107 protein-coding genes, 4 tRNA genes, 2 riboswitches and 1 other annotated feature (1 of these 114 only partly in view) are annotated in these 115,343 nt (G+C 39.8%); of the genes, 95 read left to right on the top strand and 16 right to left on the bottom strand.

Translation table 11 applies throughout. The features are described 5' to 3' along the window. Positions 1-195: the 3' portion of a tRNA nucleotidyltransferase/poly(A) polymerase family protein gene (locus tag ACZ42E_RS05930; RefSeq protein ID WP_464891440.1), read on the top strand. Its footprint begins 1,113 nt before the window's first position; the window shows 195 of its 1,308 coding nt (coding positions 1,114-1,308); its start codon lies beyond the left edge, outside the window; it ends in the stop codon at positions 193-195. 144 nt (positions 196-339) lie between these two features. On the opposite strand, the gene ACZ42E_RS05925 is transcribed toward ACZ42E_RS05930, so the two are convergent. Together ACZ42E_RS05925 and ACZ42E_RS05920 are read right to left on the bottom strand one after the other, a co-directional pair. Beyond that, positions 340-645, bottom strand: a complete 306-nt coding sequence (locus ACZ42E_RS05925) for a hypothetical protein (protein WP_464891439.1) — start codon at positions 643-645, stop codon at positions 340-342. Further along, complete coding sequence (locus ACZ42E_RS05920; RefSeq protein ID WP_464893491.1) at positions 635-1,456, bottom strand: phage minor capsid protein; 822 nt, start codon at positions 1,454-1,456, stop codon at positions 635-637. Before ACZ42E_RS05920 ends, ACZ42E_RS05925 begins: the two co-directional genes overlap by 11 nt. A gap of 321 nt (positions 1,457-1,777) precedes the next feature. Here ACZ42E_RS05920 and ACZ42E_RS05915 point away from each other — a divergent pair, with 321 nt between their 5' ends. From ACZ42E_RS05915 to ACZ42E_RS05860, 12 genes are all read left to right on the top strand, one after another. Next, complete coding sequence (locus ACZ42E_RS05915) at positions 1,778-3,337, top strand: amidohydrolase (RefSeq protein WP_464891438.1); 1,560 nt, start codon at positions 1,778-1,780, stop codon at positions 3,335-3,337. 176 nt (positions 3,338-3,513) lie between these two features. Further along, a complete protein-coding gene (locus ACZ42E_RS05910) occupies positions 3,514-4,152 on the top strand; it encodes a phosphatidylserine decarboxylase family protein (protein WP_464891437.1) in 639 nt (212 codons plus the stop codon). Next, the gene (gene pssA, locus ACZ42E_RS05905; protein ID WP_464891436.1) at positions 4,145-4,651 is read left to right on the top strand and encodes a CDP-diacylglycerol--serine O-phosphatidyltransferase; all 507 of its coding nucleotides are present in this window, start codon (positions 4,145-4,147) and stop codon (positions 4,649-4,651) included. The genes ACZ42E_RS05910 and pssA overlap by 8 nt, the downstream gene beginning before the upstream one ends. A gap of 28 nt (positions 4,652-4,679) precedes the next feature. Next, on the top strand, positions 4,680-5,258 hold the full coding sequence (locus tag ACZ42E_RS05900) for a TVP38/TMEM64 family protein (RefSeq protein WP_464893490.1): 579 nt from the start codon (positions 4,680-4,682) through the stop codon (positions 5,256-5,258). Positions 5,259-5,404: 146 nt separating this feature from the next. Further along, positions 5,405-6,139: a ClpP family protease gene (locus ACZ42E_RS05895; RefSeq protein WP_464891435.1), complete on the top strand. Its 735-nt coding sequence runs from the start codon at positions 5,405-5,407 to the stop codon at positions 6,137-6,139. Beyond that, on the top strand, positions 6,136-6,348 hold the full coding sequence (locus ACZ42E_RS05890; protein ID WP_464891434.1) for a YlzJ-like family protein: 213 nt from the start codon (positions 6,136-6,138) through the stop codon (positions 6,346-6,348). Before ACZ42E_RS05895 ends, ACZ42E_RS05890 begins: the two co-directional genes overlap by 4 nt. Before the next feature lie 142 nt (positions 6,349-6,490). Continuing rightward, entirely contained in the window at positions 6,491-7,273 is a 783-nt protein-coding gene (uppP, locus tag ACZ42E_RS05885; protein WP_464891433.1) for an undecaprenyl-diphosphatase UppP, read from the top strand. 113 nt (positions 7,274-7,386) lie between these two features. Beyond that, positions 7,387-9,699: an FtsK/SpoIIIE family DNA translocase gene (locus ACZ42E_RS05880; RefSeq protein WP_464891432.1), complete on the top strand. Its 2,313-nt coding sequence runs from the start codon at positions 7,387-7,389 to the stop codon at positions 9,697-9,699. Between the two features lie 28 nt (positions 9,700-9,727). After that, on the top strand, positions 9,728-10,501 hold the full coding sequence (locus ACZ42E_RS05875) for a helix-turn-helix domain-containing protein (RefSeq protein ID WP_464891431.1): 774 nt from the start codon (positions 9,728-9,730) through the stop codon (positions 10,499-10,501). Positions 10,502-10,508: 7 nt separating this feature from the next. After that, a complete protein-coding gene (gene rimO / locus ACZ42E_RS05870; RefSeq protein ID WP_464891430.1) occupies positions 10,509-11,843 on the top strand; it encodes a 30S ribosomal protein S12 methylthiotransferase RimO in 1,335 nt (444 codons plus the stop codon). Between the two features lie 48 nt (positions 11,844-11,891). After that, positions 11,892-12,422: a CDP-diacylglycerol--glycerol-3-phosphate 3-phosphatidyltransferase gene (pgsA, locus tag ACZ42E_RS05865; protein WP_464891429.1), complete on the top strand. Its 531-nt coding sequence runs from the start codon at positions 11,892-11,894 to the stop codon at positions 12,420-12,422. 132 nt (positions 12,423-12,554) lie between these two features. Further along, positions 12,555-13,901, top strand: coding sequence for an acetyl-CoA hydrolase/transferase family protein (locus tag ACZ42E_RS05860; protein WP_464893489.1), 1,347 nt, complete (start codon positions 12,555-12,557; stop codon positions 13,899-13,901). Between the two features lie 57 nt (positions 13,902-13,958). Here ACZ42E_RS05860 and ACZ42E_RS05855 read toward each other — a convergent pair whose 3' ends face one another. Then, on the bottom strand, positions 13,959-15,335 hold the full coding sequence (locus ACZ42E_RS05855) for an alanine/glycine:cation symporter family protein (RefSeq protein ID WP_464891428.1): 1,377 nt from the start codon (positions 15,333-15,335) through the stop codon (positions 13,959-13,961). Positions 15,336-15,672: 337 nt separating this feature from the next. On the opposite strand from ACZ42E_RS05855, the gene ACZ42E_RS05850 reads away from it, so the two are divergent. The 36 genes from ACZ42E_RS05850 to ACZ42E_RS05675 all read left to right on the top strand — a co-directional run bounded on the left by ACZ42E_RS05850 (position 15,673) and on the right by ACZ42E_RS05675 (position 52,275). Further along, positions 15,673-16,194, top strand: coding sequence for a hypothetical protein (locus tag ACZ42E_RS05850; RefSeq protein WP_464891427.1), 522 nt, complete (start codon positions 15,673-15,675; stop codon positions 16,192-16,194). Between the two features lie 20 nt (positions 16,195-16,214). Beyond that, positions 16,215-17,702, top strand: a complete 1,488-nt coding sequence (locus ACZ42E_RS05845; protein WP_464891426.1) for an AAA family ATPase — start codon at positions 16,215-16,217, stop codon at positions 17,700-17,702. A gap of 134 nt (positions 17,703-17,836) precedes the next feature. Beyond that, entirely contained in the window at positions 17,837-19,090 is a 1,254-nt protein-coding gene (locus ACZ42E_RS05840; protein WP_464891425.1) for a competence/damage-inducible protein A, read from the top strand. A gap of 1 nt (position 19,091) precedes the next feature. After that, positions 19,092-19,652 (top strand): RNA 2',3'-cyclic phosphodiesterase, encoded by a 561-nt coding sequence (gene thpR / locus ACZ42E_RS05835; protein ID WP_464891424.1) that lies wholly within the window; start codon positions 19,092-19,094, stop codon positions 19,650-19,652. A 79-nt stretch (positions 19,653-19,731) separates the two neighbouring features. Continuing rightward, on the top strand, positions 19,732-20,757 hold the full coding sequence (gene recA / locus ACZ42E_RS05830; protein ID WP_464893488.1) for a recombinase RecA: 1,026 nt from the start codon (positions 19,732-19,734) through the stop codon (positions 20,755-20,757). Positions 20,758-21,148: 391 nt separating this feature from the next. Next, positions 21,149-22,690 (top strand): ribonuclease Y, encoded by a 1,542-nt coding sequence (rny, locus tag ACZ42E_RS05825; RefSeq protein ID WP_464893487.1) that lies wholly within the window; start codon positions 21,149-21,151, stop codon positions 22,688-22,690. 196 nt (positions 22,691-22,886) lie between these two features. Next, complete coding sequence (locus ACZ42E_RS05820) at positions 22,887-23,672, top strand: TIGR00282 family metallophosphoesterase (protein WP_464891423.1); 786 nt, start codon at positions 22,887-22,889, stop codon at positions 23,670-23,672. 117 nt (positions 23,673-23,789) lie between these two features. Continuing rightward, positions 23,790-24,050, top strand: coding sequence for a stage V sporulation protein S (locus ACZ42E_RS05815; RefSeq protein ID WP_073092925.1), 261 nt, complete (start codon positions 23,790-23,792; stop codon positions 24,048-24,050). Positions 24,051-24,182: 132 nt separating this feature from the next. After that, the gene (locus tag ACZ42E_RS05810; protein ID WP_464891422.1) at positions 24,183-25,115 is read left to right on the top strand and encodes a dipeptidase; all 933 of its coding nucleotides are present in this window, start codon (positions 24,183-24,185) and stop codon (positions 25,113-25,115) included. A gap of 24 nt (positions 25,116-25,139) precedes the next feature. Next, positions 25,140-25,979, top strand: a complete 840-nt coding sequence (locus tag ACZ42E_RS05805) for a PHP domain-containing protein (RefSeq protein ID WP_464891421.1) — start codon at positions 25,140-25,142, stop codon at positions 25,977-25,979. Between the two features lie 61 nt (positions 25,980-26,040). After that, positions 26,041-26,919 carry a C40 family peptidase gene (locus tag ACZ42E_RS05800; RefSeq protein ID WP_464891420.1) on the top strand — a complete coding sequence of 293 codons (879 nt, stop codon included), beginning with the start codon at positions 26,041-26,043 and terminating at the stop codon, positions 26,917-26,919. 16 nt (positions 26,920-26,935) lie between these two features. After that, a complete protein-coding gene (locus ACZ42E_RS05795; protein WP_464891419.1) occupies positions 26,936-27,352 on the top strand; it encodes a hypothetical protein in 417 nt (138 codons plus the stop codon). Between the two features lie 45 nt (positions 27,353-27,397). Then, on the top strand, positions 27,398-28,015 hold the full coding sequence (locus tag ACZ42E_RS05790) for a uracil-DNA glycosylase family protein (protein ID WP_464891418.1): 618 nt from the start codon (positions 27,398-27,400) through the stop codon (positions 28,013-28,015). Between the two features lie 114 nt (positions 28,016-28,129). Then, positions 28,130-30,775: a calcium-transporting P-type ATPase, PMR1-type gene (locus ACZ42E_RS05785; protein WP_464891417.1), complete on the top strand. Its 2,646-nt coding sequence runs from the start codon at positions 28,130-28,132 to the stop codon at positions 30,773-30,775. Between the two features lie 102 nt (positions 30,776-30,877). After that, positions 30,878-31,756, top strand: a complete 879-nt coding sequence (locus tag ACZ42E_RS05780) for a YicC/YloC family endoribonuclease (RefSeq protein WP_464891416.1) — start codon at positions 30,878-30,880, stop codon at positions 31,754-31,756. Between the two features lie 33 nt (positions 31,757-31,789). Then, positions 31,790-32,050 (top strand): extracellular matrix/biofilm regulator RemA, encoded by a 261-nt coding sequence (remA, locus tag ACZ42E_RS05775; protein WP_464891415.1) that lies wholly within the window; start codon positions 31,790-31,792, stop codon positions 32,048-32,050. Beyond that, positions 32,051-32,665, top strand: coding sequence for a guanylate kinase (gene gmk / locus ACZ42E_RS05770; RefSeq protein ID WP_464891414.1), 615 nt, complete (start codon positions 32,051-32,053; stop codon positions 32,663-32,665). Positions 32,666-32,693: 28 nt separating this feature from the next. Then, positions 32,694-32,882, top strand: a complete 189-nt coding sequence (locus ACZ42E_RS05765; RefSeq protein ID WP_464891413.1) for a DNA-directed RNA polymerase subunit omega — start codon at positions 32,694-32,696, stop codon at positions 32,880-32,882. Position 32,883: 1 nt separating this feature from the next. Then, entirely contained in the window at positions 32,884-34,092 is a 1,209-nt protein-coding gene (coaBC, locus tag ACZ42E_RS05760) for a bifunctional phosphopantothenoylcysteine decarboxylase/phosphopantothenate--cysteine ligase CoaBC (protein WP_464891412.1), read from the top strand. A 13-nt stretch (positions 34,093-34,105) separates the two neighbouring features. Continuing rightward, a complete protein-coding gene (gene metK, locus ACZ42E_RS05755; protein WP_464891411.1) occupies positions 34,106-35,296 on the top strand; it encodes a methionine adenosyltransferase in 1,191 nt (396 codons plus the stop codon). A gap of 57 nt (positions 35,297-35,353) precedes the next feature. Further along, positions 35,354-37,759, top strand: coding sequence for a replication restart helicase PriA (gene priA / locus ACZ42E_RS05750; protein WP_464891410.1), 2,406 nt, complete (start codon positions 35,354-35,356; stop codon positions 37,757-37,759). 13 nt (positions 37,760-37,772) lie between these two features. Next, entirely contained in the window at positions 37,773-38,228 is a 456-nt protein-coding gene (gene def / locus ACZ42E_RS05745) for a peptide deformylase (protein ID WP_464891409.1), read from the top strand. A gap of 21 nt (positions 38,229-38,249) precedes the next feature. Further along, positions 38,250-39,188, top strand: a complete 939-nt coding sequence (gene fmt, locus ACZ42E_RS05740; RefSeq protein ID WP_464891408.1) for a methionyl-tRNA formyltransferase — start codon at positions 38,250-38,252, stop codon at positions 39,186-39,188. Further along, the gene (locus ACZ42E_RS05735) at positions 39,188-39,943 is read left to right on the top strand and encodes a DUF116 domain-containing protein (RefSeq protein WP_464891407.1); all 756 of its coding nucleotides are present in this window, start codon (positions 39,188-39,190) and stop codon (positions 39,941-39,943) included. The genes fmt and ACZ42E_RS05735 overlap by 1 nt, the downstream gene beginning before the upstream one ends. Before the next feature lie 2 nt (positions 39,944-39,945). Beyond that, positions 39,946-40,620 carry a zinc metallopeptidase gene (locus ACZ42E_RS05730; RefSeq protein WP_464891406.1) on the top strand — a complete coding sequence of 225 codons (675 nt, stop codon included), beginning with the start codon at positions 39,946-39,948 and terminating at the stop codon, positions 40,618-40,620. A gap of 18 nt (positions 40,621-40,638) precedes the next feature. Further along, positions 40,639-42,015 (top strand): 16S rRNA (cytosine(967)-C(5))-methyltransferase RsmB, encoded by a 1,377-nt coding sequence (gene rsmB, locus ACZ42E_RS05725; RefSeq protein ID WP_464891405.1) that lies wholly within the window; start codon positions 40,639-40,641, stop codon positions 42,013-42,015. Position 42,016: 1 nt separating this feature from the next. Further along, positions 42,017-43,087: a dual-specificity RNA methyltransferase RlmN gene (gene rlmN, locus ACZ42E_RS05720; RefSeq protein ID WP_464891404.1), complete on the top strand. Its 1,071-nt coding sequence runs from the start codon at positions 42,017-42,019 to the stop codon at positions 43,085-43,087. Positions 43,088-43,117: 30 nt separating this feature from the next. Then, positions 43,118-43,828: a Stp1/IreP family PP2C-type Ser/Thr phosphatase gene (locus ACZ42E_RS05715; protein WP_464891403.1), complete on the top strand. Its 711-nt coding sequence runs from the start codon at positions 43,118-43,120 to the stop codon at positions 43,826-43,828. Positions 43,829-43,845: 17 nt separating this feature from the next. After that, positions 43,846-45,690, top strand: coding sequence for a Stk1 family PASTA domain-containing Ser/Thr kinase (gene pknB / locus ACZ42E_RS05710; protein ID WP_464891402.1), 1,845 nt, complete (start codon positions 43,846-43,848; stop codon positions 45,688-45,690). Positions 45,691-45,710: 20 nt separating this feature from the next. After that, positions 45,711-46,592 (top strand): ribosome small subunit-dependent GTPase A, encoded by an 882-nt coding sequence (gene rsgA / locus ACZ42E_RS05705; protein WP_464891401.1) that lies wholly within the window; start codon positions 45,711-45,713, stop codon positions 46,590-46,592. Between the two features lie 2 nt (positions 46,593-46,594). Beyond that, the gene (gene rpe, locus ACZ42E_RS05700) at positions 46,595-47,239 is read left to right on the top strand and encodes a ribulose-phosphate 3-epimerase (protein WP_464891400.1); all 645 of its coding nucleotides are present in this window, start codon (positions 46,595-46,597) and stop codon (positions 47,237-47,239) included. 91 nt (positions 47,240-47,330) lie between these two features. Next, positions 47,331-47,449, top strand: a riboswitch (FMN riboswitch). Positions 47,450-47,548: 99 nt separating this feature from the next. Continuing rightward, entirely contained in the window at positions 47,549-48,652 is a 1,104-nt protein-coding gene (ribD, locus tag ACZ42E_RS05695; RefSeq protein ID WP_464891399.1) for a bifunctional diaminohydroxyphosphoribosylaminopyrimidine deaminase/5-amino-6-(5-phosphoribosylamino)uracil reductase RibD, read from the top strand. Next, complete coding sequence (locus ACZ42E_RS05690) at positions 48,646-49,311, top strand: riboflavin synthase (RefSeq protein ID WP_464891398.1); 666 nt, start codon at positions 48,646-48,648, stop codon at positions 49,309-49,311. The genes ribD and ACZ42E_RS05690 overlap by 7 nt, the downstream gene beginning before the upstream one ends. 16 nt (positions 49,312-49,327) lie before the next feature. Beyond that, the gene (locus tag ACZ42E_RS05685; protein WP_464891397.1) at positions 49,328-50,530 is read left to right on the top strand and encodes a bifunctional 3,4-dihydroxy-2-butanone-4-phosphate synthase/GTP cyclohydrolase II; all 1,203 of its coding nucleotides are present in this window, start codon (positions 49,328-49,330) and stop codon (positions 50,528-50,530) included. Positions 50,531-50,551: 21 nt separating this feature from the next. Beyond that, positions 50,552-51,013 carry a 6,7-dimethyl-8-ribityllumazine synthase gene (gene ribH, locus ACZ42E_RS05680; RefSeq protein ID WP_464891396.1) on the top strand — a complete coding sequence of 154 codons (462 nt, stop codon included), beginning with the start codon at positions 50,552-50,554 and terminating at the stop codon, positions 51,011-51,013. 206 nt (positions 51,014-51,219) lie between these two features. Next, positions 51,220-52,275 carry a DUF1646 family protein gene (locus tag ACZ42E_RS05675; protein ID WP_464891395.1) on the top strand — a complete coding sequence of 352 codons (1,056 nt, stop codon included), beginning with the start codon at positions 51,220-51,222 and terminating at the stop codon, positions 52,273-52,275. A 52-nt stretch (positions 52,276-52,327) separates the two neighbouring features. On the opposite strand, the gene ACZ42E_RS05670 is transcribed toward ACZ42E_RS05675, so the two are convergent. Genes ACZ42E_RS05670 through ACZ42E_RS05660 form a run of 3 tightly spaced genes read right to left on the bottom strand, consistent with a single transcriptional unit; the run spans position 52,328 to position 54,891 of the window. Beyond that, positions 52,328-53,152, bottom strand: coding sequence for a MetQ/NlpA family ABC transporter substrate-binding protein (locus tag ACZ42E_RS05670; RefSeq protein ID WP_464891394.1), 825 nt, complete (start codon positions 53,150-53,152; stop codon positions 52,328-52,330). 4 nt (positions 53,153-53,156) lie between these two features. Next, positions 53,157-53,834: a methionine ABC transporter permease gene (locus ACZ42E_RS05665; protein ID WP_464893486.1), complete on the bottom strand. Its 678-nt coding sequence runs from the start codon at positions 53,832-53,834 to the stop codon at positions 53,157-53,159. Positions 53,835-53,865: 31 nt separating this feature from the next. After that, complete coding sequence (locus ACZ42E_RS05660; RefSeq protein ID WP_464891393.1) at positions 53,866-54,891, bottom strand: methionine ABC transporter ATP-binding protein; 1,026 nt, start codon at positions 54,889-54,891, stop codon at positions 53,866-53,868. A 73-nt stretch (positions 54,892-54,964) separates the two neighbouring features. After that, positions 54,965-55,067, bottom strand: a riboswitch (SAM riboswitch). 115 nt (positions 55,068-55,182) lie between these two features. Between ACZ42E_RS05660 and mnmL the strand changes: the two genes are divergently transcribed. The 9 genes from mnmL (at position 55,183) to ACZ42E_RS05615 (ending at position 62,089) form a co-directional block, all read left to right on the top strand. Then, the gene (gene mnmL / locus ACZ42E_RS05655) at positions 55,183-56,124 is read left to right on the top strand and encodes a tRNA modification radical SAM protein MnmL/YtqA (protein ID WP_464891392.1); all 942 of its coding nucleotides are present in this window, start codon (positions 55,183-55,185) and stop codon (positions 56,122-56,124) included. A gap of 20 nt (positions 56,125-56,144) precedes the next feature. Then, positions 56,145-57,428: an L-lactate MFS transporter gene (locus ACZ42E_RS05650; protein ID WP_464891391.1), complete on the top strand. Its 1,284-nt coding sequence runs from the start codon at positions 56,145-56,147 to the stop codon at positions 57,426-57,428. Between the two features lie 92 nt (positions 57,429-57,520). Continuing rightward, positions 57,521-57,607, top strand: a tRNA-Leu gene (locus ACZ42E_RS05645). Between the two features lie 130 nt (positions 57,608-57,737). Then, positions 57,738-59,018 (top strand): helix-turn-helix transcriptional regulator, encoded by a 1,281-nt coding sequence (locus ACZ42E_RS05640; protein ID WP_464891390.1) that lies wholly within the window; start codon positions 57,738-57,740, stop codon positions 59,016-59,018. A gap of 82 nt (positions 59,019-59,100) precedes the next feature. Further along, positions 59,101-59,367: a hypothetical protein gene (locus ACZ42E_RS05635; protein WP_464891389.1), complete on the top strand. Its 267-nt coding sequence runs from the start codon at positions 59,101-59,103 to the stop codon at positions 59,365-59,367. Positions 59,368-59,442: 75 nt separating this feature from the next. After that, positions 59,443-59,604, top strand: coding sequence for a hypothetical protein (locus ACZ42E_RS05630; protein WP_464891388.1), 162 nt, complete (start codon positions 59,443-59,445; stop codon positions 59,602-59,604). Between the two features lie 141 nt (positions 59,605-59,745). Continuing rightward, entirely contained in the window at positions 59,746-60,567 is an 822-nt protein-coding gene (locus tag ACZ42E_RS05625; RefSeq protein ID WP_464891387.1) for an amino acid ABC transporter substrate-binding protein, read from the top strand. A 102-nt stretch (positions 60,568-60,669) separates the two neighbouring features. After that, positions 60,670-61,311 (top strand): amino acid ABC transporter permease, encoded by a 642-nt coding sequence (locus ACZ42E_RS05620; RefSeq protein ID WP_464891386.1) that lies wholly within the window; start codon positions 60,670-60,672, stop codon positions 61,309-61,311. 13 nt (positions 61,312-61,324) lie between these two features. Further along, positions 61,325-62,089 (top strand): amino acid ABC transporter ATP-binding protein, encoded by a 765-nt coding sequence (locus ACZ42E_RS05615; protein ID WP_464891385.1) that lies wholly within the window; start codon positions 61,325-61,327, stop codon positions 62,087-62,089. 42 nt (positions 62,090-62,131) lie between these two features. On the opposite strand, the gene ACZ42E_RS05610 is transcribed toward ACZ42E_RS05615, so the two are convergent. Then, on the bottom strand, positions 62,132-63,334 hold the full coding sequence (locus ACZ42E_RS05610; RefSeq protein WP_464891384.1) for an S-layer homology domain-containing protein: 1,203 nt from the start codon (positions 63,332-63,334) through the stop codon (positions 62,132-62,134). 204 nt (positions 63,335-63,538) lie between these two features. On the opposite strand from ACZ42E_RS05610, the gene dut reads away from it, so the two are divergent. The 4 genes from dut to fusA all read left to right on the top strand — a co-directional run bounded on the left by dut (position 63,539) and on the right by fusA (position 67,887). After that, a complete protein-coding gene (dut, locus tag ACZ42E_RS05605) occupies positions 63,539-63,925 on the top strand; it encodes a dUTP diphosphatase (RefSeq protein ID WP_464891383.1) in 387 nt (128 codons plus the stop codon). 154 nt (positions 63,926-64,079) lie between these two features. Then, positions 64,080-64,634: an isochorismatase family protein gene (locus ACZ42E_RS05600; protein ID WP_464891382.1), complete on the top strand. Its 555-nt coding sequence runs from the start codon at positions 64,080-64,082 to the stop codon at positions 64,632-64,634. A gap of 73 nt (positions 64,635-64,707) precedes the next feature. Continuing rightward, complete coding sequence (locus ACZ42E_RS05595) at positions 64,708-65,511, top strand: enoyl-CoA hydratase/isomerase family protein (RefSeq protein ID WP_464891381.1); 804 nt, start codon at positions 64,708-64,710, stop codon at positions 65,509-65,511. A 354-nt stretch (positions 65,512-65,865) separates the two neighbouring features. Beyond that, positions 65,866-67,887, top strand: a complete 2,022-nt coding sequence (fusA, locus tag ACZ42E_RS05590; protein ID WP_464893485.1) for an elongation factor G — start codon at positions 65,866-65,868, stop codon at positions 67,885-67,887. 30 nt (positions 67,888-67,917) lie between these two features. On the opposite strand, the gene ACZ42E_RS05585 is transcribed toward fusA, so the two are convergent. The 3 genes from ACZ42E_RS05585 to ACZ42E_RS05575 form a co-directional block, all read right to left on the bottom strand. Further along, the gene (locus ACZ42E_RS05585) at positions 67,918-70,548 is read right to left on the bottom strand and encodes a PAS domain S-box protein (RefSeq protein WP_464891380.1); all 2,631 of its coding nucleotides are present in this window, start codon (positions 70,546-70,548) and stop codon (positions 67,918-67,920) included. Between the two features lie 117 nt (positions 70,549-70,665). Continuing rightward, positions 70,666-71,613, bottom strand: a complete 948-nt coding sequence (locus ACZ42E_RS05580; RefSeq protein ID WP_464891379.1) for an anti-sigma factor family protein — start codon at positions 71,611-71,613, stop codon at positions 70,666-70,668. Next, the gene (locus ACZ42E_RS05575) at positions 71,610-72,191 is read right to left on the bottom strand and encodes an RNA polymerase sigma factor (RefSeq protein ID WP_464891378.1); all 582 of its coding nucleotides are present in this window, start codon (positions 72,189-72,191) and stop codon (positions 71,610-71,612) included. Before ACZ42E_RS05575 ends, ACZ42E_RS05580 begins: the two co-directional genes overlap by 4 nt. 185 nt (positions 72,192-72,376) lie before the next feature. Between ACZ42E_RS05575 and ACZ42E_RS05570 the strand changes: the two genes are divergently transcribed. The 7 genes from ACZ42E_RS05570 (at position 72,377) to ACZ42E_RS05540 (ending at position 77,256) form a co-directional block, all read left to right on the top strand. After that, entirely contained in the window at positions 72,377-72,820 is a 444-nt protein-coding gene (locus ACZ42E_RS05570; protein ID WP_464891377.1) for a PPC domain-containing DNA-binding protein, read from the top strand. A 93-nt stretch (positions 72,821-72,913) separates the two neighbouring features. Next, complete coding sequence (locus ACZ42E_RS05565; RefSeq protein ID WP_464891376.1) at positions 72,914-73,756, top strand: Mrp/NBP35 family ATP-binding protein; 843 nt, start codon at positions 72,914-72,916, stop codon at positions 73,754-73,756. 148 nt (positions 73,757-73,904) lie between these two features. Then, entirely contained in the window at positions 73,905-74,051 is a 147-nt protein-coding gene (locus ACZ42E_RS05560; RefSeq protein WP_159432297.1) for a hypothetical protein, read from the top strand. A gap of 167 nt (positions 74,052-74,218) precedes the next feature. Next, a complete protein-coding gene (locus ACZ42E_RS05555; protein ID WP_464891375.1) occupies positions 74,219-74,842 on the top strand; it encodes a peptidoglycan recognition protein family protein in 624 nt (207 codons plus the stop codon). A gap of 53 nt (positions 74,843-74,895) precedes the next feature. Then, positions 74,896-74,971: transfer RNA gene (locus ACZ42E_RS05550), tRNA-Lys, on the top strand. Between the two features lie 252 nt (positions 74,972-75,223). Further along, a complete protein-coding gene (locus tag ACZ42E_RS05545; protein ID WP_464891374.1) occupies positions 75,224-75,517 on the top strand; it encodes a phasin family protein in 294 nt (97 codons plus the stop codon). Between the two features lie 68 nt (positions 75,518-75,585). Further along, complete coding sequence (locus ACZ42E_RS05540) at positions 75,586-77,256, top strand: ABC1 kinase family protein (RefSeq protein WP_464891373.1); 1,671 nt, start codon at positions 75,586-75,588, stop codon at positions 77,254-77,256. A 1-nt stretch (position 77,257) separates the two neighbouring features. Here ACZ42E_RS05540 and ACZ42E_RS05535 read toward each other — a convergent pair whose 3' ends face one another. Beyond that, positions 77,258-77,497: a hypothetical protein gene (locus tag ACZ42E_RS05535; RefSeq protein ID WP_464891372.1), complete on the bottom strand. Its 240-nt coding sequence runs from the start codon at positions 77,495-77,497 to the stop codon at positions 77,258-77,260. 214 nt (positions 77,498-77,711) lie between these two features. Then, positions 77,712-77,911 (top strand) — a binding site (T-box leader). Positions 77,912-77,970: 59 nt separating this feature from the next. Here ACZ42E_RS05535 and ACZ42E_RS05530 point away from each other — a divergent pair. The 15 genes from ACZ42E_RS05530 (at position 77,971) to rlmD (ending at position 94,212) form a co-directional block, all read left to right on the top strand. Further along, positions 77,971-78,459 (top strand): Lrp/AsnC family transcriptional regulator, encoded by a 489-nt coding sequence (locus ACZ42E_RS05530; RefSeq protein ID WP_464891371.1) that lies wholly within the window; start codon positions 77,971-77,973, stop codon positions 78,457-78,459. Further along, positions 78,456-79,631 (top strand): aminotransferase class I/II-fold pyridoxal phosphate-dependent enzyme, encoded by a 1,176-nt coding sequence (locus ACZ42E_RS05525; RefSeq protein WP_464893449.1) that lies wholly within the window; start codon positions 78,456-78,458, stop codon positions 79,629-79,631. Before ACZ42E_RS05530 ends, ACZ42E_RS05525 begins: the two co-directional genes overlap by 4 nt. Positions 79,632-79,778: 147 nt before the next feature. Beyond that, the gene (locus ACZ42E_RS05520) at positions 79,779-80,255 is read left to right on the top strand and encodes a hypothetical protein (RefSeq protein WP_464893448.1); all 477 of its coding nucleotides are present in this window, start codon (positions 79,779-79,781) and stop codon (positions 80,253-80,255) included. Between the two features lie 37 nt (positions 80,256-80,292). After that, the gene (locus ACZ42E_RS05515; protein WP_464893447.1) at positions 80,293-81,876 is read left to right on the top strand and encodes an MBL fold metallo-hydrolase RNA specificity domain-containing protein; all 1,584 of its coding nucleotides are present in this window, start codon (positions 80,293-80,295) and stop codon (positions 81,874-81,876) included. A 207-nt stretch (positions 81,877-82,083) separates the two neighbouring features. Beyond that, positions 82,084-83,247 (top strand): DnaD domain protein, encoded by a 1,164-nt coding sequence (locus tag ACZ42E_RS05510; protein ID WP_464893446.1) that lies wholly within the window; start codon positions 82,084-82,086, stop codon positions 83,245-83,247. 45 nt (positions 83,248-83,292) lie between these two features. Then, the gene (locus ACZ42E_RS05505) at positions 83,293-84,669 is read left to right on the top strand and encodes a replicative DNA helicase (protein ID WP_464893445.1); all 1,377 of its coding nucleotides are present in this window, start codon (positions 83,293-83,295) and stop codon (positions 84,667-84,669) included. Beyond that, positions 84,666-84,998, top strand: a complete 333-nt coding sequence (locus ACZ42E_RS05500) for a hypothetical protein (RefSeq protein ID WP_464893444.1) — start codon at positions 84,666-84,668, stop codon at positions 84,996-84,998. Before ACZ42E_RS05505 ends, ACZ42E_RS05500 begins: the two co-directional genes overlap by 4 nt. Positions 84,999-85,003: 5 nt before the next feature. Continuing rightward, a complete protein-coding gene (speE, locus tag ACZ42E_RS05495) occupies positions 85,004-85,831 on the top strand; it encodes a polyamine aminopropyltransferase (protein ID WP_464893443.1) in 828 nt (275 codons plus the stop codon). A gap of 67 nt (positions 85,832-85,898) precedes the next feature. Continuing rightward, positions 85,899-87,425, top strand: coding sequence for a sodium:solute symporter family protein (locus ACZ42E_RS05490; protein ID WP_464893442.1), 1,527 nt, complete (start codon positions 85,899-85,901; stop codon positions 87,423-87,425). Positions 87,426-87,478: 53 nt separating this feature from the next. Further along, positions 87,479-88,804, top strand: coding sequence for a phenylacetate--CoA ligase family protein (locus tag ACZ42E_RS05485; RefSeq protein WP_464893441.1), 1,326 nt, complete (start codon positions 87,479-87,481; stop codon positions 88,802-88,804). Next, the gene (gene hisC / locus ACZ42E_RS05480; RefSeq protein WP_464893440.1) at positions 88,797-89,900 is read left to right on the top strand and encodes a histidinol-phosphate transaminase; all 1,104 of its coding nucleotides are present in this window, start codon (positions 88,797-88,799) and stop codon (positions 89,898-89,900) included. The genes ACZ42E_RS05485 and hisC overlap by 8 nt, the downstream gene beginning before the upstream one ends. 9 nt (positions 89,901-89,909) lie before the next feature. Continuing rightward, on the top strand, positions 89,910-90,446 hold the full coding sequence (gene yyaC, locus ACZ42E_RS05475) for a spore protease YyaC (protein WP_464893439.1): 537 nt from the start codon (positions 89,910-89,912) through the stop codon (positions 90,444-90,446). A 120-nt stretch (positions 90,447-90,566) separates the two neighbouring features. After that, positions 90,567-92,312 carry an indolepyruvate ferredoxin oxidoreductase subunit alpha gene (gene iorA / locus ACZ42E_RS05470; RefSeq protein ID WP_464893438.1) on the top strand — a complete coding sequence of 582 codons (1,746 nt, stop codon included), beginning with the start codon at positions 90,567-90,569 and terminating at the stop codon, positions 92,310-92,312. A 2-nt stretch (positions 92,313-92,314) separates the two neighbouring features. Next, positions 92,315-92,896 carry an indolepyruvate oxidoreductase subunit beta gene (locus ACZ42E_RS05465; protein WP_464893437.1) on the top strand — a complete coding sequence of 194 codons (582 nt, stop codon included), beginning with the start codon at positions 92,315-92,317 and terminating at the stop codon, positions 92,894-92,896. A gap of 77 nt (positions 92,897-92,973) precedes the next feature. After that, entirely contained in the window at positions 92,974-94,212 is a 1,239-nt protein-coding gene (gene rlmD / locus ACZ42E_RS05460) for a 23S rRNA (uracil(1939)-C(5))-methyltransferase RlmD (protein WP_464893436.1), read from the top strand. A gap of 108 nt (positions 94,213-94,320) precedes the next feature. On the opposite strand, the gene ACZ42E_RS05455 is transcribed toward rlmD, so the two are convergent. After that, on the bottom strand, positions 94,321-95,685 hold the full coding sequence (locus ACZ42E_RS05455) for an acetyl-CoA hydrolase/transferase family protein (RefSeq protein WP_464893435.1): 1,365 nt from the start codon (positions 95,683-95,685) through the stop codon (positions 94,321-94,323). 504 nt (positions 95,686-96,189) lie between these two features. Here ACZ42E_RS05455 and ACZ42E_RS05450 point away from each other — a divergent pair. Next, positions 96,190-97,341: a methyl-accepting chemotaxis protein gene (locus ACZ42E_RS05450; RefSeq protein ID WP_464893434.1), complete on the top strand. Its 1,152-nt coding sequence runs from the start codon at positions 96,190-96,192 to the stop codon at positions 97,339-97,341. 145 nt (positions 97,342-97,486) lie between these two features. Here ACZ42E_RS05450 and ACZ42E_RS05445 read toward each other — a convergent pair. The 3 genes from ACZ42E_RS05445 to ACZ42E_RS05435 form a co-directional block, all read right to left on the bottom strand. Next, positions 97,487-97,562 (bottom strand) — tRNA-Ala (locus tag ACZ42E_RS05445). A 79-nt stretch (positions 97,563-97,641) separates the two neighbouring features. Further along, positions 97,642-99,579 (bottom strand): AMP-dependent synthetase/ligase, encoded by a 1,938-nt coding sequence (locus ACZ42E_RS05440; RefSeq protein ID WP_464893433.1) that lies wholly within the window; start codon positions 99,577-99,579, stop codon positions 97,642-97,644. A 293-nt stretch (positions 99,580-99,872) separates the two neighbouring features. Beyond that, positions 99,873-101,378, bottom strand: a complete 1,506-nt coding sequence (locus ACZ42E_RS05435) for a methyl-accepting chemotaxis protein (protein WP_464893432.1) — start codon at positions 101,376-101,378, stop codon at positions 99,873-99,875. Positions 101,379-101,605: 227 nt separating this feature from the next. Between ACZ42E_RS05435 and ACZ42E_RS05430 the strand changes: the two genes are divergently transcribed. After that, positions 101,606-102,727: a TSUP family transporter gene (locus tag ACZ42E_RS05430; protein WP_464893431.1), complete on the top strand. Its 1,122-nt coding sequence runs from the start codon at positions 101,606-101,608 to the stop codon at positions 102,725-102,727. Positions 102,728-102,757: 30 nt separating this feature from the next. Here the strand turns inward: ACZ42E_RS05430 and ACZ42E_RS05425 are convergent, their stop codons facing one another. Continuing rightward, entirely contained in the window at positions 102,758-103,672 is a 915-nt protein-coding gene (locus ACZ42E_RS05425) for a DMT family transporter (RefSeq protein ID WP_464893430.1), read from the bottom strand. Positions 103,673-103,868: 196 nt separating this feature from the next. Between ACZ42E_RS05425 and ACZ42E_RS05420 the strand changes: the two genes are divergently transcribed. From ACZ42E_RS05420 to ACZ42E_RS05380, 9 genes are all read left to right on the top strand, one after another. After that, positions 103,869-104,996: a polysaccharide deacetylase family protein gene (locus tag ACZ42E_RS05420; RefSeq protein WP_464893429.1), complete on the top strand. Its 1,128-nt coding sequence runs from the start codon at positions 103,869-103,871 to the stop codon at positions 104,994-104,996. 295 nt (positions 104,997-105,291) lie between these two features. Then, a complete protein-coding gene (locus ACZ42E_RS05415) occupies positions 105,292-105,762 on the top strand; it encodes a hypothetical protein (RefSeq protein WP_464893428.1) in 471 nt (156 codons plus the stop codon). A 37-nt stretch (positions 105,763-105,799) separates the two neighbouring features. Next, positions 105,800-106,270, top strand: a complete 471-nt coding sequence (locus tag ACZ42E_RS05410; RefSeq protein WP_464893427.1) for a methylated-DNA--[protein]-cysteine S-methyltransferase — start codon at positions 105,800-105,802, stop codon at positions 106,268-106,270. A 91-nt stretch (positions 106,271-106,361) separates the two neighbouring features. Further along, positions 106,362-109,433: an FAD-binding protein gene (locus ACZ42E_RS05405; protein ID WP_464893426.1), complete on the top strand. Its 3,072-nt coding sequence runs from the start codon at positions 106,362-106,364 to the stop codon at positions 109,431-109,433. Between the two features lie 56 nt (positions 109,434-109,489). Then, positions 109,490-109,565 (top strand) — tRNA-Trp (locus ACZ42E_RS05400). A 352-nt stretch (positions 109,566-109,917) separates the two neighbouring features. Further along, positions 109,918-110,214 carry a hypothetical protein gene (locus tag ACZ42E_RS05395; protein WP_464893425.1) on the top strand — a complete coding sequence of 99 codons (297 nt, stop codon included), beginning with the start codon at positions 109,918-109,920 and terminating at the stop codon, positions 110,212-110,214. Between the two features lie 441 nt (positions 110,215-110,655). Further along, positions 110,656-112,383 (top strand): methyl-accepting chemotaxis protein, encoded by a 1,728-nt coding sequence (locus ACZ42E_RS05390; protein ID WP_464893424.1) that lies wholly within the window; start codon positions 110,656-110,658, stop codon positions 112,381-112,383. A 193-nt stretch (positions 112,384-112,576) separates the two neighbouring features. After that, a complete protein-coding gene (locus ACZ42E_RS05385; RefSeq protein ID WP_464893423.1) occupies positions 112,577-113,494 on the top strand; it encodes a D-alanine--D-alanine ligase in 918 nt (305 codons plus the stop codon). An 88-nt stretch (positions 113,495-113,582) separates the two neighbouring features. Continuing rightward, on the top strand, positions 113,583-115,292 hold the full coding sequence (locus tag ACZ42E_RS05380; protein ID WP_464893422.1) for an ABC-ATPase domain-containing protein: 1,710 nt from the start codon (positions 113,583-113,585) through the stop codon (positions 115,290-115,292). The last annotated feature ends 51 nt before the right edge of the window (positions 115,293-115,343 follow it).

The raw sequence follows: 115,343 nt of genomic DNA, 5'->3' as shown, positions 1-115,343 counted from the left end.
AGCTGCTGGTTTAAAATTCCTAATTATATAGATGGAAAAGAGGTCATGAAGATTCTTTCTTTAAAATCCTCTCCCCTGGTGGGAAAAGTTTTGCAGATGGTAGCTGAAGAAGAGATAAAGGGTGGGATAACAAGTAAAGAAGAAGCCAGGCGTTTTGTGGAGAGGTTAAGGTATGAGGGAATAATAGAAAAATAGAATTAAATTTTATAGAAATTATTTATCGCAAGCTGCTGGCAAAGTGTGTAAGTTTTAGGCAAAAATAAAAGCACCTGCATATTTGCAAGTGCTTATCAGCAAGGTATAAAAATACCACCTCAACCAAAACAGTTTAGGTGGTTATTAACTTATTTGTGGTTTTAACTTCCCTTCGACAATTTCGTTGAGATACCACCACCAGTGAGTCTTAGGCTTATTTTTTTGTTCCACCTCTAAAAAACCCTTTAACGTTCTATAAAACAATGGGGCTCTCTCAAGGAAAATTCTATCCAGCTTTTTAATTTCTTCTTTTTCTGTTTCATTAAAACTGCTAATACGTTCCTGGATAATATCTCTGCATCCTAATTCATATAAATGTTCAAATGGACTAAGATCCCATTCACCATTGACAAAAACATCATAGCCTTTAATTAAATCTTTATTGTCCATTAGACCTTAACTCCTTTATAGTGCCCAAAAGTTTCATGCCATTTTTCTTTATATATTCTTCATAACTAATTCTATCAACTTTAAATGCAGTATCTATAACCTTGTTCTGGCCGATTATTACAATCCATTCTTTATCTCCAAACACATAATATTTTTGTTTAAATCCTTCATTGTAATATAGATATACCTCATTATCAGCTTTAGAACACAACTCTTGTATTTTTTTATTATAGTCATCTAAAGTCCAATTTTCCGGTATATGTCCCTGCTTTTTTCTTTTATTAAGATGCTCAATATCTTTCCCTCTTTTCCACTGTGGACTATCACTAATAACAGTGTTTGAGATGATTATAGCATTATATTTATCCTCATTCAATTGGTAGTACTTTATGACCTGGGCATCAAAACCAGCCGGCTTTTTGCCTGTATCTTCATATATTTTTTTAAGTTTTTTATATGCCTCTATCTTTTCTTCTAATGTCGCATTATCACTTAATAGCACTTCCCTTGCCCTTTTTCTGTTTGTCGCAATTGTCACCGCGTCCCGCATTTCCGCATAAGCCTGCTTCTCAGCTTCGCTGCGGGGGTCTTTATTAAGCGGCTGGTTGCTGAAGCGTTCAGTTTCTTCGGCACGGTCATCAAATTCACGGACATAAGGATGCAGAGAATGCCGGCAATAGGGATGAAGTGGCGGACGATATTTATATTTTGGTTTCGGATATCGCTTGCTCTTACCGTTTATGCTGAATATCTTGCCTTGCACCGCAGCGCATCTGGCACAGGCTGGATAATGTCTTGTTATTCTTACCAGATCCAGTTTATGAAATTTTTTATTGTAATTAGAGGTAATTTTTGTATATTAAATAAGGGAGGTTGCGATAAATGAATAGCAAAAAGTCAAAAATCTTTTTCTTTATAAAGATTAAAAAACCAGGATATAAAATGTTTTATATATATTAAGGAAGTGCTGGGGTTTTTAACCAGGCCAGTTTTTAATTTATATCAAAAAAAAGAGGAATTTTGAAATAAAGTCTTGAAAGGATTATAAGGAAAGCTTGATTTTTATAAAGGTATGGATTTTTAGCGGTTTCTAAATTAAGGAAGAGGCTAAAGAAAATGGGGGAGGGAGAAAATGCGGATTTTCAGGAATGGGATTTTTATCAGCTGTGATGAGAGGGATAATGTTTATAAATATCTGGTGGAAGATAGGGGAAAGATTATTTTTCTGGGCAATGAACTGCCTGATAAATACGCGCAAAGCAAAGCGGTACATGTAGATCTGCAGGGCAGAGCGGTTATCCCTGTTCTGGCTGACACGCATATACATTTTGGCAGTTTTGCCCTTTTCCATTTTGGGCTTAATTTGCGCTATGCCGGGGATTTTGAAGAGATGAGGAATATAATAAAAGATTATGAAAGAAAACACCGCAAAGCCAGGTTTTTGATGGGGTTTGGGATTTCTTCCCATACGGTAAAGGAAAATAGGCTGCCTGACCGGAAAGATTTGGATCATATGACTGATAAGCCTATTTTGATAGTAAAGTATGATGGACATGCGGCAGTTGCCAATTCTGCGCTTATTCAAGATTTTCCCGATGAGGTAAGAAAAGCAGACGGTTTTGATGAAGAGACAGGGTGGCTTTACCGGGATGCTTTTTATAAAGGGGTCAATTTTGTATCTTCTTATATAAAACCTTTTTCTTTATTGAACAGCATGGTTAAAGCGGCTGATTATATGGCTAAAAAAGGGATAGGCCTGATTCATGCTGTAGAGGGAAATGGTTTTAAAAATGATGCGGATTTTGATGCGGTAAATTTTGTAACCCGGGCTTTTCCTCAGTATTTCAGGCTTTATTTTCAGACTATGACGGTGGAAAAGGTAATCAAAAGAAAACTTACGCGGATTGGGGGATGTTTCGCCACTGCTCTTGATGGATGTTTTGGCTCAGAAGATGCTGCCCTTTCCAGGCCTTATAATAATAAGCCGGATAATTATGGCAAGCTTTTTTACAGTCAGGGTGAAGTTAACTCTTTTGTAAAAAAGGCTAATCGAGCTGGCATGCAGGTAGCTCTTCATGCTGTTGGTGATGCGGCGGTGGAACAGGCTATAAATGCTTTTGAAGAGGCTCTTGCAGATTATCCGCGCAGTGAGCACCGGCATATTATAATTCATGCTGATCTTATAAGCGGAAAACAGATAGAAAGGGCAGCGCGGCTTAATCTTCATATAGCGGTGCAGCCAGAATTTTTACACTGGCGCGAAGAACCTGCCTCTTATCTGGAAAGCATACTGGGGGAAAGGGCAAATAATATTTTACCTCTACGTGATATGCTGGATGCTGGTTTGGTGGTAGGAGGCGGCTCAGATGCTCCCTGTACTTTGCCGCATCCTTTTACAGGGATTTGGGCTGCTTGCAATCATCCCAATCTAAGGCAAAGGGTCAAGGTTGCAGAAGCTTTGAAGATGTATACCTCTATGGCAGCCAGATTATCATTTGATGAACATATAACAGGCAGTTTGAAGGAAGGTTTATCTGCTGATTTTGTGGTTCTGGACAGGAATCCGCTTACGATTCCGGTTGAAGACCTGAAAAATATACAGGTAGAGGAGGTTTATTTTAAGGGTAAATGTTATGAAGGCCTGCCTGCCAGTATCCTGACAATTCTGGCAAAAGCTTTTTTGAATCGATAAATTTTAAAAGTTTATTTTCTATTTGAGATAGGCCTTTTACATTTTTTTTGCATTTTTATATCAATTAAGTTTATTTTTCTTAAATTTTCTACATAAATATAGTTACATAAAGGCAAGGTGTAATGTAAAATTACTATATATAAATATTAAACAGTTTAAAATTAAGGGAGATAGGGATGGAAACAAAATATATTGCCAGGGAAGGATGGCCTTTTATAGTTTTTTTTGCCCTGCTGGCAGTGGGAGTTTGGATAGGGGCAGGTTTCTACTGGGCAGTTTTGCCTTTGATTTTGATGTTTTTTTGTGTTTTCTTTTTTCGTGATCCGGAGAGAAATTATGAATTTAAGGAAAACCAGATAGTTTCTCCGGCAGATGGAGTAGTTACCGCTGTGGAAGAGGTTTATGAGGATAAGTTTATTAAAGATAAGGCAACTAAAATAAGCATTTTTTTAAGCCTTTTTGATGTGCATGTTAACCGTATCCCGGTAAGTGGAAAGGTAGTGGAGATAAAAAATGAAGGCGGGCTTTTTTTGCCTGCTTACAAAAAAGAAGCCGGAAATCTTAATGTGCGAAGTTATACGGTTTTGGAAACCAAGTGGGGAAAAGTAGTCGTGGCTCAGATTACCGGCCTGATAGCCAGAAGGATTGTCAACCGGGCGAAAGTGGGAGATGTTTTTAAAACGGGCGAAAGGTTTGGACTTATAAGGTTTGGTTCCTGTACAGAGGTATATTTGCCCTGCAATGCCGCTATACTGGTTAGAGAGGGGAGCAGGGTTAAAGGGGGGGAAACAGTAATTGCCGAGTTTCGTGATTAATTCATGTGCCCACGGGTTAACTTTATTAAATGCGGTTTTTGGAGTTTTATCTATAATTTATGCTGTAAATGGGCATTATACGCAGGCAGCTGTTATGATTTTGATAGCAGCTTTCCTGGATGGCATAGATGGCAGGGTGGCTCGCAGGCTCAATATTGTATCTGATTTAGGCAAAGAACTGGACTCATTGTGTGACCTTATATCATTCGGGGTGGCACCGGCGCTTCTTATTTACAGCAGCATTTTGTCTGCCAACGATTTGGGCACCTTGAGTATGGCCATAACTGTTTTGTTTATCATATGCGGCGCGTACCGGCTGGCCAGGTTTAATGTGCTCAATATAAGCGGTTATTTTGTAGGAATTCCTATTACACTGGCAGGTTTTTTGACCGCTCTTTTTGCGCTCTTTTTTAAGGAGATTTCATATGCTTTTACGGCGGTTTTTATGATTGTTTTATCAATACTGATGGTAAGCACTATCAAGGTAAAAAAATGGTAAGACATAGCCAGCATTTAAGGTGATAAGAATGCATGATTTTAATTTCTATTTGCAGCTGGTGCAGAGTTATGGTTATTTAGCTATATTGGCTGTTTTCATTTTTATAATCGTACAGTGCCATGTCCCGGTTATGCCTTTTGCTGTTTTAGCCGGGGTGTGCGGATTTTTGTTTGGCTTTGCGGAAGGGGTTTTGTTGTCCTGGATAGCGGTGGTTGCTGGCTGTTTTATAGCTTTTAATGTTTACAGGTTTTTTCGACTGAACAGCTTAACGAACAAACTCCTTGCCAGATATAATATTAAGCCGAAATTGAGGGAAAAGCTTTTGATAAGCTTTATAATTATTTCCCATAATATTCCTTTTATACCTATAGCGGTGGTAAATATAGTTTCGGCCATAAGTGAAATAAAGGCCGGCCGGTTTTTAATGGCAACTGCTTTGGGGCTTTTTGTGCCTTCGGTACTTTTCAGCGGCTTGGGAGCAGGAGTGGGGGCTTTTGTAAATCATCCGGGGATTATGACTTTTGTCCCCCTGGCAGTAATTGTATTGACGGTTGTCCTTTATAAAAGGATGGATCTGGAAAAATATTTCTACCGGCTTGAAGAATAGGGATGATAGGGCCTGACTTAACCCGTCAGGCTTTTTTGTTGCAAAAATTTCATTTACAAGGATTTGGCTTTTATTTCTGGTATATTATTTAACCTCAGGGTAATTCTAAATGTAAGAAGCAAATTTCAAGGAAAGGAGTTGTAATCTTGAAACGTTTTTTATCCGGACCGGAAAGTGAGGAACATGAAAATAGAGGAGCAGAAAACGGAAGTGAACAAAGGCTTGATAATATTAAGGAGCTGGGACAGACTCAGGTGCCTGATTTCAGAAGTGATATCCACTGTCTAACTATCAGCGGGCAGATTGAAGGGCACATGGTTTTGCCGCCGCAGAATAAGACTACCAAGTATGAGCATGTTATACCCCAGCTGGTAGCAGTAGAGGAAAATCCTAATATAAAAGGGCTGCTTATAGTATTAAACACGGTAGGAGGAGATGTAGAGGCAGGACTTGCTTTATCTGAAATGATTGCCAGCCTTTCCAAGCCAAGTGTGTCTATAGTTTTGGGAGGCGGGCATTCAATTGGCTCAAGCATAGCGGTAAGTGCCGATTATTCTTTTATTGCTCCTTCTGCTACCATGACCATTCATCCTATAAGATTGACCGGACTGGTAATAGGGGTGCCGCAGACTTATGAGTATCTGGATAAAATGCAGGACAGGGTAATAAGATTTGTTGTTGAACATTCTAATATAACTGAGGCCAAACTCAGGGAGCTGATGTTCAGAACCGGCGAACTGGCCAGGGATATAGGAACTGTCCTGGTGGGGAAAGATGCTGTAGAATGCGGCCTTATTGATGAAGTGGGCGGCATTCGGGATGCGATCAGGAAACTTAACGAGCTTAAAACAAAAAAGAAGGAGGGAGGATTTTTGCAGTGATAATATATGTGCCGGAACCGATGGAACTTTATAATAAAGAACCTTCGGATGTCATAACACTAAAGCTGGCTTCGGGGGGGATTATTACTGCTGAACCTTACGGGCCTGACAAAATAAGGGTCCTTTCTATAAACAGCACGGATCCCATGGACTATATGAATGAAAGATATCAGCCGGGAAGTATTCTGGATATGAAAATAGTTGTTTAGCCAGCCTGAAGCACCCTTCCCTTAAGGAGAGGTACTCATTTTTTGTAATTTTTTTCTTCCTGGGATACTAAAATTTTTATAATTTTATTTTGCCTTTATGATATACTTTTAAAGGTATTTAAAGACAGGAGGAGGAAAAGTTTTGACTACGCTGGAAGCTTTTATTTTAGGCATGGTGCAGGGACTTACCGAGTTTTTGCCGGTAAGCAGTTCCGGACATCTGGTAATATTCCAGCATTTGTTCGGCTTGAAAGAAGCTCCCCTTGCTTTTGATGTACTTTTACATATGGGAACTCTGATAGCTGTTTTTATAGCATTCCGGGAGGATATAGTATCCATACTCAAAAAGCCTTTTGACAAACTGACTTTCCTTATTCTGATAGGCATAATACCAGCCGGTTTGGCAGGATATTTTTTGGAAGATTATGTGGAAATGGCTTTTCAATCTTTGCTGGTAGTGGGATTTGGCCTTATTTTTACAGGCTTTATTCTCAAGGTATCAGAGAACTATGCCAATAACAGGATTCTTCTCAAAGAGGCTGAGGAAACTTCATTTAAGGATGCTGTTTTCATAGGCATAATGCAGGCGCTTGCTATCCTGCCCGGGATCTCCCGTTCAGGTTCCACTATTGCTGCTGGGCTTTTTGCAGGTCTTAACCGGGATTTTGCCGCCAGGTTTTCATTTTTGCTTTCGATTCCGGTTATTCTGGGAGCCGGGCTTTTGCAGATTAAGAATTTGGGTTCAGGGTTAGAAGCCATGCGCTTGCTTCCTTATGCTGTGGGCTTTTTGTCATCCATTATTTTTGGCTATTTTGCCATTAAGGTAGTTCTGCGCCTGGTACGGGGAGGACGGCTTTCGGTATTTTCCTATTACTGCTGGACAGTAGCTTTGCTGGCTTTTATCCTGCATTTTATTGGCCAATAGGTTTAAAAACTTTATTTTAAAGCAGGAATAATTTTAATGCAAGAGAATGTATTTTAAGAAGACAAAATTTTTTGTAAGTTTAAGGTTTTATATAAAATCTGGAGTGAAAAAGGATGGGAGTTAAAGGCAAAGCAAAAAAGACCAGGAAAAGAGTAAAAAGATTTAGTGAAGTGGCAGAGAAAAGCCGGTTTTCTTCGTATCTGGATAATGTAAATAATGAAATTCTTATGGTTTTGCTTTTTTTTACTGCTGTATTTATATATATATGTTTGAGCCATGCGGGAGGGCTGTCGGGAGATAATCAGTTTATAGGCATAATTGGCGTTTATCTTGCCAGATTTCTGGAAACGGTTTTTGGAGAGGGGGCTTTGCTGGTCTCTTTTTATCTCCTGGCCTGGTCTATACATATCGGAGCCGCAGAAAAGAAATGGTCTTCCCGGATGTGGGGGATAAGCTGGCTTTTTTTGTCTATCCTGATGGTAATATCGGTGTACAATATTCCTGACGGCTTAAACCCTCTGGATGCAGGAAAGCAGGGAATGGGAGGGGGATATGCCGGAGGGGCTCTGGCTTATATAAGCATAAAGCTGGTAGGGAAGATTGGGACTTTCATTTTTGTAGGAGCCGGTTTTATGATTGGGCTGGTTATGGTTGTAAACCGTCCTTTGGCTGATATTATGGATTTTATAAAGAATTATGGCTTAAAAGCTGGCAGCAAAATAACTGATTTTTTATTTGAAGAAGTGGAAGAAATAGAAGAAAATAATAAAAGGGAAAGTAACAAAAAAGAGGCTGCTGGTGAAAGTGCAAAACCTAAAGAGGAGATTCCTGTTTTTTTACATGACAGCAGTGTAAAAGAAGAGAAAGGCGAAACCCAGGCACCGGTAAAGATACTGGCTGCTGCCAGCAGCTCTGAAAGCAGTGCCAGGAATGACAATCCAGAGGTTGAGAATAAATCCGGTGATGACAATATATCTTTGATTGCTGCCGCCGAGGAAAAGGAGAAAAAATACAAAAAACCGCCGCTCGATTTGTTGAGCGATATAAAGGAAGAACGCACTATCGATAAGAAAAATATAAAGCACAGCATAGCAGTGATTGAAGAAACTTTTGCCAATTTTGGCATAAGCGTAAAGGTTAATCAGGTCAGCTGTGGTCCCGCCGTTACCCGCTATGAAGTTACGCCTGCTCCCGGAGTAAAGGTAAGCAAGATATTGAGCCTTACTGATGACCTACAGCTTAATCTGGCTGCTCCAGGAATCAGAATTGAAGCTCCTATACCTGGAAAATCTGCTATTGGTATAGAGGTGCCAAATAGTAAGATACTAAGTGTAGGGCTTAAGAGTTTGCTCATGTCGCAAGTGTTTAAAAAACTTAAAAATCCTTTGGCTTTTGCATTGGGTGAAGATATTGCAGGAAATACGGTGGCGGTTAAGCTGAGCGATATGCCTCATCTTTTGATTGCTGGTTCCACCGGTTCAGGTAAAAGTGTTTGCCTAAACTGTATAATCATGAGTTTTTTGTATAATGCCTCCCCTGATGAACTGAAGCTGGTATTTATAGATCCCAAAATGGTAGAGCTTACTGTTTATAATGGCATTCCTCATCTTCTTACTCCGGTGGTAACCGATCCCAAGAAAGCAGCTCTTATATTGCGCTGGATGGTTACCGAAATGGAAAAGAGGTACAAGCTTTTTGCAGAATACGGGGTAAGGGATATAAACAGATATAATCAGATAGCAGAAGAAAAACTGCCTTTTATTGTTATAATAATAGATGAACTGGCTGATTTGATGATGGTATCTCCGGTAGAGGTAGAGGATGCTATCTGCAGGCTGGCCCAGATGGCAAGGGCTGCCGGTATGCACCTTATTGTAGCTACCCAGCGGCCTTCTGTTGATGTAGTTACCGGGGTAATTAAAGCTAATATCCCTTCCCGTATAGCGTTTGCGGTTTCTTCCCAGGCCGATTCCAGAACTATTCTGGACTGCAGCGGTGCCGAAAAGCTTTTGGGCCGGGGAGATATGCTGTTTTTGCCTATGGGGGCCAATAAGCCGATAAGGGTACAGGGGGCTTATGTATCTGATCGGGATATTGAGGTTACAGTAGATTTTATCAAGAGGAATAATGATGAGGAAGCAGGAGAAAAGGCAGAGGAGCTTGATTCTTTTTTATCTTCTGACCTGGAAATGGAGCTGGAGGATGAGCTTTTCTGGGAAGCGGTAAGGATTTTTGTGGAAAGCGGGAAAGCTTCAGTGTCTTTGCTGCAGAGAAGGCTGCGCATAGGTTATTCGCGGGCGGCCAGGCTGGTTGACATGATGGAAGAAAGGGGAATTGTCTCCGAGCCGGATAATAACAAGAAAAGGGAAGTTTTAATTGATCGTGAACAGCTGGCAGAACTTTATGAACGGTATAATATTGTGTGATTATAAAAGCAGTATAGGGGTGTAAAGAATGGGAGTAGGCGAAAGGCTCAAGGAGGCCAGGGAAAAAAGGGGATTAACCCTGGAAGCTATTGAAGAAGAAACTAAAATTCGCAAGGCTTATCTGGAAGCCCTGGAAAATGAAAATTTTAATGCTTTACCTCCCAAGGTTTATGCAGTAGGTTTTTTGCGCCGTTATGCCCGGACTTTAGGGCTGGACGAAGAAGAAATGGTGCGGGACTTTAAGGCGCTGGCCTATGCTGATGAAAAAGAGGAAGATGACATTTTTGCCGAAATGAAGAGAGAAGAAAAGGTGAAACTGGATGTAAGCAAATTGCCTTTACGCAATGTAGTTTTGGGGCTGGTTTTTCTTTTGATAGTTATCTGGCTGGGGAATTTTCTGATAGGCTATTTTACCCAGAAGGTTACGGAAGAGAAAGCGCCTGTTTCGCCTCCAAAAGTAGTGGAAGAGGAGAAGGTTAAAAGACCGGAAGTTAAGGAAGCCCCCAAAAAAGAACCCGAACGTGTTTATTCCGGGGTTAATTTAGTTATTGAAGCGCGCCAGAATTGCTGGCTTAATGTCAGGGTGGATGGGGTAGACCAGTTTACGGGCGTTATTAAGCCGGGGGAAAAAAAGGTTTTTGACGGAAAAGAAGAAGTATATGTTAAAGCCGGCAATGCAGGAGGCATTGATGTAACTTTTAATGGGGAAAAAATTGGCTCCCTGGGAGAAATAGGGCAGGTTGTAGACAAAACTTTTACCAGGGAACATAATACAGAAGAACAAAAAGAGAAACAGGGGTAGAAGCAAAGTGAACATAGGTTTTATAAGTTTGGGTTGTCCTAAAAATACTGTCGATACTGAGCTCATGATGGCTATTCTAAAAAAGAAGGGACATAGGATAGTCAATGAGGCTGAAAGGGCAGATATGGTAATTATCAATACCTGTGGCTTTATCAATGATGCCAAGGAAGAAGCTATTGAAACTATTATCGAAATGGGAAATTTGAAAGAAGAGGGAATAATAAAATATATAGTCGCTACCGGATGTTTAGCTCAAAGATACGGAAAAGAGCTTTTGGATGAGATGCCGGAACTTGATGCAGTTGTTGGCATCTCATCTTTTCTGGAAATTGACGATATCGTAAAAATGGTTTTAAAGGGGGAGAAGGAAAAAATACTCGCAGTTATGCCTCCTGCGGAGGTTTTTATAGAGAAAGGGGAAAGGGTTTTGACTACTCCTCCCGGAACAGCTTATCTTAAAATAGCTGAAGGCTGCAATAACCGCTGTTCCTACTGTGCGATACCACTTATAAGAGGAAATTTGCGCAGCAAAAATATAGAAGACATTGAAAGTGAAGCCTGTTATCTGGTGGAAAAAAAGGGAGTAAAGGAAGTAATAATTATTGCTCAGGATACCGCAGCCTATGGATTGGATATTTATGGCGAAAGCCGATTGCCTCAGGTTATAGATATTCTGGCTGCCATTGAGGGACTTGAATGGATAAGGTTGATGTATCTTCATCCCCGGCATATAAGTGACCGCATAATAGATAAAATAGGTAATACGGAGAAAGTCATACCTTATCTTGATATACCTGTTCAGCATTTTTCTGATTCGGTTCTAAAAAGGATGAATCGCAAGCATGAGGGAAAACATCTTAAAGAAATAATTAAAAGGCTTCGTGAAGCAAAACCGGGTTTGGTCTTGCGGACTACGGTAATGGTAGGTTTCCCGGGGGAAACAGAAGAAGATTTTAAAAAGCTTTATGATTTTATAGGTGAAATTGAATTTGACTGGCTAGGGTGTTTTGCTTTTAATCCGGAAGAGGATACCCCAGCCTATGACATGCCGGAACAGATAGCAGATGATATTAAAAGGGAAAGACTGGATGCGATAATGAGGCTGCAGAAAAAGATTACCCGTAAAAAGAATATAGAAAGGGTTGATAAGAAAGAGAAGATTCTTATAACTTCGCAAATAGACAAAAACCTTTATGCGGGCAGAGGATATTTTCAGGCGCCTGAGGTTGACGGGATAACCCTTGTAAAGAGTGAAGAAAATTTAACCAGAGGTGATTTTGCAGAAGTTATACTTAAGGGAGTACGTGGATATGATATGATAGGCGTATCTGCTAAGGATTAGGAAGGTCTTATTTTAAAATCAAGGCTTGGAACAGGAGAAAAAAGGCTTATGAATATTCCGAATATATTAACTTTAATCCGCATTATCCTTATTCCTTTTTTTGTTATCGTATTGCTGGTAAAAATACCCTATGGCGATTATATGGCGGCTTTTATTTTTATCGTAGCTGCTTTGACAGACAGCCTTGATGGATATCTGGCCAGAAAATGGAAACAGATTACCAAGCTGGGTATAATTTTAGATCCTCTGGCAGACAAACTTCTTATTACTGCTGCCCTGATAAGCCTGGTGGAACTGGGAAGAATACCGGGATGGACAGCAATTGTAATACTGGGAAGGGAATTTGCGGTATCTGGACTTAGAGCGGTAAAAGCCGAGGAAGGGATTATAATACCTGCCAGCAAATGGGGAAAAGCTAAAACTGTAAGCCAGATTGTCGCTGTTTTGCTGGTTATATTGGAACATCTGTATGAGTCTTTTATACCCTGGCCTGTTGGCATATGGTGCATGTATGTGGCAGTAGCCATAACTATATGGTCAGGAATTGATTATTTTTACAAGTTTTATACTATAAAATAATATGTTTTTTGTTATTTTTATGGTAGAATTTATTCTACCTTTTTATTTTTAATTAAAAATTAAGCATATAATTTAATGTTTTATCGAATAATCAATAGGCATGATTATTTTTAAAAAGGAGGCGAAAAATTGATGAACTGGCAGGAAGAATATAGGCGCAAATTAGTTACTGCTGAGGAAGCAGTTAAAGTGGTAAAATCAGGCGATTGGATTGACTATGGTTTTGGCCTGGCATCAGCCAATGAACTGGATAAGGCTTTAGCGGCCAGAAAAGATGAATTGTGGGATGTAAAGATAAGGGTAGATTTAGGGGTATGGCCTCACTATTCCCTGGAAGCGGATCCGGACGGAGACCATTTTTGGTGGCATTCCTGGCATTTTGGAGGGCTTGATCGCAAGTATTATGATACGACTGATAAGATGTTTTATATACCTATGAAGTTTAATGAGTGTCCGATGATGACGCGCAAGGATGTAAATCCTAACCGCATATTCATGGCTACAGTAGCCCCTATGGATAAACACGGCTATTTCAGTTTTGGAGCAGGATCAGCAGCTTGTATGGCAGCTATTGAAAACGCAGAATATGTCATAGTGGAAGTTAATGAAAATATGCCCAGGGTACTGGGAGGAAATCAGGAATGTATCCATATAAGCCAGGTGACCTATGTGGTGGAAGGGAGCAATCCTCCTTTGCCTACTTTAAATCCATCACCACCCAGTGAAACAGATGTTAAAATAGCTGAACACATAATAGGGCTGATGAGGGATAGATGTTGTCTGCAGCTGGGAATAGGCGGCATTCCTAATGCGGTAGGAACTCTGGTAGCTAAATCTGATTTGAAAGATTTAGGGGTACATACGGAAATGTATGTAGATGCCTTTCTGGAAATGACCAAAGCTGGCAAGATTACCGGCAAGTATAAGAATATTGACAGATACAAGCAGGTTATGTCATTCGCTTTGGGAACTAAAGAACTTTATGAATTTATTGATGACAATCCGGGGATAGCTTCCTATTCGGTTGACTATGTAAATAATCCCTCGGTTATTGCCAGCATAGACAATTTCGTCTCAATAAATGCCTGCCTGGAAGTAGACCTTTTTGGCCAGGTGTGTTCGGAAAGCGTGGGAACGCGGCATATAAGCGGCACAGGAGGGCAGCTTGATTTTGTGGAAGGAGCTTACAGGTCAAAAGACGGACAGAGCTTTATATGTATGCATTCTACCTATACTGGAAAAGACGGCCAGGTTATGTCGCGCATAAAACCTACCTTGACTCCAGGTGCTATAGTTACTGATCCCAGGACGGCAACCCATAAGATAGTTACTGAATTCGGGGTTGCTGATATGAAAGGGAAGAGCACCTGGGAAAGGGCAGAGGCACTCATCAATATTGCCCATCCCCGGTTCCGGGATGAATTGATTAAAGAAGCCGAAAAGATGAAAATTTGGAGAAAATCAAATCGTATAAAGTGATAAATAAGAGACCCTGCCCGTAATGATGTTAGGCAGGGTCTCTCTGGTAGTCGCTTATTAAGCAGATTTGCGGATCATATTGGGAAAGATTTCTTGTTCATATTCTTTAAATGTTGATAAGGCTATGGCGGATAGCCCAAGTACTCCGATAAGGTTGGGAATTATCATTAAGCCATTGAAAAAGTCAGCCAAAGCCCAAACCAGTTTTACTTCCAGGGTAGAACCGAAAACTATGAGGATGAGCACGATTATTTTAAATATATTTACCGGCTTGGAACCAAAAAGGAAGCGGATATTAGTTTCGGCAAAGTAATACCAGCCTAAAAGGGTGGAATAGGCGAAGAAGAAAAGGGCAGCAGCCAGGAACTTGGGCCCAAACCAGTTTCCAAAGCTTTTGGCAAAAGCCATCTGGGAAAGGATAGCTCCGGTAGCTTTCGTATAATCAGCACCGGCAGTCAATATAACCAGTGCGGTCATGGTACATATTATGCCGGTAACTATAAACACCCCTACCATAGCGACAAAACCCTGTTCAGCAGGGTGGTTGACCCGGGCAATGGCATGGGCGTGAGGAGTGCTTCCCAGGCCTGCTTCATTGGAGAATATGCCGCGGGCAATCCCGTAGCGGAATGCTTCGCGGATAGTAGCTCCCAGAACCCCTCCTCCTACTGCCTGAGGGGAAAAAGCCCCCACTATAATCATTTTAAGGGCAGGCAGGAGATTTTCGATATTAAGGATTATTACGATTAATCCTCCCGCAATGTAGAAAAATGCCATAAAGGGTACCAGAATTTCGGTCACTTTGCCGATCTGTTTTATGCCTCCCAGAATTACAGCTCCTACCAGCAGGGCTACTATTATACCTACATAAGTCTGTTTTATCCCAAATGCATTATTTATAGAAACGGCAATGGAGTTTGCCTGCACCATATTGCCCATAAATCCGAGGGCCAGCACTATACATACTGCGAATATTACAGCCAGCCATTTTTGGCCTAATCCCTGGGAAATATAATAGGCAGGACCGCCCACCACGGCACCATCGCGGGTAGTTTTGAATTTTTGCGCAAGGACTGCTTCGCTGAATATAGTAGACATGCCGAAAAAACCTGAAACCCACATCCAGAATACTGCACCTGGCCCCCCGGAAGCTATTGCAGTTGCTACCCCTACAATATTTCCGGTACCTACCTGGGCCGCTACAGCAGTAGTAAGCGATTGAAATGATGACAGGCCCTCCTGTTTGCTGTCACTGTCTTTATACGCGTTTCCTAAAACCTGCCGCCAGGCTTGTTTAAAAAAACGTATCTGGATAAAGTTGGTGCGTACTGTGAAATAAATGCCTGTGCCGAGGAGAAGTACCAGCATGATTGGACCCCACAGAATACTGTTGAGCTTTTCCACCAATACCAGGAGTTCAGCTTGCATAGTCATCTTTTTGCCCCCTTACATTAGATTAAGAAGGATGTCTCCTGCTTTAAGTTTGTCCACCAAAAAGAGATTTTATCTGCCCTCCTTGCGAAATTTTTTGTAGAGAAAAGTCGAAAACGACTAATTTTAGTATATATTATTTTTTTGCCGGCAGACATAACAGTTGGTTATGATTAGATAAAAAAATAATATTAATTGACTTGTTTGAAATCCTTAATTTAAGACATGTAATATTTTGTAATGTAAAAACATTTCCAAAGTTAATGTTGCCAGCGGTGCTAAAGTTTTCTTAAAGGTTTTTGGTACAGGCCGTGATATAATGAATTGTTGAGAAGGTGGTATGATGAAAAAAGGCGAAATTCGTATTTTTGTGGTGATAGTTTCTCTCGTTTTATCCCTGGCGGTGCTGTGGACAGGATTTAATTTATATACCAAATACATTTTGAAGGCACCGGCAATAAAGGAACTGGAAAGGCGGCAGGAAATAGAAACAGTAAAAATTAACGGAAAAAAGCCTTATAAGGTGGTAGTCAAACTGGGAGAAGTAGATAATCTGATGGAAGTTTATAACGGTATCTGTTCAGTACTGGACGATAGGCTGGGGGAACAGAACTATGCTTTGATTGTTGAAGATAAATCAAATCCCGGGTTAAAAGAGGTTTATTATCTGCTGCAGCCTGCGATTTATGAAGCGATAGAGAAGAATGCCTATACCTGGCTGATAAATTACCTTAATAAGGAGCTTGCTTGCAAAGGTTTAAGCTATAAACTTTTTGTTGATGATGATAACCTTTATTTACAGATCAGGCAGGAGGAAGGCGGTTATCTTTATGCAGTAATCAGCCGTCAAAATAAGCTTTAAGATTAAAGGTGGGAAGAGGAGTGAAGGAAGCAGCTTTAGGAATAGGGATAGCCTGGCTTGTTTTTTTAGCTTTTATTGGTGTGAATGTCGCTCCGGTAATTTTGATTGTTTTGCTTTTGGGAGGGTTTTACTTTTTCCTTAGTGCCCAGGGACATATAAAATATGAGGTGGTTAAAGGTGCTGATAAAAACAAATACTGCATTGATTTTGACCATATAGGTGGACAGGAAAGTGCTATCAAAGAATTGAAAGAAGCTTTACAGTTTTTATTAAATCACGAAAAGATATTGAAGATGGGAATAAGGCCTTTAAAGGGAATTCTCCTGGTAGGTCCGCCTGGAACCGGAAAAACGCTTCTCGCAAGAGCAGCGGCCGGCTATACAAATTCTGCTTTTATAGCTGTGTCAGGCAGTGAGTTTATTGAGATGTATGCAGGAGTAGGAGCCAAAAGGGTACGCAATCTGTTCCGGGAAGCTAAAAGGAAGGCCCTGGAACAAAACTGCCGCAGTGCTATAATCTTTATAGATGAACTGGATGTTCTGGGAGCTAAAAGAGGAAGCCATACCAATCATCTGGAATATGACCAGACCTTAAACCAGCTTTTGGTTGAGATGGATGGCATTAATCCCAATGAAGATCCCCGTATACTGGTAATAGGAGCTACCAACCGAAGTGACATGCTGGATCCAGCTTTATTAAGGCCGGGACGCTTTGATCGACAGGTTTATGTTGGATTGCCTGACAAAAATGGGCGTAAAAAGATTTTGGAGATTCATACCAGAAACAAGCCTTTTGATGATGAAAAAGCCCTGGAAGAGATAGCACGGGAAACTTTTGGTTTTTCAGGAGCCCATCTGGAAAGCCTGGCTAATGAAGCTGCTATTCTGGCTATGCGGGAAGGAAAAGAAAAGCTGGAGAAACGTCATTTTATGGAAGCTATTGATAAGGTTATTATGGGTGAAAAATTGGAGCGCAGGCCTTCAGATGAAGAGATTGCCCGGGTAAGTGTTCATGAGATAGGACATGCCTTGGTAAGCGAACTGCTGGAACCGGGATCGGTAGCTGCTGTTACCATTATTCCAAGAGGCAGGTCGCTGGGATATATGAGAAAGTCTCCGGGTGATGATAAATATCTTTATACCCGGAAAGAACTGGAAAAACAGATTATGGTTGCCCTGGCTGGGGCTTTGGCTGAAGAAATGAAGTACGGTAATTCAAGTACAGGAGCGAAAGGTGATTTTGCAAGTGCATGGAATACCGCCAGGGAGATAATAGCTTCTGGTTTATCTTCGCTGGGAGTAATAAATATTGAAGATGTGCCTGAAAACCTGGTTTATGAAGAAAGCACAAAGATTATAAGTGATTTGCAGGTTAAAACCAGGGATATTTTGGAGAAAAACAAAGAATTGCTTTTATTTATGGCAGATAGAATAAGAGAGGAAGAAATATTTAGCCGTGAACGTTTTCTGGAGCTTATGAACAATAACAATATACCGGTTAATTTATAAAACTTGACGCAAGTCAAGTTTTTTTATTTGGCAGCAGGGATAGTGCAGCTTTAAAAAGAACTTAACTTATATATATTGGAATTATTTTGTGGTTAATATAAATAAAATGCTTTTTTGAGGAGATGAAAGTACTGGTGAAAAAGGCCTATATTATAGCTACCGGAACAGAGCTGGTAACTGGATCTACTCCAGATACTAATTCGGTATATTTGGCGCAAAAACTGGACGAGCTTGGAATAAAAGTAGTAGGGAAAAGTGTGGTAGGAGATACGCGTGAATTTATCAAAAAGGCTTTCATTACCGGACTTAACATGGCTGATATAGTTATTGCTACAGGTGGCCTGGGGCCTACTTTGGATGACTTGACCAAAGAGGTAGCCTGTGAAGTAATGCAGCTGAAAATGGAGATTATTGATGAAGAACTGGAAAGGCTTAAGGATTTTTTTGCCCGCCGCAACCGGCCTATGCCGGAGGCTAACAAAAAGCAGGCCATGTTCCCCAGGGAAGCTTTAAGGCTAAAAAACGAGGCCGGAACTGCTCCCGGGATGTATCTCAAGCAAAACGGCAAGGTGCTTATTCTTTTACCTGGTCCTCCCCATGAGATGGCTTTGATGTTTGATAATGAAGCAGTTCCTCTCCTTATAAAAGATTTGGGAGCCAGTGTATGCAAAACGGAAAGAAGGATTATAAAGGTTTTTGGAATAGGGGAATCGCAGGTAGAGGAAAAAATAGCTGATATTATTCAAAATCCTGGCGGAGTAAGTGTTGCTTTGCTGGCCAGGGAAGGGGAAGTACACATCAGGTTAACAGCGGAAGGTGAGGACAGAGAAAACAGCAAAGCGATAATGAATGATATTAGTGAAAAAATCGAAGCAAGATTAGGGGATTATATTTATGGATATGATGAAGATACTCTGCCTTCGGTAATAGCTGAACTTGCCAGAGAAAGAGGCCTTGTTATGGCTTTTGCCGAATCATGTACGGGTGGGCTTTTGTCCAAAATGATTACTGATTTACCGGGAAGTTCAGAGTATTTTTGGGGGGGAGTAGTAACCTACAGCAATGAAGCAAAGAGGAAAATCCTAGGGGTAAAGGGCGATACTTTAGAAAAATATGGAGCGGTAAGTGAGGAAACGGCTAAAGAGATGTTAATGGGAGTGCTTTCCCTTTCCGGTGCCGATATAGGAGCGGCTATTACCGGCATAGCGGGACCAGGAGGAGGAAGTGAGACAAAGCCGGTGGGGCTGGTCTATATTGCTGCAGGAAGCAAAAAACACAATCAGGTTATCAAGATGAACTTTGCAGGTAATCGCGGGGTTATCAGGACTTTATCGGCTAAAACTGCCCTGGACCTTATAAGACGAGAATTTTTAAGGGGAGATGTTTAAGTTGCGTCTTTTTGTAGCGATTCCGGTTCCGGAAGAGATTAAAAAATATGCCTGGTATATAAGAAATGAGCTGGAAGCTTTATCAGCAGATGTAAAATGGGTTGAATATGAAAATTACCATTTAACATTAAAATTTTTGGGAGAAGTTGAAGAATATAAACTGGATGGTATAAAAAAGGCCTTAAATTATGCAGCTGAGAGTTCGCCTCCATTTAGACTCAAGCTTTCACGCTTGGGCTTTTTTCCAAACCATCATCATCCCCGGGTTTTATGGATAGGGGTAAAGGGGGAGATGGAAAAGGCATATTTTTTGGGGGAGAGGATTGATGCCTATCTGGGAGAATTGGGATTTGAAAATGATAAAAAAAGGACCTTCCATTTAACTCTGGGGCGCATAAGGTCAGAATCAAACAAGGATAAACTGGTAAACAGGGTTTATGAAATAAACGGAAATCTGGAAGAGTACGGGTTTACAGTAAATAATTTTTTGCTTATGGAGAGTTATCTCTATAAGGAGGGGCCGGTATATAAGGTTAACTGTTCTTTTGATTTAGATGGGTAATATACTTCTTGACAGTTTAAGGGAATATGCTTTAAAATTAAATCGAACAAATGTTTGAGGGAGGGCTTTTATGGATAACATGGAAAATAATCAGGGTAAACTGGAAGCCCTGAATAGTGCCATCAAAAATATTGAAAAACAATTTGGCAAAGGTTCTATCATGCGTTTGGGAGAAGCTGCTGCCATGAACATTGAAGTGATTCCCACCGGGTGTATTTCTCTTGATTTGGCTTTGGGAGTAGGCGGATTACCCAGGGGAAGGGTAGTTGAAATATTTGGGCCTGAATCTTCAGGTAAGACTACCGTTGCTCTGCATGCTATTGCCCAGGCTCAAAAAGAAGGGGGAATGGCTGCTTTTATTGATGCTGAACATGCTTTGGATCCCCTTTATGCCAAAAGGCTGGGGGTTGATATAAATAATCTTCTGGTAGCTCAGCCTGATTCCGGCGAACAGGCTTTGGAAATTGCGGAAGCACTGGTTAGAAGTGGAGCTATTGATGTAGTAGTGATAGATTCGGTAGCTGCCCTGGTGCCTAAAGCGGAACTGGAAGGGGAAATGGGGGACATACATGTAGGTTTGCAGGCCAGACTTATGTCGCAGGCACTGCGCAAGCTTACCGCTCATATAAGCAAATCCCGGGCGGTATGTATTTTTATAAACCAGATTCGTGAAAAGGTAGGAGTAGTTTATGGAAGCAATGAAACTACCACTGGCGGAAGGGCGCTCAAATTTTATTCTTCGGTACGCATTGAAGTGAGAAAGGGGGATCCCATAAAGCAGGGAACTGAAATAGTTGGGAACCGTACCAAGGTAAAGGTAGTAAAAAATAAAGTGGCTCCTCCTTTTAAAACAGCGGAATTTGATATAATGTATGGTACCGGGATATCCAGAGAAGGGGATTTGCTGGATATTGCAACCTCCCTGGATATAATTCAGAAAAGCGGCTCCTGGTATTCGTATAATGGGGAAAGACTGGGGCAGGGCCGGGAAAATGCCAAAGAATATATAAAAAATAATCCCGAATTTTATGCCCTTTTAGAAAAAACTATTATGGAGATGCTCAAGAAAGGTGAAGTCAAACTTAACACGAGCGAGGATGCTTGACACTTGTAGGTAAAGTTACTAAAATCTAAATAGAACTCTGGTTGGAAGTCTGAAACCTATTTGAGTTGACCGTATAGACAAGCAAATTGTTTTATATAGATTGTTATGTTTATTTTTAATATAGATTTTAAAACTGAATTAACATAATTTTCTGGGGTTAATAAGGCTTTTGTGTGTCTATTTGGTTGATTGTAAATACAGTTATTAAATGTTTATTTATATTTATACATAATTCAATATAAATAAGCATTTGGTTAAAAATAACTGTTTTTAAACAAATAGGTGATGTGGACTTCTTTTAAACCGAGTTTTCTCGGTTTTTCTTTTTTATTGCTTTATTGTAAAAACATAAAAAAGAGGAATAAAAATAAAAGTAAGGGAGGTGAATTAGATAAGTACGATAGCAAGCCTTATAATAGCGTTTGCTGCTTTGGCAGTAGGCCTCGCTGCAGGATACTATGGAAGAAAAGTGATAGCAGAGGGCAAAATAGGTGCGGCAGAAGAGGAAGCAGCAAGGATTATAGAAGAAGCTACCAAACAGGCTGAAGCCAAACAGAAAGAAATGCTTTTGGAAGCCAGAGATGAGATTCACCGCAGCCGCCAGGAAGCGGAGAGAGAGCTTAGAGAAAGGCGCAGGGAGCTTGACCGCCTGGAGAGAAGGGTAATCCAAAAAGAAGAGCTGCTGGACAAAAAAACAGAAAATATTGAAAAGAAAGAAGTCATGTTGAATGAAAGAGAAAAAGAGATTGAAAGGATGCAGCATGATATCGAGATTATCCGTACCCAGCAGTTAAAAGAACTGGAGCGCCTTTCAGGATTGACTTGTGAAGAAGCTCGCGAACTGCTGTTAAGCAATGTTGAACAGCAGATCAGACAGGAAACTGCGGTGATGATTAAGAATATTGAAGCTGAAGCCAGAGAAGAGGCGGAAAAACGAGCCAAGAATATTGTTACCCTTGCTATCCAAAAATGTGCTGCTGATGTAGTTTCAGAGACTACTGTTTCAGTAGTGGCTCTGCCCAATGATGAAATGAAGGGAAGGATAATAGGGAGAGAAGGTAGAAATATCCGTACCTTCGAAAGCTTATCAGGAGTAGATCTGATTATTGATGATACTCCGGAAGCTGTTATCTTGTCATCTTTTGATCCTATCCGTCGTGAAATCGCTAAATTAGCTTTAGAAAACCTGATTGCTGATGGAAGGATTCATCCGGCTAGAATTGAAGAGATGCTGGAAAAAGCCAGAAAGGAAATTGAGCAGGAAATAAGGGAAACTGGAGAACAAGCAGCGTTTGAAGTTGGTGTACATGGGCTTCATCCAGAGCTTATAAAGCTTTTGGGCAGATTGAAATACCGCACCAGTTATGGTCAGAATGTTTTGAAACATTCTGTTGAAGTTGCCCATCTGGCAGGTATTATGGCAGCTGAGCTTGATGTTGATGTTATGCTTGCCAAACGGGCTGGGCTTTTGCATGACATAGGAAAAGCGGTTGACCATGAAATTACAGGACCTCATGTGGAAATAGGCGTAGATTTGGCAAAGAAATATAGAGAGAGCAAAGAGGTCATTCATGCTATCGCTGCTCACCACGGTGATATAGAGGCTGAAAGCATAGAAGCGGTACTGGTGCAAGCTGCTGATGCCATTTCAGCTTCCAGACCGGGAGCACGCCGTGAAACTTTGGAGGCCTATATTAAACGGCTGGAAAAACTGGAACAGCTGGCTGATTCTTTCACGGGTGTTGAGAAATCTTATGCCATCCAGGCGGGTAGAGAAGTCAGGATAATAGTTAAGCCAGAAGAAATTGACGATCTGGAGGCTATAAACCTTTCCAGGAATATAGCCAAGAAGATCGAAGAGGAACTTGATTATCCTGGACAGATTAAGGTAGTAGTTATTCGCGAAACCAGAGCAGTTGAGTACGCTAAATAATTTTCTTTATGACAGGGTTATAGTATAACCCTGTTTGTTTTTGCCATTTTTAGACGCAGGATTTTTTTGCTATTTGCCGAACAGTTTAGGAAATATTTTTTGTGGAAAAGATACTTAATGGGTAAAATTTTTTGATTGAGAAATATAAAAGTTGTTGTACATATTACAAAGTTAGGCTAATTTGGGGGTTTTATCTTTGAATATCTTAGTGATTGGCGATATTGTGGGAAGACCAGGCAGAAGGGCAGTAAAAAATATGCTTGCCTGTATTCAAAAAGAGTATAATGTGGTTTTTACCATTGCCAACGCGGAAAATGCTGCCGGTGGACGGGGGCTTTCCCGCAGTGTGATGGATGAATTGTTAAACTGCAATATTGATGTATTAACCATGGGCAATCATGTATGGGATAACAAGGAGATTAATACTTTTATCGACGATGAACCCCGGCTGATAAGGCCTGCCAACTATCCGCCTTATTGTCCGGGACAGGGGTATCATATTTACAATGCCGGCTTTGGGGTAAAGATAGCTGTGGTTAATTTATCAGGCCGTGTTTTTTTACAATCCCTGGATTGCCCTTTTCGCACTATGGAAGAAATATTGAAAGATATAAATGATAAAGCTGATATTATAATAGTTGACTTTCATGCGGAAGCTACTTCAGAAAAACTGGCTTTTGCCTATTATTTTGATGGCAGGGTAACGGCCATTTTGGGTACCCATACTCATATACAGACTGCGGATGAGAGGATACTGCCCGGGGGGACAGCTTATATTACCGATTTGGGCATGACAGGGCCGCGTGATTCTATATTGGGCATGGAAAAAAGCTCAGTTATTGAAAAGTTTTTGACGCAAAGGCCTACCCGCTTTGAAGTGGCAGGAGGCCCTTCCCAGTTTCAGGGGGCGCTTATAACTGTTGATGATCATACCCACAAAGCTTTATCTATAATGCGCATATCCCATATGCTTAATGATTAATAAATTATTTTTTAAAATTTTAAAATGAGAAGGAATTTTTATATTGGCTTCGAATATTATTTTAGAGAGCAGACTATCTAATTATTACAATTAATACAACTGTGAGGGGGTAATTCGATGGAAGTATTAAAGGTTTCAGCCAAGTCTAGTCCAAATTCAGTGGCAGGAGCACTGGCAGGAGTTTTGAGAGAGAAGGGAGCGGCCGAAATACAAGCGATTGGTGCAGGAGCTATTAACCAGGCTATAAAAGCTATTGCGATAGCTCGCGGATTCGTAGCACCCAGTGGCATGGACTTAATTTGTATACCTGCATTTACAGACATAATAATTGATGGAGAAGAAAGAACTGCTATCAAGCTAATAGTTGAACCCAGATAGTTCTGCTCACCTGTGAGAGGGAATGAACCTCAAAAATGAAACCTGCTAATAAAAATAGCAGGTTTTTGTTCTTTATAGAATATAATTTTAGAATTTTAAAATATTTACCCCTTTCTTGAAGGAGGATGTTGGTTGAGAATTATTGATCTGCATTGTGATACTGTTTCCTTGTTTTTGGTTCCCTCTGGTGAGGAACTTTGGGAGAACAGAGGGCATTTTGATTTAAAAAGGGCTCTTAAAGCTGGTATAGCTGTACAGTTTTTTTCTCTTTTTTCTTTCCCTGATGACAGTGGAATAGTTTTGCGCAGGGTTTTAAACCAGCTGGAGATATTTTATAGAGAGCTTGAAAAAAATAAGGATATTTTATATTTGGTGAGAAATTATAATGATATCGAAACTAATATTGGTAATCCCGGTAAACTAGGTTGTATTCTTCACTTAGAAGGAGCGGAAGCTATAGGTTCCGATATAGACATACTGCATTTGTTTTATCGCTTTGGTTTGCGAAGTTTGGGTTTAACCTGGAATAAACGTAATCTACTGGCTGACGGGGTAGAAGAAGGTGAAAATTCAGGAGGCTTAAGCAGGTTAGGCCGTCAGGTGGTAGAGGAGGCCAATAGCCTGGGAATAATAATAGATTTATCCCATATAGGGGAAAAATCTTTTTATGATGTGCTGGAAGCTACCTCTAAGCCGGTAATGGTAACCCATGCCAATACTTATGCGCTTTGCCCGCACAGGAGAAATTTGAAAGATACCCAGCTTAAGGCCCTGGCCCAGAATGGAGGAATAATAGGCATTACCCAGGTGGGTGATTTTGTAAGAGAAGATAAGCCTGATATAGAAGATCTTCTTGAACATGTTGTATATATAGCAGAACTTATAGGTTGTGAATATATAGCTTTAGGATCTGATTTTGACGGGGCTTCTGATGTGGTTATGGCAGGGATAGAAGAATATGCAAACTGGGAAAATTTATTGAGAAAAAAAGGTTTTAGCACTAACGAAATAGAAAATATATTGAAAAATAATGCCTTAAGGGTTATCAAAGAAGTTTTGAAGTAATTAATGTTAAGGAGCTTGGGTTTGATGTATGATTTGCATGTACATTCTAACGCTTCCGATGGAGCATTATCACCAAAAGCAGTAATTGATAAGGCTGTAGAAATAGGTTTAAAAGGTGTGGCTATTACTGACCACGATACGGTTGATGGTTTGCAGGAAGCGGTATTATACAATGAAGAGAACAGGAGAGACTTTTTATTTATCCCTGGCATAGAACTGAATACCGAATATGGCAGTGATGAAGTACATATATTAGGCTATTTTATTGACTATGAGAATGAAATGCTGAAAAAGAGGCTTTTGGAGATACGCGAAGAACGTTTTGAAAGAGCTAAAAAAATGGTAGATAAGTTAAGAAGTATGGGGTTATCCATAAATTTTGACAAAGTAAAAAAACTGGCGCAGGGGGATTTGATTGGAAGGCCGCATGTAGCTCTGGCTTTAGCAGAAGAAGGCTATGTTTTTTCGATAAAAGAAGCTTTTGATAAATATATAGGCAAAGGCAGGCCGGGTTATGTGCCGCGCTACAAATTTGGGCCAGAAGAGGCACTGTATTTGATAAATAAGGCAGGAGGGATAAGTGTACTTGCTCATCCGGGTCTTATAAAAGAACAGAAGAAGGTTATGGAAATTATAGAGATGGGAGTGGAAGGATTAGAAGTATATTATCCTGAACATAGTGATAACCAGATTAAAAGTTATTTGTATTTAAGTGAACACAAAGGGCTTTTGGTAACTGGCGGTTCTGATTTTCATGGAACAGGCAGTGGAGAGGATAAAGGTAAAATGGGATGCACAGGTGTAACCGAGGATTTGATGACAAAAATAAAAGAGTTTCACCAAAAAAAGATAAAAAGTAAATAAAAAATTTTTTTAGCAGGAAAATGGTATGTTTTTATAGAATATCCAACCTTGGCGATATTTTATGAAGGGTTGGATATTCATGGTAAATAAGGGCAAAATTTTAACTATTGCTATATTAATTATATTTTTAAGCTGTACGAATGCGGTGGCTGCTGAGCAAACTTATACTGTAAAAGCAGGTGACAGCCTGTGGAAAATAGCTTTAAGTTATGGCCTTACGGTGGACAAGTTAAAAAAGATTAACAATTTAACTTCAGATCTTCTCTATCCTGGGCAGGTTCTTCTAGTCAATTCTGATGTTTCTTCTTCTGAGCCGAGTTTTTCCCAAAATGTGAATAACAATGCCGATAGCAAACAGGAAACAAATCAGGTTTATGTCGTAAAAGCCGGAGATAACCTGTGGAAAATTGCCCGTGAGTGCGGTATGACGGTAGAAGAGTTAAAAAGGTTGAATAATTTGACTTCCGATAGGATTAATATTGGGGACAGGCTTCTGGTAAAAGGGGTTTTACAAGGCAACAATAATATTTTGAATAATGTATCGCCTTCCAGGTCCGGAAATTTGATAGACGGTGGACGTATAATCGAATTTGCTTCCAGATATTTGGGGACTCCTTATCGTTATGGAGGAAGTTCTCCTGGGGGCTTCGATTGTTCAGGTTTTGTATATTATGTTTTTGGACAATTTGGCATTTCTCTTCCGCGTACGGCTGCTGACCAGTTCCAGAACGGAATTCCTGTAAACAGGGATGAGCTTTTGGCAGGGGATTTAGTATTTTTCTCCTGTTATTCAAGAGGGATTGATCATGTGGGTATCTATGTGGGAGATGGCAGGTTTATTCACTCCAGTTCACCTCGAAGTGGAGGAGTAATTTATTCTTCATTAAATGAATCATATTATGCCAGGTCTTATGCAGGAGCCAAAAGAATACTAAGATAGGTGCAGGAGGATAGATATGCAGGAAAAAGGCTTTATAGGTGATGAAGAGATACTGGAGGTTTTAGGTATCCCGGCTACGGTAATTGGAAGCCGGGAGTGGAAGGAATTGGAGAACAGAGGGTTCAGTATAGGTGAAGACAAGCTTTTGGAAGAAATACTTGATAAAAAGGTATGGTCAAATGCTGAGATCATATGGGTTATAAAGAAGCTGATATTTCATTATGGGAAAAAAGATGAGCTTTTGTTGAAAGCACCTAAAGAACGCTTGTTCATGAATATGCTTGGTGTATTAAGAGCTTTTTTTATTTTGTTTGACAGTGTAAATCCTGAATTAGATGACAATATCCGCAGTTATATATCAGCCAAATTGACTGATGCTACCTGGGGAGTTAATGCTAATACCAGGAATTATTTGGCCAAAATGAAAGAATGACGGCAGTTAAGGTGGAGGTTACTGGGGGTTGGGAGGTTTAATAAAGTGGGGAGCAAGGAAGAAAAGATACGCCGCATTATAATGATGGAAGACAGAATAATGAAGTGTAAGAAGTGTCCATCCCTGCTCAAATGTAATCGCAAGCCTGCACTGGGCAAAGGCGATCTGGATCCTGAAATGATGCTGGTTTTTGAAATGGAAACGGATTTTACCCGCAATTTTAATAAGCTGGTCAGCTTGCGGGAATCAATAAAAAGTAATTTTGGTACTGGAAGAATTTATCATACTTTTATGGTAAGATGTCAGCCCAAGGCGTGCCCCCTTACCAGGAATAAAACCTGGGATGGGGATATCAAGCTGATTGATAAAGAATATAACTGTATCCTTAATGGCAAGATATGTGAAGGGGTTCCAGTAAGCCCGGGAAATGAAGAGATTATATCATGCCTGCCTTTTTTGGTGGAAGAAATAAATATTTTAAAGCCTAAAACGGTTGTTCTTTTTGGAGAAAAAGTGGGAGATTTTGTTCTAAAATCTTTTGGGATATTTGAAGAAGTTAGGCTTAATAGCCGGTATGAAAATGGAGATTTTGTTTTTTTGGTGACTAAGAAACAGGAATTGTTTTCAGATGAAGAATGTTCTTTATTAGCAGGGCTGGCTTAAAATTTACAGGTGAAGATATTGACAGGGGACAGGATTTAAAGCCTGTCCCCTGTTCTTTTATGTTTTTTTTTTGAATAAATTTGGTCAAAAAGGGAGAATGGGGGCTTTAAGATAATGAAACACATCTCCTGGTATAACGAAAGTGTGGAAGATGTTATAAATAAGCTGCAAAGCGATTTGAATGGACTTAGCAGTTTAGAGGCCAAAAAAAGGCAGGCTATTTACCAAAACCGATTGGATACTGAAAAAACAGCTAATCCCTTAAAAATATTCTTCAGGCAGTTTACTGACACTATGGTTCTGGTATTGTTAGGTGCCTCTTTGATTTCCAGCATAATTGGAGATATGGTAGATGCCGTTACCATTTTGGCAATAGTTCTGGTAAATGCCTTTTTAGGTTTTTTGCAGGAGTACAGGGCAGAGAAGTCGCTTAATGAGATTAAAAAACTTGCTTCTCCCACGGCCAGGGTTTTAAGGGATGGAGAGGTAAAAACAGTACCTGCTTCAGAAGTAGTACCGGGAGATATTGTATTGATTGAAGCAGGAGATCGTATACCTGCTGATGTAAGGCTTATCGAAACATTTTCCCTGGAAATAGATGAGGCAGCTCTTACCGGAGAATCTGTACCGGTAGAAAAGAAGGTGGAGATATTAGAAGGAGAAGTACCTTTAGCGGAAAGAAGCAATATGGCTTTTTTGGGTACCATGGTTACCAGAGGTCGGGGCAAGGCAGTGGTAGTAAGTACAGGAATGGATACCGAGGTAGGTAAAATAGCCACTATGCTCAAAGAATCCGATGAGCCTATGACCCCCTTACAGATGAGATTGGATCAACTGGGCAAGGTGCTTATTGTTATATGCCTTTTTGTCTGTGCTCTGGTTAGTTTTTTGGGAATATCCAGAGGAGAGCCGCTTTTAATGATGTTTATGGCCGGCATAAGTTTAGCAGTTGCTGCCATACCTGAAGGGCTTCCAGCTATTGTAACCGTTGTTTTGGCTTTAGGGGTACAAAGAATGGCTAAAAGGAATGCGATTATAAGGAAGCTTCCGGCAGTGGAAACTTTGGGATGTACCACTGTTATATGTTCCGATAAAACCGGAACCTTAACCGAAAACAAGATGCAGGTCAAAAAAATAGGGACTTATCTGGAAGTTTTGACAGAAGGGGAGAACTTTGACAAATCAAAAATAAGCCGCAATAAAGCCTGGGAGGTGCTTGTTGATATAGCTTTTTACTGCAACAATTCCATATCAGAAAAAACAGATACAGGTTATAAAGTGAAGGGAGACCCTACGGAAGCTGCTTTGCTGGTTATGGCCAAAAAAGCAGGTATTAAAGGAGCAGCATTAAGGCTGCGCGAAATTCCTTTTGATTCTGCGCGTAAAAAGATGAGTGTAGTGGTTAATAAGGATGGCAGATTTTTGGTTTTGGTAAAGGGGGCTTTGGATGTACTCATAGATTCCTGCAGTAAGGTTTTGCACCAGAACCGGGAACTTAAGCTTACGGAAAAAGAAAAAAGATGGTTTTATGATGAACAGGAAAAGTGGGCAGGAGAAGCTTTAAGGGTACTCGGTTTTGCCTATAAGGAAATTGGTGAAGAAGAAGTTTTTAAACTTACTGATGAAGAATTGGAAGAAGATTTGGTACTGGTAGGTATATGCGGGTTAATTGATCCTCCCAGGCCTCATGTGAGAAAATCGGTTAAGCAGTGCCTCAAAGCTGGTATAGTGCCGGTAATGATAACGGGTGACCATCCATTAACTGCCAGGGCCATAGCTTATCAGGTGGGAATTTCCAAAACCGGCCGGGTAGTTACAGGACGGGAAATAGATAAACTGTCAGATAGGGGACTTTATAAAGCTGCTGTTAATGACCGGATTTTTGCTCGTGTTTCGCCTGCCCATAAGCATCGGATTGTAAATGTTTTGAAAAATAAAGGCGAAGTAGTAGCTATGACTGGAGATGGAGTAAATGATGCTCCAGCGGTAAAGGCTGCTGACATAGGAATTTCTATGGGAATAACGGGTACTGACGTAACCAAGGAAGCTTCAGATATGATACTTGCCGATGATGATTTTTCCACCATAGTAAGGGCAGTTTACGAAGGCCGTGCTATTTATGACAATATACGCAAATTTATAAGGTATCTTTTAGGATGCAATGTAGGTGAAGTTTTAGTAATGTTTTTAGCTTCTCTTTTTGCTATGCCGCTTCCTTTAATGCCTATTCAGATATTATGGGTTAACCTGGTGACTGACGGTTTGCCGGCCATGGCATTAGGTTTAGAACCTCCGGAACCTGACATAATGCAGAGAAAACCGCGTCCGAAAAATGAAAGTATTTTTGCACGTGGCCTGGGATGGATAATATTTGCTCGTGGTTTATATATAGCAGTTATTACTCTGTCCGTATTTATAACAGGTTTGATATTTGCCCGCCTGCAGGGTATAAATTCTTTGGAAATTCCGCGTACCATGGCTTTTACCACTTTGGTTTTTGCCCAGCTTTTTTATGTTTTTGAATGCCGGTCAGAAAGATACTCGCCTTTTGAATTAGGATTTTTTAGGAATAAGTTTTTGGTGCTGGCAGTTTTATCTTCTGTAATCATGCAGCTTGGTGCAGTATATTGGCCGGTTATGCAAAAAGTTTTCCATACAGCTGCTTTGGATTTATGGCAGTGGTTCTTGATAGTTGCTTTGGCAGGCGCCAAATTTATATGGAAATATGTTTTGTTTATTTTTAAAAGGTTTTTAGTTTAAATAAAAAATGTGTTAAAATTTTAAAGTATACCCGGATACCAATATTGGATCAGGTGTTAAACAAGTTTTCCAATTTAGATCAGAAAGAGGAGTTTGAAAAAAATGATAAAAAGCATGACCGGATTTGGACGCAGTCAAGTACTGGAACAAGGTTATCAGGTAACCTGTGAGATTAAAGGCGTAAATCATCGCTATTTTGATCCTTATATCCGTATTTCCAGGCGCTATGCGGTGCTGGAAGAAAAAATAAAGGAAGAGCTTAGAAAATATGTAAGCCGCGGCCGGCTGGAAGTAAATATAAACATAGAGAAAACGGGAGAAAGAACGAGAAATATCAAGCTTGACAAAGAATTGGCAATAACTTATTATAAATATCTGAAAGATTTGGCAGAAAATCTGGATATTTCACCAGAATTGAAGATTATTGACATATTTAAGCTGCCAGAAGTTTTTACCCTGGAAGATGAAGAAGAGGATCTTGATGCTTTGTGGCAGGTTTTACAAAAGGCGATTGGAGAAGCTGCTGCAAGTGTTCTTCAAATGCGCATAAAAGAAGGTATGCAGCTAAAGAAAGATATTGTGGAGAGAAACGATAAGATATTATCTATGGTAAACCGACTTGAAGAACGCTCCCCCCAGGTTGTTCATGAATATGTGGAAAAATTGCGGCTTCGGATGGCAGAAATTCTGGGAAGCCATGAAATTGAAGAATACAGGATACTGCAGGAGGCAGCTATTTTTGCTGATAAAACCAATATAACGGAAGAAATAGTAAGGCTTAAAAGCCATATCAAACATCTGAACGATTTGCTGGAAGATGGGGAAGCGGTAGGAAGGAAATGCGACTTTTTGGTTCAGGAAATGTTCAGGGAGATAAATACTGTGGCTTCCAAAGCAAATGATTTGGAAATAAGCCATATAGTGGTAGATGTAAAGGCTGAACTGGAAAAGATAAGGGAACAGCTTCAGAATATTGAATAAATTTGGAGGTGAAGCCGGTTAAATCCGGAATATATGGACATTAAACTGGTTAATATAGGTTTTGGCAACATAGTAGCAGCTAACCGCATAATAGCTATTATAAGCCCTGAATCAGCACCGATTAAAAGGATTATTCAGGAAGCCAGGGAAAAAGGCATGTTGATTGATGCTACTTATGGAAGAAGAACCCGGGCAGTTATAATTGCTGATAGTGCACATGTTATTCTTTCTGCAGTCCAGCCAGAAACTGTAGCCAACCGACTCACATCGAAGGATTTAGCAGATGAAGAATAGATGGTGGAAAGTGGGAGAATAATGAAGCGTAAAGGTATTCTTTTTGTAATTTCAGGACCTTCTGGAGTAGGAAAAGGGACTATAAGGGAAGCGTTGCTTAAAAAGATGAATGATATTGAAGTTTCTATATCTGCTACTACCAGACCTCCCAGGCCAGGCGAGGTACATGGTAAGGATTATTTTTTCTTGAGCCAGGAAGAATTCAAGAAAATGATAGAAGAAGACAGATTTTTGGAATGGGCTAATGTATATCAAAACTTTTATGGAACTCCGCGCGATTTTGTTATTGAAAATCTGAAGCAGGGGAAAGATGTGCTTCTGGAAATTGATATCCAGGGAGCTATGCAGGTAAAAAAGAAAATGCCCCAAGGGGTTTTTATATTCATTTATCCTCCTGATATTAAGACTTTATCGGAAAGATTATGTACCAGGGGAAAAGACTCCATGGAAAGTATAGAAAGAAGGCTGGCTGCCTGTGAGGAAGAACTCAGGCATGTCCATTATTATGATTATGTGGTAGTTAATGATGAGCTGGAAGTAGCTGTTAAAAAAACCGAGGCTATTATAATAGCGGAACGCTGTAAGATAAAAAATATAGAGCTGGAGGTGGTATAGATTGATTCCTCCTTCCACGCGAGACATTATGAAAATAGCAGACAGCAAATATGCGGTAGTAGTGGCGGTAGCAAAAAGGGCTCGCATTTTATCTGAACAGGCTAAAAATGATGAAAATTATCGGTTATCCAGCATGGTTACCAGAGCATTGGATGAAATAGTTAGTGGAAAAATAGTTATAGCTTATGATGGATGCAACCAGACTAAGGAGGCATAATATGGCCAAGACAGTTGGGGTAGGGATAACAGGCGGCATTGCTGCTTACAAAATAGCAGATTTGGTAAGCAGGCTGAGCAAGGATGAAGATTTAAATGTTATAGTGATTATGACAGAAGCGGCTACTAAATTTATAACCCCGCTTACTTTCAGGACTTTGTCAGGACGGGAAGTAGCCACTGACTTATGGCAGGAATCTGCGGAATGGAAAGTTCAGCATATAGGAATAGCTGAGGAATTGGATTTGATGGTGATTGCTCCTGCGACGGCCAACTTTATAGCCAAGATGGCTTACGGTATTGCTGACGACCTTTTGTCTACCATAATGCTGGCAAATACAGCGCCCGTTTTAGTTGTGCCTTCCATGAACACGAAAATGTATGAAAACCCTGTTGTACAGGCTAATATATCCAGATTAAAAGAGCTGGGATTTGAAGTTATGGAGCCTGCTTCCGGCAAATTAGCCTGTGATGCAGTAGGAAAAGGGCGGTTGCCTGATATTGGGGAAATTTACGAGAAAATAAGGCAAATGCTTTATGATAAAAAAGATCTTAAAGGGAAAAAAGTGCTGGTTAATGCAGGGACAACCTGTGAAGATATTGACCCTGTAAGGTTTATATGTAATCGCAGCACAGGAAAAATGGGTTATGCTATTGCCAGGGAAGCAGTTTTCAGGGGGGCTGAGGTTACTCTGGTAAGCGGGAGATCCTTCCTTGATCCTCCACTGGGTGTGGAATTTATTCCGGTCTGGAGTGCGGACGAAATGTGTGAAGTTATGCTGTCGCGGCAGGATGAGTATGACATAATTATTGGCGCAGCGGCAGTAGGAGATTTTAAAGCAGCCAGCAAGGCAGAAGCCAAACTTAAAAAAAGAGAAAAAAAAGAGGACAAGCTGGTTTTGGAATTAGTAAGCACTCCGGATATTTTGAGAGAATTGGGCAAACGCAAAAAACCGGGACAAATTATGGTAGGGTTTGCAGCAGAAACTAACAATTTACTGGAGTATGCGAAAAGAAAACTGGAAGAAAAAAATCTGGATTTTATAGTGGCAAATGATGTTTCCGAAGAAGGGGCAGGATTTGCTGCTGATACCAATATAGTAACGATTATTGACCGACAGGGAGAAGTAAGATCTCTACCCCAGATGAGCAAGGCAGATGTGGCTGCGGCCATTATAGATAAAGTAGTTCAATTATTAAAAAAAGAATAAGGAGATGAAAGCATTGTACAGAAATTTGTTTACATCGGAATCAGTTACTGAAGGGCATCCTGATAAAATTGCGGATCAGATATCAGATGCTATTCTCGATGCTATACTTGCCAAGGATCCTAAAGCAAGAGTGGCGGCTGAAACTTTAGTTACAACCGGTTTAGTAGTAGTTTCCGGGGAAATAACAACCGACTGCTATGTTGACATTCCTAAAATAGTTCGCAATACTATTCGTGAGATTGGATACACCAGAGCTAAATACGGTTTTGACTGCGATACCTGTGCGGTTATCACTACCCTGGATGAACAGTCAGGCGATATTGCCATGGGTGTTGACAAGGCTTTTGAAGCTAAAAAAGGTGAAATGACCGAGGAAGAGATAGAAGCCATCGGGGCAGGAGACCAGGGCATGATGTTTGGTTATGCAACCAATGAAACCCCAGAACTGATGCCCATGCCTATTTTATTGGCCAGCAAAATGGCACAGCGTCTTGCTCAGGTACGCAAGGAAGGAATTATCCCTTATCTGCGTCCTGACGGAAAAACCCAGGTTACAGTAGAGTATGAGGGTGAAAAGCCGGTAAGGGTAGATACTGTAGTAGTATCAGCCCAGCATCATCCTGAAGTCGACCATGATGTCATTGAGCGGGATATAATAGAATATGTGGTAAAACATGTAATACCCCGGGAAATGCTTGATGATAAAACCAGATTTTTCATTAATCCAACTGGAAGGTTTGTTATTGGAGGGCCTCAGGGAGACTGCGGGCTTACCGGGCGTAAAATAATCGTAGACACTTACGGCGGGATGGCAAGACATGGTGGAGGGGCTTTTTCAGGTAAAGATCCGACCAAGGTTGACCGTTCCGCTGCCTATGCTGCCCGTTATGTTGCTAAAAATATAGTGGCAGCAGGGCTGGCTGACCGCTGTGAAATTCAATTGGCCTATGCGATAGGCGTAGCAAGGCCAGTTTCTATAAGAGTGGAAACTTTTGGAACCAACAAGATCGCCGAGGAAAAGATTGCCGAACTTATCAATAAACATTTTGATTTAAGGCCTGGCGCGATAATTCGTGATTTAGACCTTAGAAGGCCTATTTATAGAAAAACCGCAGCTTATGGACATTTTGGACGACAGGATGCCGATTTTACCTGGGAGAGGACAGATAAGGCAGAAATTTTGAGAAAAGAAGCAGGACTATAAATTTAAAGGCGGGATATACCCGCCTTTAATTGTGGTTAGGAATGGCGGGGAACGGATGTGAGATATGTAGATGTTTTGATTGATGTTCCTGATAACAGGTCTGATTATATTTATACCTATATTGTTCCTGAAGATATAAAGGCAGAACCTTTATCAGGCCGCAGGGTGCTTGTAGAATGGGGGAAAAGGAAGCGGGAAGGATATATTATTAATGAAAGGGAGTTTGTAGAGCAGGATATTGAATATATAAAGCCGGTTATAAAAATTTTAGACCAGGAGCCGGTTTTTGACAGCAGGATGTTAGAACTGGCTGAATGGATAGCCCAAACTTACTTATGTTCGCTTCTGCAGGCTTTAAGGCTTGTGGTACCCCGGGCTATCACCCGCAAGAAAGACAAGGTGGTTTTGCCTAATATAAGAAAAGAGGAGATAATTTTTCCGGAAACCAGTCCTCTTATTAATGAATATCTTACATTTTTTGAAGAACTCTGGGCCAAAGAAGAAATAAGCCTGAAACAGGCACGAAAAAAATTAGGGGATAAAGCTCTGGAATTATTGGAAAATGAAGGATTAATTTTAGTTTCCGGTGTTTATTCGGGATATAAAAATTTAAAGGCCGAATATGTTTATCAGCTGGCTGATTTTGAGGCTCATGACTTAGCTAATATATCAAAGAAAGCTCCCCGGCAGGCTCAGGCGCTCAAGCTTCTTAGGGAAGAAGGGGAAATAGAAGGAGAAAAATTAGAAAAAGCTGTTCCTGCCTATATTATAAAAACACTTTTAGACAAAGGTTACATAAGGAAGGTAAAGAAAAACAAAAATATAGTTCCTTCTCCTTTTGTTTTAACTGACGAGCAGAAGGAAGCTTTAGAAACCATTACTTCTTTTTTAGATAAAGGTTATGCCGAGTTTCTTCTATATGGTGTTACAGGAAGCGGAAAAAGCGAAGTTTATCTGAGGGCTGCTGAGGTCTGCATAAAAAAAGGAAGAAGTGTAATTATTCTGGTTCCAGAAATTGCTCTGACCAGGCATCTGGTAGAGCTTTTTGAAGCGAGAATACCTGGCATGGCAGTTATGCACAGTGGCATGACTTTGTCCGAAAGGTATGAGCAGTGGAAAAATATCAAAAACGGGGAAGCAGGATTAGTTTTGGGTACCAGATCAGCTATTTTTGCACCTTTAAAGAATCTGGGCCTTATAATAATAGATGAAGAACAGGAAACTACATATAAGCAGGAAGAAACTCCCCGTTATCATGCAGTGGAAGTTGCCCGCAAGCGGGCAAAAATGGAAAATGCCCTTTTGCTTTTAGGAAGTGCTACCCCTTCTATAGAAACTTTTCACCGGGCAATAAAAGGCGAGGCGGGGCTGTTAAAGCTGGCCAGGCGCATAGGAAATGCGGTTATGCCTGAAGTGTATATTGAGGATATGCGGTTAAGTTCCAGAAAAGGCAGCAAGTATAATCCAGTAATTTCTGAGTTTTTATATAATAAAATTGAAAATAACCTGAAAAAAGGTAAGCAGAGCATTTTGTTCTTAAACCGGCGAGGTTATTCTCCTCTTACAGTATGTGCTGATTGTGGTAATATAGTGTTGTGCCCTCATTGTTCAGTAGGTATGACTTATCATTATGACATAGGAAGAAATATGTGCCACTACTGCAATTTTACCTCTAAGGTACTAGAAGCTTGCGAGCGGTGTGGAAGCAAGCATCTCAGGCAAATAGGGTTTGGCACCCAGAAGGTGGAAGAGGAACTAAAAAGATTGTTCCCTAAAGCCCGTATAAGAAGATTAGATATTGACGTAAGCCGCAGGCGGGGTGAACAAAAAAATATCCTGAAAGAGATGCAGCAAGGTAAGGTTGATATTTTAATAGGGACCCAGATGATAGCAAAAGGCTTTAATTTTCCCTCGGTATCCCTGGTAGGAATTCTGGATGCTGATGGTATGCTTAATTTGCCTGATTTTAGAGCAGGGGAGAGGGCTTTTCAACTGATTGTGCAGGCGGCTGGCCGAGCCGGCAGGGGAGAAATTCCCGGAGAGGTAGTGATTCAAACTTATCAGCCGGATAATTTAGTCATAAATCTGGCGGCCAAACAGGATTATTTAAGTTTTTACTGGGAGGAAATAAAACTGCGCAAAAATTTAAAATATCCGCCTTATACCAGTATTTTGCGTTTGGTGGTATCTTCCTTTGATGAGAAAATTGTTCAGCATGAAATAGGTGAAATAGCTGCTTACATAAATGAAATCACTGATGCCAAAGAAGAAGAAATTAGTATTTTGGGGCCGGCTCCCTGCCCATTAAAGAGATTGAGGGACAGATTCCGCTACCAGATTATTGTCAAGTGTGAAAACATAATGCTTTTGCGGAGCATAGGAAGATTTATAATAAACAATAAGGAAAAGCTTGCTCCCAAAGCACGGGTAGAGGTAGATATAAATCCGCTTATGACCATGTAAGGAGGTAGTTTTCTTGGCTGTATACAAGATTGTAACTGTACCTAATGAGGTTTTAAGGACCAGGGCTAAAGAAGTAGCGAACATAAATGAGGGAGTTTTGAAATTGCTTGATAATATGCGCGATACCATGTATGAATTTGATGGAGTAGGGTTGGCTGCTCCCCAGATAGGAGTATTGAAAAGGGTTATTGTTGTTGATCCGGGAGACAATTATATGGAACTTATAAATCCGGAGATAATATATAGAGAAGGGGAACAAATCGGGAGAGAAGGATGTTTAAGCGTTCCCGGGGTTTGGGGAAAGGTGGCAAGGGCCCAAAAAGTTAAGGTAAAAGCCTTGAACCGGCATAATGAGATAGTAGAAATAGAAGCAGAAGGTCTGCTGGCCAAGGTTTTGCAGCATGAGATCGATCATCTGGATGGAATACTTTTTATCGATAAGGCTACGGATATTGTAAAAGAAAAGTAGTGTATAAGGAGGCTATATATCTTGCGCCTGGTTTATATGGGAACCTCTGATTTTGCCGTTTATCCGCTTAAGATGCTTATAGATAAAGGATACGATGTGGTGGGGGTAGTAAGTCAACCTGACCGGCCTAAAGGAAGAGGCAAAAAATTGTCGCCTCCTCCGGTTAAAGAATGGGCAGTTTTAAATAATCTGCCTGTATTTCAACCTGCCAGGATAAAAAATCCGGAAGCTGTAGAAGTTATAAGGCTATGGAAACCGGATCTCATTGTAGTTGCAGCATATGGACAGATTTTGTCCCCCGATTTGCTTTCTTTACCTCCTTTAGGATGTATAAATATTCATGCCTCTTTACTGCCTCTTTACAGGGGGGCAGCTCCTATTCAGAGGGCATTGATGAATGGGGAAAAGGAAACCGGAGTTACTATAATGTATATGGATGAGGGATTGGATACCGGGGATATACTTAAACAGCTTAAAGTGCCCATTGATGAGGATGTTACACATGGCGAGCTGGAAGCGGTTTTGTCACAAAAAGGGGCAGAACTGCTCGTAGAGACTATTGAGGATTTGAAAAAAGGGAAGATAATAAGGCAGAAGCAGGACCACAGCAAGGCTACCTATGCACAAATGATTACTTCAGCTGATGAAGTTATCGATTGGGATAAATCTGCCCTGCAGATACATAATAAAATAAGGGCTTTAAGTCCTGTACCGGGAGCTTATTCCTATATAGAAGGTTTTAAGCTTAAAATATTCAGAAGCCGGATAAAGGAAAGAACAGAAAAGGGTATACCGGGAGAAATAAAAGATGTAACTGATAGTGGTTTTATCGTGCAAACCGGATGTGGAACCCTTGAAATTCTGGAGGTGCAGCGGGAAGGGAAGAAGAAGATGGGAGCGGTTGATTTCCTGCGCGGCAGCAGAATTGGCAAAGGGATGATATTAGGGGAGAAAGGATAATGCAGATTAAAAAACGGGTTTATATAGGTCTTTTAGGGGGCAGCTTATTATTTTTGCTTATAGCTGCTTTTCTTGTATGGTATATGGTGATAAACCGCAATATAGTGGTAAGCAGAATAATATTTATGGTTTTAACGGCAGCAGCTGCTTTGGCCTTTACTATTCTGGGGATAGGATTGCTGGCTATTATAATTATGGTCTGGAAATCCAAAACTACCCCTTCTCTTGAAAATTTGGGCAAAATAGTAAACGATGCCTTGTTCCCTCTGACTTTGATGGTAGGAAAATTTTTAGGCATTCAGAAAGAGAAAATACTGAGTTCTTATATTGAAGTAAACAATTTTTTGGTAAGAGCCAAAGAACTTTTCTTTCCCGGGGAACAGATTATGATACTGGCTCCCCATTGTTTGCAAAATGCAGATTGTCCTTATAAGATTACGATAGATGTTGAAAACTGCAAAGAATGCGGCAGGTGCAAAATAGGGGAATTAAAAAAGCTGGCCAGGGAGCATAAGGCGGTATTAAAAATAGCAAGCGGCGGAACCTTGGCGCGTAAATTTATAAAAGAGATAAGACCTAGCGCAGTAGTAGCAATTGCCTGTGAGAGAGACTTAGCCTTAGGTATTCAGGATATATCAGCCATTCCGGTTATCGGAGTGCTAAATTGCCGGCCTAACGGACCTTGCTTTAATACTGATGTTGATTTAGAATGGGTAAAAAGTGCCTTTATGTCTTTTAAAAAAGGAGGGGAATAGTTATGACATACCTTATATTTATATTACCGGCGCTTCTTCTTTCGGTTTATGCTCAGTTTAAGGTTAAATCGACTTTTGAAAAATATTCCCGCGTACGGAGCATGCGCGGCATGACGGGGGCAGAAGTTGCTGCTCAGCTTCTAAGGCGCAAAGGCTTGCAGGGAGTAGGGATTGATCCTGTAGGAGGATTTCTTACTGACCACTATGATCCAGGAGTAAGAAGAGTAAGGCTTTCCGAATCGGTATATGGGAGCAATTCTTTAGCTGCTCTTGGGGTGGCCGCCCATGAAGTAGGGCATGCAATTCAGCACAGCGAAAAATATGGACCATTGGAACTCCGACATGCCATAGTACCGGTTACTAATTTTGCTTCCAATGCTTCATTTCCCATACTGCTCCTGGGAATTGTTTTAAATAGTTTTAATCTTGTTTTACTTGGCATCATCCTGTTTTCAGCGGTAGTGTTATTTCATCTGGTAACCTTGCCGGTTGAATTTAACGCCTCCAGAAGAGCTGTTGAGGAGCTGGCGGCTTCCGGAATTATAACTAACCAGGAAGTGCCGGCCGTTAAAAAGGTTTTGAGCGCTGCTGCTTTAACTTATTTAGCAGCTGCTATTTCTGCTATTGCTAACCTTCTTTATTATGTAGTGGCATTTTTAGGTTCTCAGGAAGATTAGGCATGAGGTGTTTATATAATGGATAGATCTTTAGGACATACTGTTTCTAAAGCCAGATATACAGCTGCCATGATAGTTTATGAAATAACTGAAAAAGATGCCTATGCCAACCTGGCTCTGGCACAGTATTTGGGAAAATATGAGCTGAACCGGGAAGATAAAAACCTGGTTACGGAGATAGTTAATGGCACTGTACGGATGTTAAAGCACCTGGATTGGGTGCTTAATCTTTTTTTATCCCGGGAGGTGGAAAGACTTAATCCCTGGCTGCGTGCCGTTTTGAGAGTTTCTCTTTATCAGATATTATTTATGCAAAAAATTCCGGCTTATGCAGCAGTAAATGATGCGGTGGAGTTAACACGCAAGAAGGCAGGTCCTGCTTTAGCCAGGGTAGCAAATGGGGTATTGCGCAATATTTTGCGCAATATGGATAAGATTAAATATCCAAAAGATAAGGCAGCTTATCTTTCTGTTTATTATTCTCACCCTGAATGGATGGTCAAACGGTGGCTGACAGAAATAGGGGAAGAAGAATGTATTAAGATGATGGAATATAATAATTCAAGGCCCCATCTTACCTTGCGCACGAACTCGCTTAAGGTTTATCGGGAGGAATTGATAGAAAGTTTGAAGCAAGAAGGGATATGGGTAAAAAAAGGGGAATTAACCCCCTGGGATATAGAAGTTGAGGATATGCAGGTTTTTTTGGAGGCTACCAGCTGTTATAAAAAAGGGTATTTTTATATTCAAAATCCTTCTTCCATGCTGGCAGCTCCTATACTTAATCCTGAACCCGGGGAAAAGGTATATGATATATGTGCAGGGGTAGGAGGAAAGACTACCCATCTGGCAGAATTTATGGACAACAAAGGTGAAATAGTAGCTATTGATCTTTATGCCCACAAGATAAAGCTTTTGGAAGACAACTGCCGGCGGTTAGGGATTGATATAGTGAAAGGAATAGCAGGGGATGTACTTACCATGGATGATATGCCAGAAGCTGACAGGGTTTTGCTGGATGCCCCCTGTTCAGGTTTGGGGGTATTAAATCGGCGATCTGACATCAGATGGAAAAGAAAGGAAAAAGATATTGCCGATTTGGTATGTTTACAATTAAAATTATTGAAAAAAGCAGGTGGAATGGTTAAAAATGGAGGGTTTTTGCTTTATTCTACCTGTACTATCAACCGGGAAGAAAACGAAGGCATAGTACATGCATTCCTGGAGAGCAATCGGCATTTTAGATTAGTTCCTCTTGCTGACAGGATAGATTTTTTCCCTCTTGATGAAAAGGATAGACGGGAAGCCTTGCAGGGTATGCTTACTATTTATCCCGGTAAATATAATACTGATGGCATGTTTTATGCACTTATGAGGAGGCAGGATACTTACTGATATGGAAAATAAAAAGGATAAAACTGAGCTTTTAGGCATGGGGATAAGAGAGTTGGAAGATTTTATGGTTTCTATTGGTGAACAGCGTTTTAGAGGAAGGCAGGTACATAAATGGATATATCAGAAAGATGAAGACAGTTTTTATGAAATGAGCGACTTGCCCAAAGCTTTGCGCAGCCGCCTGGATGAAATCGCAGTTATATCATTTCCCCGTGTTTTAAAACAGAGGGTATCCAGGGATGGGACCCGCAAATATTTGCTGGAATTCAGCGACAAGAAAAAAGTGGAAACAGTTTTGATACCTCAACGTAATGAGAAGGATACCCGGTATTCGCTCTGTTTGTCTACCCAGGTGGGATGTCCTATAGGCTGTGCATTTTGTGCAACAGGACAGGGAGGATTTCAGCGTAATTTGACGGCTGGGGAAATAGCGGGCGAATTTTTGAGTTCACGCCGGGAACTGAAAAAGAAAGTAAAAAATGCTGATGATAATATTATATCGAATGTTGTTTATATGGGCATGGGAGAGCCCTTGCTTAATTATGATGAAGTTATAAAATCGATATATATTTTAAATGACCATAAAGGGATTAATATGGGCCAGCGAAGTATAACCATATCTACTGCTGGTGATGTTAAAGGAATAGAAAAATTGGTCAAGGAAGACCTGCAGGTTACCCTGGCTGTTTCTCTACATGCCTGTGATGATGAACTGCGCAATCAGCTGGTTCCGATTAACCGGAAATATCCTTTGTCCAGTTTGATGAAGGCAGTAGAGTTTTATATAGCCTGTACTAATAGAAGGGTAACTTTTGAATATGTGATGCTTGATGGGATAAATATAGGCCGTCGGGATGCAGACAACATGATTAAACTGGTTAAACCGCTGCTGGCTAATGTAAATTTGATTCCTTATAATGAAGTAGAGGGGCTGCCTTATCGAAAACCGGAAAAAGAAAAGATTATGCAGTTTTATAACTGGCTTTCAGAAGCAGGTTTAAATGTAACCATACGGGAAGAAAAAGGTGCTGATATTGAGGCGGCCTGCGGACAGCTCAGAGCCAAACGCTAGGAATCTTGTTTTTGTTTATAGAGGTGAATTATGAAAAGTGTAGGTATATCTGATCAGGGTCTTGTAAGACATCGTAATGAAGACAGTTTTTTTATAAGGGAATCACAGGGCTTGTTTATAGTATGTGACGGCATGGGAGGCCATAAAAGCGGACATATAGCTTCCAGCATGGCGGTAGATATCGTAGCCAGAGAGACGGAAAATTTGACAATTGCTCAGGTAGTGGAATATATTGATGAAATAATTAAAAAGGCTAATCGCAAGATCAGGGAAGCCGGGCAAAATGATCCCGAATGTCGTGAAATGGGCACCACCATCACGGCAGCTGTGATTAGCGAAAACAAGCTGTATGTAAGCCATGTTGGGGATAGCAGGCTTTATATCGTGAGAAATGGGGAGATAAGGCAGGTTACCAGAGACCATACATTGGCAGAGCAGATGATAGAGGATGGCCTTCTTAAGGTTCAGGATTTATCAAATACTTCATACAATCATATATTGACTCGTGCTTTGGGTATTGCTGAAGATATTCAGGTTGATCATTATATTGAATCTTTGATGATTGGTGATATAATACTTCTTTGTACTGATGGTTTAAGTGATATGCTGGGGGCTGAGGAAATCCTGGAGATTATTTTTTCACCTGCTGAAAATATTGAAGGGATAGCAAGAAAACTTGTAGATAAGGCACTTGAACGCGGTGGACATGATAACATTACCGTGATTCTGATATGTATCTGATTGGGAGGTAACCGGTTTTGACAGGTACAGTTGTAGGTGGCAGATATGAGCTTTTGGAAAAAAGTGGAGAAGGCGGTATGGCTTTAGTTTACAAAGCCTTTGACCGGGTTTTGGGGAGAGTAGTTGCTGTAAAGATATTAAAGCCTGAGTTTGCGCGTGATGTCAATTTTGTGGGAAAATTCAAAACAGAAGCTCAGGCAGCAGCTAAGCTTTCTCATCCCAATATCGTAAATATATATGATGTAGGACAGGATGGGGATATACATTATATTGTTCTGGAATTTGTAGAGGGATATACATTAAAAGAGCTTATCGAAAAGGAGGCTCCCCTGGATGTAAGAAAAGCGGTAGATATTGCCATAATGGTTTGTGATGGTATTCATCATGCTCATGAACGGGGGGTCATCCATAAAGATATAAAGCCCCACAATATACTGATAACTTCTACAGGTTTGGTTAAGGTTGCTGATTTTGGCATTGCTCAGGCAGTTAGCAAAAAAACTATAACTTTTGGAGGAAATATTTTAGGCTCAGTACAGTATATATCTCCGGAACAGGCAAAGGGAGAGCCGGTTACCCGGCAGACAGATATATATTCTTTGGGATGTGTGCTTTATGAAATGCTTACCGGCAAAGTTCCTTTTGATGCAGAAAGTCCTATAACCGTTGCCCTGAAACATATACATGATGAACCATGTTTCCCGGAAGAGATGGCGAGCGTTATTCCCCAAAGTTTGCAGGAGATTGTATTAAAAGCCATGGCTAAAATACCTGCCTATCGTTTTAAGACGGCAGAAGAGATGCGCAATGCCTTGCTGGGATTTTCTGGTGGAAGAAGGGGAGGATATTCTATAAAGGATGATTATGAAAAAACTATTATTATGCCCCCTATTTCAAATGAAAGGATGGATTATAATTTGCCAAGAAAACGCAAGCTGCGTCCTCAAGCCCTGGTGCTTATCCTGGCTGCTGTTATAGGTTTGTTAGCCGGTATCTTTTATGTTCTGGGAGATGGCTTATTTGGCAAAGAAGTGGAAGTTCCAGATATTGTAGGGATGGAAAGCAAGGAAGCCAAGGAAAAACTTGATGAACTAGGTTTGAAAATGGTAGTTGTACGGGAAGATGTCAACAGCGATATGGAGCCGGGACGCATTGTATCCCAGGATCCGCCAGCAGGCATGAAGGTCAAAAAGGGAAGAGAGATAGAAGTAGTTTTAAGTAAAGGTACTGCTATAGCTAGAGTACCCAATTTGGTGGGAAGATCTTTAAATGATGCTGAAATAAGGCTTGCTAACGAAAATTTGGTTTTGGGAGAAGTAGAAGAACAATATGATACTAAATATGCCAAAGGTATAATTATTTCGCAAAGCCCCAAAGGGGGAACCAGGGTAAAGGAAGGAAGCCGGGTAGATGTCCTGGTAAGCAAAGGTGAGCCTCCCGAAAAAGTTAAAATGCCTGATTTGATTGGGCTTAATGTCAACGATGCCAAGAAACAGCTCGAGGATATTGGGCTGTCTGTAGGCAGCATTGTAGAAAAAGAGAGCAGTCAATATTATGCTGATCAGGTTATAGAACAGGATATTAAACCGGGAGTTATGGTCGAAAAAGGAAGCAGTGTGATTTTAACTGTAAGCAAAGGACCGGGACCTGCTGCTCAGACCAAGGCTTTAGAAATAAAACTGCCGGTGGAAGAAAATTATTATAAGGTGGTTGTAGAAGTTACTGATGCGAAAGGCAAAAGAGAGGTATATAATCAGATAAATCAGGCAGGAGAAGTATTATATATAGGGGTAAGCTATTTTGGAAGCGGCAAAGCTGATGTTTATCTAAACGGCAAATATTATAAGACTTATAATCTCTGATATCGGATCGGAGGGGGTTTATGAAAAATTCTGAAGTGGAAGGGGTAGTCCTGAAAAAATACAGCGGTTTCTATTATGTCCAGCAGGCAGGGAAAGTTTATGAATGTAAATTGAGAGGGAAGCTTAAAGAACCGGTTTTAAGTGGAGACAAGGTTGTTATTTCTGTACTGCCTGATGATAAAGGGGTTATTGAGAAAGTTTTACCCCGGCAAAATGAGTTGTTAAGGCCCCGTATAGCTAATGTAAGCATGGTTCTCATAGTTATGTGCAATGATAAACCTGCTCCCAGCCTTGCTCTTTTGGACAGACTTCTGTTTTTGGCTTATTATAACCAGCTGGTGCCTTATATTATCCTTAATAAAGTTGATATTGCCCCTGACCCAAAAGCTATGCTTATCAAGGACTACTATCCTAATGCCGGTTTCAATTTTTTGGAAACCTCTGCTGTCAAGGGGACGGGTATTGAAGAATTAAGACAGATAATAAAAGGAGAAATTGCAGTATTTGCTGGACCTTCAGGGGCAGGAAAGTCCAGCCTTCTTAATGCTTTAACGGAAGGAAACCTTAAAGTAAAAACCCAGGAGGTAAGCACTAAAATAGGACGAGGTAAACATACCACCAGACATGTCGAGCTTTATCCCCTGGAAGGAGGAGGCTTTATTGCAGATACTCCAGGGTTTAGCGTTCTAGATTTGCCTGATATTTCCAGAAATGAACTTTCCAGATATTTCCCTGATTTTAGCGACTTTGCCTTAAGCTGCAAATTTAACAATTGTTTACACTGGAAAGAGAAAGAATGTGGAGTTATAGAAGCGGTAAAACAGGGAGCTATCGCTGAATTTCGCTATAACAATTATTTGGACATGCTGGAGGAAGTAATCGAGAATGAGAGGTGTTATTAATATTGGTTTTAGTTGCTCCTTCTATTTTATCAGCTGATTTTTCCCGATTGGGGGAAGATATAACAAGGGTGGAGAAGGCAGGAGCTGATTGGCTGCATATAGACATTATGGATGGTCATTTTGTGCCCAATTTAACTATAGGACCGCAGGTAGTGGCTGATATAAGAAAAAAGAGCCGGCTTTTTTTTGATGTTCATCTTATGATAGAAAAACCGGAAAATTTAATTCCTGCTTTTGTGGAAGCGGGAGCAGATTTGATAACTGTTCATCTGGAAGCATGTGTTCATCTGCACAGGGTAATAAGCCTCATCAAAGGGTATGGCAAAAAAGCAGGGGTAGCATTAAATCCTGCGACCCCTGTTTGCCTTCTTAATGATATTGCTTCTGAACTGGATCTCATCCTGATAATGAGTGTAAATCCAGGTTTTGGAGGGCAGAAGTTTATTTCGGGTGCGGTAGAGAAAATAAAGGAGCTCAGGCAATTGCTTGGGACAAAAGGGCTGGAGCCTTATGTTCAAGTTGATGGCGGGATAAATGAAGCTACAGGCAAAAAAGTGGTGCAGGCAGGAGCAAATGTACTGGTTGCTGGCTCTTATATTTTTGGCTCATCTGATATTGAAAAAGCGGTACAAAGCCTTAAATTTTAAAAAGCTTGCGTAAGGACACGAAACTTAGCGCCTGACCTTGACCATACTGGTGTTGTGGTGATAATATTTAATAAAACCAAATAATAAACAAGCCTTTCTTCGGGGACGGGTGAAATTCCCTACCGGCGGTAAAGCCCGCGAGCCTTTTTGGGGCATGACCTGGTGCAATTCCAGGGCCGACAGTGAAAGTCTGGATGGGAGAAGGAAGGGCAGGCATACCTTTTTCATGCCTTGTTTTTTCCTGCCTAAAAAACCCGATTAATTCGGGTTTTTTTTATAAGTAAGCCATAGTAAGGAAGTGAAGCTTTAATGGCAGTAAATGAAGATGTAGTGTACATGAAAAGGGCGTTAGAACTGGCTGCCAGGGCTTTGGGAAGAACAAGTCCCAATCCGGTAGTGGGAGCAGTCATAGTCAAAAATGGCAAAATTATAGGGGAAGGTTATCATAAAAAGGCAGGAACTCCCCATGCTGAAGTGCATGCCTTGCAGCAGGCAGGCAAGGAGGCCAAAGGAGCTACTATGTATGTAACATTGGAGCCCTGCAGCCACTATGGACGAACTCCTCCCTGTGCTTATGCCCTTATTGAAGCTGGCATAAAAAAAGTGGTGATGGCCACCCTGGATCCTAACCCTAAGGTTGCAGGCAGGGGAAAAAAGATTTTAGAGGATGCCGGGATAGAAACGGTGGTTGGAGTCTTGGAAGAGGAAGCTAAAAGGATTAATGAAGTTTTTTTTAAGCATATAACTAAAGGTTTGCCTTTTATAAGTTTAAAATATGCCATGACTTTGGACGGGAAAATTGCTACTTCGTCGGGGGATTCACGCTGGATAAGCGGTGATAAATCACGGAATTATGTACATAAACTGCGGAACATATATGATGGGATTATGGTAGGAATAAATACGGTTATTAAAGATGATCCTATGCTTAACTGCCGTTTGGATGAAGAAGAAAAACGTGATCCGGTAAGGATAATTATAGATGGCAGTTTAGACCTTCCTCTGGACAGCAATATTGTGAAAACAGCTGATAAACAAAAAACTTTTGTTATTACTTCATATCTGGTTGAGGAAGAAAAATGCCTTAAGCTTATGGAACATAATATAGAAGTTTTGAAGGTAGCAGGAGAGCCTGATAATCTTGATTTGGTGCAGGCTTTTAAAATGCTGCTTAAAAGGGATATATGCAGTATTCTGGTAGAAGGCGGCGCTAAGCTTAATGCTTCTCTTTTTGAACAAAGGCTGGTAGATAAAGTTTACTGCTTTATCGCTCCCAAGATAGCAGGGGGGAAAGGAATTACCCCGGTGGAAGGAAAAGGGGCTCTCTTCATGAGAGAGGCGCATCTTCTTAAAATAGCCGAAACCAGAAGGTTTGATGATGATATTTTAGTTATAGCCTATACAGGGTGGTGATAGATATTTTTACAGGTATAGTTGAGGAGCTGGGGACAGTAAGCAAGATAGAAAAAGGAGCCAGGTCCCTTAAGATAACTGTTAAGGCCAGCAAGGTTTTAGAAGATGTAAAAATAGGCGATAGTATTGCTGTAAACGGTGTTTGTCTGACGGTAGTAGATTTTGCGCGAGATTTTTTTACCGCAGATGTTATGCCAGAAACGGTTGCAAAAACTACCTTAAAAAATTTAAGGGTAGGGGACTATGTAAATCTGGAAAGGGCTTTGAGGTTAGGAGATCGTTTGGGGGGACATCTAGTTCAGGGGCATGTTGATGGCATAGGGAAAATTATAAAAAAGGAACCTAAAGACATTGCCATTATTTATCATATTGCAGCTCCCGATAATGTCTTAAGATATACGGTGCCTAAAGGTTCCATAGCTGTTGATGGGATAAGCCTTACGGTGATTGAGGCAGGGAAAGGCAGTTTTAATGTATCACTTATTCCCCATACATCCAGGATGACTACTTTAGGGTTTAAAAATGCAGGTGATGAGGTTAATCTGGAAACAGATATCATAGGCCGCTACATAGAAAAGCTGCTTAATCGGGATGAGTTGCCACAAACAGATGAAAAAACATTGGATGTGAATTTTTTAGCTGAACATGGCTTTATTTAAGGGAGGGTGATTTTTAGTGTTTAAATTTAACAGTATCGAAGAAGCAATTGAAGACATAAGACAGGGCAAAATGGTTATCATGGTTGATGATGAAGACCGAGAAAATGAAGGAGATTTAGTGGCAGCAGCCGAAAAGGTTACTCCCGAAATCATCAATTTTATGGCAACTCATGGCAGAGGTTTAATATGTGTACCTATGCTGGGAGAAAGGCTTGATGAACTGGATATAAGGCCTATGGTAAGCGATAACACCGATAATCATGAAACAGCTTTTACCGTATCGGTTGATTACAAAACAGTTACCACGGGCATATCTGCTTTTGAAAGAGCAGCTACCGTTAAGGCACTTATTGATCCGGAAAGTAAGCCGCAAGATTTCAGAAAACCAGGCCATATTTTCCCTTTAAGATACAAAGAAGGGGGAGTACTGCGCCGGGCAGGGCATACGGAGGGTTCTATTGACCTGGCCAAACTGGCAGGTCTTTATCCTGCTGCGGTAATATGTGAGATTATGAATGAAGATGGAACTATGGCCAGGGTTCCCGAACTTATGGAATTTGCCCGCAAGCATGATTTGAAAATAGTGACGATTGCTGACCTTATAGAATATAGAAGACGTACAGAAAAGCTTATAAGAAGAGTGGAAAGCACTCTATTGCCTACAATTTATGGGGACTTTACCGCTGTTGCCTATGAGTCGCTGCTTGATGGCCAGGGGCATCTGGCGCTGGTTAAGGGTGAATGGAAAGAGGATGAACCTATTCTGGTGCGGGTACATTCTGAATGTTTGACTGGCGATGTATTTGGTTCTAAAAGGTGTGATTGTGGTGAACAGCTGGCTGCCGCCCTTACCATGATTGAAAAAGAAGGCAGGGGAGTTCTTCTCTATATGCGTCAGGAAGGCCGTGGCATTGGCCTGGTAAACAAAATAAGAGCTTATAAACTGCAGGATATGGGCCGTGATACAGTAGAAGCAAACCTGGAACTGGGATTTCCTGCTGACCTGCGCGACTATGGAATAGGAGCCCAGATTTTAAGTGATTTAGGGGTAAGGAAAATGAGGCTTATGACTAACAACCCGAAGAAGATTAAAGGGCTGGAAGGGTATAATCTGGAAGTGGTAGAAAGGGTGCCCATTGAAATCGAAAGCCGCCGGGAAAATGAAAAGTATTTAAAAACCAAGAAAGAAAAGATGGGGCATATGCTGGCTAAACTATAGATTGTAAGGAGGAAAAGGGTTATGCGCATATATGAAGGGAAGCTTTTAGGGGAAGGCCAAAAGATTGGTATAGTAGTTTCGCGTTTTAATGAATTTATAACCAGCAAGCTTTTGAGTGGCTGTCTTGATGCATTAAAAAGACATGGGGTAGAAGATGAAAATATAGATATAGCCTGGGTGCCGGGAGCTTTTGAGATGCCTCTGGCAGCGCAGAAAATGGCTGCTAAGGAGTATGAAGCGGTAATATGCCTGGGTGCGGTAATAAGAGGGGCTACCCCGCATTTTGAATATGTTGCTGCTGAAGTGACCAAGGGAATAGCTCAAACCAGCCTGGCCAGCGGAAAGCCTATCATATATGGGGTAATTACTGCTGATACCCTGGAACAGGCTATAGAAAGAGCAGGTACCAAAGCAGGCAATAAAGGTGCTGATGCTGCTTTGACGGCTATAGAAATGATTAATCTTTTGAAAGAAATAGAATAGTAATATAAAGAGCGATCCCTTAAAAATAAAGGGGTCGCTATTTTATTGGGGGAAATTTAATTACATTATTAAATTATACGAAAAGACAAAAAAATAAAAAATTCGCAAAAAAATGATAAATTTTTTGCTACCCTTTATAAATAATTTGATAAAATTATAATGGGTAAAAATTTAATACTATTAAATTACAGCAGGGAGAGATGGTAATGGTTATTACAGGACTGGTCGTTATTCTTCTATTAGTCTTGGTACTGCCCTTCGCTTTTAAGATAGTGGAGGAACAGCTGGAGATTTTCCTTTTTATTATGGGAATTGCAGCTGCCCTGATTTCTGGAGTCATGAACCGGGAACTCTTCATTGCTGCCCTCGAACATCCCATTATGATAGCCTCGGCTGTTTTTATCGCTGGTGCCCTCTTTCACATCCTGCGCGAACCGTTCACAGGCTTTATGCAAAATATTTTCAATAAAATTCCCGTGCCGGTAGTTGTTTTTTTGGTAATAGTAATATTAGGTTTGCTGTCAAGTATCATTACGGCGATTATTGCCTCGATTATTCTGGTGGAAATAATCTTCCAGCTGCCTCTTAAAAGGAGGCATAAAATAGTGATATGCGTAATTGCCTGTTTTTCCATAGGGTTAGGTGCTGCATTGACTCCCATCGGGGAACCCTTGGCTACTATCGCTATTGCCAAGCTTAATCAGGAGTTTTTATATCTGGTAAAACTTTTAGGGAAATTCATCATACCTGCGGTTATAGTTTTTGGAGTTTTGGGAGCAGCCTATGCTGCCTGGGCAGTAAAGGAAGAAAAAGATGTGCCTTCCTGTGACCTGGCTGTAACTGTGGAAGAAGAAGCTGAAGAAATGGAGCAGGATACCTGGCGGGGGATAGTAATAAGGGCATTAAAGGTGTATCTTTTTGTTATGGCCTTAACCTTTTTGGGGGAAGGGTTCTATCCCTTGATAGATGCCTATGTTTTAAAGCTTGACTATCGTCTGCTTTACTGGGTAAATACGGTTTCGGCGGTTCTGGACAATGCCACCCTTACAGCAGCGGAAATAAGTCCCAAAATGAGCACCATGCAGATTGAAGCTGTTCTTATGGGGCTTATTATTTCCGGAGGCATGCTAATTCCTGGCAATATTCCGAATATAATATCAGCTTCCAAACTGCGGATAACCAGTACGGAATGGGCTAAAATAGGGGTGCCCCTGGGGGCAATAGTCATGGGGATTTTTTATGTTATCCTTTTTGTTTTATAAATTTATTGAAAACAGGCTTAAAGAGGGGGGGAGTTCCCCCTCTTTTTTACATTTAGAAGGCTGGTACACAAGAACCATTATATTTTTCTTCCAGGAATTTTTTAACAGCAGGAGACTGCAATGCTTTAGCCAGTTTTTGGATATCTTCCCGGTTTTCGTCTCCTGGCCTTACTACCAGTATATTAGCAAATGGAGAGTCTTTAGGTTCCATAAAAATTGAATCTTTTACTGGATTGAGGTTGGCTTCCAAAGCATAGTTGCTGTTTATCACACAGGCATCCAAATCTTCCAGGGCTCTGGGCAGCATGGGGGCATCCATCATTACTATTTTTATATTTTTCGGATTTTCTACGATATCTTTTTCAGTAGCCGTTACCCCTGCCCCTTCCTTAAGCTTTATAAGACCGGCTCTTTCCAGTACCATAAGGGCCCTGCCGCCATTAGTGGCATCATTGGGTATTCCTATTTGTGCCCCTTTAGGAATATCAGCGATTTTTTTGAATTTATTTGAATATACTCCCATGGGTTCATTGTGTACTTTTACAACTTCCCGCAGATCAGCATTGTTTTTGGCATTAAAATCGTCTAAATAAGGACGATGCTGAAAGAAGTTGGCATCAATCTCACCGTCTACCAGAGCAGGATTTAACAGGACATAATCGGTAAATTCTTTAATTTCCAGTTCTATTCCTTCTCTAGCCAGCTCAGGTTTTATAATTTCCAAAATTTCGGCATGAGGTTTGGCGGTTGCTCCCACTACCAGTTTTTTGGTTTCTTTTTCCCCACCCTTTTGAGCTGTCTCTTTTTGGCCGCATCCTGCAGTTCCAGCTATCAGCAGGATAAGAGAAAGGGCAAGTGCTAAAAGTTTTTTGTTCATAGATCTACCTCCTCTTTTCAGTTAGTTTGTTGGTTGTTTTATCACCAAGCGTTTGAACACCTTGTACCATGAAGATAAGCACTATAACAGTTGTCCACAGTATAAGGTTGTCATAACGCTGATAACCATAATAATAGGCAAGGGTTCCCAGTCCTCCTCCTCCTACTATACCAGCCATGGCTGAATAGCCTATGAGGTTTATCGTGGTTATGGCTATGCCTAAAGTTATGGAAGGAAGAGCTTCCGGTATCAAAACCTTGGTAATTATCTGCCAGTTAGTAGCTCCCATGGAGAGGGCTGCCTCGATAAGTCCCCATTCGATTTCTTTAAGGGAAGTTTCTACCATCCTGGCTACAAAAGGTATGGCAGCCAGGGTTAAAGGGACGATAGATGCAGTCGTTCCTATATAGGTTCCTACTATCATGCGCGTCAGTGGTATAATAAGGATCAAAAATATAATAAAAGGTATAGATCTTACTGTATTTACAAGAAAAGCCAGTATCCGGTTCAGAAAAAGGTTTTCAGCTATATGGCCTTTTTCAGTAATAACCAGGATTATGCCCAGGGGAAGCCCCAGGATATAACTTAATCCGGTAGATATAAGTATCATATAAATAGTTTCCCAGGTTGCCTTGAGAACTTTTTCAGCTATTATGCCATAATCACCGGAAAATATGATCATAAACGCATGTACATCAAAACAGTGCAAAAGATCAAGCATGTTTTAACACCTCAATTTCCAGTCCGTTATCTTTGAGAAAATCCAATGCTTCTTTAATTATCAAGGGCTCTCCTATAATTTCTAATATTAAATTGCCAAAGGGAGTATCTTTAACCCGGTCGATATTTCCATAGAGTATATTGGCTTGAATGTCAAACTTTTTAATCATGGTCGAAATTATTGGTTCTCCAGCTGATGAACCGATAAAAGATATTCTTATAAGTTTGGAACCGCTGGCATTATTTTGGGCCAGGTGTAAAAGATCTTCCGGTACTTCACTTTTGATGATAGCATTCAGAAAACTGCGGGAGGTAGGAGTACCGGGATTAGAAAATATGGTTAAGACATCTCCTACTTCCACGATTCTTGATTTATCAATAACTGCCACCCGATCGCAGATTTGTTTTATTACATTCATGTCATGGGTTATTAGCAAAATGGTTATATGCAATTGTTTATTTATATCTTTAAGCAGTTTAAGAATAGAGCGGGTAGTTTCCGGATCCAGAGCTGAAGTTGCTTCATCTGACAAAAGTATTTTAGGATCATTAGCCAGCGCTCTGGCAATACCTACCCTTTGTTTTTGCCCTCCACTCAACTGAGAAGGATAAACCCTGGCTTTATCTTGAAGCCCTACCAGTTCCAGGAGTTCATTTACCCGTTTTCTGGCCTCGTTTATTGGAACTTTAGCGATTTCCAGAGGAAACATCACATTGTCAAATACAGTACGGGATGATAAAAGGTTAAAATGCTGGAATATCATGCCTATTTTTTGCCTGGCCAGGCGCAGTTCGTCTTTGTTAAGGAGGGTCATGTCCTGTCCATCAACAATTATATTACCGGAAGTAGGTTTTTCCAGCATATTTATACAGCGTATCAGGGTGCTTTTGCCAGCTCCGCTGAGTCCAATTATACCAAAAATTTCCCCTTTGTTTACAGTCAGGCTTACATTATCCAAGGCCAGAACTTGCTGATGAGGGGTAGTGTAGATTTTGGTTAAATTTTTGATTTGGATCAAATTACGCTTCCTCCTTAAAACTATTAATGCCTCTTTGTATTGGTACAAAGAGGCAAGATATGCTATATCTTATCTCTTATCTGCCAGACCTAAGATCTGCAGGAATTAGCACCTTGCCATTTTTTGGCGGTTGCCGGGCGTCATTGGGCCAGTCCCTCAGCCTCTCTCGATAAGAGGTTTCTCTATATATTATCTATTATTATTTGATTTTGTCGTAAATAATATTATCATTGTATACAGTGGCGGTCAATAGTAAAAATAATTTGAAAATATGATAAAGGCGGGATAGGTTTGGATACAAAACCTTTAACCTGGGACAACAAGAGATACCACAGCCTTAATTACCATTTGCGGCAAAAGTTTGGGCAAAAGGTTTTTAAACTTTCTCTTGATGCAGGGTTTACCTGTCCCAATCGGGACGGGACAATTTCCAGGGAAGGCTGTTATTTTTGCAGCAGCCGTGGTTCCGGTGACTTTGCAGGAGAAAGAGGAAAAAGCATTACTGAACAGATAGAGCAGATTAAAAAAATAATGCACAAGAAGTGGAAAGAAGGCCTCTATATAGCTTATTTTCAGGCTTTCACCAATACCTATGCCCCTGTAGACAGGTTAAGAAGGCTTTATCAAACTGCGCTGTCAAGTCCGGGAGTTGTAGGCCTGGCAATCGCTACCCGCCCTGATTGCCTCCCTGATGAGGTACTGGATCTCCTGCAGGAATTAAACGAACGTACCTACTTATGGGTAGAATTAGGGTTGCAGACTATACATGAGAGAACAGCCCGCATGGTAAATCTAGGCTATAATTATGAGACTTTCCTTAAAGCTTTGGAAAAATTGGGACAGCGGGGGATTGAGACAGTTGCTCACATAATACTGGGGCTTCCCGGTGAAGATTATGATGACATGCTTTTAACCGGAAAAACAGTGGGAAAGCTTCCTATCAAGGGGTTGAAGATTCATCTTTTACATCTTATGAAAGAAACGCCGCTTATGAGGTTTTATGAGGAAGGAAGGCTTAAGTTTTTGAGCCGGGAGGAGTATGTAAATACAGTAGTGGATATTTTAGAATATATACCTCCCGAAGTGGTGATTCACCGCTTAACAGGAGACAGTCCGCGCCATCTTCTGGTAGGACCGCGCTGGAGCCTTAACAAGTGGGAAGTTTTGAATGCTATTGATGATGAATTCATAAGGAGGAACAGCTGGCAGGGAAAGAGGTTTATAAATAGCTAGGGAGCAGGGGAGGAATTGTTATGCTCAGTAAAAGCAGAAGTTTTGCCAGTCAAAGGATTAAAGTATTTTTGGCAGCAGCATTTACCAGCCTCTGCCTGGGTTCAGTTTACAGCTGGAGCGTATTTGCCAATCAGCTCAAAGTAGAAAACCCGGATTGGAGTTTGGCGCAGATTTCTTTAATTTTCTCGATAATGGTTTTTACTTATACCATAACTGCTATTTTTGCTGGCATGTGGCAGGATAGGGTAGGCCCGCGCATGGTAGCGAGGAGTGGAGCAGTCATTTTAGGTTTAAGCATGATAACTGCTTCTTATATGAAAACTTTAACCGGTTTATATATTTTTCATGGTTTTTTAGCCGGTATAGGACGGGGACTTTCCTACGCCACCCCCCTTCCTACTGTGCTCAAGTGGTTCCCAGACAAGAGAGGCCTGGCGGGAGGTTTTATTGCCGGCATTTTTGGGGTAGGTGGGCTAGTTTTCAGTTATATTGCTGGAAGTATAATACAAAAAATTTCTTCCGTGCAGAGCGCTTTTTTGTATACTGGACTTATCTTTTTGGTGATTATGCTTTTTTGTGCGAGGTTTTTGACTAATCCACCACTATGTGGGGATGAAGACAAAACAGGCAATACTGGTTTTGACTTTAGTTATACCCCCGGAGAAATGCTAAGACAACCTGTTTTTTATGTTATTTTGTCTGTTTTTATACTGGGAGCTTTTCCGGGTCTGGTCCTTACCAGCAATGCGCAGATTATTATGCAGGCAATGGCAGGTTTATCAGCAACTCAGGCCTTAAATATTGTAGCTGCCATATCTGTAGTTAACGGTTTGGGAGGGCCGTTTTTTGGTTCCCTGCTTGACAAAATCGGTGAGAAAAATGCTCTTTCTCTGCTTTTGGCAGTGCTTATAGGAGCTCAGTTTGTACTTATAAAAACCAACGATTACAAACTGCTGGTGGCAGGGGCATGTATAGTCATGATGGCTTTAGGTGGGCTTTTTGGGATATTTCCAACCCTTATCGCCAACTTTTTTGGCACCCGCCATTTGGGAACCAACTACGGGCTGCTTTTTCTGGGGTTTGGCATATCAGCAGTTATTTCACCACGTGTAGCGGCTGTTCTGGCAGACCGGGCACGTAGTGCAGCATTACTGGCCGGAAAAGGGGGAATGCAGGTTAAAGAGGCATTGGCAGGGGCATTTTGCGAGGTTTTTGTTATTGGCATTGCTTTGTGTTTTATCGCCCTGTTTTTAGTTTTTATGATAAAAAAACCTGTTCCGAAACTGGACAAGCCTGATGGTTAAATAAAAAATTTTAAAAAGGTTTTGTTTTATCCTTGACAGGAGTTATATTTATGCTTTATAATTAATCTCGCTTGGACAAATAATAAAGGGATGCGGCAGTGGCGGAACTGGCAGACGCGCTAGATTCAGGTTCTAGTCCTGGTCACAGGGTGGGGGTTCAAGTCCCTTCTGCCGCACCAAATGAAAATTATAAGGGAGCTTTTAGCTCCCTTTTTGTTTTATGCAGTTTTTAATATTTATGTCTGGGTTACTTTGCTATAATATACCATGAAATGGTTTTATATTGAGGATTTGGGGGGCATTTTAAATATGAAGAGAAGTAAGGTGGAAAATATAAGTGCCCAGACGGCAGCTGTAAAAGATTATTTGCTTATTAATCCTTATTGTGATGAAGAAAATTTATTGCATGATTTAAAAATGACCAGAAATACTTTGTATCGCATTTTGTATGGTTTATCAGGTGATTCTGCTATATATGAAGATAAAAGGCAGTTAAAGATCATAAAAAACGGAAAAAAGCTTAGTCTGGATGATATAGTCGAATATTTAGAAAAAAATCTGGATGATCGTTGGGTTTTTAAAAAAACCGAACGTCTTTTGTATTTGTACCAGCTTCTGCACAGCAGGATTCCTTATGGTGGGGCCGAAATGGGATTGATACTGGACAATTATAAAAAAATTATGAAAGATTATAGTGAAAGATTACCTTCTGATGATAGCATAAGGAGGATGATATACCGCGATATCAATGAGCTGGAAGAGATGGGGATAGTTATAAAAAGGCCTTCCACAACTAACCGAAAATACTCGCTTGAAGAAGTTTATCTTCCCAAGCTTCCTCCCGAAAGCGCAGCAGCTGTTTACACTTCCATGCTGCTCTATGATAATACCCTTTTGGAACCGGTGATTGCAGCGGCCAGAAAAGAAATGGAAAAGACATTTGTTAAAAATAAACAGATATCTCACTATGTTGAAAATATAAAAAATAGGATTTATGTGGTAGGGGATACCTTAGCTAGACCTGAAAGGTTCAGCGGTATTTTAGGCAATCTTATAAAAGCAGTTACCGAAAATATCAGAGTGCGGATTGTTTACCTGCACCGGGATGGAAGTGAGGCAAAGCGCAAGCTGGAACCCCTGGGGATGGTTTGCAAGAGGTCGGTGTGGTATTTGCTGGCAAGGAGGGTTGGAGAAGCGAATAATGAGATAAGGGTTTACCGGGTGGATCAGATAAAAAGCGTCTCTTTAAATGAAAGGGAGATTTTTGAATATCCGGGGGACTTTAATCTGCATGAATATATTAAATCTAGCTGGGGTATTTTCTGCAATGACCCTGTACAAAAAGTTAAGGTAAAGTTTTCTTCAGAAGTGGCTTTCAGATTGAAAAATATAAAATATCATCCTTCCCAGCGTATTTTAACTGAATATAAAGATGGCAGCTTACTGGTAGAGTATGAGGTATGCGGGCTGGTGGAAATGCAGAGCTGGCTTATGCAGTGGGGAGATGATGCAGAGGTTATTGCACCTGAAGAATTGCGGGAGAGTATAAGAGAAAAAGCCAAAAAAATACTAGAAAAATATAGTTGTTAATATAAATATGTAAATGACGAAAGAAGGAGGAAAAGGTATTTTTTTGTTTAATATTAAAAATAAAAGGGAGGGATGATGGCTGATGAAAAATCAAGAACCTGAAATGGAGAAGCTGATGTTTATTTTAAAGAAACAGCCTAAGTTTACCGTACGGGTTAAAAATAGCCAGGGAGTAGAGAAAGAGTATTTTAATATAAATATTGGTTTGGAAAATGATAAGCTTGAAATTTTTGGCCTGGCTGATCTGGATGTCAGCCAGTGTGATTTTGATTTTCATGGAGAAGGAAGACATCTGTTTACGATTTATCCAAAGGATACAGAATATGTTTGGCTTAAAATATATAAATGATATAAATTGATAGGTATATTTAAGATTAGAATTATAAAAAATAAGCTCAGTATTACTTGAAATTTTGGTGATTTTATGTCGGCTAAGTTCTTTTTAGTAAATATTTCCGGGTATGTTCTGCCTCATGAGTACAATTCTTATGAAGCAGCCGCTGCCAATTGTGACCGCAATGAAATGGTTTTCCTGGCTGGCAGTTTGGAAGAGCTGGAATACTGCCTTAATTTTAGGAATGATTAATGAAAATGGTGTTTACCAGGCAAATCCTCTTTATGGCAAAAAATTACTTTAGTAATTTAATTTTTTTAACATTACCTATTTACTTCTTTAACAGACTAAATTAAAATAATAACGTGAAATTTTACATAAGGGGGATTTGCTGTGAGGAGAAAAATTGCACTTATTCTGGTTTTATCTATTGTTTTGGGTATTATGCTTGCTGGGTGTGGAACCAAAAATTCAGGTTCTAAAGCTCCCGCTGAAGATTCATCCTGGGAAGAAATTAAAGAAAAAGGATATTTTGTAGTGGGGCTTGACGATGCTTTCCCGCCGATGGGATTCCGGAATGAAAACAACCAGATTGTAGGTTTTGATATTGACCTGGCCAGGGAAGCAGCCAAACGGCTGGGTGTAGATGTAAAATTTCAGCCGATAGTATGGGAAACCAAAATTGAAGAGCTTAATGGCGGTAATATTGATGTAATATGGAATGGCCTTACCATAACGGAAGGAAGAAAGAAAGAGATGCTATTTACCAGGCCTTACATTGAAGATCACCAGATTATAGTGGTAAGAGCAGATTCTGATATTAAAACCAAGGAAGATCTTGTAGGGAAGAAGATAGGAATTCAAGCAGGCAGCAGTGCTGTAGATGCTGTAGAGGCAGACCCCATTTATGAAAAGATTGAAGATAATATTTTGGAGTTTGAGAGCAATGACCTGGCTTTACGGGATCTTAAAGGCGGCGGAGTAGATGCCGTAGTAGTCGATGAAGTGGTGGGCAGATATTATATCTCCAAACATGCTCAGGATTATAAGGTATTAGAAGACAATTTTGGTGTAGAACAGTTTGGAATAGGTTTAAGAAAAGGGGATAAGGCCTTTTTAGCTCAGCTGGAAAAAGTGCTGGATGAAATGAAGAAAGATGGAACGGCAGCTGAAATATCCAAGAAATGGTTTGGTGAAGATATAATTAAATACTAGTGTTTTACTGAAAATTTGTTATAATAAAGCAGGCTAACGGTGTTTTATGCTGTTAGCCTGTAATTATGTAATTAATCTTATATAGATAGCAGGGAGATAAGTATGGAATATGTGCTGAAGCTTTTGCCTTATATGCTGGAAGGCTGGAAAGTTACATTAACATTGTTTTTTTTGACTCTTATTATGAGCCTCCCTTTGGGGACGGTTATGGGGATAGCTCGTCTTTCCCGATTTAAGCCCCTGGCCTGGTTTATGGAATTTTATGTTTGGCTTTTTCGAGGAACCCCTCTTCTTTTACAGCTTTTGTTTATCTATTTTGGCTTGATGACCATAGGAATACGATTGGAACGTTTTACCGCCGCTGTATTAGCGTTTGTGCTAAATTATGCTGCTTATATTGCAGAGATTATCCGGGCAGGTATTCAATCGATTGATAGAGGGCAGTATGAGGCAGCAGATGTTCTGGGGCTAAATCGTTTTCAAACTATGACCAATATTATACTTCCCCAGGTCTTTAAGAGGGTTATCCCCCCTATCGGCAATGAAGTGATAAATCTGGTAAAAGATTCAGCCCTTATCTATGTTTTGGCTATAAGTGAGCTTTTGAGGGTTGCCAAAACAGCAGTGATGAGGGATGAAACCTTTGTTCCCTTTATAATTGCCGCTGTGTTTTATCTTTTTATGACTGCCATAGTGCAGCAGTTCTTTAAATGGGTAGAACATAAATTTGATTATTATCGTTAGGAGCGAACAGGTTATGTATATGATAAGAGCATTAGATATATATAAAAATTTTGGGCATTTAAAGGTTTTAAAAGGGGTTTCCCTGACGCTCGAAAAAGGGGAAGTAGTTGCTATAATAGGTCCTTCAGGCTCGGGAAAAAGCACTTTTTTGCGCTGTTTAAACCGTCTGGAAACTATTGACAGAGGGATGATTGAAGTGGAAGGGGAAATAATGGTTCAGAATGGTCCAGACGGCAGGGCTGTTTACAGTGATGAAAAAAGAATTTCTTCAATAAGAAGAAAGATGGGCATGGTATTTCAAAATTTTAATCTGTTCCCCCATAAGTCAGTTTTGGAAAATCTTGTACTGGCACCGGTACTTGTAAATAAGGTATCACGGGAAGAAGCGGAAAAAAGAGCTCTGGAGCTTTTGGAAAAAGTGGGACTTAAAAATAAAGCTAATAATTATCCTTTTGAACTGTCAGGAGGTCAGCAGCAGAGGGTTGCTATTGCCAGGGCTTTAGCTATGAATCCTGATATTATGTGTTTTGATGAACCTACCTCTGCTCTTGATCCGGAGCTTACCGGAGAAGTGTTAAAAGTAATGAAAGATTTGGCACTGGAACATATGACTATGATTGTGGTAACCCATGAAATAGGATTTGCGCGGGAAGTAGCTCACCGGGTTATCTTTATGGATAATGGGGTAATCGTGGAACAGGGAATGGCTAAAGAGGTTATAGACAATCCTAAAAATGAAAGGACAAAGGAGTTTTTAAGCAAGGTTTTACGGATTTAAAAAGCGTTTGCTTGCAAGGAATGCTTGCAAGCAGACGCTTTTTTAGTAGCAGTCAAATACCAGCTGGTTGTTCCTGGTGTATATATCTTTTATGGCATATTCATATTCGGTGCTGGCGTACTTTTTCTTAAATATTATTTTAACGTCTTTTGCGTCATATTTGGTTCCGTTTATTTCTACATAGTTTTCATCAGCACTGATTTTTATTTCCTCCAGGTAATAGGTGGTGCTGCGGCCGGCTATTCTGAATTTGAGGTACTGCAGGTCTTCGCCGGATATCTTGTATCCTTCATCATCATATACCGCATATACATCAGATAAGCTTATATCCTGCCAGAGCTTGTTTCTCATATAAGGATAGGAATCAATAAGCAGTGTGTTGCCGCTGCTTGACAAACTTATTTTTTTGACTGCATATATTCCATCTTTTAGGGCTATACCAATACGTTCTGTATTTAGATTATATTTTTTGCCTCCCAGATAGAAGTTGTACTCATCGACTATCTCCATGTCACTTACGGTGTATGATGTTGGTTCACGGTTTATATAGACAGAAACATAATAGGGGCTATATTTATAGCTATCGTATTGTAAAACCGTAATACGTTTATAGCTGGCATAATTATATGACTTGGCAGGAGAAAGGTAGCTATCGCATAGCTTCTTAAAAATTACTGCTGCCTGGGCACGGGTGATGGTATCATAAGGCTTAAATTCTCCGGAGGGGTAGCCGTTTATAATACCCTGGTTGTAAACTGCTTTTATATATGGCTTGTAGGGATTGGAGTTTACAAGATCTGTATCCCTGAAGTAAACCGGGCTGTAATCAGGGGGTATATTTAAAGCCCGGGCTATGAGAAAGGCAGCTTCCCCTCGTGTTATAAGCTCGTAAGGTTTAAGCCGGTAAGGATATTCGCTAAAGTTTATTATTCCCTGGTAGGACGCCTCCTCAAGGATGGTATCAGCCCATGATGTGCTGTAGGTGCTAACATAGGCGGGTTTTTTATGCAGGCAGTTAAGAAGGAGGCTCAAGAATTCTACTCTGGTTATGCTGTTTTCAGGCCTGAAAGTGCCGTCACTGTAACCGCTTATATAGCCATTAGCTGCCATATAAGATATATAAGACCTGGCCCAGTGGTTTTCTATGTCAATAAAAGAAAAGGAACTGGCACAGGCAAAAGAGGGAAGTAAAAGTATTGAAAGCATAGCAAGTGTTATGGAAGTGGTTAATTTGGATTTTGCCAAGGTACTACCTCCCATCAGAAAGAAATGCATCATTATTATTTTACCAGATTACTGATAAGGCTGATTTTGTAAAAATATTTTTAAGGGAATTTAAATTTTTTTGCTTATAAACTTAAAAAATATTTATACCGGTAAGAGGAAGTAAGGGGAGAAAGCTAGAATCTTAAATATAGATGCCAAAATAAAAGTTGGGAGGTAATAACAATGGACAGGGTAGACGTACAATTCAAAAAACTAGTAGAATGGGCTAAAATTCCCGAATACGAAACAAAAAACGCAGCTGGCTGCGACATAAGTTTGGCTCTAACCGAAGAGGTAGTGCTGTATCCGAATGAAGTAAGAAGCTTCCCCACCGGTATAGCCATAAAACTTCCGGATGGATATGAAGCTCAAATAAGAAGCAGAGCAGGAATGGCCAGAAAAGGAATAATAGTAGCAAATGCGCCGGGAACTATTGACCCAGAACATACAGGAGAAATAAACATACTGCTTTTAAATGTCAATGATAAGCCGGTAAAAATAGTTCCCGGACAGAAAGTGGCCCAAATGGTTATAAGCCCTGTGGTACAAGCGAATTTTATAGAGAAATAAAAAGAGAAGCATAACACACAACATTTTAATTATACACAATATATAATTAAAATTCAAGAAGCGAAATTTATTATCAGCTATTTTATATTTAGTAAAATAGCTGAATTTTTTTGATAGTATTTTTGTATTTTATTAGAAGAAAGGATGAGGTGAAGTGACAAAATTAAGGCTGGAAAAAGAGCAGTCGGTTTTACTTATCATCGATTTGCAGGAAAAATTGATGAAGGTCATGAAAGATAAAGAAAAAGTTTTTAAAAATACTATGCTGCTTATCGAAACGGCTAAGACCCTTGATATACCTGTTATATTGACAGAACAGTATCCAAAAGGACTAGGTACTACCTGTGAAGAGATAAAAAATGCTTTCGGTGATTATAAATATGACTATGTGGAAAAAATGAGCTTTACTGCTTTTACGGATGAACTGAAAGATATTTTAAATCGTTTAGGAAAGAAATACGTTCTGGTGGCTGGCAGCGAAACTCATGTATGTGTTTTCCAAACAGTAAGGGATTTATGTGAAGCGGGGTATATAGTGCATGTAGCTAAAGATGCGGTATGTTCGCGCTTCGATATAAATCATGAAAGTGGACTTCAGCTTATGAAAGAGGCAGGAGGCATTATAACTAACACCGAAACTATTATATTTGACTTACTTAAATTTTCAGGTACGCCAGAATTTAAAGCTATATCTCCTCTCTTAAAATAAAATATTTTTTTATTGGAATTTCAATTGACAATATATTCAGGTTAGCGGTATAGTAATTATGAGAGGGAATTTTTTGTATTTGGGGGTATGCATGATGGCTTATGGAGATTCTATGATCTATGAAAAACAGGATAATATCGGTATAATAACTTTTAATAAACCCGAAACTATGAATATTGTTACCCAGGCTTTTTTCAGGGAGCTTTATGAAATTCAGGAAGAAATAGATAATGATAAAAGTTTGCGTGTAGTAGTTATCAAGGCCAATGGCCCTCACTTTTCAGCTGGTGTTGATTTAAAACTTCTGAGAGAGATTGATTCCCAATTTATTATGGATAATTTAGCATGGCTGCAGAGGCTTTATGGAAGATGGCAGGAAATGCCGATACCGGTTATTGCTTCAGTACATGGCTTGTGTTATGGTTCAGCTATGGAATTAATTCTGGGATGTGATATAAGGATTGCTTCCCGGGATGCCAGATTTTCTATTCCCGAAGTTAGGTTTGGCCTGTCGCCTGATATGGGAGGAACGGTAAGGCTTACCAGGCTAGTAGGAGTAGGGCAGGCTAAAAGGTTAATAATAGGATGTGATGAAATAAGTGCTGAAGAAGCTTTCCAGATTGGACTTATTGAAATACTGGTTGACCGGGAAGAGCTGGAAGAAAGAACTATGAAGATGGCTAAACGTATTGCCAATTTGCCACCGGTTGCGGTACGTTTTGCCAAAAAAGGCATTAATGTCGCTGATGAAAGCAGTGTAGCAGCTGGCTTATTGTTTGAACAGGCCCAGTCAACATTCTGCTGCGGAACTGAGGATCAAAATGAAGGAATTGATGCCTTTTTCCAGAAACGCAAGCCGGTTTTCAAGGGAAGGTAAAAAATCAGTTTTGCACGGTTAAGCGGAAACTGAAGTTTCCGCTTTTTTGTTGTAAATGTATTTTTTGTAACGGGAATTAATCGTGTTTGATATGGGGAAGATATAAAAGGAATCATTTCAGTTATGATTAGTTTATCTGGTTATAAAGACGGGTTATAGGTGTTGATAAATAAATAACTTAAAAAAATTGTATTTTTTGTTTGACAAAAAAGTGCCACAGACATATAATTCTACATTGGGTGCCCTTTTGGATTAAGTTTAATAAATTTAAAAAGATATTGAAGAATTACAGGTTATCGGCATTGCTAGAAAAGAATGCCGTTAATTTTTTGGTTATAGAAGGAGTGAGTTATGATGATGAAAGAACTTCGTAATATTGGAATAATAGCCCATATTGATGCCGGAAAGACGACTACTACGGAGCGAATTCTTTTTTATACGGGGTTAACACATAAATTGGGAGAAACCCATGATGGACAGAGTGTTATGGACTATCTGGAGGCAGAAAGGGAAAGAGGTATAACTATAACATCTGCTGCTACCAAATGTATTTGGAAAGGTCATGCTATAAACATTATTGATACTCCTGGACATGTGGATTTTACAGCTGAGGTAGAAAGAAGCCTTAGAGTATTGGATGGAGCAGTAGTTATCTTCTGTGCCAAGGGTGGGGTAGAACCTCAATCGGAAACTGTTTGGAGACAGGCTGATAAATACAGAGTGCCTCGTATTGCCTATGTTAATAAAATGGATGCTATTGGCGCCAATTTTTATCGGGTAGTTGACCAGATAAGAACCAGATTAGGTGCTAATCCGCTGGTAGTTACTATTCCTGTATTTAATGGGGATGACTTTACCGGTATAATCGATTTAATCAGAATGAAGTATATTACTTTTGAAGGGGATTTTGGTACTGAAATAAGGGAATCCGAAATTCCTGCCGAGTATAAGGATGAAGCTGATACCTGGCGTTTGTCTATGATAGAAGCGGTAGCAGAAACTGATGAAGAACTTTTGGAAATGTACTTTGGCGGTGAAGAAATACCGGAAAATAAAATAATTGAAGTTATTCGCAGGAATACTATAAGCGGAGATATGATTCCAGTTCTCTGCGGAAGTTCTTATCGCAATATAGGGGTACAGGTTTTACTGGATGCGGTAATAAATTATCTGCCTTCTCCGCTTGATATTAAGCCGGCTGTTGGTACTCTGGTAGACAGCAACGAAGAAGTAGAAATTATTGCTGATCCTTCAGAACCTTTTACTGCTTTAATATTTAAGATTATTACTGACAGGCATGTTGGCAAATTGGCCTTTGCCCGTATCTATTCAGGAACCGTAAATGCAGGAAGTTATGTTTACAACAGCAGCAAAGGCAAGAAAGAGCGGGTAGGCCGTTTGGTAAAAATGCATGCTAACCATCGCGAAGAAGTGGAAAAAGCTAGTGCAGGTGATATCATAGCTTTTATTGGGCTTAAAGATGTAAGTACAGGCGATACTTTATGTACTGAGGATAGACCGGTATTGCTGGAAGCTATCGACTTCCCGGAACCAGTTATCCAGATAGCGATTGAGCCGAAGACTCAGTCTGACCAGGCTAAACTTGGCGAGGCACTTAACAAGATTGCTGCAGAAGATCCGACTTTCAAAATATCTTATGATAAAGAAACAGGTCAGACTTTGATTGCCGGTATGGGAGAACTGCACCTGGAAATAATAACTGACCGTCTGGCCAAAGAATTCAAGGTTGATTTTAATGTAGGGCAGCCCCAGGTAGCATATCGTGAAACTATAGGTGCTACTGCACAGCATGAAACTAAATATGTAAAACAGACTGGCGGTAAAGGTCAGTATGGACATGTAGTTCTCCAGGTAGAACCTTATGAAGGTTATGAATTTGAAAGCAAGATTGTGGGAGGAGTTATCCCGAAAGAATATATACCAGCAGTCGAAGCAGGAGTAAAACAGGCTATGGAAGAAGGGGTATTAAAAGGTTATCCGGTAGTAAATGTTAAGGTAACCTTGCTTGATGGTTCCTACCATGAAGTTGACTCTTCCGAAATGGCTTTCAAGACAGCTGGTATGATGGCTATGAAAGAATGTCTCAAAAAAGCGCAGCCTAAACTGCTGGAGCCTATAATGAAGCTGGAGGTCACTACTCCTGATGAATTTACCGGCAATATAATAAGCAACATAAACAACCGCCGGGGACGTTTGGAAAATATGGAAATGGAAAACAATACCCAGATTATAAGGGCTTATGTTCCGCTGGCTGAAATGTTTGGCTATTCTACTGTTTTGCGTTCTTTGACTCAGGGAAGAGCTGGTTTTTCCATGGAGTTTTCCCATTACGAAGAAAGACGGCTTGAAAATTAATTTTAATTATAAAGCAGCTTTTATGGATGTTCATAAAAGCTGCTTTATTTGTTCTATGTTTGTAAGCATTTCTTTGTATATAATTTTTATTTTATCTATGTTGTTATTGCGGGCTTCTTTATATATTTCAGAAGCTAAATGGGAAAGATTATAAAAACCATATAAGCCTGCACTTCCTTTTATATCATGAGCGATGCTGGCAAGCTGTTTATAGTCTCTATTAATAATGCATACTTGAAGCTGTGATAATAATTCGCTTAGGCTTTCCAGGAATTCAGGAATCAAATCTTTTATGAAGGCATACTCAACAGGGAAGTCATAAGATTCCAGCTCTGCATTTTCTGAAAATATTTCTTCTAATTTTTTATGCAGCTTTTGGGAAGAAACTGGTTTGGATAGATAGTAGTTGCATCCAGCTTCCCTGCATTTATCTTCATCATCTTCCATAGCATAGGCAGTAAGAGCCAGAATTGGCGGATTATTATGGTAGTGTTTGCGTATCAATTTACAAGTTTCATACCCGTCAAGTACCGGCATTTGCATATCCATTATTATGAGATCAAAACTTTCATTCTGCAAAACTTCCAGGCATTTTAAGCCATTTTCCACTGCTGTTACCTGATAGCCGGCATTATAAAGCATGTAGGATAATATTCGGCGGTTAATTTCGTTGTCTTCTACCAGAAGTATTGATTTATTTTGTTTTTTAGAAGGTGCAGGAATACTAATATGTATGGGAAGTTCTGCTTTTTCATCTTGGGACGCTATTTTGAAAGGAATATAAAAGCTAAACTTAGAACCTTTCCCTGGTTCACTTTCTGCCCATATATTCCCTCCCATATTGGTTACCAGCTGTTTGCATATAGTAAGGCCCAGGCCGGTTCCGGAATGGGAGTGAAAATCAAGCTTTTCGAAAGCTTCAAAAATGCGAGGGAGTTTATCTTCCGGTATGCCTATGCCCGTATCGCTTACGGAAAAAAGCAGATAAACCTGGTTTTCATCCGATTCTATTTTTTGATATTTTTCTACATGTAATTTTATTTCTCCTTTATAGGTGAATTTTATGGCATTACTTAAGAGATTAAGAACAATTCTTCTTAACTGCAAAGGATCTCCTATTAAATTTAAGGGGACATCAGGCTCTATATTTACAATTAAATTTATAGTGGAAGGGATTTTACTGTAGACAGTTTGTATACATTCATTTATTACCTGGTTAAGGCGGAACTTTTTATTGCTCCCTAAAGTGTATCCAGCTTCAATGCGGGAAAGATCCAGGATGTCATTTATCAATTCCAGCAGCTGTTCCCCACACTGCTTTATGGTTTGCACCAGTTCAGTTTGATAAGGTGATAAATTTTCCCAGGAAAGAAGGTCAGCAGCTCCGATTATTCCGATCATGGGAGTACGTATATCATGGCTTACATTGGCTAAAAAATTAGTTTTAGCTATATTGGCTGCTTCTGCTGCTTTTTTGGATTTTATAATTTCTGTCAGATCAGAAACTACGATTATAAGTCCTTTGAAATTGTTGTATGTATCTTTAACCTTGCTTACTGTCAAACGGATAAAGGTTTGACGATTGCTAGTATCTAAAAATTCGAATTCTTTTTGCCAGAGGTTTTTGTTTTTATCCAGCTGACTGAATAATTCGTTTCTGTCAATTTGCAGATTAAATTTGCTTAAAAGTTTATAAACAGGAAAATTAAGAAAATCTTTTTCATCTATATTGAGTATTTGGGAAGCCCCTTTGTTGATATAGGTGACTATACCGTTTTCTTCAGTAAGTATTATGCCTTCCGATAGGTTGGCCAAAATATGTGCCTGATAGGATAAGCGGTATTCAGTTTCTTTGATATAGCTTAAATCTTTGATTATGGCAAAACATCCGATTATCTGGTTGTCTTCCATAAAAGGAGCAGGAGAGATATGGGTAGGAATTATACGGCCTGATTTGGAACGCAAATTTAGCTCGTAACTGTCGATTATCATATTCATCCTTTTTTTCATGCCTATAAGGAGGGCGATTACATCTTTGGGGTAGGCAGCGATTTCCAGCAAACATTTTCCCAGCAGTTCTTCTTCTTTATATTCCAGCATTTTGGCCATAGCCTGGTTTATCTGGATAATTTTGAATCCGGTATTTACAAATATAAAACCGTCATTTAATCTTTCCAGGAGTAAACGGGTTCGTCGTTCCATTTTTTGCAGAAGCTTTATATTATTTTCTAATTTTTTTTGGGCTTCCAGAAGGTGAGTTATGTCCACGAAGTTTCCCTGAAAAGCATATTTTCCGTTGTAGCTTATGGAGGAAACGGCTATTTCAAAAGTGCGGATTTCTCCGTTTTTGCACTTTAATTCGCTTATAAAGCGGTAATTATAGGGGAGTTGGGTGGAAAAATACTTTTGAGCCACAGGATAAAATTTGCTGATGTATTCGGGAGTAAGGATATCCCATATAGAAAGGTTGTTTTTCCAGAGGTCTTCTTTAGAATATCCCAGGTTTTCTTCGATATATTTATTGACAAAATAAATATTATCCATGTCAAATATGATGAGGCCGAACATCGCGTTTTCCACCAGGCGCTGATACTTTTGCTCTGATTCATAAAGCATAGCTTCAGTAGAAACTAAATAATTATAGTCGGGATATCTGTTCATAAAATCCTCCGAAAACCTATATTTTGCATCTGTAATTATAATAAAAAAACAAGGGCTCTTTGTCAAAAAAACCCTTGTGATGCAGAATTTATATAAAATTAAGAATATATTTAGAATCTACGGCGATTTTTTTATTTCAATGCTGGCAAGTATTCTGTTTAATTCTTCTGCCTGGATATTGCCAGATATAGATATATTATAGGTTTTATCTTCCAGTTTTTTAATGGTGGATACCGAATTGTTATCAATATTATTTTCGGCTTCCGTTGGATAAGGGGAAAAGCTTTTGGCTGCTAACCTTGCTTCGTCGCGTAAAGGCCATATTTCTATAACTATTGTATTATCGTTGTTTGAATAAAAGTATCTTATATTATTTTCAGCTGTCTGTTCTGTTTTCTGTAATATATAATCATCAGGCAGCCCGGTTAGCTTTATGTTTAGCATATTTTCAGAAGGGGTTTCAGGTTGTATTACCTCGCTTGATTTCACTATGAATTGATTTTCGTTTTCGGTATTAACACCCGAATAAACGGAGATTGTATCCCTGCTGTCAATCTTATGGTAAACAGAATTATCTTTTGTGTTTTCCGGTTTATCTGCAGAAGATGCGGATTTAAAATGTTTTGGATGGTTATCTTCATCTTTTGACGGTTTTAAAACAGCTGCTTTGTCATAAACAGCTTTATTTTGCTCCATAGCGATGCGAGAACTTTTTATGCTGTCAGTTTTATCTGTCCCCAAAGGAATATAATGTAAAACTAAAACCATGATTAAACAGGCAGCCAGGGCAGAAAGAGCATAAATCGGTTTTCTGCTGGCAGTCTTATTTTCAAAAGAAGGGGGAAAAGTTTTAATCTTTTCTATAACCTGCCTGGTAAATTCATTATTAAGCTGAGGAATGTCTGAAGTATCGCTTAATAGGGACTTTTCCAGCCTGGTTAGAGCCAGGTTTTTCTTACACAGGATACAGTTTGCCAGATGAGACTCTATTTCTGCTTTTATATTTGGTGGCAGGTTATCTTCTATATAATCTAATAATAATTTGTCTGCTTTATTACAGTTCATAGTTCCCCCCCCTTTTCTGCTCGTTGTTCCAGAAGTATTTTGCGCAGTGCTTTTCTGGCACGGTGTATTTTTACCTCTACATTTTCTTTTTTTATGTTAAGAACTTGTGCAATCTCCTGATTGCTGAGTTCCAGCTGGTAGCGAAGCAAGATAATTATTCTATAATTTTCAGGGAGCTTATTTATAGCTTTTTTCAGTTCTTCCCTTAGTTCTATTCTTTCCATATTAAGCAGAGGATCAATTGCTTGATAAGAAGGGAAAAAATCGCTGTACAGGCTGGAGAAAACCTCGTCAAAATTAAGAGTAGCTTTGTTCTTGTTTTTTCTCAGGTGGCTTATGGTTGTGTTGGTTGCTATACGATAAAGCCAGGGAGCAAATTTTTTTTCCGCATCAAACTGGCCAAGTTTGTTGTAGACATTTAGAAATACTTCCTGGGTTATGTCTTCTGCTTCCTGATAATGCCCTACCATACGATATACAACTGCAAAAACCTTGTTTTTATATCTATTTACCAGTTCTTCATAAGCCTCAATTTCCCCATCGATACAGCGAAGAACCAGGATTTCATCGCTTACCAAAATAATCAGCTCCTAACCCCGTTCAATAATTTTTACGCTTAATTGGACGTTTTCTTGCAGGATTGTAACATGATAATATGAACTGAATTGTATATAATAACCATATAAATACCGCATTATAGCAAATTACATAAATATTCTTTTTATGCTACACTATTCCTAATTATAAAATGTGGAGGTAGATTATGAAATACCAGGAAGGACAAATAGGAAGGGTTTTTGTAGTTAATTTTGAACATGGGGATGATATGCTTAAAGAATTAATAACCCTGGCGGAAAATAAAAATATCTCTTCAGCACTGGTTTTTATGCTGGGAGCTTTAAAAAGCGGACATATGGTAGTAGGTCCGGAAAGCTGCACCGTTCCTCCAGCAGGGTTGCCTTTTGACTTTGCAGACGGCAGGGAGATACTGGCTATAGGTACTTTATTCAAAGATGAAAATAAAAAACCTTCCCTGCATATGCACATAGCAGCTGGAAGGGAGGATAAAGTGAGGGTAGGGTGTCTTAGAAAAGATGCAGAAGTTTATCTTACTGTTGAGGCAGTAATTCTGGAAATGAATGGTTTGCGTTCTGTAAGAAGCTTTAATGAAGAGATGAGGATTAATTTGCTCACTTTCAACAAATAATTTAAAATGAGCATATGCACAAATGTCTTGCCAGCATGATAAAATAGGTGTATATATTAAATAAAGCAGCATGAAAAGGAGAGGAGAGAAATAATGTCTGATCAATGCAAAACTTGTCCATCCAAGAACGGATGCAGCTCAACACATGAACAATGTGGGGAGAGTCCGGATAAAAGCTTATTGGGAGCTTTCAACCACATCAAGAATGTAATTGCGGTAATGAGTGGGAAGGGTGGGGTAGGTAAATCTTCTGTAACAGCTCTTCTAGCCTCCAGTTTAGCCAAAAAAGGTAAAAAAGTGGGAGTTTTGGATGCTGATATTACTGGGCCAAGCCAGCCTAAGGCATTTGGCATAGACAAAAGAGAAGGTTTAAAAGCCAGCCATTTTGGTATAATTCCACCTCAGAGCAAATCCGGAATAAAAGTTATGTCTATTAATTTTTTCCTCCCTCATGAAGATGATCCTGTAATCTGGCGTGGACCTCTTTTAGCAGGGGCGGTTAATCAGTTTTGGGGGGAAGTTGACTGGCAGGATCTTGACTATATGGTAGTTGATTTACCTCCGGGAACTGGAGATGTTCCTCTCACTGTAATGCAGTCTTTGCCTGTTAATGGCATAGTTATTGTATCTTCTCCCCAGGATTTAGCTTTTATGGTGGTTAAAAAGACTATAAAAATGGCCAGGAAGATGAATGCTCCTATATTGGGATTATTGGAAAACATGAGTTATGCAGTTTGCCCTCACTGTGGGGAAAAACTGGAAATATTCGGGAAATCCCAGGGCGAATATATAGCTAAAGAGATGGGGATTGATTATTTGGGAGACCTTCCCTGGGATGCCAAACTTAATATACTGGTAGATGAAGGAAGGGTTGAAGAATATATTTCTCCTGAGATTGATGCTATAGTAGAAAAAATAATAGCCAAGCTCCCTTAGAATGTAAAAAGCCTGGTTTATATATTAACCGGGCTTTTTATATGTTTAAAAAATATTATTGAAGGAAACATTTAAATATATTAAAATAAATTAATACACAATTGTTAAATGCCATCATCAGACAGTATGGTGATTGGGGGTAGATAGAATGGTCAATCAGCTTTTTATGGAACTTAAGAAGCTTTTTGCTGAACTAGCTTCTACTTTAATTTTGGGCAAAAATAAAGATGCTGCTGATTTAGCTCGCATTTTATCTGAAAAAAGCAAGGCATTGGCTGATGAATTGGCTAAATAATATAGCAAAAATACTTTCATTTAAAATCATATAAAGGATTAAGCTTAAAGAAGCTGTTTTTTGAAGGAATTTTCCTTTGAAAAACAGCTTTTCTTTTTTGGAATCCGGTCTGGAACTTTAAGGCAGGCATTTTAATACACTATATGATAGGAAAGGAGGAAATAAGTATGCAGATTAAAGAAACTAACTTAAAATTTAATGGACCTCTTAAACCTAGGCTTAAAACGGGTAAGATTGTTATTCATCATACGGCAACTAATGGGGATGTATCGGCAGAAACTGTTCATTCCTGGCATCTTGCAAAGGGATGGGCTGGCATAGGATATCACTATTTGGTACGTCAGGATGGAACGATTGAAAGAGGAAGGCCGGAAAATGTGATTGGTGCTCACGCCGGGCCGGAAGGCAATACAGATGGAATTGGGATAGCTCTGGCCGGAAATTTTGAAGAGGAAAAACCAGGTGAAAAACAAATAGAATCCCTGGTGGAATTAGTTAAAGATATCCTTAAAAGATATGGAGATTTACAAATCATGGGACACCGGGATGTTATGTCTACATCCTGCCCAGGAAAGTTTTTTCCGCTTGAGGAGGTAAAGAGAAGGGTGAAAGAAGAAAAAACCAGTACCAATGCCAGCACTGGCAGTACAGAAAAGTGGAAGTTAGATATAATTAATGAAGCAAGGAGTAAAGGTTTGATAAATATTGACCATAATCCGGATGAACCAGCAAGCAAGTGGTTTGTTCTGGCAGTAGCTTTGAATTTGTTAAAACTTCAAAACAAGAAATAAATAAAATATGCTTGATTTTTAATAGGATGCGAGTTATAATTTACATTGTCCAAGGGCCATTAGCTCAACTGGCAGAGCAGCTGACTCTTAATCAGAAGGTTGAAGGTTCGATTCCTTCATGGCCCACCATAGCGAAAGAAAGGCCTTGTGCAGTTGGGCACAAGGCTTAAAATTTTAGGAATCAGATGCTCTTAAAAAGTCGTCTTCAGATGAAACGAAGGCGACTTTTATACATTTATATGTAATAATCATGTGTCTATAAAACTGCGCTTATGGCGCAGTTTTTTGCTTCACAGGCTTTCTAATATTTGTATGAAAGTTTAAAATAGAGCATAATATAATAAATGAGCTAATTTAAGGTTTAATTTAGGAGGGACAAACATGGAGAGCTTACTTAAGAAAGCTGTATATTTTGGCATCGGAGCTATGAGCATTACTAGGGAGAAGGCAGAAAAATTTATTAATGAACTGGTGGAAAGAGGGGAGATGACTAAAGAGGAAGCCAAACAGTTTGTAGATGAAGCTCTTAAAAAAGGAGAAGAAGAAAAAGAAGCTTTAAGAAAGATGATAAGAGAAGAAATTTTTAATCTTAAAAACGATGTTTCGGTAGCTACAAAGGCAGAATTGGAGGCTTTGGAAGCCAGAGTAAGAGCACTGGAAGACAAGCTTAAATAAACCTGCCGGCTTATCACTGCTGGAGTTCCGGCAGTGATAAGCTAAGGTCGGGTAGAGGTGATTTTGTAATGGCCAATAAGTATAGTAAAAATGTAAATCATTTAAAGCATATTCCTAGATATCGTGAGGTAGCTAATATTCTCATTAAACATGGCTTTGGCTTTATTGTAGATGTTTTAAACCAAAAAAGGTTAGGTCGCCAAAAATTATTCCCGCGTAGAAAATCTGATTTTACGGCTGGACCTCAGAGATTGCGCCATCTTTTGGAGGAGCTGGGACCTACCTATATAAAATTGGGGCAACTTTTAAGTACCCGTCCAGACATTTTAAATAAAGAATACATAAGAGAATTGGAAAAACTGCAGAACAATGTGCCGCCTTTTTCTTTTGACATTCTGCGCAATATATGTTTAGAAGAAGGAATTAATATTGATGAGGATTTTATTTATTTTAATCCTGAACCTCTGGCAGCAGCATCGATTGCTCAAGTACATGAAGCGGTGTTAAAAAGTGGGGAAAAAGTGGTACTTAAAGTACAGAGGCCTGGTATTAGAAAAACAATAGAAACTGATTTAGAAATACTGCGGGAAATAAGCGCAGTGCTGGAAAAGCGAACTTATTGGGGCAGGCTTTATAAAATAACGGAAATAGTGGATGAATTAAGCGAAGCTCTTCTTAATGAACTTGATTTTCACAAAGAGGCTTTAAATGCAGATAAATTTTATCAAAATTTCCGCAAGGATAAAAATGTACTAATTCCCAAGATATATTGGGAATATTCTTCTAACCGTATTCTGACTATGCAGTATATTGAAGGAATAAAAATATCTGAGTTTATAAAACTTAAGCAGGCAGGCTTTGATACCAAAAAAATTGCGCAAAATTTAGTTGATGCTCTTTTTAAACAGATATGGGATCATGGTTTTTTTCATGCTGACCCTCATCCGGGAAATCTGGCTATTGCGGAAGGAGAAAGGATAATTTTTTATGATTTTGGACAGGTAGGAATTATTGATGATGTTTTAAAAGAAAAGGGTATGAACCTGATTATAAATATGATGCGTTATGATACCAACGGGGTTACCAGGGCTCTGCTCGATATAGGCATAGGCAGCCAGTATGTAAATCAAGAAGAATTGCGGCGCGATGTTTCTAAATTACAGCAGAAATATTATGGTTTACCCCTGTCGAATATCAATGTGGGGGAAGCCTTAGGAGAATTGGTGGAACTTTCTATTAAATACCAGATGCGTCTTCCTGCGGAATTATCTTTAATGGTGAAAATGCTTATGACTCTGGAAGGTTTGATATCTCAGCTGGATCCCCAGATAAGTATAGTTGATATTGCTGAGCCTTATGGTAAAAAGCTTATTATGCGCAAATTTTCCCCTGATCGCGTTAAACGAAATATTGAAGATATAGCGATAGATTATGGAAGCTTGGTTAAATCATTTCCGCGTGATTTGGAAAATATTTTAAAGACTATAAATGAAGGGCAACTGCAGATAAAAATGGAACATACTAATATTAAAAAATTGGCCGAACGCATTGACATAATGTCTAACCGGCTTTCTTTAGCCATAATTCTTGCCAGTATAATAATCGGCACTTCTCTGGTGGTAGATAAAGCAGGGAGTGCAATTTTGAACAAGATTCCTTTGGTAGAATTAGGTTTCAGTATAGCAGTTATTTTAGGTTTTGTGCTGGCTTATTCCATACTGAGAAGTGGAAGATACTGATTTATTCTGTGTTATTTTCTGCATTAAGTTTTTTGAGCAGATTGTAGAGGGTATTTCTGAAATGTATAATCCTGAGTTTTTCGTCTTCGGTAGAAAAATGATGGCTTTCTAATTCATGCTGGGCAATTAATAAAGCATTAAATACCTTGTCGCGAAAATTCATATGGGAAGTTTTGAAATAGGTATCGACCTTACGGGCGATTTCTTGCTCTTCCATACTCAAATTTATGGCTGTATACATTTATAATTCCTCCTTATAAAATCTAAAAAATAATATGCATTTTAACTGCGAAAAGTGCAAAAAAAGATTGTTATTTTTGGGGTAATTTGGTGTGAAATTAATGTTAAGGGATTAGCAATATAATTATTTTTTATGGAAATTAAAAATAAGTATTTATAAGCATGTGTTGACGGGGACAAAACCATTATGTTAGGATTATAGCAATTGAATAAAGAAGAAAGCGATGAGCAGAAGAGTAGCTATATGGCTGTTTCCAGAGAGCCGGGGGAGCTGGAAACCGGTAACAGTTATATAGTGAAGGCCACCTGCGAGCGCCGGTGAATTAAACCGGACGGTTTTCCCGTTATCTGAATGAAGCTGGGCTTGTTGTGCCAAGAAGGGTGGTACCGCGGGAGTAAAGCTCTCGTCCCTTTTTATAAAGGGATGAGAGCTTTTTATATTAATTAGATTTTTATAAGAAGGGGGATAGAAGTATGGAACTGGAAAAGAAGGTTTTAAAGCTTTTAGAGAAAGATGCCAAAATGAGTCCCAGGCTGATTGCCACTATATTGGATGAAGATGAAGAAAATATCAGAGAGATTATAGAAAGACTGGAAAAAGAGAAGATTATTTTAGGTTACAGTACGGTAATAAACTGGGAGAGACTTGGTGAAGACGGAATTACTGCTATGATAGATGTAAAAGTCACTCCGGAAAGAGAAGTAGGTTTTGAAAAAGTGGCCGAGCGCATATGCCGTTTCCCTGAGGTAAGATGTGTTTATCTTATGAGTGGAACTTATGACCTTTCTGTAGTGGTAACGGGGGAGACCATGAAAGATATTGCCTGGTTTGTCTCTCACCGCCTTTCCACTTTGGAACAGGTACAGAGTACGGTTACCCATTTTGTACTTAAGCGCTATAAACAGGACGATTTTATTTTTGAAGAGCCAGAAGAAGATAAAAGGTTGGTGGTAAGTCCATGAACAGCATGCAGAATTATCTGGCCAATACGGTTAAATCTATTCCCCCTTCCGGGATACGCAAATTTTTTGATCTGGTAACCCAGACCAAAGGGGTTATTTCTCTGGGAGTAGGAGAACCTGATTTTGTTACCCCCTGGCACATAAGAGAAGCGTGTTTTTATGCTCTGGAAAAAGGATATACAATGTACACTTCCAACAGTGGTCTTTTAGAACTTAGAGAAGAAATAGCCGCCTATATGAAGAGGAAAATCGGGGTTGAATATTCTCCACAAAAGGAAATATTGATAACTATAGGAGTAAGTGAGGCAGTAGATTTAGCATTAAGGGCCCTTTTAAATCCTGGAGATGAGGTGCTGGTTCCTGAACCTTCTTTTGTTTCTTATGCTCCGGGGACGGTTTTGGCTTATGGAAAAGCAGTTGCAGTACCCACTTATTTTGAAGATGAATACCGGCTTAAACCAGAGGTATTAGAAAAATATATTACCCCCAGGAGTAAAATACTTATTTTGGCTTATCCTAACAATCCTACCGGGGGAATAATGGAAAAAGAAGATTTGGAAAAGTTGAGAAATCTAATTATAAAAAATGATCTTATAGTTATATCTGATGAGATTTATTCTGAACTTACCTATAATGGCGGTCATGTTTCCATAGCTTCTCTTCCCGGTATGAGAGACAGGACTATTGTGCTTAATGGTTTTTCTAAAGCATATGCCATGACTGGCTGGCGTATAGGATATGCCTGCGGGCATCCTGATATTATTGCTGCCATGACTAAAATTCATCAGTATACTATTATGTGTGCCCCTATAATGAGCCAAATGGCTGCTATTGAGGCTTTGCGGCATGGAGAATCTGAGATGCGCCGGATGGTGGATGACTATAATAACCGACGCAAAATAATTCTTTCCGGCTTTAGAGAAATAGGTCTGGATTGTTTTGAGCCTAAAGGGGCTTTTTATGCTTTCCCTTCCATAAAAGTTTCAGGCATGAGCAGTGAAGAGTTCTGTGAGAAGCTGCTGATTGAAGAAAAAGTGGCGGTGGTACCGGGAAATGCTTTTGGAGCCAATGGGGAAGGACATATAAGATGCTGCTATGCTGCCAGCATAAAAAATATTGAGATAGCTATTGAAAAGATGGGAAATTTTCTAGCTCGACATAGAAAAGGATAATCTGCCATTTATAAACAGAAAAAGTGCTGAAATATCGCGAATAGTATAAGATAAGGCATGAATTATACGATAATTAAATGCAGGAATTACGGGGCTTAGAGTGGAAAACCTCTTTTAGCAGCTAAAAAAGCTAAAGGAGGTTTTCTTATGTTGCCTGATTTTTCCTTGAAAGAGATTGAACTGTTAAAACTTTTTCAAGCTTTAGGACCAGCAGGGCAAAAGGAGTGTCTTGAATATATAAAATATCTTTTAACCAGGCAGTATAAAAGAGAGTTGATGGTGGCTATATTTAATAACAACCTGCTGCAAAACCTTTTAAGAAGGCTTTTATACATAGTGGAAAAAGATGATTTTGATATTATGCAGGCTCATAAAAGGATGATGCAAATAAAAGAGCTTTATTACGGCATATTTGAGGAGATTCATGCCCGCTACAGTGAACTGATAGACGACCTGGATACCAGTGAAATAGTCAGGGAATTTGGGCAAAATAATTTTGGTAATGTAGAAGATGCGTTTACTTCTGGAGATGCCAACAGGATAAGATATGAAGTTATTGAGTTATTTCAGCAATATGAAAAATTTGCGAAGAAAAAAGACAACCGGCATGTAATTGCAGTATAATTTATTTTATGAAATATGAAATGAAGGCGGGATGAAGATGAAGCTTAAATTTTTAGGAGCAGCTAAAACGGTTACCGGTGCTTTTTTTCTTATTGATGCTAAAGATACCCGCTTTGCTGTTGATTGTGGACTATTTCAGGGTAGTAAGGAAATTAAGGAACGCAACTACGGAGAATTTTTGGTTCCTCCGGAAAAGGTTGACTTTTTGATCCTGACTCATGCTCATATTGATCATATTGGTTTGGTACCCAAGTTTTGCAAAAAAGGTTTTAAAGGTCCCATATACTGCAGCCATGCTACCAAAAAGCTTGCCGAAATACTCCTGCCTGATTCAGCCCATATACAGGAAATGGAAGTGGAAAGAAAAAATCGCAAATATAAAAGAGCGGGCAAACCTCTGCTGGAGCCTATATATAGAGTAGATGATGCTTTAAAATGCCTGGAACAATTTGTTACCCTTAATATGGATGAAATAATACCTCTGCATGACAGTGTGGAAATAAGGCTACGTGATGCAGGGCATATATTAGGGTCCAATATAGTTGAATTATGGATTAAAGAAGATCATCATAAGGTAAAACTTGTTTTCTCAGGAGATTTAGGACAGCCTAATCAGCCTATAATAAAAGATCCAGCAGTTATTGAAAGTGCTGATTACCTGATACTTGAGTCTACCTATGGCAATAGGATCCATGAAGGAGTGGAAAAAAGGAAAGAACAGCTAAAAGAGATTATTGATAAAACTATGCGCAAGGGAGGAAATCTGATAATTCCTTCCTTTGCTGTAGAGCGTACACAGGATCTATTGTATGACTTGAATCATCTTTATCATCAGGGATTGCTTAATCCTAACATTAAGATTTATGTTGACAGCCCCCTGGCAGTGGCAGCTACCCAGATTTTCCAGGAAAATACCGAATACTATGATTATGAAACCAGAAGGCTGGTGGCTGAAGGCAAACATCCGCTAAAACTTCCTAATCTCAAATTTTCGGTTACCCAGGAAGATTCAGTAGCTTTGAACCATATAGACGGAGGAGCTATTATAATATCAGCAAGCGGCATGTGTGATGCAGGACGCATAAAACACCATTTGAAACATAATCTGTGGAGGCCGGAGTCTACCATACTGTTTGTTGGTTATCAAGCAGAAGGAACTTTGGGACGCAGAATACTGGAAGGGGAAAAGGCAGTAAAAATACACGGGGAAGAGATAGCAGTTAAAGCTGAAATAGCTCGTATTGAAGCCTATTCTGCCCATGCAGATAAAGAAGGTTTAATTTCCTGGCTCAAGTCTTTTGTTTCCCTGCCTAAAGAAATATTTTTGGTACATGGAGAAGAAGAAGCCCAATTAACCTTAGCCCAAATCATTAGAGATGAGCTTGGAATACCTGTTTATATACCGGAATGGCAGGAAGAGGTAGAACTGCCTCGCGAGCAGGAGAAAGCAGCTTCTTCTTCAGGCATTGATAATCATAATATTAGAAAAGCTCTGGAAGCAGAAGAGTTATATATTGACACTATGCGTAAGCTGCATGATAAGTTTAGAAATTGCTGGACAAATGGCAGCTATGATGAAATAATAAGTCATTTAGAAAAGATAAAGCAGGTTTTGCAATGATGAATTTCCGACATAGACCTGGTTCCCATTAATAAATCGGCATTTTGGTTAGTCAAGCCTATATTTAATGCAAAATGTTCATTTTTTTAAATTTTTAGCAGGTTCAGTTCTTTAATCTTTTTAAAATTAAAATATTGGATGTTTGTTGGCAGGGGAGTCAGGGTGATATAATCATCTTACTTCGTGTGATGGGAGCCAGAGATAACTATGGATAAATGTGCTTCATTGGAAATGATGCGTTGGGGTTATGCCTGTATTCCGGGGGTTATTTTTTCTTATTCTAAAGAACTGGATTTAGACATGGAAGATATTGGTGTGTTATCGGCAATTTTTTATGCCATTGAAAATTCCAAACCGTTATACCGTACAGGGATAACTGCAGGACAGGTACTGAATGTTTGCCCCTCTCTCAGCAAGCAGAAACTTGCTAAAAAGATAAGCCGCTTAAGCAAGATGAATTTGATAGAGATAAAAGATGACAAGGCTTCTTTTAATGATAAAGAGATATATCTGGAACCCCTCATGGCCAAAATGGAAGCTCTTATTTTAAGGGACCATCCTGAACTGTTCCCTGTAACTGAGGATGAAATTAAGCTTAAAGAAATGGAAACTCTGATAAGAAATTACGAAGAGAAGATAAAGGCTTTGGAAGCCAGGCTGGAAGAGAAAGATGCTGGTGTCTCTTTAGGCCTTGGTAATTTTAGCAATGAAGATGAAAATTACAGAAAAGTGGCAGATTTCATAGCTCGCAAGACAGGCAATCTCTTAAGTGTAAAAATGTCTAATGAGCTTAAAAAGTGGCTTAATGAGCTTTCCTTTACCCCGGAATTTTTATTGTGCATGCTGGAATTATGTTTTGAAAGAAATATTTATAATCCCCGGGAAATAACCAGGATTGCACGCGATCTTAAGGAATACAGCATAAATACTGTGGAAGGTATGGGACTTTATTTTGAAAAATATGTTGATCTGGAGAAAAATGTGGCAGCCAGGATGAAGCAGTTTGACCCGGAAATAATTGAATTCGGCAATTTTACGGGTATTGACATGACAGCAGAAGCACGCAAGCGCATCTATTATAAATGGAGATATGATTGGGGATTCAGTCATGCTATGATAATGAAGGCCGGGGAGATTATGTGCCAGCGTACCAAAAATGGAGGCCTGGAATACATAGATAGTGTTCTCAGCAACTGGCTGCGCAAGGAAATAAGGACAGTCGAAGATGCTGAAAAAGAGATACGTGATTTTAAAGCTAAAAATAAAAATGAAAAATCTTCTGCCAAAGGGGAAAAAAAATCCAGATTGGATGCGGAATATGAGATATATATTCCTCCTGCTGCCTTGGAACAGTTGAAAAGTAATGTATAATTATTAGATAGAGGAAACGGGATAATAAATCCCGTTTTTGATTTGGTGGTGATAATTTTGCTGGCCAGAAGTTATGATAAAATTCAGGAGTATTTGTATGATTTAGAAAGTGAGCGACGGGTTTTATCTGCTATGCTCCATGCCGAAGAAGCCTGTATTGAAGCTCATTCTTCCCTGGTAGCAGCCGATTTTTATTCTCCCAAACATGCTACCATATTTGAATTGGCATGCAGCCTTTATGAAAGGGAGATTAAACCTACCTATGTTGAAATACTTAAAGAGGGACATGCTTTAGGGATACTTACCAATCCCCAGGATATAGAAGAATTAAAGTATATAGCAGAACATTATATTGATGATGAAAATATCAAATACTGGATCAAAAGGGTAAAAGATAAATCGCGGCTCAGAAGATTCGAAGCTTTTTTAAGAAGAAGCTATAATATACTTTATGAAAACCCGGAAAGCGACGTGGAAGATATCCTGCTGGCAGCAGAGGAAGAGCTTACCAACCTTACTGCTTTAGATGTAGATGATAAGATTGATAGTCCGGAAGATCTTGCCAGATTAGGCTATGAGGAAGTTGAAAAAAGATTTTTGCGCTATAAGGAGATCAAGGAACTTAATAAAGGGGTATTGCCATTAGAAGGGCTTCCTACCGGGTTTTCCAGCCTTGATAACATAACACTTGGCTATAAACCTGGAGATCTGGTTATATTGGGAGCGCAAACCGGACATGGGAAAACAGCATTTGCTTTACATACCGCCAAAGCGGTAGCTGTTGATGCGGGGAAAAAAGTGCTTTACCTCAATACAGAGATGAGCAGGGTACAGATAGCTTTGCGCTGGGGTTCCATTTTATCCGGGATTGAGCATGAGCGCATACGTAAAGGGGATATAAATGAAACCGAATTATCAATTGTTTTTAATGCCTATTCTAAACTGAGAGACAGCGGTTTTTATTCTTATCCCTGCCCCAATCTTACTCCGGAAAAAACTGTTTCCATAGCCCGTAAATTTAAAGCTCAGAAAAATATTGATATGATGATAATAGACTACGTGGGAAGAATGGAAAAATATGATCCGAGGCTTTCTGAATGGCAGATACTTGAACAAATTGTAAAGACCCAGAAGGTTTTAGCACAGAATTTGCAAATTGTGGTCATGTGTCTGGTACAGCTTAATCCTGATGGTACCCTGCAGGGAGCCAAGCGCATGAAAAATGAATGTGATTTGATGCTGAGGCTAAGTCCTATTCCAAAGGAAGAACTGGCAGAAAATGAGGAGTTAAAAAAATATCTTAACCCTAATTATTATATTTCTATTGAGAAAAACCGCGATGGAAGAAGCGGAGTCCTTCTGCCCATACAGTTTGATTTAAAGAGACAGATTATGAAGGATGCAGAAAGGATACAGCTATGAACCAGAAGGAACGGGATAGGATAAAAAAAATATATGATGAAACGGCTACCCTTATTGTAGATTTGGCCTTAAAGCAGAATTTGAGCGATGAAGAAATGTATTTTCTGTTGAATTTGCTGGAACTTATTATTATAGACAAAAAAAGTTTGCCTTTAACCGAGGTCTTATATTTATGGCTTAAAAGAGATAAAGATGGTTTATTGGATGAAGAGATAAAAAAACTGCTGCTTGCTGCTGATCTTAAGGATGAGGATTCATTAAAAGAAATGGTTGATAATATACGAACACTACTGGCAAAATATGAAAAAGGCTTTGAATTAGGAGGTTAGAGAATATGGGTGAATATTGGATAGAGGAAAAGCATACTGATGGATATAAGGTGGGCTGGAAAATAACCAGAATATTGAATGAAGAAAAAACACCTTTTCAGGAATTGGCTGTGGTAGAAACCCTGGAATGGGGGAAGGCGCTGGTTTTGGATGGAGCGGTACAGATTACGGAAAAAGACGAGTTTATATATCATGAAATGATAGTCCATCCGGTAATGTATACTCATCCCCATCCGGAAAAAGTCCTTATCATAGGTGGAGGGGACGGTGGAACCTTAAGGGAGGTATTGAAACATAAAGAAGTAAAGAGGGTAGATATGGTAGAGATAGATGAAAGGGTGGTAGAAAACAGCAAAATATATTTCCCGGAAGTGGCATGTGCTTTTGAGCATCCTAAAGCAAGGCTTTTCATTGAAGACGGAATAAAGTATGTAAAAGAAACCGATGAAAAATATGACATAATCATCGTTGATTCTTCAGACCCGGTGGGGCCTGCAGTTGAACTTTTTGGATTAGACTTTTATAAGGATGCCTATAAAGCTTTGCATGATGATGGAATGATAGTAGTACAGTCGGAGTCCCCTGTTTTCTTTAAAGAAGCCTTTTTAAAGGTGCAGCGCTACTTAAAAGAAGTATTTTTGCATAAATTTGTATATCTTACTACCTGTATGACTTATGTAAGTGGACCCTGGTCATTTACTATAGGGAGCAAAAAATATAAACCTGGCAAATTTCCTGATGACAAAAAGCTTGTTGATGGTTTAAAATATTACAATGAATCTGTTCATACCGCAGCATTTGCCTTACCTAATTTTATAAGGGAAATGCTGTAGCAGTATGGTAGGGTGAGAGCAGGAAGGCTATAAAAAATTAAAAAAGTTAGACGGGAGGATGGTAGAAATGATGATGAAAATGATGATGGTAGCATGTTTTATTGCGGTTATTATAGGTTTGAGCCTTTATAGCCGCAGTAAAGCTGCTACCATTAATGATTTTGTGGTGGGGGGAAGAAGTATTGGCCCCTGGATGTCGGCTTTTTCTTTTGGTACTACTTACTTTTCTGCTGTACTGCTTATCGGTTTTGCCGGAAAAGTGGGCTGGGGTTATGGATTATCAGCCTTGTGGATTGCTCTTGGCAACACGATTATAGGTACCCTTCTGGCGTGGAAAATTTTGGCTACCAGAACCAGAGAGATGAGCAGCCGCTTAAATGTACTTACGATGCCTTCCTTTCTTGAAGCCCGCTACAATTCAACCAATATGAAGATATTTGCCAGTATGATAATATTTATTTTCTTCATTCCTTATTCTGCTTCTGTTTTTATGGGATTAAGCTATCTTTTTGAACAGATTTTTCATGTACCCTACGTTGCTGCCCTGGTAATGATGACCGTATTAACCGCTGTTTACCTGGTTTTAGGCGGTTATATAGCTGTTGCTTTGGTTGATTTGGTTTTGGGACTGGTTATGCTGGCAGGGGTAATAGTAATGGTATCTTATATTTCCGGGCATGAAGCGGTGGGCGGCATTTTAAACAGCGTAAGTGCGTTAAAGGCAGTTGATCCCAGGCTTGCTGCTCCTGTTGGCCCGGGTGGGGCATTGGGACTTATTTCCCTGATTATATTGACCAGCCTTGGTACCTGGGGCATGCCCCAGATGCTGCAGAAATTTTACGGCATAAAAAATACTGAAGTAATTCCTCGTGCAACGGTAGTTTCCAGTATTTTTGCCCTGGTTATAACAGGTGGAGCATATTTTTCCGGCTCCTTAAGCCATCTGTTTTTCAAAGAGCTGCCGGTATTAAACGGCAAACCTTCACCAGACCTTTTGATGCCCAACATTATAAATCAGGCTTTGCCGGAAACGGTTGCCGTACTGATACTCCTTTTGGTTCTGGCAGCTTCTATGTCTACTTTGTCAGGTCTGGTTTTGGTTTCCAGTTCTACTGTAACAATTGATCTGGTAAAAGGAGCCCTTTTCCCGAACATAAAGGAAGAAAAAGCCATGAAGCTTATGCGCTTATTATTTGTAGTTTTTGTAGGACTTTCCTTGTGGATTGCCTTGAACCCGCCGGGAATAATACTGACTCTTATGGCCCTTTCCTGGGGAACGGTGGCCGGTGCTTTTCTGGCTCCCTATTTATATGGTCTATTCTGGGAGAGGACTACGCGTGCTGGTGCCTGGGCAGGAATGGTAACCGGAGTTTTAATATCAGTCAGCGGATATTTCATTATCAACTGGATGCCCCAGTTTATGAATAATTCATGGATAACAGCTTTACAGCAACTGGGAACTCCGTTTTTTGGAGCGCTGGCCATGTTAGTGCCGTTAATTGTGGTGCCGGCAGTAAGCCTGGTTACTCCCGAATACTCAGAAGAACATATAGCCAGGATTTATGGCAAAGAAGAACTGGCGTGGGAAAATTAATGTTTGATATAGTGGGAAAATAACACGATGGAGAAGATGTGGGAGGATATTGTATGCGTATATGGAACAGAGATGCAGAATGTATGCCGCGGGAGGAATTGGAGAAACTGCAGCTTACCCGGCTTAAGGAAACCCTGCACAGGGTTTACCAAAACTCCCCGGTTTATCGCAGAAAATTTGATGAAATAGGTTTTAGGCCGGAAGATTTTAAGAGCCTTAGTGATATAACAAAACTGCCGTTTACCGTAAAGGATGACTTCCGGGAAAATTATCCTTTCGGCATGTTTACAGTACCTATGAAGGATGTAGTGCGGATACATGCTTCCTCCGGCACTACCGGCAAACTTACGGTAGTTGGTTATACCAGAAACGACCTTGAAATTTGGGCAGAACTGGTAGCACGCATGGTTACCATGGCAGGGGTTACTGAAGAAGATGTGGCTCAGATAGCTTTTGGTTATGGACTTTTTACTGGAGCTCACGGACTGCATTATGGCCTGGAAAAGGTAGGGGCCACGGTAATACCTATTTCCGGAGGTAATTCAGAAAAACAGATAATGATAATGAAGGATTTTGGCACTACTGCCCTGGTGAGTACGCCTACTTATGCCCTTCATTTATCGGAAGTGGCCATGAAAATGGGTATAGATCCCAAAAACGACTTAAAGGTGCGGGTGGGATTGTTTGGAGGGGAAGCCTGTTCGGAAGAATACCGTAAAGAGTTAGAAGCAAGATGGGGAATGCTGGCTACTGATAATTATGGCCTGAGTGAGATAGGAGGTCCCGGCTTTTCAGGAGAATGTGAGCTTATATGTGGTCAGCATGTGGCGGAAGATTATTTTATAGTGGAAATAATCGATCCGGTGACTTTAGAACCGGTTCCTCCAGGAGAAAAAGGGGAAGTGGTAATCACTACCTTATGCCGGGAAGCTCTTCCGGTTATAAGGTACCGCACCAAAGATATAAGCTCCATCACTTATGAGCCTTGTGCATGTGGGCGCACTACTGCAAGGCTGAGCAAGATTACCGGCAGAACGGATGATATGCTTATTATAAGAGGGGTTAATGTTTTCCCGTCCCAGATCGAAAGTGTACTCATGAATATAGAAGGTTTGGAACCGCATTACCAAATAATAGTTTACAAGAAAGGCTTCCTGGATGATATTGAAATAAGGGTTGAAGTATCGGAAAATATATTTACTGACCGCTTCAGCGATCTGGAACAGATTGAGGAAAACCTGCGTCAACAGCTTTATAAGACTTTATCGCTTAATCCAAAAATAAAGCTGGTAGAGCCGCACAGCATAGAAAGAACAGCTGGCAAGGCTAAACGGGTCATAGACTTGCGCAATAATCAGGGAGGTTTGCAGGGTGAATAATTTTGTGGAAAAGAAAGCCAGAAAAGAAATTTTTAGATTAAAGCCTTATGTGCCGGGAAAACCTATTGAAGAAGTAAAAAGGGAGCTGGGTATTGAAGATATTATAAAAATGGCATCCAATGAGAATCCTCTGGGGCCTTCGCCGCTGGCAGTAGAAAAGATTAAGGAGACCCTTGATAAAATACATTTCTATCCCGACAGCAATAATTTTTATCTAAAGAAAAAACTGGCAGAATTCAACAATATCAACGAAGATTGTATTGTTATAGGGAACGGTTCTGATGAACTTTTAAAGCTTTTAGCAGAGGCTTTTTTAACTCCTGAAGATGAAGTTATTTTTGGGGATCCTTCATTTGTGGAATATGAATTTACAGCTACCATAATGGGGGCTAAATGTATTCCAGTACCCTTAAAAGATTTTCGCCATGATTTGGAAGCCATGCTGGATATGGTTACTGACCGGACTAAGATAGTATATATATGTAATCCTAATAATCCTACCGGTACTTATTCCACCCGTAAAGAAATCGAAAATTTTATGAGCAGGATAAGGGAAGATATCCTGGTAGTATTTGATGAGGCTTATTTTGAATATGTAGATGCACCTGATTATATGAGTGGGATAGAATATGTAAAAGCAGGAAGAAATGCCATTGTTTTTCGAACCTTTTCTAAAATATATGGTTTGGCTGGACTTAGAGTAGGTTATGGACTTACTACTCCTTCTATAGCCCAGGCTATCGAAAGGGTAACTGAACCGTTTAATGTAAATCTTCTGGCTCAGGTGGCTGCCGAGGCAGCTTTAGATGATAACGAGCATCTGGAAGAGAGCCGGCAGTTAAACCTGGAAGGCAAAAAGTACCTGTATTCTGAGTTTGAAAAAATGGGTTTGAAATATGTCCCAACGCAGGCTAACTTTATTTTCGTTGATACAGGCAAGGACTGCCGGGAAGTGTTTAGAAAGCTTCTGCAAATGGGGATCATAATCAGAACCGGTGATATTTTCGGATTCCCCACTTTTATAAGGGTAACCATTGGCACTCCTGAAGAAAATAAGCGGTTTATTGAAGGTTTAAAAAAAGTACTGGGAGAATAGAAGTTTTCCATGTACTGGTTGGAGAAACACTACTCTGAACCTGATGTCATAAAGGGCATTGCGGATGTTTTACAGGAAATGTTTCTTATATATAAAGCAGAGCCTGTATTTGTATGTATAGGTTCTGACCGTCATATACTTGATTGCTTTGGCCCTTTGACAGGTACCATGCTAAAAGAAATAACCCCGGGAATAATTCTTTATGGTACTCTGGATGAGCCTGTAAACTCTGGCAATATAGTTGACTGTATGAAACGAATAGAAAAAGAATATGGCAGCGGGTATGTAACGGTTGCTATTGATGCTTCATTGGGCCATATTGATGATTTAGGCATGATAAAAATAAGGGAAGGCCCCATATTGCCGGGAAAAGCCCTGGATAAAAGACTTCCCCCAGTAGGGCAGGTTGCCATAACAGGTATAGTCGGTGAAAAGCTGAGTTATAAAAATTTATCCAGCCTGAAGCCTGGAAGCATAAAGCATGTTTACCACATGGCAAGAATATTAAGCAGGGCTATAGCTTTCTGGTATACAAACCGGGGATAAATTATTTACACCGCATATAAGTTGTGGTATTATCATGCCAAATAACTTGAGAAATATGAGCCTTCTATCGTCAGATAGAAGGCTGCTTCTATGTAATACAGGGGTTAAGGGAGGAGAATAATGAAGAGATTGATGTTAGGTAATGAAGCTATTGCACGGGGGGCATATGAAGCAGGGGCTACAGTGGCAGCTGCTTATCCTGGTACTCCAAGTACAGAGATTGTAAGCAATTTTGCCAAGTTTGAAGGTGTATATGCAGAATGGGCACCTAATGAAAAAGTAGCACTGGAAGTAGGTATAGGAGCCTCCATTGGCGGTGCTCGCACACTGGTAGCCATGAAGCATGTGGGGGTTAATGTGGCTGCCGATCCTCTGTATACATTTTCCTATACCGGTGTTAATGGGGGATTAGTTCTGGTTTCTGCTGATGATCCGGGCATGCATTCTTCCCAGAATGAGCAGGATAACCGCGGATATGGACGTTTTGCCAAACTACCGGTTTTAGAGCCTTCTGACAGCCAGGAAGCCAAGGATTTTACCAGATTGGCTTTTACCTTGAGTGAAGAATTTGATACTCCGGTTATGTTAAGGGTTACTACCCGTCTTTCCCACTCCCAGACTATGGTGGAAGAAGGGGAACGGGAAATAGTTCCCCTCAAAGAATATAAGAAAAATGCAGAGAAATTTGTGATGCTTCCAGGTTATGCAAGGTTAAGGCATGTAGAAGTAGAAAAAAGAATGCTCAAATTAAAGGAATATGTTGAAAATACTCCCCTTAACCGTATTGAGTGGGGAGATACAAGCCTGGGTATTATAACCAGCGGCATTCCTTATCAGTATGTAAAAGAAGTTTTACCGGAAGCTTCGGTATTAAAACTTGGCATTACCAATCCCTTACCGGAAAAAATGATAAGAACTTTTGCCGAAAAAGTGGACAGGTTGATAGTAGTGGAAGAACTGGAACCTGTAATTGAAGAACAGGTAAAAGAAATGGGGATTAAAGTGGAAGGTAAAGAGCTGTTCTCACTGCTTGGTGAATACAGTCCGGAACTTATTGAGGAAAGAATAAAGGGGATAAAGCCATTTACCAGTGATAACATTCCCCAGGTTCCTCCTCGGCCTCCGCTTATGTGTCCTGGATGTCCCCATAGAGGAGTATTTTATACCCTGCGCAAGAAAAAGTTGGTAGTAATGGGGGATATAGGATGTTACACCCTGGGAGCCTTGAGTCCCCTGGAAGCCATGGATGCCTGTATATGTATGGGAGCCAGTATAGGCACGGCATTAGGAATAGAAAAAGCGCGGGGACGTGAATTTGCTAAAAAGACTGTAGCTGTGATTGGCGATTCTACATTTGTTCACTCAGGGATAACTGCTCTTATAGATGTTGTTTATAACAAAGGGGTTTCCACTGTCATGATACTGGATAATGATACTACTGCCATGACAGGCCATCAGGAGCATCCAGCTACTGGTCTCACCATAAAAAATGAGCCTACCTATAAACTTGATTTACCTGCTTTAGTCAGGGCAGTAGGTATAGAACATGTGAGAATAGTTGATCCTTTAAATCTTGCTGAATTAGAGCAGGCTTTAGATGAAGAACTTAACCGGGAGGCCCCTTCAGTTATAATAACCAAACGCCCGTGTGCTCTTTTGAAGAAATACAACAGGGATACCGGGATCAAATACTGTATTGACGATGAGCTTTGTACCGGATGCAAGCAGTGTGTAAGGGTAGGATGCACGGGAGTATATTTTGATGATGATGCCAAAAAAGCGCGCATAAATTTAAATACCTGTGTTGCCTGCGGCCTCTGTCCTCAAATATGTAAATTTGACGCTATCAAGATTGTGGAGGGATAAACATGAGTAGAGAAGTAAAAAATATATTGATAGTAGGAGTAGGGGGACAGGGAACCCTTTTAACCAGCCGCATAATTGCCCAGGTAGCAGTACAGATGGGATATGATGTTAAAGTTTCGGAAGTGCACGGCATGGCTCAACGGGGCGGAAGCGTGGTTTCCCAGGTAAGATACGGAGAAAAGGTATATTCACCTATAATAAAAAAAGGAGATGCCGATATTATTTTAGGATTTGAAAAAATCGAAGCAGCTAGGTGGCTGGAATACCTTAAGCCGAATGGCATATTGATTGTAAACGATGAAAGGATAGATCCCCTGCCGGTTATGAGCGGTAAAGCCAAATATCCAGTGGATATAATTGATAAGATAAGGGAAGTGGTTCCTTCCACTTTAAAAGTAAATGCCAGCGATATAGCTTTAAAATGCGGGGATATTAAAGTAGCCAATGTAGTTCTGGTAGGGGTATTGAGCAAAGTGATGGAATTGCCGGTAGAAGAAGTGGAAAAGGCGATAACGGCCATAGTTCCTCGCAAGTTTGTGGATATAAACCTGAAAGCTTTTCACGAGGGCTTGAAAATATTATAAAATTTAGGGAGCGGAGGGTAAAACTTTCCGCTCTTTCATTTGGTTTTTGCAATTTTCACTAAATAGGAGGAAAGAATTTGCAGGCAAAAGTTACAGGGATTACCCATAAAGGTGAAGGGGTGGCCAGGATTGACGGCAAGGCGGTTTTTGTCCCTTTTGCTCTGCCAGGAGAAGAAATTGAGCTTACTGTAATAGAAGACAAAAGAAACTATGCCTACGGCAGGTTAGAAAAAATAATTAATGCTTCTCCTCACCGTACGGAACCTTTATGTCCTCATTACTATACCTGTGGAGGATGCAGTTTTCAGCATGTGGGTTATGAAGAACAAATGCGCTTGAAAAGGCAGATAGTAAGTGATGCGATAAACAGAATAGGCAAAATAGACTGTAAAATAAATGAGGTGGAAAAAAGCAGCTTTCCTTATCGATACCGCAATAAAGTTACCTGGCATGTAGAGAATGAAAAGTTAGGGTATTACCAGTTGGAAAGCCATAATCTGGTGCCGATTAATACCTGTTTGCTCATTAAAGAGGATATGGAAAAAATAAGTCAGAAGATAAGCCGCTTGCTTAAAGATATTAAGTATGAAGGAAAAGGGGAAATAATCATAAGGCAGTCCTCGTATAACCGGAAGATAATGCTGGTTTTCAATTTGTCACCTTTCGCAAAAGACAAAGTTTTACCTTTTTTAAAAGATGAAGCAGACTCTATATATTGTTATCAGGGAAAAAAATTGATTCACCTCTATGGTGATTTATATCTGGAAGAAAAAATAGGCAATAATATTTTCCGCTTATCGCCGGTAAGTTTTTTTCAGGTAAACCGCGAACAAAATGAAAAAATAATAGATTTTATCAAAAGATATTTAAACCTGAATGGGAAAGAAACCCTTCTTGATGCTTACTGCGGAGTAGGGAGCATAGGAATTTCGCTGGCAGACAGAGCGGGAGAAGTTTTAGGCATAGAAAACAACCGGGAAGCTGTGCGAAATGCCCAGTATAACGCACATAATAACCAGCTCTTAAACTGCCGCTTCTTGTCTGGTGACTGTGAAAAAATCCTTCCTTCCCGTAAAGAAAAATTTGATGTAGCAATAGTTGATCCACCGCGCAGTGGTCTTAAAAAAGAAGTAGTTATTTCTTTAATAAAGGCTGCCCCCGAAAAAATAGTCTATGTTTCCTGCAATCCAGCTACCCTGGCCCGGGATCTTAACCTTTTAGAGTCAGGGGGATATAAAGTTATAGAAATTCAGCCTTTTGATATGTTCAGCCAGACATATCATGTAGAAAATGTGGCTTTAATGGCGAAAAAATAATAAATTTTGCTGGAAACATAAATTATACATTGGTACGAATTGACATATTCAAAATAAGGCCTGCAAAACCTTAAGGTTTTGCAGGCCTTAAATATTTCTTAGGATTATTTATTCTATTTTATTGGATCTTCTCCATATTTTCATTTTTTCAGCTTCTGCCACCAGTTCATCCCGGAAATCAGGATGTGCCAGGTTGATAAGTTTTTCAGCTCTTGCCCAGAGAGGAAGCCCTTTGATATTGGCTATTCCGTATTCAGTAGCCACTGTACTTATTACTGAACGAGGAATAGTTACTACTGATCCGGGAGTCAGGCTGGCTTTTATTTTGGAGTGGAGTTTGCCATCTTTGTCAGTATAAGTGGAAGGGAGGCATAATACAGCCGTTCCGCCTTTTGATTCATAGGCTGCCCAGGTAAAGCTTAATGCTCCTCCAGTTCCCGAATACTGCATTTGTCCTATAGTTTCCGAGGTAGCCTGTCCCAATATATCTATTTCAAGGGTTGCGTTTATGGCAAACATGTTATCTATGGCTTTAATATTTGAGTATTCGGTTACATATTCTCCGTTATATGATGCCATAAGGGGATTTTTGTGCAGGAATTCCATGGTTTTCTTAGTACACAGGCTGAAGGTAAAGACACTTTTACCTGTGTCTTTGATTTTCCTGTTATTGGTTATTTTCCCGCACATGTAAAGATCATAAAAGGCATCACAGAACATTTCGCTATGTACTCCTAAATCTTTTAAATCTGAGTCAGCAATCATTTTGCCTATGGCATTGGGAACTCCGCCGATTCCAAGCTGTAGACATGCTCCGTCTCTTATAAGGGGAATTATGTTTTGGGCAATCTTTACCTCTACTTCAGTAGGCTCAATTTCAGGCAGACAGAACATTTCGGTATTGGAACCTTCGATTATGTAGTCAACTTCATCAATGTTGATATGTTCTTCGGCTCCGCCATAAACTACGGGGAAATTATTGTTTACTTCAACTATTTTGATGGGGCTGTTAAGTAAATCCCGCCTGGTGTGCGCATTGACTATACCAAAATTAAAATTGCCGAAATTATCCATGGGTGCACACTGGATTACAGCAATATCTCGTCTGAGGGAATCATGCCAGAGGGGTTCAGTTCTGGTTTTGATAACATCCTGAAATTGCACGGGAACAAAGGCAGGTACGCCAGTATCAGCCGTCATTCTTTCAATAACCCCGAACCAGGAGGTGTTGTACTTGAAATCTCCTTTTTCTCTCATTTCTATCATTTTAAGCAATGCTTGTGGAACTGGAGGAATAGTACCAACTATACAGATATCAAGTTTTGTTATTTCCCCGGCAGTGATTCTGTTGGCTAAAGCGATGTCGAAATCGATGGGTTTAGTGTGGAAAGAACCGTATGAAACCTTATCCCCGTTTTTAACAAGCTGGGCTGCTTGTTCTGCAGTTATCAATTTACTTTTATATTTGCTCATTAATTTTGATGTAAACATTTTAGTCCCCCCGTCAATAAAGTTATACAGCTTTTTTGACAGCCTTTTGTCAATGGTTTGGTTTTTACCCTTCCCCCCTTAGGATATTTTTGTAAGCTTTATGAGTTATTAATAAAACTATGTAATTTTATTATATTACGAAACGAATATTTGTCTACAGTTTATTTATCACCATTACTTTTCAATTATTAAAATTTTGTTTAGTATATTTAAAGGGAAAAAAAGATTTTTTTTGGTAAAAATAACATGACAATACGTAATATAAAACAAAATATGTTGAAATATAAAAAATTATAGTATAATTTCTATGTAAATATTTTAAACAAAATAAGACTAAAATCCTATGAACATAGCAATTTCTGAAGTTGCCATCTAAAGAAGGGGGGAACAGTAAGCAAATTTATATTATATAAGTTTATATGAGTTTGATCTAATAAGTTATAACAGGTTAAATAGAACCTGAAATGTTTACGTGGGGGGATAAGTTTGTACAAGTTTAAGTTCTCAGAAAAAGATTCTCTGATATCTTTATTAGAAGATTTGAGCCAAAATTATCCGAATGGGGCCTGCTTATTTGTAACTGACCGGGAGAAGGTAATACATAAAAAAAGCCTGGGCTTTGATCTGCCGGGAACCGATGTAGGTACAGCCAACAAAAAAGGCGGAGTTGCTGAGCAGGTGATAAAAGCGAAAAAAACTTTACTGCTCAAGCTTGAGGCCAGTCTATACGGAAAGCGCATCCTGGTACAGGCGGGGCCGTTATGGTCTGATGATGAAGAAGAAGTACTTGGCGCCTGGGCTATTGCTCAGCCTCGCATACATCCTATAGCTTCCGCTTTTGATCTTTTTGCACCGGCCGCAGTTGATTTATTTCCAGAAGGGGCCATTATGTATGTAACTAATAAAGAAAAAGTAATTAAGCGTTGTGTATCGACAAAGATGTCTGATTTCCCGTTTGTACAGATTGGGGAATCCGTTAATAATTTAGGAATAGCCTCGAAAGTATTGGAAACTGGCAAAAAAATAGCTGTTGAGGTTCCACCGGAAAAGTATGGACATCCAGCTTTGGTAATATGTGAGCCAGTTTTTGATGATGGGGAAATTGTAGGGACATTTGGAGTAGGAATCTTTAGGGATCTACCTGCCCAGATGAAAGATTTGGCTACCAGTTTAGGACAAAATTTAAGCGAAGTTTCAGCAGGCATTCAGCAAATAGCTGCATCGGCAAGTGAGGTTATGCAAAATCAGAGGACTTTGCATGAACATATTGAACAGATACGTGAGTTAACCAAAGAAATAAATCGTATTATGGGTTTTGCAAAAGAAGTAGCAGAAGAGACTAAAATGCTGGGATTAAATGCTGCCATTGAAGCTGCCAGGGCAGGGGAAGCTGGCAGGGGATTTGGGGTCGTAGCAGATGAAATAAGGAAATTATCGGAGAGTTCCAAAAAGAATGTCCTGGAAATACGTGAAATAACGTCAAATATTGAACAGGCTATCATATCTACAGAAATAGCTTCGCAAAAGACTCTGAAGAGTACGGAAGAACAAGCAGCAGCTACAGAAGAAATAAGTGCTGCTCTGCAGGAAATGGCAGGGATGGCGCAAAAGGTCAATGAAGTGGCCAAACAACTATAAAAACTTTGCTAAGAAGCCTGGAGCTAAATCTCCAGGCTTTTTAAAGTAAAATAACTATTTCTTAAGTTCGGTAAAGAATTCAAAAGAATAAAATTAAGATAAAAATGCACCTCATGTGAGGTGCTTGAAATTATCTTAATTTTACTGGTGGAGACGATGGGATTCGAACCCACGACCCCCTCGTTGCGAACGAGGTGCTCTCCCAGCTGAGCCACGCCCCCTTTTTAAGTAATAATAACATATATGTCGGTTTTTAATCCACATATTTTTGTTTATTTTATCTGGTATTGCTTTAATAACCTAGGAATACAATTGTTCTATTTCCTCGGCAAATCTTTCCATAACCACCCGAGTTTTAATTTTCTGGGTTGGTGTCAACTCGCCCCGGCTTTGTGTTAGTTTGCGCGGCAATATTTTAAAGCGCTTTATCCTTTCATAATCGCTCAAATCATTATTGGCCTTTTCCACAATTTGTTCAATCATCTGGATGACGGTTGGATTATCATAAATATCTGGTCCCACCTGAACACAGGTAGTTAAGCCGTTAATTTCTTCGTACACCAGCTGGCTTTCATCGAAAGGAAGTCCTTGCGCACGAAACATGTTAATGATAATGTCCCAGTTGGGAACGATCAATGCGGTAATGTACTTGCGTTTGTCTCCAATGACTACTATCTGGTCAACCAGCATGTTTTCAAGTACTTTGGCTTCGATACGTGCTGGAGCTACATTTTTGCCGGTGTCGAGCACGACGATAGCTTTTTTGCGGTCTATAATCCGGATGAAACCATCTTCATCCATTTCGATGATATCACCGGTACGGAAATAGCCATCTTCTGTAAATGCTCCTATGTTGGCTTCCGGATCGTTATAATAAGAGGTTATAATCCCTTCAGCTTTAATAAGAGCTTCCCCGTCTTCCGCTATTTTGATATCCACACCTGGGCAAGGCGGAGCATTCCATCCGATTTTAACAGCACTGGCATACCCTACTGCGCCGTTACACATGGTTTCAGTTAGGCCCCAACCGTTCAGCATAGGAAAACCTAGTGCGCTCCAGGTCAAGTGGATTTCTGGATTAAGGCTTGCTCCCCCTACCGCACAAAATCGCAGACGTCCTCCAAGTACAGCCCGTACTTTGTCAAATACCAGTTCTTTGGCTTTCAAGTAATCTTCACGCAGCTGTCCTTCCAGGATTTCCAAAGGATCCTGTATCATGTTTATTTTGCCGCGTTCGTTAGTGCGAGCTGCCACTACCTTTTTCCCAACTTCTAAAGCCCACTCCCAGGCTGCTTTACCTTCCGGTGTAGAGCAGAATACAGTTTCCATACCCTTGAGCAGACGTTCGTACATGCGAGGAACCCAGCACATGCAGGTAGGACGTATGTAGGCTATGTCTTCCAGGATGGTTTTGGGACTTTGGGCAAATCCCATGGCACCTCCTGCTCCAATAATCAGGAAATATCCGTAGGTACGTTCCATTACATGGGCGAGGGGCATGACATTGAAATATACATCATCATAAGTAATAGGAGTGCCACCTATTGCACACATCTTAAGTCCACGCCATATAGCCCAAACACAGTCTTTTTGCGTAAATCGTGCTGCCTTCAATTTTCCGGTAGTACCCGATGTGTAAATGATAGTAGCTCCATCATTTCCTTTTAAGGAAGAAATGCGTTCATCCAGAGCATACGGGTGACTGGAAGCATAGGATCTGCCAAGGGCGCGAAATTCTTCAAGGCTCCAGGTTTTTTCTCCATCTCCTTTATATTCTCCGTTAAGGCATATGATACCCTGAAGAGTAGGAAGCTGTGGCCAAAGACTTTTTAGGTGGTGAAGCATTTCCGGGGTGCCAACAAATGCAAATTTGACTTCGGAATGGTTGATAATATATGCTATCTCATCATTGCTTAGGGTAGGAAAAATGGTAACGGTAGTTCCGCCTGCCATCATATTACCTATGTCTGCCCACGTCCACGCAGCGCAGGTAGGTGCAAAAATGCAGTTTCTGTCATTGACCTCGACCCCTAAAGCCAATAAGGCATTGGCGATTTCACGGGAGATAGTGTCCCATTCGGAGTAGGTAATCGTTTGCCAGGCATTACCGTCCTTGAAAATATGAGCAGTACGGTTGCCTGCATATTTTACTGTGTTCATAAATGTTTCAGGAATAGTTTCTGTAACCTCTACATAGTGGTCGATTATGGGCCAAGGTTGGAATCGTCGGTTATCCATATAATCCCCCCAATATTGAAATTATTATAAACTGACTAGGGCATGCCCTAAAGTTTCATTCACAAATTTAGATTTTTTAAATTATTTATTGAAAATTAATTTATATATTTTTTAATTATCAAACTTTATAATTTTATTATATTACGAAATATATATTTGTCTATAAGTTATTTATTATTAATATTTTACGATAAGTAAATTTACAAAATATAAAACCTGGAGACTTTACTCCAGGTTTTATTTCTTTTTAAGGAAAGTAAAAATTAAGAGCAATATCTGGTTTATATAAATTTTTATTTAAGATCCTTTGATAAAAGCTCTAGGTAATTGGATTCTTGTTTTATAGTATCAGTCATTTCAATTATGATGGAAACCTGTTTGGCCTGTTCTGCAGCAAGTTCTGCTACTTCTTGAGTAGCAGCCGCATTTTCTTCTGAAATGGCAGAGACATTTTCCACGCTTTCTTCGATTTGGCTGGTAGAAGCTAAAAGTTCTTCCATCATAGCTGAAATTTCCTGTAGGGAATCGTTAATTATAAAGGCTCCCTTCTGAATTTCTGTAAAGATAGCGCTGGTTTTTTCAGTAGCCTCTGTTTGTTCTAAAGTGCATTTATCAGCAGTTTGCAGTTCAATTACCGTTTTGTTTATGCTGTTTTGTATTTCGTGTACCAGTTCAGATATATATTTAGCTGCTTCTCCAGATTGTTCGGCAAGTTTTCTAACTTCATCCGCCACTACTGCGAATCCTTTGCCTGCTTCACCAGCTCTGGCCGCTTCAATAGCAGCGTTAAGAGCCAAAAGATTAGTTTGATCAGATATGCTGCTTATGGTAAGGATAATATTTTGAATTTCTTGCGATTTCCCATGCAGGCTGTTTACTGCGGTTTTGACTGCTTGCATGGATTTTTCGTGCAGCTGGTTGCAAGATTTTTGCTCTTTAATAATATTAAGCCCATTTTCTATAACTTTGATAAAATCCTGAGCTTTTTGGTTAATTTTGTTTAAATTATCTCCGGAATTATTTAATGCCATAAGCATTTGTTTTACTGCCTGGCTGGTTGAAGAGGCGCAGCTGGCTTCAGAGTTAGTAGCCTTAGCTATTTGTTCTACATTTAAACGCACTTTATCAGCTGCTTCCCCTGTAAAATAAGCAGCATTTAAGAGGGTTTCCAGAGAATGGTTGAGTTCTGCAGCTTTTTCAGCAACTTCTTTGCCTATTTTTTTAAGCTGGGTATTTAAATTTTGTGCATTGATATCATTTTCTACAGCAGTTTCCATGGTTCTGGCAAAAATTCCAGCTACAAAATAGGAAATCAAAGCTACCCAGGTATAATTAAAATAACGTGTAGCAATCATGTTGATTCCTGCATCGCCAGGAAATTTGGCTATCAATATTGCATGCATGAGGCAGCTCAATATGTAAGCATAGATTACAAGCAGCCTATCAAAATATATGATACTGAAAGGGGCTATAAGCATAAGAACCATATGCAGATCTCCTGCAAAATGCAGAACATAATCAAAGGCAAAAAGATTTAGGGCAAAACAGGTTACCGAACCATATTTGCTCCAAAAATTATGCGGAAAAAGTCTGATGAGCATATAAACAACAAGATAGGTAAAACACATCACAAATGCCAGCATGACTGCTTCTTTTAGACCATATACCCTGGCATTTCTTCCCGTTAGAACCAAAGCAAACACTAGTAAGGTGGAAAAAAAAGATATTATAGGTATTATGATCAAAGATCTTTTGTGACCTTCTTCACGGTTTTTAATTACCAGATAATGTTCCGCCATTTTTCATCCCCCCGCCAGTTAGCTTTCTATTCTAGCATATTAAAATGCCAATGCTGCTAGAATATGAAAATATTTCTTATATATCTAATTTTTATTGTATTATATTTTTATGCAGTTTATCAGGAAAAAAAGTTTCAAAATTATTAAAATTTCGATTTTAATTATTGAATAAGAAGGCCTATAATTATAATTTCTGCAGAATTTTAGAATTGTTGAGGTGACTTTTAATGGGTAATGAGGAAATTAGACATTCACCAGCTGGCAAAACCAAAATAAAAACCGAGTTAGTCGCTCTGTATGTTGCAAGTAAAAGGCGGGACCTTCCCTGGTATGTAAAGTTTCTTATAGTTATAATTGTTGCCTATGCTTTAAGTCCGGTAGACCTGATTCCCGACTTTATTCCAGTATTAGGATACGTAGATGATTTAATAGTACTCCCGTTGGGCATTGCTTTGGCAGTTAGGCTTATACCAGCAAATATCATGGAAGAATGCCGAATGGAAGCCCATAATATATTGAATGAAAAGATGCCTGCCAACTGGATAGCCGGTACAATAATCATAGCTATTTGGATAACCGTTGGCATTTTAATTATAACGAGCATATTTGATTTTTCCATAACCAAAGATAGTATTATAAAATATGTATTGCTTTTTTTGGGCAGCTTTTTGGCTGCTGCGATATCAGGAGCTGCAGGCTTTGGAGGAGCTTTGCTTTTGCTTCCCCTACTTACGAAGACTATTGGTACTACCCTGGCAGTCCCTGTTTTGACTTTAGCTCAGCTGATAGGCAACCTGTCCCGTGTAGCTATGGGATTTAAGCAAATAAAATGGAAGCCGGTTTTGTATTTTATTTTGGGAGCAGTTCCCGCAGCTGTAGCTGGAGCCTGGTCTTTTGCCCAGGTTGACAAACATTTAATTACCCGTATTATAGGGGTCGCGATAATAATATTTGTAATTATGAAATACTTTAACCTGCTCAAATTCAAGCCGGGAAATATAACCTTGCTGGCAGGAGGAGGGCTGGTAGGTTTTCTTTCGGGGCTGGTAGGCAGTGCAGGTCCCATTGGAGCAGCTATATTTTTATCTTTAAATCTGCCTCCTGTTTCTTATGTAGCCAGTGAGGCAGTTACTGCCTCAGTTATGCATATTGTAAAAACGATAATTTATCAGAAATATTTAAACATTGGCTGGGAGGCGGCATCTACAGGTTTGTTTATGGGGATAGCCATGATAGGAGGAACCTGGCTGGGGAAAAAAATTATAGAACATATGCCGCAGGAAATGTTCATCAAATTTGTAGGATTGCTTCTCTGTATTGTCGGTTTGCAGATGGCTATCTGGGGCTAGCTGATCTAGACCCCAGATTTTTTTATTATTTTAGCAGCTTTCGTATTTTGGTATATCTTTGGTTGCATCAGCTATATTGGCAATTATAACTCCTGAGACGGCAACTATTCCGCCTATAACTTGCAGCCAGCTTAGCCTTTCGCCCAGGATGATCCAGGCGCCTATAGCCGTAACTACAGGGATGCCGTTTAAAAATATGCTGGCTTTGGAGGCTGAAATCTGAGTAAGGGCATAATTATAAGCCAGATATCCCAAAAAAGTAGGGAATAAGGCCAAAAATACGATGGCCCCCACTGAAGGCAGGTAAATTTGGCTCCAATTTATGGAATGGTAGTTAAGCCAGAAAAACGGAGCAAAAATAAGGGTTCCATAAAACATTTGATAGCTGGTTATCACCAGAGAGTTTAAAGTTTGTCCCAGTTGTCTGGTGATTACCATATAAAAGGCAGCTGATATAACAGCTCCTAAAACTAAAATATCGCCCAGCAGAGAACCCTGCAATGACCAGGAAAGTTCGGGTGCTCCTAAAACCAGAACAGAAACACCAGCTATGGAAATTATAATGCCTGACAAATTTCGCCTGGTTATCTTTTCCTTAAGCACTATCCTGGCTAATATAATTACTGCTATGGGAACGGTTGATATAATGATTGAAGCTTTAGACGCAGTTGTGTAAACCAGCCCGGTAGTTTCGAAAAAATAGTAAAGACCTGGTTCAAAAAAAGCCAGCAGAAAAAGCTTTTTGTGTTCAGCAAATGACAGGTGGGGAATTCCTTTCTTTAATAATATCAATAAAAACAGAAGAGAGGCCAGGCTAAAACGGATAAACATGTATATAACCGGGGTAAAGCTTATTAAGGCAATTTTGGTGGCAATAAAAGAAAGCCCCCAAACCAAAATAGTAAGGAAAAGAGCGAGGTAGGTTGTTTTAACATTGTGCTGCATGGCAATTCTCCTTATCTGCCGGGAAGTAAGTAAGGTACAGAATTATGATAATTGCTGATAATCAAAAAGTCTATACCCTAAATAGAAGGCTTTAAGATAATCTTTTGTTTTTGGTAATTGCAGATTGAGATATTGCGTGTTATATTTTTGGTTAGTTCTAAATATTTGGCTCAAATATATAATCGGGGGATATGGGATGCGACCAAAATTATTTTTTTTGATTTTGCTGGTTTTATTATATTTTTGGGTTGTTTATCCAGTTAATGCTCAGGAATTTTCATATTTCCAGGAAAATTCGGATGTTTTTTTAGAAGAGCAGGAATCTGAAAAAATTGCTACCGAAGATTTTGTATACAGCTTATGGGGGGAAAAACATTCTGGATCCCGGGAAGTTACTGTTAAAATATTAGCCCAGATAATGTTAAACAGGCATCTGGAAAAAAATAAAAAATTAACTTATGAAAACTATGAATATTACCGAAGCTGTGTAAAAGATACCTCTGACCGTGTTATGCTTAAAGCCTTTAGTGAAGGCCTTATACCTTTGATGGGAGATGCCAGTTTGCAACCGGAAAGAAAGCTTACTCGAAAAGAAGTGGAAGAATTGGCAAAAAGGCTTGATTTTCCAGAACCTCCGATAAGGCCACAATACGTAGAAATAGAAAGCATACCTATATTAATGTACCATGAAATAAATTACCTTCCCAGAAAGGAGTTAGCAGGCTTATATGTAAGCCCGGAGAACTTTATAAAACAGTTAGAAGCTCTGCAACAAAGCGGATATAATACGGTTACTATGGAGCAAGTTTATAGACACTGGATGTATAAAGATCCTCTTCCCCCCAAACCAATAGTTTTAACTTTTGACGATGGCTACAAATCTCATCTTTTTGCTGCTAGAGAACTGGCAAAGCGCGGTATGACAGGAACTTTTTATATTATTACAGGAAAAAAATTTTTAAGTCATATTAATTTTTTAAATGAGAGAGAGATAAAAGAAATATACGACCTGGGGATGGAAATAGGAAGCCATACCGTTAATCATCTGGATGCCAGGTATAATGGTGAAAAAGTCATGTTGAGGGAATACAGGGAATCTAAAGCAAAACTTGAGCAGATTTTGGGACAGGAAATAAGACATTTTTGCTATCCAGGAGGGGGAGTAGCCTCTTTTAGTGTTAAAAATTTGAAAGATGCAGGTTATTGTACTGCTGTAAGGACTACCTATGGTAAAGCCAGTAAAAAACAGAATATTTTTGAATTAAAAAGAATAAGAGTAACTTATTGGGACGGGATAAGTTCTTTTTTGAACAAGTGCAAATGAAGAGGCTGGTTAATGAAAAATTATTTATCTTCAAAAGAATATAAAAATATTTTAAAAAATTTTAGTTATAAGTTTTTTATTTGCCAAAAATTAATACAATAAAATTAAGTTTATTGGAAAGGAGTAGATAAATTTTTCTTTTTTGTGGAAAAATTTTTGGTTTCAGGCAGCATTTTAACATAGGAATTACGCCTAATTACTCTGGGAGGAAAAGAGAAGACGATGGTGCAGATTACTGTGGTTCCATCTGAATAAAAGGAGGAATTTTATTATGCGCCAAAAAGTGTTATTATTGTTGGCATTGGCTTTTCTTTTACTTTTTACCTCTGCCTGCGGAGGGAGCAAAACTGAAAAAGAAGCGGAGCCTGACAAAGCATCTGTAACCGAAACTGATAATAAAGCCGCAGAACCTGCTGGGAAAAGCCAGTTTTTTGACGGTTTACAAAAAAGCGTTTCTCTGCCGGAAAAGTATCCTTCAGATATATTCCCGGTTTATGAAGGGAGCTATATTTTTCAGGTATTGGAAGCTGATGGCGGGTATACAGTAGTTGCCTATTCTAAAGATGATGTCAAAAAGGTTATAAGTTTTTATGAAAACATTCTAAAAGATGCCAAGCCTGCTATGGAAACCAGGGAAGAGGAAAGCTTAACTTCTTTTGGAAGTAAAGGCGGCTATACCTATCAGCTGGATGTGGGTAAAAGCAAAGAGATGGAAGGTTATAACACATCTATTGGTATCATGTTAAATCCAGAAAAAGAACAATAGTTTTTTAAATAAATAGTGGCTAAAGAGGCAGGGGAAAATGAAGGGTTTGCTTTTTCATACTACGGAAATAGGAAAACTGGCTATTGCTGGAAATGATAAATTTATAACTAATTTTTATTTTGCAGGTGAAGCAATTCCTGACAATTTTCAAGAAACGCACTTTCCATTACTTGAGGAAGCAGCTTTTCAATTAGATGAGTACCTGACAGGAAGGAGAAAATATTTCACTTTACCCCTTAGACCGGAAGGAACTCCGTTTATGCAGAAGGTTTGGGAATATTTGCTTACGGTACCTTATGGTGAGATTGTAAGTTATAAAGATGTAGCTGTAAGTATTGGCAAGCCAGACGCTTATCGTGCGGTAGCCCTGGCTTGCCAGAAAAATCCAATACCTATATTCATACCCTGCCATAGAGTCATTAAAAATAATGGGGATTTAGGCGGATATAAAGGTGGGGCAAGCATTAAAAAGAAACTTATCGCACTGGAATATATAAACAGTTTATAATAAATGAATTTTTTTATTGCCCTTATACCCTATACTGGTATATACTAAAGCTAAAGGATACTTAATTTTTATGAGGGGAGGAGATATTTATATGCCTAAAACCGAAGAATTAAAAAAAATTCTTGGCGAAGGCTGGGAAAAAAGGATAAGTTTTGATGAGCTGGAGCGCAAGATCTATGCACATGATATGGGAGTTTTGCCTTCCATGGTAAAGCCTCTGGTAGGCAATCCAATACCAGATGCTATAGTACAGCCAGTAAATGAAGAAGAGCTGATAAAACTGGTTCATATAGCTAAAGAGAATAATATTAAACTGGTTCCCCGGGGTAAGGCTACCTCTGGATATGGAGGGGTACTGCCTGTTGAAGGCGGACTGGTAGTGGAATTTAACCGTATGCGGAAAATAATAAATATCGATGTTGAAAACCGCACCGCTACGGTAGAAGCAGGAGTAGTATGGAAAGAACTGGAATACCACCTTAATCAGAAAGGGCTTACTTTAGCCCTTTATCCTACAAGTGCACCTTCATCTACGGTAGGAGGATGGCTGGCTCAGGGAGGAGCAGGAATAGGCAGTTATGAATTTGGTTATTTTATTGAAAATGTTGTTTCTGCCCGCGTAGTACTTCCCAATGGTGAGGTGCGGGAATTTACAGGCAAGGAATTGGAAGTAATAGGTGATGCCAATGGAATAACCGGTTTTATTACCAGGTTAACTATAAGGGTAAAACCGCTTAAGCCTATGCATGTAACTGCTGTAGCTTTTGATAATATTTCTGATATGGCTTCTTTTATGAACGGTTTATATCATCGAAAAGTTATGCTCTGGTCGGTAAGCTTTATAAATCCGGATGCTGCTCGCATGAAAAATAAACTCCCTCCTCATCTGCATCATGGAAAGCCTGTTCTGGATGAACACCGCATTGTAATCCCGGAAAAATATATCGCACTTCTGGCTTGCACAAGTGACCGCTGCGATTTGATAATGCAGGATGTAATGGAACTTATCAAACAAAATGGTGGGGAAAAGCTGAGTGATGAAATTGCTGAACATGAATGGAATGCGCGTTTTGAACCGATGCGCGCCAAGCGGATTGCTCCTTCCCTTATTCCCAGTGAAGTAGTTATACCAGCTGAAAAACTGGAAACTTTTATTAATGAGGTAAACAGGAAAATAAAACATCCTTTTATTGTCGAAGGTTTTGCGATAAGTCATAGAGAGTTTGTTATTTTAGGCTTTATACCTCATGATGAAAGAAAATTCAATTTTAACCTGGCTTACTCCCTATCTATAACGGTTCTGGAGACTGCCAGAGAGCTGGGGGGAAGGCCTTATGCCACTGGACTCTATTTAAGCGGTTTTGCTGCAGAAGTACTGGGTAAAGAGAGAGTGGAAAAATTAAAAGAATTTAAAAGGAGCATTGATCCTGAAAATATAATGAATCCGGGTAAGGTTATTGATGGCAGCCTCATTGCAGGCAGTTTAAAACTAGCCAGTGCTTTTGAACCTTTAATAAGGATTTTTGGCAATTGGGCAAAAGGCAGGGAAGCAGGGGAGGTTTTTGAGGAGAAAAAGGGTATACCCGGTGATATTGTCTGGTATGCCTATGCCTGTTCCCAGTGTGGTTATTGTGTTGATGAATGTGAACAGTATTATGGACGCGGTTTTGAGTCCCAGTCTCCCCGGGGAAAATGGACTTTCTTAAAACTTTATCTAGAAGGGGAAGTAGATTGGAACCAGAAAGCAGTAGATAATTTTCTGGCCTGTACTACCTGTGAATTATGCAACCGGACCTGCCAGCTTGATCTTCCCAATGAATCTTCCTGGCTTAAGCTGCGCAGGATTCTGGTAGATGGAAAAGGATACCGCACCTTCCCGCCTTTTGAAATCATGGTCAATACCATGCGCCAGCAGGGAAACATATGGGGAAGTTATGCCAAGGACCGCGACCAATGGATGACTGATGAAATAAGGGGTTTCGTAAAAGATAAGGCAGAATATGCTTTTTTCCCTGGCTGTACTTCTTCATTTGTCGAACAGGATGTGGCTCAATCAGCAGCTTATCTTTTACATGAGGCCGGTATAGATTTTACATATATCGGAAAAGAGGAGCAATGCTGCGGAATTCCCATGCTGGTCGCTGGAAGATATGAAGTGTTTGAGGAAACAGCAGCCAAAAATATTGCTAATATGCGCAAGACAGGGGCCAAGAAAATAATAACTACCTGTCCTGCCTGCTGGCTCGTGTGGGAAGTATATTACCGGCACTGGGCGGAAGAAAAAGGAATGGAATATGAGTTTCAGGCTATGCATTATGCAGATGTACTGGCTGAAAAAATTGAAAAAGGAGAATTTAAACTATCCGGTAATATAAACCGCAATGTGACTTACCATGATCCATGTCACATGGGAAGAGCTGGAGTTCGTTTCGAAGGCCCCCGCACCCTCATAAATGCTATACCAGGCAGTAATTTTAGAGAAATGAGGTTTAACCGTTATGAAGCCCATTGCTGCGGTGCAGTTTTAAGCCTGGTAGCTGATCCTGATGTAGCTGAGGAATTAGGGGCCATGCGGCTCAAAGAAGCTTTAGATGTAGGGGCTGATACTATAATTACTGCCTGCCCGTGCTGCAGGGTACAGCTTAAGCGCTCCCGGGATTTAAAAAATTTACCTATCGAAATAAGGGATTTAGCTACTTTAGCTGCTGAATCTTTGGGATATAAAATAGAACCATCAGATGCTGTTATTGATGAAAAATGGACAGTTTTTGAACAGATGATACGGCTTATGACGCCCTGGGGGATGGCTGATATGATGGCGGAAATGATTCCTGACCTCATAGAGGTAATGCCTGATATGTATAAAAACATGATAAAGATGGTAATGGGTGCGCCTGACGTATTTAAGGAACCGATGCTAAAAGTAATGGAAAATTTAATGCCCACTCTTTTCCCTAAATTGATGCCGGAAATGATGCCCCAAATTATGCCCAAGATGCTGGCAAAAGTAGCTGAAAAAATCGTTATGCCTGACTATTTACAGGAACAGATGCCTGATCTAATGCCTAAGACTATGGAGGTATTAATGCCCAAGATGCTGGGAGAAATTATTCCCTATTTTATGCCCCACATGATAAATTACTTGAAACAAAATAAACAGTAACCCTCTTGCACTATTATGCTAAAAGGTATATAATAATTAGCGTCACAGATGTGCGCAGGGGAGTAGCTCAATTGGCAGAGCATCGGTCTCCAAAACCGAGGGTTGCGTGTTCGAGTCGCGTCTCCCCTGCCATTAGTAAAATAGGGCATTGTGAAATTTGGAACAAATAAAAAAGGTGTCAAAAATGAATGACACCGATGCTCTTAACTTAGCGAGACCGTTGTCCTAAAAAGGGTGAGACCGATGTCGTACCTGAAGGTATGAAATTGGCGACACCGATGCTCTAGTGTTTTTGAATTTGTTTTGCAAAAACACCCTGGGAGGACAGCGGCAGATGATAAAATTAAATAAGTTGTGCCACCTCCATAGGGATGCTTATTATTTGGTAGCGTGTGTGACTTGAGCCTGTTAACAAGTACTGGCCAAGGGCAATGGTGTAGGCATTGTTTTGTCTTCATTAAAAATCCCTAATGGAGGTTTTTTTATGGGAAGAACAGGGAAGAAGGTAAACACCAGCAGGTATGTTCCGGTATCATGGGCAGACGCCATGCAGGAGTTTGTATTCTGTAAGAAGGCTGAGGGGCGGGCACCGCGCACACTCAAGGACTATGAGTTCCACATCACGGCATTTTTCCGCAACAATGAGGAAGCGTGGCCCAGCTACGAAAAGCTGAGGCTGGCGGTACGCAGGCACTTTGCTGAAATATCCGAATTCAGCAAGGCTACCTACAACCTGAGGCGGCAGAACCTGATATTGAGCCATTCAAATTCCTCCTCTTAGAATTTTGGTTTTTTCACTTTTATTCTAACTGAGGAATTTGTTAATGGCTCCCTTTTTTTATAGGAAAACCTTTTTACACAATTATACGGATTTAACTTGTTTTTAAAGCAGCTCGATTATCAAATTTTTGCGAAAAATATGCCAAATATGACTAGAGTAATAGTTTTTTAGACCTATTTTAAATATTTTTATTATTTTAAATCATTGTTGAGAGGAAGGGGGTTATTTTATAATCAAAACAAATAAAAAATAACAGAAAGGTGGTAGATTATGGCTATTATGAAAAAACGAAAATTTGTTCTGGGGGGGGGGAAGGGAGGATTATTATATTTATAAATTATTATATTAATTAAACAGCTTATTACTCCTGGAAAACTTTTACTCTTCAGGAGTAATGAGCTTTTTTGTTTTTATGGAAGTACATTAAAGGAGGAGTTCTGGATGAATTTTCTGGATAATATGAAGCTTTCAGCCAAGCTTAGTATGGGGTTTACCATAGTTATCCTGCTCATGTTATTTCTCGGTTCTTTCTCAATCTATAATATAAAGAAATTGGATAGCCTGGATAAAGAGATGTATACGAAGATGACAGTCCCGCTGGGGGAACTGGTAAATATGGCTGACAGTTACCAGCGGATGAGGGGTAATGTAAGAGACATTATATTAAATAATGATGATCCAGCAAAGATTGCTGATTACGAAAATAGAATTATAGAAAGAAATAAAACTTTTGCCGAAAATCTGAATAGTTTTAAGACTACTATCCTCACTGAGGAAGGAGTCAGATTGGCAAAGGAGATAACCGAGTATAAAAATGAATATGACAGCCTTGTACAACAAATCATAGCTTTAGCTAAAGCGGGGAAAAGAGAAGAAGCAATAAGCCTTTACTATGGAGAAGGGGAAAAAATGCGCAAAGAGATTGAAAAAAGATTCGAACGATTAAGAGAAATGAAGATTAATATGGCGGAGAAAACGTCCCTTACCAATACACAAATAGCCAGTAAAACTGCCACTATGACCATTATTATAATCGCTGTATCTATATTTATTGCTGTTTTGGCTGGCTTTGCCATCAGCAGTTCTATAAATGTTCCTGTAAAAGCTGCTGTTGCACATGCTTACTTAATGGCTGAAGGAGATTTTAGTAAGGAAGTGCCTGGACACTTCTTAATAAGGCGGGATGAAATGGGAGAATTAGCCAGGGCTTTTGCTAATATGAATGACAGTATAAATTCCATGTTAAAAGAAGTAGCAGCTGCTTCTTCTGAAACAGGAGCTGCTAGCCAGGAACTTTCTGCTATTATAGAAGAAGTAAGTGCTCAGGGGCAAAATATAAATGCCTCTGTAGAACAGATTGCATCAGGTATGGAAGAAACTAGTGCAGCTATAGAAGAAGTAACTGCATCCAGCCATGAGGCAAACAGTAAAGTAAAAGGACTTAGAGAAAGGGCTATTAGCAGCCGGGATAAGGTAGAGGATATAGAAAAAAGAGCAGAAGAGATGAAAAAAACAGCTCAAAATTCCAGACAGACAGCGGAATCTATCTATCGTGAAAAACATCGTGATATAATGGAGGCTATAGAAGAAGCTAAAATAGTGGAAGAAATTGCCCGCATGGCTGATGTTATTTCGGAAATTGCTGGACAAACTAACCTTTTGGCTCTTAATGCCGCTATAGAAGCAGCCAGGGCTGGTGAACAGGGAAGGGGCTTTGCGGTAGTAGCTGAAGAGGTGCGCAAACTGGCAGAACATTCAGCACAAACCGCTGGCAATATCCAGCAGGTTATCAGGCAAGTAAAGACTGCGGTAGAAAGGTTAACGGCCAATGCGGAAGAAATCCTTAAATTCATCGATGATAAAGTGACTCCTGATTATGAGGTTTTAGAAATAACCGGGAAACAATATGCTGATGATGCTAATTCTGTAAGAGAAATAATAGAAGAATTTGTAAAGGAAGCTTCTCTTATTGCTGGGGCTATTGAGGAAATAAATAAGGCTATGGAGGGGATAGCAGCTGCTGTAGAAGAAGCTACTGCTTCTTCCCAGGAAATAAGCCAGAATGCTACGGAAACTGCCAGGGCCTTAGAAGAGGTGGCCAAAACTGGGCAGATGCAAGCAGAACTGGCAGAACGAATGAACAAGCTGGTAACCAGATTTAGGATATAGATAAATGTAATAAAGAAACAACGATTTGTTATGCCACCAGATATGGTGGCTTTTTGTTGCCGAAGATATTGAGGGTTACAAAAAAATTAGCTTTTTGAGAAAATAATACTAATAAGCTGTTTTTTAGCTATAATACTAATATGCTAGTAAATCATATATAATTACTAAAAATCTTATTTGAGGTGAATTTTAAATGACTAAGGTTTTGGTCCTGTATGGAGGAACTTCATCGGAACGTGAGATATCGCTTAAAAGCGGCAGAGCAGTGGCAGAAGGGCTTAAGGAGGCAGGATATAAAGTAGAGCTTTTGGATGTTAATAAAGATAATCTGGGCGAAATAGCAAAAATAAAGCCAGACGTGGTTTTTAATGCATTACACGGCAAAAACGGGGAAGATGGCAGGATTCAGGCTTATCTTGATATGCTGGAAATCCCCTATACAGGTTCCGGTATGGTCGCCAGTGTTATCGGCATGAATAAAATATTGACCAAAAAGATATTGACCTGTGAAAATATACCTACTGCCGAATATTTAGTTTTAAGAAAAGAAGACTATGAAGAAAACATGAAGCGGGCAATAGATAAACTGGGATTACCGGCTGTAGTCAAGGCAGCTACGCAGGGTTCCAGCATTGGTACTTATATCGTAAAGGATGAAGGAAATCTAAAAGCTGCTGTGATGGATGCCTTTAATTATGATAATGAGGTGCTGGTTGAGAGGTTTATAGCCGGAACCGAGGTTACCGCTGCCCTTTTGGGCAATGAAAATCCTGTAGTATTACCGATAATTGAAATAACTTCAGCCAATGAATTTTATGATTATGAATCAAAATATACTCCAGGCATGTGTCAGCATATAATTCCCGCACGCATTACCAAAGAGGCAGAAGCAAGGGTTAAAGAAATAAGCAGCAGGGTTTATAGGGCAGTTGGCTGTCGTGGTTTTGCCCGGGTTGATTTTATAGTAGACAAAAAGGACCAGCCCTGGGTTCTGGAAATAAATACCATACCCGGTATGACGGAAATGAGTTTGGTGCCTGATGCTGCCAAAGCAGCCGGCATGAGTTTTGTAGAGCTGGTGGACAGAATTGTAAAGCTTGCTTTGCAATAATTTATATAAGGTTTAAAATAGTAGAAAAATAGCCTTGAGAACAATATCTTAAGGCTATTTTTATTGTGCAAAGGAGGTAACCTGCTTTATGCGAACGGCTGAAGATTTAAAGAGGATCTTATCCCGTATTGATGGGCGGGGATATAAGGCATATAAAGAACTGGAAGGAAGCTATGATCTTGGTAACTGTTATCTCTATATAGATCATGCCCAGGCTGACCCTTTTGCTCCCATGAGCAGAACAAGGATAAGGGTACCTATGAACAAGGCCGGCTTTCCGGATTATCTTTATCAAGGAGTAAAGCTTATAGCTTTGGAAGATATTTTAGCCAGAATAATAAAAAGGGAGATAGAAAAGTTAAACCTGAAGCCATCGGGAACTGGAAACAGCGGGCTTATCTATATAGATGCAGGAGGCCAGGAGGTAATAAAGAGAACGGCAGTAAAAATAACCTCGGATTTTGTGGAAGCCAGGTTATCCATAGGACTTCCTGCTGCCGGAAGAACCATAAAAGGGAAGGAAGCTTTAAGGATTTTTAACGATGTTTTGCCATGGCTGGCGCAGAACAGCCTTTATTTTAAAGCCCTGGACAGAAATGTACTGGAAGAACATGTTAACCTCTTTGCCGATCAGGAGTATATACGGCAAAAGTTAGATGAACTGGGATTGGTGGCATTTGTCGGCAACGGTGCGGTGCTTCCAAGAAAAAGCGGCAACAGCAATCTCCCCTTGCCGGGTAAAGAAGCTGTCAAATTTCAATCTCCTCCGGATTTGCAGGTAGCTATTGATACCCCTTATCATGGGTTGATAACCGGTATGGGAATAAAAAAAGGGGTAACCCTTATAACCGGGGGAGGTTTTCACGGTAAGAGCACTCTTTTAAAAGCTCTGGAAAGAGGAGTATACAACCATATAAAAGGTGATGGCCGGGAATGGGTAATAACAACCGGAGATGCAGTAAAAATAAGAGCGGAAGATGGCAGGAATATAGAAAAGGTTGACATAAGTTGTTTTATTGACAACCTACCTTTTAATAAAGATACCAAAACTTTTTCTACCGAAAATGCAAGCGGCAGTACCTCCCAGGCTGCCAATATTGTAGAAGCATTGGAGATAGGAGCCAAGCTTTTGCTTTTGGATGAGGATACCAGTGCCACCAATTTTATGATAAGGGATGAACGTATGCAAAGGCTTATTGCCAAGGAAAAAGAACCTATAACCCCTTTTATAGACCGGGTAAGGCAGCTGTATGAGGAACTTGGGGTTTCCAGCATTCTGGTTATTGGAGGTTCAGGAGATTACCTGGAAGTTGCTGATACTGTTATTATGCTTGACAGTTACCGTGTATGCAATGTGACAGATAAAGCAAAAAAAATAGTGCATGAAATACCAGGTCAGCGACTGGTGGAACAAAAAGGCAGGCTGTATATAAATGCACATAGAATTATAAAAAAGGATACTTTTAATGCCAGCAAAAACAGAAAGATGAAGGTAACCGCAAAGGGAATTAATACGGTGCTTTACGGCAAGACGGCAATTGATTTGTCTGCAGTGGAGCAACTGGTAGATGCAGGCCAAACCAGGGCTATTGCTGATTTACTGGTTTATATGCAGCGGTATGTTGATAATAGCCGAAGTTTAAAAGATATCATTGATAAAATATACAAAGATATGCATGCGGATTTTGAGGTTATATCACCTTTTGCTCCTGGACAGCATCCGGGAGATCTGGTCTGGGTGCGTCCCTATGAACTGGCTGCTGCTCTGAATCGGATGCGCACCCTGCAGGTAAAATAGTTTTTTTACGGATATTGAGTTTATCTGCTATAATAGACTTTAAATAATCAG

Source organism: Thermosyntropha tengcongensis (assembly GCF_055381335.1).
The sequence above is the reverse complement of the archived record's forward strand: the minus strand, read 5'-3'. Positions and strand labels throughout refer to the sequence as shown.

Bases quoted from the DNA above. Each gene is read 5' to 3' on its own strand.
- ACZ42E_RS05925 (WP_464891439.1), bottom strand. From the start codon at position 645: ATGGACAATAAAGATTTAATTAAAGGCTATGATGTTTTTGTCAATGGT.
- ACZ42E_RS05915 (WP_464891438.1), top strand. From the start codon at position 1,778: ATGCGGATTTTCAGGAATGGGATTTTTATCAGCTGTGATGAGAGGGAT.
- ACZ42E_RS05910 (WP_464891437.1), top strand. From the start codon at position 3,514: ATGGAAACAAAATATATTGCCAGGGAAGGATGGCCTTTTATAGTTTTT.
- ACZ42E_RS05900 (WP_464893490.1), top strand. From the start codon at position 4,680: ATGCATGATTTTAATTTCTATTTGCAGCTGGTGCAGAGTTATGGTTAT.
- ACZ42E_RS05880 (WP_464891432.1), top strand. From the start codon at position 7,387: ATGGGAGTTAAAGGCAAAGCAAAAAAGACCAGGAAAAGAGTAAAAAGA.
- ACZ42E_RS05875 (WP_464891431.1), top strand. From the start codon at position 9,728: ATGGGAGTAGGCGAAAGGCTCAAGGAGGCCAGGGAAAAAAGGGGATTA.
- pgsA (WP_464891429.1), top strand. From the start codon at position 11,892: ATGAATATTCCGAATATATTAACTTTAATCCGCATTATCCTTATTCCT.
- ACZ42E_RS05860 (WP_464893489.1), top strand. From the start codon at position 12,555: ATGAACTGGCAGGAAGAATATAGGCGCAAATTAGTTACTGCTGAGGAA.
- ACZ42E_RS05855 (WP_464891428.1), bottom strand. From the start codon at position 15,335: ATGACTATGCAAGCTGAACTCCTGGTATTGGTGGAAAAGCTCAACAGT.
- ACZ42E_RS05850 (WP_464891427.1), top strand. From the start codon at position 15,673: ATGATGAAAAAAGGCGAAATTCGTATTTTTGTGGTGATAGTTTCTCTC.
- recA (WP_464893488.1), top strand. From the start codon at position 19,732: ATGGAAAATAATCAGGGTAAACTGGAAGCCCTGAATAGTGCCATCAAA.
- ACZ42E_RS05815 (WP_073092925.1), top strand. From the start codon at position 23,790: ATGGAAGTATTAAAGGTTTCAGCCAAGTCTAGTCCAAATTCAGTGGCA.
- ACZ42E_RS05805 (WP_464891421.1), top strand. From the start codon at position 25,140: ATGTATGATTTGCATGTACATTCTAACGCTTCCGATGGAGCATTATCA.
- ACZ42E_RS05800 (WP_464891420.1), top strand. From the start codon at position 26,041: ATGAAGGGTTGGATATTCATGGTAAATAAGGGCAAAATTTTAACTATT.
- ACZ42E_RS05795 (WP_464891419.1), top strand. From the start codon at position 26,936: ATGCAGGAAAAAGGCTTTATAGGTGATGAAGAGATACTGGAGGTTTTA.
- ACZ42E_RS05785 (WP_464891417.1), top strand. From the start codon at position 28,130: ATGAAACACATCTCCTGGTATAACGAAAGTGTGGAAGATGTTATAAAT.
- ACZ42E_RS05780 (WP_464891416.1), top strand. From the start codon at position 30,878: ATGATAAAAAGCATGACCGGATTTGGACGCAGTCAAGTACTGGAACAA.
- remA (WP_464891415.1), top strand. From the start codon at position 31,790: ATGGACATTAAACTGGTTAATATAGGTTTTGGCAACATAGTAGCAGCT.
- gmk (WP_464891414.1), top strand. From the start codon at position 32,051: ATGGTGGAAAGTGGGAGAATAATGAAGCGTAAAGGTATTCTTTTTGTA.
- ACZ42E_RS05765 (WP_464891413.1), top strand. From the start codon at position 32,694: ATGAAAATAGCAGACAGCAAATATGCGGTAGTAGTGGCGGTAGCAAAA.
- coaBC (WP_464891412.1), top strand. From the start codon at position 32,884: ATGGCCAAGACAGTTGGGGTAGGGATAACAGGCGGCATTGCTGCTTAC.
- ACZ42E_RS05735 (WP_464891407.1), top strand. From the start codon at position 39,188: ATGCAGATTAAAAAACGGGTTTATATAGGTCTTTTAGGGGGCAGCTTA.
- ACZ42E_RS05730 (WP_464891406.1), top strand. From the start codon at position 39,946: ATGACATACCTTATATTTATATTACCGGCGCTTCTTCTTTCGGTTTAT.
- rsmB (WP_464891405.1), top strand. From the start codon at position 40,639: ATGGATAGATCTTTAGGACATACTGTTTCTAAAGCCAGATATACAGCT.
- rlmN (WP_464891404.1), top strand. From the start codon at position 42,017: ATGGAAAATAAAAAGGATAAAACTGAGCTTTTAGGCATGGGGATAAGA.
- ACZ42E_RS05715 (WP_464891403.1), top strand. From the start codon at position 43,118: ATGAAAAGTGTAGGTATATCTGATCAGGGTCTTGTAAGACATCGTAAT.
- rsgA (WP_464891401.1), top strand. From the start codon at position 45,711: ATGAAAAATTCTGAAGTGGAAGGGGTAGTCCTGAAAAAATACAGCGGT.
- ribD (WP_464891399.1), top strand. From the start codon at position 47,549: ATGGCAGTAAATGAAGATGTAGTGTACATGAAAAGGGCGTTAGAACTG.
- ribH (WP_464891396.1), top strand. From the start codon at position 50,552: ATGCGCATATATGAAGGGAAGCTTTTAGGGGAAGGCCAAAAGATTGGT.
- ACZ42E_RS05675 (WP_464891395.1), top strand. From the start codon at position 51,220: ATGGTTATTACAGGACTGGTCGTTATTCTTCTATTAGTCTTGGTACTG.
- ACZ42E_RS05670 (WP_464891394.1), bottom strand. From the start codon at position 53,152: ATGAACAAAAAACTTTTAGCACTTGCCCTTTCTCTTATCCTGCTGATA.
- ACZ42E_RS05665 (WP_464893486.1), bottom strand. From the start codon at position 53,834: ATGATCATATTTTCCGGTGATTATGGCATAATAGCTGAAAAAGTTCTC.
- ACZ42E_RS05650 (WP_464891391.1), top strand. From the start codon at position 56,145: ATGCTCAGTAAAAGCAGAAGTTTTGCCAGTCAAAGGATTAAAGTATTT.
- ACZ42E_RS05640 (WP_464891390.1), top strand. From the start codon at position 57,738: ATGAAGAGAAGTAAGGTGGAAAATATAAGTGCCCAGACGGCAGCTGTA.
- ACZ42E_RS05635 (WP_464891389.1), top strand. From the start codon at position 59,101: ATGAAAAATCAAGAACCTGAAATGGAGAAGCTGATGTTTATTTTAAAG.
- ACZ42E_RS05630 (WP_464891388.1), top strand. From the start codon at position 59,443: ATGTCGGCTAAGTTCTTTTTAGTAAATATTTCCGGGTATGTTCTGCCT.
- ACZ42E_RS05620 (WP_464891386.1), top strand. From the start codon at position 60,670: ATGGAATATGTGCTGAAGCTTTTGCCTTATATGCTGGAAGGCTGGAAA.
- ACZ42E_RS05615 (WP_464891385.1), top strand. From the start codon at position 61,325: ATGTATATGATAAGAGCATTAGATATATATAAAAATTTTGGGCATTTA.
- dut (WP_464891383.1), top strand. From the start codon at position 63,539: ATGGACAGGGTAGACGTACAATTCAAAAAACTAGTAGAATGGGCTAAA.
- fusA (WP_464893485.1), top strand. From the start codon at position 65,866: ATGATGAAAGAACTTCGTAATATTGGAATAATAGCCCATATTGATGCC.
- ACZ42E_RS05585 (WP_464891380.1), bottom strand. From the start codon at position 70,548: ATGAACAGATATCCCGACTATAATTATTTAGTTTCTACTGAAGCTATG.
- ACZ42E_RS05580 (WP_464891379.1), bottom strand. From the start codon at position 71,613: ATGAACTGTAATAAAGCAGACAAATTATTATTAGATTATATAGAAGAT.
- ACZ42E_RS05570 (WP_464891377.1), top strand. From the start codon at position 72,377: ATGAAATACCAGGAAGGACAAATAGGAAGGGTTTTTGTAGTTAATTTT.
- ACZ42E_RS05565 (WP_464891376.1), top strand. From the start codon at position 72,914: ATGTCTGATCAATGCAAAACTTGTCCATCCAAGAACGGATGCAGCTCA.
- ACZ42E_RS05560 (WP_159432297.1), top strand. From the start codon at position 73,905: ATGGTCAATCAGCTTTTTATGGAACTTAAGAAGCTTTTTGCTGAACTA.
- ACZ42E_RS05555 (WP_464891375.1), top strand. From the start codon at position 74,219: ATGCAGATTAAAGAAACTAACTTAAAATTTAATGGACCTCTTAAACCT.
- ACZ42E_RS05545 (WP_464891374.1), top strand. From the start codon at position 75,224: ATGGAGAGCTTACTTAAGAAAGCTGTATATTTTGGCATCGGAGCTATG.
- ACZ42E_RS05540 (WP_464891373.1), top strand. From the start codon at position 75,586: ATGGCCAATAAGTATAGTAAAAATGTAAATCATTTAAAGCATATTCCT.
- ACZ42E_RS05535 (WP_464891372.1), bottom strand. From the start codon at position 77,497: ATGTATACAGCCATAAATTTGAGTATGGAAGAGCAAGAAATCGCCCGT.
- ACZ42E_RS05530 (WP_464891371.1), top strand. From the start codon at position 77,971: ATGGAACTGGAAAAGAAGGTTTTAAAGCTTTTAGAGAAAGATGCCAAA.
- ACZ42E_RS05525 (WP_464893449.1), top strand. From the start codon at position 78,456: ATGAACAGCATGCAGAATTATCTGGCCAATACGGTTAAATCTATTCCC.
- ACZ42E_RS05520 (WP_464893448.1), top strand. From the start codon at position 79,779: ATGTTGCCTGATTTTTCCTTGAAAGAGATTGAACTGTTAAAACTTTTT.
- ACZ42E_RS05515 (WP_464893447.1), top strand. From the start codon at position 80,293: ATGAAGCTTAAATTTTTAGGAGCAGCTAAAACGGTTACCGGTGCTTTT.
- ACZ42E_RS05510 (WP_464893446.1), top strand. From the start codon at position 82,084: ATGGATAAATGTGCTTCATTGGAAATGATGCGTTGGGGTTATGCCTGT.
- ACZ42E_RS05500 (WP_464893444.1), top strand. From the start codon at position 84,666: ATGAACCAGAAGGAACGGGATAGGATAAAAAAAATATATGATGAAACG.
- speE (WP_464893443.1), top strand. From the start codon at position 85,004: ATGGGTGAATATTGGATAGAGGAAAAGCATACTGATGGATATAAGGTG.
- ACZ42E_RS05490 (WP_464893442.1), top strand. From the start codon at position 85,899: ATGATGATGAAAATGATGATGGTAGCATGTTTTATTGCGGTTATTATA.
- ACZ42E_RS05485 (WP_464893441.1), top strand. From the start codon at position 87,479: ATGCGTATATGGAACAGAGATGCAGAATGTATGCCGCGGGAGGAATTG.
- yyaC (WP_464893439.1), top strand. From the start codon at position 89,910: ATGTACTGGTTGGAGAAACACTACTCTGAACCTGATGTCATAAAGGGC.
- iorA (WP_464893438.1), top strand. From the start codon at position 90,567: ATGAAGAGATTGATGTTAGGTAATGAAGCTATTGCACGGGGGGCATAT.
- ACZ42E_RS05465 (WP_464893437.1), top strand. From the start codon at position 92,315: ATGAGTAGAGAAGTAAAAAATATATTGATAGTAGGAGTAGGGGGACAG.
- ACZ42E_RS05455 (WP_464893435.1), bottom strand. From the start codon at position 95,685: ATGAGCAAATATAAAAGTAAATTGATAACTGCAGAACAAGCAGCCCAG.
- ACZ42E_RS05440 (WP_464893433.1), bottom strand. From the start codon at position 99,579: ATGGATAACCGACGATTCCAACCTTGGCCCATAATCGACCACTATGTA.
- ACZ42E_RS05435 (WP_464893432.1), bottom strand. From the start codon at position 101,378: ATGGCGGAACATTATCTGGTAATTAAAAACCGTGAAGAAGGTCACAAA.
- ACZ42E_RS05430 (WP_464893431.1), top strand. From the start codon at position 101,606: ATGGGTAATGAGGAAATTAGACATTCACCAGCTGGCAAAACCAAAATA.
- ACZ42E_RS05425 (WP_464893430.1), bottom strand. From the start codon at position 103,672: ATGCAGCACAATGTTAAAACAACCTACCTCGCTCTTTTCCTTACTATT.
- ACZ42E_RS05420 (WP_464893429.1), top strand. From the start codon at position 103,869: ATGCGACCAAAATTATTTTTTTTGATTTTGCTGGTTTTATTATATTTT.
- ACZ42E_RS05410 (WP_464893427.1), top strand. From the start codon at position 105,800: ATGAAGGGTTTGCTTTTTCATACTACGGAAATAGGAAAACTGGCTATT.
- ACZ42E_RS05405 (WP_464893426.1), top strand. From the start codon at position 106,362: ATGCCTAAAACCGAAGAATTAAAAAAAATTCTTGGCGAAGGCTGGGAA.
- ACZ42E_RS05395 (WP_464893425.1), top strand. From the start codon at position 109,918: ATGGGAAGAACAGGGAAGAAGGTAAACACCAGCAGGTATGTTCCGGTA.
- ACZ42E_RS05390 (WP_464893424.1), top strand. From the start codon at position 110,656: ATGAATTTTCTGGATAATATGAAGCTTTCAGCCAAGCTTAGTATGGGG.
- ACZ42E_RS05385 (WP_464893423.1), top strand. From the start codon at position 112,577: ATGACTAAGGTTTTGGTCCTGTATGGAGGAACTTCATCGGAACGTGAG.
- ACZ42E_RS05380 (WP_464893422.1), top strand. From the start codon at position 113,583: ATGCGAACGGCTGAAGATTTAAAGAGGATCTTATCCCGTATTGATGGG.